Below are 110,149 nucleotides of genomic sequence, written 5' to 3'. Positions count from 1 at the left end.
AGCGCCGGAACGGATCGCGGAAGCTATCGAGCTCTTCGGTCATCCAAGGCGAGCGATAGATCATGCCGATGCTCCGGGTTTGGCGGCGCGACTCTTGGCGATGAAGCGATGCACCGCATCACGGAACGGCGCGGTTTTCATGCAGCCGATCAGCTCGGTCATCTCGGCCTCGAGCTGCTCCGCCATCGGCCTTCCGGCCGAAGCATGGACCAGCCGCTTGGTGGCGGCGACCGCTGCCGGATTGAAACCCGCCAGCCGCTCGGCCAGCGCCTTCGTCGCGGCCTCCAGCATGTCGGCCGGCACCACCTTGTTGACCAGGCCCCAGGCTTCGGCCTGGCTGGCGTCGAAGCCGTCTTCCATCAGGTAGATCTGCAGGGCCCGCCTTGCGCCAACGGCGCGGACGAGACCGACCGTGCCGCCGCCATCGGGCGAGACGCCGAGCCGGGCATAGGCCGGGGTGAAGCGGGCGGTATCGGCGGCGATGCAGAGATCGCCCATGAAGGCGAGCGACAGGCCGGCGCCGGCGGCGGCGCCATGGACGCTGGTGACGACGATCGCCGGCAAGGCCTGCAGGCGCTGCAGGAAATCGTGGTGGCTGTCGAGAATGCCCCGCACCATCGGTCCGGGATCATCGAGATGAGCGGCGAAGACGTTGATATCGCCGCCGGCGCAGAAGGCCGGCCCAGCCCCCCTGATCACCACCACGCGCAGGTCGGCGCGGGTGTCGAGCTCGCGGGCGAGGCCTGCCAACGTTGCCGCCGCCTCCGCGCCGACCGCGTTGAAGCTTTCCGGGCGATTGAGCGTCAGTGTCGCGATCGGTCCGTCATAGGTCAGATAGGCGGAAGCATCGGTCATGACACGTTCCTCACATCAAGATGCCGCCGCCACAGACCAGCACCTGGCCGCTGACATAGTTCGATTCCGGGCTGCAGAAGAGATAGACCGCGTCGGCGGCTTCCTCCGGCGTGCCGGCGCGGCCGAGCGGGATCATCCGGTCCATGGTCGCGAGCAGCGCCGGCTGGACACCGACCTTGATCGCGCGGCCCTCGACATCGATCGTCTTCTGCTCGGCTTCGATCGCCTGGGTCAGCCGGGTCTGGATCAGGCCGAAGGCGACACAGTTCACATTGACCTTGTAGCGGCCCCACTCCTTGCAGAGCGTGCGGGTGAGGCCGATCAGCGAGGCCTTGGCGGAGGAATAGCTGGCCTGGCCGGCATTGCCGTAGAGACCGGCGATCGAGGAGATATTGACCACCTTGCGGAACACCTCGCGGCCGGCCTCGGCATCCTTCTTGGAGAGGATGCGGATCGGCTCGGAAGCCGCGCGCAGGATGCGGAAGGGCGCGACCAGATGGACGTCGAGCATGGCCTGGAATTGCTCGTCGGTCATCTTCTGGATGGTCGCGTCCCAGGTATAACCGGCATTGTTGACGATGATGTCGAGGCCGCCGAAGGTCTCCATCGCTGCGCCGACGAAACGATCGGCGAAGCCCGTCTCGGTGACGCTGCCATTGACGGCGATCGCCTCGCCGCCGGCCGCCCTGATCTCGGCGGCCACCGCATTGCCGGGTTCGGCGTCGAGGTCGTTGACCACCACCTTGGCGCCTTCGGAGGCGAGCTTCAACGCGATCGAGCGGCCGATGCCGCGGCCGGAGCCGGAGACGAGCGCGACCTTCCCAGCAAGCTTGGTCATGTCAGATATCCTCAGATCAGAGAGCGGTGACGGATGTCAGAGCGCGATGACGGCTTCGCCGGCGAGCTTGGTCTCGCCGTCGGCATCCTTGGCGGTCAGCGCCAGCCTGGCGCGCCGCTCGCCGCCGGCTTCGAACAGCTCGGTGACGGTGCCTTCGCAGGTCAGCCGCGAGCCAAGCTGGGTGATAGCGGCGAAGCGCGTCGAGAACGAGCGGATGGCGACGGGGCTCACCGCATCGGTCAGCGCCTGGCCGAGATAGGCCATGACCAGCATGCCGTGGGAAAACACGTCGGGGAAACCGGCTTGTCTGGCGAAGTCGATGTCGACATGCATGGGATTGTGGTCGCCCGAGGCGCCGCAATAGAGCGCCAGGGTGTGCCGGCTGATCGGCGGGAAGGCCTTGTGAACGAGACGCTCGCCGACGGCGGGGGACAGAGTGGTCATGGACGCCTCCTCGGGCAGGATTGTTGTTGGGGCCAGGCGCTGCTATGCGCCCGATCGTCCGCGTTAATTCGGCCCGACGGCGGAAGCCGCATCCGGTAACCCTCTCCCTCCGGGAGAGGGTTGGTTTCCACCTCCAGCACCGCCGCGAGATAGACGAGGCGCTGGATCTTTCGGGCCGTCCGAACCACGGCTAGTTCCTGACCACGATGGTGCGCGTGGTGTCGGCGACATGCAGGCCGGCCTGGTTGGTCACCCGCGTCCGGACCCCGACAAAGGTCAGCGCCCCGCCCTTCTTGTCCGTGACATCGGTCACCTCGGACTGGAAGGTCAGGGTGTCGCCGACCACGACGGGTGCGTGATAGGTGAAGCCCTGCTCGCCATGCAGGACCCGGGCGAGATCGATGTTCAGCGCCTCGAGGAATTCGAAGGGGCGGTCGTTGTCCATCATCTCCAGGCAGAACAGATAGGTCGGCGGCACCGGCACCGCGGCGAAGCCCACGGCCTCGGCCGCCTTGGCGTCGCGATAGACCGGATTGCGCTCGCCGATCGTGTTAAAAAAATAGCGCAGGCGCCCCGGCTCGACCCGGGCGGTGATCGGCGTGAAGCTGCGCCCGACAGCGGATTGATCGACCATGACCGCCTCACGCCCGCTCGTAGAGGGTGACGACGCAGGCGCCGCCCAGACCGAGATTGTGCTGCAGCGCCCGCCTGGCGCCGTCGACCTGGGTCGCCTCCGCCGTGCCGCGCAACTGACGGGTCAGTTCGTAACATTGGGCAAGACCGGTGGCCCCCAGCGGATGGCCCTTGGACAAGAGCCCGCCCGACGGGTTGGTCACCACCTTGCCGCCATAGCTGTTGTCGCCGGCGTCGATGAAACGTTCCGCGCCGCCCTCCGGGCAAAGGCCCAGCGCCTCATAGGTGATCAGCTCGTTATGGGCGAAGCAGTCGTGCAGCTCGACCACGTCGAGATCTTCAGGCCCGATGCCGGCCTGCTCGTAAACCTTGGCTGCGGCGGCCTTCGACATGTCGAAACCGACCACCCGCATCATGTCCGCCGTGTCGAAGGTCGATGATGTATCGGTGGTCATCGCCTGGGCCGCGATCACCACATCGGTGCGTAGGCCGTGACGCTTGGCGAAGGCCTCGGAAACCAGGACCGCGGCGGCCGCGCCGCAGGTCGGCGGACAAGCCATCAGCCGGGTCATGACGCCGGGCCAGATGACCTGGTCGTTCATCACGTCCTCGACCGAAACCTCCTTGCGGAAGATCGCCAGCGGGTTGTTCTTGGCGTGCCGGCTCGCCTTGGCGCGGACCTTGGCGAAGCTCTCGAGCCTGGTGCCGTATTTCTTCATATGGCTGATGCCCGCGCCGCCGAAATAGCGCAGCGCCAGAGGGATCTCCGGCGAGCCGACCAGCGTATCGGTCACCTTGTCGAAGGCCTCGAACGGGCTCGGCCGGTCGGTAAACACCGCGCCGAGCGCACCCGGCTTCATCTGCTCGAAGCCCAGCGCCAGCACGCAATCGGCCGCTCCCGAGGCGATCGCCTGGCGCGCCAGGAACAGCGCGGTCGAGCCGGTGGAGCAGTTGTTGTTGACGTTGATGACCGGGATGCCGGTCAGGCCCAGCGGATAGATGGCCATCTGGCCGGCGGTCGAGTCGCCATAGACATAACCGGCATAGGCCTGCTCGATCGCCTCATATCCGATACCGGCATCGGCCAGCGCCAGGCGGCCGGCGGCCGTGCCCATCTCGTGATAGGGCGCGCTCGCACCCGGCTTTGCGAAGGGGATCATTCCCACACCTGCGACGACAACGCGGGATGTCATGTGTTTCCTCCATAAGTTACCGACTGGACATTTTATGACCCAAGGGTAATATATGAAGCGGTCGGAGGGGTCAATCCGGGCCGAAGGGATGATGGACAGAGCCATGCGCGGGCGACCGAAGAGTGTTGAAACGCCGCCAGTGATTGCGCCCCCTTGGGTGCCCTTCGAGGATCGCCGGCGGGCGCGCGACGAGAAGCGCGACGCCGTGCTGCGCATGGCGGTCAAGATGTTCCTGACCGAGGGCTATCACCGCACGACGCTGAACGAAGTGGCGGCGCGGCTGAACATCACCAAGCCGGCGCTCTACAACTACTTCCGCTCGAAGGATGAGATCCTGGTCGAGTGCTACCGGATCGGCCAGGAGACCTATGAGGCCAATATCGAGGGGATCGAGCGCCAGGGCGGCAGCGGCCTGGCCAAGGTGCGCGCGCTGATCCGCGCCTATGTGCGGGCGATCACCACCGATTTCGGCATGTGCGTGACCCGCCTCGACGACCGGGAGCTCTCCACCGAGGCCCGCGCCTCGGTGCGTCGCGCCAAGCGCAGCTACGACACCGCCTTCCGCACCCGGATCGAAGAAGGCATGGCCGATGGCTCGATCATGCCCTGCGACCCCAAGCTCGCAGCCTTCGCGATCGCCGGTTCGCTGAACTGGATCGGCCATTGGTACGAGCCGGGCGGCGAACTCTCGGCCGAGACCATCGGGGAGGAATTCGCTATCCGGCTGACCGGGGGGCTCGCGGCCAAATAGCCAATCCCAACCCGGCACCGAGGGTCCGACAGAGGCCTGTCGACATCACCTTCCAGGGAGGAAGACAATGAACATCACGCACGGCTTCAAGCGCGCGTTGCAGATCAATGCCGGCGGTCTCGCCATCGTCTATGGCGACCGGCGCCGGACCTGGCGCGAGCTCGGCGAGCGCGTGCCGCGGCTTGCCGGCGGCCTCGCCTCACTTGGCGTCGCAGCCGGCGACCGGGTCGCCATCCTGTCCTTGAACTCCGACCGCTATCTGGAGAGCTATCTCGCCACCGCCTGGGCCGGCGCCGTGGTCGTGCCGCTCAACATCCGCTGGTCGCCGCTGGAAAACGAAGATGCGCTGAAGGATTGCCGTGCCAAGGTGCTGATCGTCGACAAAATGTTCGCACCGGTCGGCGACGCCCTGGCAAAGACGATCCCGGGGCTGCGCCTGGTCTATGCCGATGACGAGGCGGCGCCGGCCGGCACCAGTCACTACGAAGAGCTGATCGCGGCGAGCTCGCCGATCGCCGATGCCATGGCCAGGCGCGAGGATCTCGCCGGCATCTTTTATACCGGCGGCACCACCGGCCGGTCCAAGGGCGTGATGCTGAGCCATGACAACCTGATGGCCAATGCGCTGAACGCGCTCGCCGAAGGACTTTTCCCCTCGTCCGCGATCTATCTGCACGCCGCCCCGATGTTCCATCTCGCCAATGGCGCGGCCATGTTCGCGCTGCTCCTCAGCGGCGGCTCCAACGTGATCATCAAGGCCTTCAGCCCCGAGGCCGTCATGGCCGCGGTCGAACGCGACAAGGTGACCGAGGTGCTGCTGGTCCCGACCATGATCCAGATGCTGGTCGACCATCCCGCCTTGAAATCCCACGACATGTCGTCGCTCGGCCGCATCGTCTACGGCGCCTCGCCGATCAGCGAGGCGGTGCTCGACCGCGCCATTGCCGCCCTGCCCCACACCCGTTTCAGCCAAGCCTATGGCATGACCGAACTGTCGCCGATCGCCACGATCCTGCATTGGAACGAGCATATCGGCGAGGGCCGCGCCAAGGGCCGGCACCGCGCCGGCGGCCGCGCCACGCTCGGCTGCGAGGTGCGCATCGTCGACGCCAACGACCAGCCGGTGCCATCAGGCACGGTCGGCGAGATCGTGGCGCGCGGCGACAATGTCATGATGGGCTATTGGGAGCGCCCGGAGGAGACCGAGCGGGCACTGATCGGCGGCTGGATGCATACCGGCGACGGCGGCTTCATGGATGCCGATGGCTTCGTCTATGTCGTCGACCGGGTCAAGGACATGATCATTTCCGGCGGCGAGAACGTCTATTCGACCGAGGTCGAGAATGCCGTGGCGCAACACCCGGCCGTGGCCCAATGCGCCGTCGTCGGCATTCCCAGCGAGGAATGGGGCGAGCAGGTCCATGCCGTGGTGGTGCGCAAGCCCGGCGCCGTGGTCAGCCCGCAGGAGGTCATCGCGTTCTGCAAGGAGCGGATCGCCGGCTACAAATGCCCGCGCTCGGTCGACATCAGCGACACCCCGCTGCCGATGTCGGGGGCCGGCAAGATCCTCAAGCGCGAGCTGCGCAAGCCGTTCTGGGAGGCCAAGGAGCGGCGGGTGAACTGAGCCGCCGGCGCCGCTTCGCCGCGGCACCAATCACATCAGACGCGACAAACCGCGCACCCAAGGGATGGAACACCGCAATGACCCGCTCACTCGGCAAGATGGTTGTCGGCAATATCCTGGCCACCGCGGCGATACGCTTCGCCAACGATCCCGCGCTCTATTGCGCCGGCACCGACCGGCGCTTCACCTTTGGCCAGATCGACGAGCGCACCAACCGGCTCGCCCAAGGGCTTTCGGGGCTCGGTTATGGCAAGGGCGATGTCGTCGCCTTCCTCTGCTCCAACCGCGCCGAAATGGTCGAGACCTATTTTGCCCTGGCGCGGACCGGCATCGTCGGCCTGCCGTTGAACTACCGGCTGGCCGAGCGGGAAATGATCGAACTGATCCGGGCCATGGGTGCGAGCGGGCTGATCTATGAGGCAAGGTTCGCCGGTGTCGCCGACGCGGCCCGCCCACTGGTCAGGCATCGGATCCGGATCGGCGGCGAAGCCTCGTCGGCGGAGCCCGACTATGAGGCGCTGCTCGCCGGCGCCTCGTCCGAGGCGCCCGACATCGAGATCGACGAGGCCGATCCGTTCTATTTCAACCTGACCTCCGGAACCACCGGCCTGCCCAAGTCTTATGTGCTGAACCAGTACAACAACAGCACCCTCGGTCCGATGTTCCAGGCCTTCGACATGACCCGCGACGATGTCGCGATGACCGTCTTCCCAGCCTTCGGGCGGGTCGGCTTCGCCTGGATCGCCGGCGCCATCCTCTATGGCATTCCTCATGTTCTGGCGAATTTCGAGCCGAACGAAACCTTAGCGCTGATCGCGGCCGAGCGGGTGACGATCGTCAACCTGGTGCCGACCATGGCCGCGATGCTGCTGCCGGCGCTCGCCGCCGCGCCGCGGGACGTGACCTCGCTGCGCGCCGTCGTCTTCGCTGGCTCGAGCCTGCCGGCCAGCATTCGCGAGGCGACGATGGCGAAGCTCTGCCCGCGCCTCTACGAATATTACGGCATGCAGGAGACCGGCGCGCTGGTGGTCAGCACGCCCGCCGATCGTGTCCGGCGCCCGGACTCGGTTGGCCGCCCGATCGCTTTCGGTGAGGTGAAGATCGCCGGCGACGACGGCCGGGCGCTTCCCGCCAACCAGCTCGGCGAGATCCTCGGCCGCTCGCCCAACGCGGTGACCGGCTATTTCGACAATCCCGAACAGTCGGCCCGCACCTTTCGCGACGGCTGGATCCATACCGGCGACCTCGGCAGCCTGGATGACGAGGGTTATCTGTTCATCCGCGGGCGCAAGAAGGACATGATCGTCACCGGTGGGCAGAACGTCCACGCCGCCGAGGTCGAGGAGATCATTCTCGGCTGCCCTGGCGTCGCCGATTGCGCGGTGTTCGGCCTGCCCGACGACATGTGGGGCGAGCGGGTGGTTAGCCTGGTCGTGCCGCAGGACCGGGCCGACCTGACGGCCGAGGCGCTCGAAGCCCACTGCCGCCAGCACCTCGCCGGGTTCAAGACGCCCAAGCAGTTCATTGTCGAAACCACACCCCTGCCACGCACGCCGACCGGCAAGGTGCAGAAATTCCTACTGGTCGAACGGTTCAGCCAAGCGAGCGTCAACTAACCGGCACGCGAGGTGCGACCGCTCGCCGCCGACGGACCGGCGTAAAGCGCCTAATGCGCTTTCGGCCCGGAGTGAGCCATTCTGTTGCGCGGCGGACGCGGCGACCCGACCGGAGGGCCGGGCGGCGTGATGCCCGTGGCGCTGGGTGGCACGAAGGCGCAATAGGTCATGAAACGGTTCTCACCGAGAAGCCGCCTGCCGCACCAGTGCCCGCCGCCGGTTTCGCCAGTATCGCCCTCGATCGTGCGCTGCTCCACCTGGGAGTCCGGGATCCTGACCCAGACCCCCTCGATCAGCATATGCACGCCCGACGGGGTCTGGCGATAACGCACCGGCCGGCAGTCGGTGCCATCGCAGCAGCTCCGCCCGGCCTTGTTCTTGAGGTGGGTGTAGATGTCATGGGCCGGCAGCGGCCCGGCCGACATCGCCAGAAGGCCCAAGGCCAGCACAAGGGGCGGGACGTAGCAGGTTGCCGCGAAGGCGACGATGACGCCGGAATGCCGGCGCCAGACATCGCGGCATTGGCGGAGTTTCGAGGTGATGGTGATCGGATAAGGGTCGACGACGTGCACGGCATCCCTCCCTGTCAGGCCTGGCCCGCCAGCTGGAAACGCCGTCCCCCCAATCGCAGCTTCCTGGCTTCGCCGGGCAGCGTACCCAGCCTACCCGCATGACGCCGGGATTCAAAGCTGGCTGGACAGCGGGCGCGGCGGCGGGCTCAACAACGGCTCGCGGCCCGGACATGCCAGACGCGCGCGACAAGGAGCGTCAGGGGTCAACCCTCGGCATCGACGACATAGCCCTCCCAGAACCCCGCCGCCGGATCGATCTGCTCGACCACGTCGACCCAGAGCCCGGAGGGATCGGTGAAACCGAAACGGCGTTGGCCGAAGGGTTCGTCGACCAGATGAAGACCGACCGGGCCGTCATCACGCTGGAACTCGTCGAAAGCCGCCGCGGCATTTTCGACCTGCAGCTCGAAACACGTGCCGAAACCCGGAAAGACCTCGGGTCCGGGCGGCGCGGAGGGATGGTCGGGGCTCATGAAGGCCAGTGTCGCGCTTGCGCCCTCGGCCTGGAGCAGGACGAACCAGGTCGCCTCGAACACCACAGTGAAGCCCAGGTGCCGGCGCCAGAAGTCACGGCATTCGCGCAGCTTCGGCGTGACGATGATCGGATAGCGGTCGACGAAGCGCATCGCGTCTCTCCCGTCAGGCTCAGACCCTGCCTCCCGGAACGACACCCCCGATCGCACCGTCCGTCATGCCGGGCAACGTCCTGACCCTAGCTGGAGCGCGCCAGTGTTCAAAGGGGGCAAGGCAGCGCGACAGGCCGGTCAGCTCAGGCCCGCGGCCTTCAGGTGCTGGCGAAGGCGGTCGGCGAAATGTTTCACCTTCGCCGCCATCAGGCGGTTCGAGGGATAAACCACGAAGATGCCGCTTTCCGGCGTCTTCCAGCCGCTCAGCACACGCACCAGCGCGCCGGACCCAAGCTCGTCGGCAACCGACCATTCCGGCAGCGCGGTGAGTCCCATGCCGGCGAGGGCCGCCGCCCGCATCGCCTCGGTGACATTGGTCAGCAGCACCGGCTTCACCGGCACGGCGAGCAGGCCGTCCACCGTCTCGAAGCGCCATTCGTGACCCCAGAAGACCGGCGAAAAGCCGATACAGCGGTGCGCTACGACATCCTCCGGCCGTTCCGGCGCGCCCTGGCGGGCGAGATAGGCCGGAGAGCCCAAGATGATGATCCGCGAGGTGCCGACCCGCCGGACGATCAGCGTGTCGGCCGGGCGGGGTGCCAGCCGCACCGCGAGATCGAACCCCGCCTCGACCAGATCGACCGGCGGCACGCCGCCGACGATCTCGACCTCCAGGTCCGGATAGTCCTGCATCAGTCCCGACAGGACCGGCACGAGCAGCTGGGTGAAGGCTTCCGGTGCGGCGATGCGCAGGCGGCCGGCCGGTTCCTCATGCAGGGCGCGGGCCTCGGCGACCGCGCCCTGCGCCTCGGCGATCGCTTTGCGGGCCCGGGCGTGGAAGGCGAGCCCTGCCTCGGTCGGCGCGACATGCCGGGTGCTGCGGTCGAGCAGGCGCACGCCGAGCCGCTGCTCGAGCCGGCGCACCGTCTCGCTCACCGACGACTTGGTGACATCAAGCTCGCGCGCCGCCGCGGTGAAGCTGCCGGCCTCGACCACGCGTGCAAAGGTTTCCATGCCGTCGAACAGGGTCATGCGGGATTGTTCGCCTCAACCGAACAGATTGTCGAGTGTCGGGCATCTGATGACAAGGGCGCGGGCGGATTAAGTCAGAGAGGCCGCACACGGCGAGCCCTGCTCCAGGCACCGCTTGCGGTTCAACCGAGGATCCCAGCCATGTTCACCGTCGCCGCCCCCGAACAGATGAACGAGACCTTCGTCCGCGCCTTCAACACACGCCGGCTCGACAATCTCCTGGCACTCTACGAGGCCGACGCCACGCTCTGCGTCGACGGCATGTCCAGCCACACCGGCACGGCCCAGATCGCCGCCGTGCTCGGTGATTTCCTTCAGATGCCCGGCACGCTCACCGGCCGGAACGCCTTCTGCCTCCGCCACGGCGATGTCGCGCTTCTGCGCGCCGACTGGACGCTCACCGGTCCCGACGGCACCACCACACTGGCCGGCAGCTCGGCCGAGATCGTGCGGCGGCAAGCCGACGGCACCTGGCTCTACATCGTCGACCACGCCGTGGGGGCGAGTTTGGAAAGGGTGGGGTGAAGGGCCGGGGATCTTCGGGACATGCCTGGACGGCCCCCCGTCGGACGGCCGGCCAGGCGAGTGGGTCAAGCGCCCAGGGGTTGCCTCGCCAGATCCTTGCCCGCGAGATAGCCAAACGTCATCGCCGGCCCCAAGGTGATCCCCGGCCCCGGATAGGTCCCGCCCATCACCGAATTCATGTCATTGCCCGAGGCATAGAGGCCGGGGATGACGCGGCCCTCGGCATCCAGCGCGCGGGCGTGACCGTCAGTGACGATGCCGCCGGCCGTGCCGATGTCGCCGGGATAGACTTTCACGGCGTAGAACGGCGCCTGATCCAGCGGCCCGAGGCAGGGATTTCCGCCCGTCGCCTCGGCATCGCCGAGATAGCGGTTATAGGCATTGCCGCCCTTGCCGAAATCCGGGTCGCGGCCTTGCTTCGCGTAGCGGTTGAAGCGCGCCACGCTGTCGGCCAGGGCATCGGCCGGCAGGCTCAGTTGGCGTGCAAGGTCGGGGATGGTCGGCGCCTCGAACAGATAACCCGCCTCGACGAGGTGGCGGAACGGCCGGCCGCCCGGCAGCGCCAGGCCGAGGCCCCAGCGTTTCAGGAAGGCCGCATCGCAGATCAGGACGGCCGGAATGGTCGGCTGGGTCTTGTCGCCCTCGACCATGGCAAGGCCGAACTCGTGATAGGAGGTCGCCTCGTTGACGAAGCGCCGGCCGGCGCCATTGACGGCCATCAGGCCGGGCTTGGCGCGGTCCCAGACGAGGTGCGGATATTTGACCACCTCGCCATCCGACCTGGTCAGGATCGAGACCGGCGTCATGAAAATGTTGCTGGAATTTTCCTGGCGGACGGCCGCGCCAACGGCTTCGCCAAGCCTCAGGCCGTCGCCGCTATTGCCCTCGGGCGCCATCGACCAGAGGCCGATGCCATCGGGCAGGAAGGCCTTGCGGCGCTCCGGGTCATGGGGAAAACCGCCGGTCGCCAGCACCACGCCGCGGCGGGTGCGAATGGCAATCTCCCTGCCCTCATGGTCGACCACGATGCCGGTCACCTGGCCACCATCGAAGACGAGGCGCCGGGCCGGCGTTTCGGTGAGCACCGGGATCTGGCGGTCGAGCACACTCTTGAACAGCCGGCCGGCGAGCGCATTGCCGAGCACCAGCCGGGTGCCACGCCGGTAGCGCAGCCGGTCGCCGGCATAACGCAGCACCATGGCCATGCCGTGCCGCCAGGAGGCGAAGGACGAGGTCACCTTCAAGAGGTGTTGCACGTCGGTCATGGTCACCATCATGCCGCCGAGCACGACGAATTCTTTCAAGGGGTCGCGCAGGCGAGCGAAATCCTTGCCCAGCGTCCGCCCGTCGAAGGGCAAGGGGTCCAAGGAGCGCCCGCCGAGCGAGGCGCCCGGCGTCGCCGGATAATAATCCGGCGAATAGGCGCGGGCCACGAGCTTCACCTGCGTGTGGCGCTCGAAATAACCGAGCATCGCCGGGCCGGCGTCGAGGAAGGCACGCTTCATGGTGTCGCTCGACCAATTGCCGACGATCTGGTCGAGATAGAGCTTGGCCTGGTCGGGCGTATCGGCATGGCCGAGGCCGGCGGCCTGGTCATTGTTGGGGATCCAGACCGCGCCGCCCGAGACCGCCGTCGAGCCACCGACAAAGGGCGTCTTCTCGATGATCAGGACGTCGAGCCCTTCAATGGCCGCGGTCAGCGCCGCGCTCATGCCGCCGGCGCCGGCGCCGACGCAGACGACATCGACCTCGCGGTCCCAATGCTGCTGGCTCACAACGCGGCGCCCCGGCGGGAATAATTGGTGACGCTCCAGCCGCCGTCGACGGCAAGCACATGGCCGCTGACATAAGAAGCTTCCTCCGAGACGAGGAAATAGACGGCGTTGGCCACATCTTCCGGCCTGCCGAGGCGCGGAAACGGAATGGGATCGATGTTGAGCGCCTGGAAACGCGGGTCGCCGACGATCCGGCCACGGGTCAGCGCGGTCTCGATGACGCCTGGCGCCACCGCATTCACCCTGATGCCCTTCGGCCCGTAATCGGCGGCCATCTGGCGGGTCAGGCCGACCACCGCCGCCTTGGTGGCGGCATAAGGCGCGACGCCTGGATGACCGAACAGGCCGAAGACCGAGGCAATGTTGACGATGGCGCCGCGGCCGGCCTGGAGATGCGGCAGGGCCTCGCGCGAGAAGCGGAACAGCTGGCGCAGGTTGACGTCGACATAGCGGTCCCATTCGGCGTCGCTGGTCAGATGTGCCGCCTTGGCCGCGCCAATGCCGGCATTGTTGACCAGCCAGTCGAGCCGGCCGAAACGCGCGACCGCGCGGCCGATGGCCGAGGCGGGCGCGTCTTCGGCGGTGACATCGGCCGTGAAGGTCTCGATGGCGCCGGGATCCTCGGCGAATGCCGCGGTCTCGGCGAGGCCATCGGGGTTGAGGTCGACCGCCAGCACGCGGGCGCCGGCGCGGACGAAACGCAAGGTGGTGGCCCGGCCGATGCCGGAACCCGCCCCGGTGACGAGCGCGATATAGGGGGAGGTCATGGCTTGCTCCGTGGTGGTAGCAGGGGTGCCGTTCGCCAAGGGCAGCGCTCAATCAACCCTCTCCCAGAGGGAGAGGGTGGCGCCGTCAGGCGCCGGGTGAGGGGGCGTCCATGTCCAGATAGGGCGCTATGCGTCGTGAGCGTTTGGAGGCAGTTCTCGACAGCCACGCTCCTCACCCGCCCGCTGACGCGGGCACCCTCTCCCTCTGGGAGAGGGTTGGTTAAGCGCGACGCCTCGCCCGCAAAGCACTGTGCTTCATGCCCCATGCGCCACTCGTTATTCGCCACTCGCCCCTCTCACACCGCCGAGCCGCCGAGCGACTTGCCGCCGTCGACGAACAGCACCTGGCCGGTGATGAAGCCGGTTGCCGGCGAGGCCAGAAACGCCACGGCATTGGCGATATCCTCGGGACGGCCGGCCTTGCCGCTCGGCTGCAGCGCCAGTTGCGCGGCCATGCGTTCCGGTGTCAGCGCCCGCAGGATCGGCGTGTCGATCAGGCCGGGCGCCACGGCGTTGACGGTTATGCCGCGCTTGACCACCTCCATGGCGAGCGCACGGGTGAAACTCACCACCGCGCCCTTGGAGGCGACATAGTCGATCTGGTTCTTCGCGCCGAGATAGGCCCGCGAGGCGATGTTGACGATCCTGCCGCCCTCGCCCATCCGCGCCACGGCGGCCTTCGCCAGGATGAAGGGGGCGATGACATTGACCTCATAGGTCCGGCGAAAATCGGCGACGCTGGCCTGTTCGAAGGGCTGGTCCTTGAAGATACCGGCATTGTTGATGAGGACGCCAAGCGGCGGCAGCTCGCCGATCAGCGTGGTCACCTTGGCCTCGTCGGTGATGTCGAGAATGCGCGCTTCGGCCGAACCGCCCCGGCCCTGCACGTCGCGCACGGCCGCGTCGGCCAGCGCCGCATTCAGATCGACCACCACGACATGAAAACCATCCGCGGCGAGCCGTTCGGTGATAGCGCGGCCGATGCCGCTGGCGCCACCGGTGACGAGGGCAAAAGGCTTGGTCATCGAGATCTCCAATCAGGCGCCGAGATAGGCCCGGCGGATGGCGTCGTCATTGGCCAGATCGGCCGACGGCCCCTCGGCGACGATCTCGCCGTTTTCCAGGATGTAGGCATATTGCGAGACGGCGAGCGCCACCGCGGCGTTCTGTTCGACGATCAGCAAGGTCAGCTTCTGCTCGCGGTGCAGGGTCACCACGATGTCGAAGATCTGCTTCACCAGCAGCGGCGCCAGGCCAAGCGAGGGCTCGTCCAACAGCAACAGGCTCGGCCGCGCCATCAAGGCGCGGGCGATCAGCAGCATCTGCTGCTCGCCGCCGGAGAGCGTGCCGGCCATCTGCTTGAAACGCGTGGCGAGGATCGGGAAATAGCCGGTCATCACCTCGATATCGGCCGAGATGCCCGCCCGGTCGTTCCTGAGCTGCGCGCCGATCGCCAGGTTCTCCTGCACGCTCATGTCGCGGAACACTTCGCGTCCCTCCGGCACTTGCGAAATGCCTGAAGCGACGATCCGGTCGGAGCGCTCTCCCGATATCGCGCGGCCCTTGAAACGAACCTCGCCCGAGGTCGCCGGCACGAGCCCCGAGATGACGTTGAGCGTGGTGCTCTTGCCGGCGCCATTGGCGCCGAGCAGCGCCACGATGCCGCCCTCCGGCACTGTCAGGCTGATGCCGGAGAGCGCTTCGATGCGGCCATAACCGGCCGAGACATGCTTGAGTTCGAGCAGATCAGCCATGGCTCGCCGCCTCCGCTCCCAAATAGGCCTCGATGACCCGCGGATGGGTCTTCACTTCGCCCGGCGTGCCCTCGGCGATCTTCTCGCCGAAATTCAGCACCGTGATGCGGTTGGAGATCGACATGACCAGTTGCATGACGTGCTCGACCAGGAGGATGGTGATGCCATGCCGCTGGTTGAGATCGGTCAGGATCTGGTCGAGCCGCTCGATCTCGCGTGAGCGCAAGCCGGCAGCCGGCTCGTCGAGCAGCATCAGCTTCGGCGAACCGGCCAAGGCGCGGGCGAGCTCCAGGAGTTTCTGCCGGCCGAAATCCAGGCTGTTCGCCTTGACGTCGCGAAAATCCTGCAGGCCGGTCTGTTCCAGGATCGCTTCGGCCTTGGCACGGGTCGCCGGCGAGCGTGGTTTCAGCCGCTGCCAGAAACCGGTCTCCTCATGGGCATAGGCGCCGAGCATGACGTTCTCGATGACCGAGAGCTCGTTGAACAATTCAAGGTTCTGGAAGGTGCGGGCGACGCCCAGGCCGGCCATGGCATGGGGCGGCAAGGCCGTGACGTCCTGGCCACGCACGACGATCTTTCCGGTCGCCGGCTGGTAGATGCGCGAGATGCAGTTGAACACGGTCGATTTGCCGGCGCCGTTCGGGCCGATCAGCGCGTGGATCGAACCGGCCTCGACCTCCATGGAGAAGTCGTTGATGGCGACGATGCCACCGAAGCGCATCAGGACGTTGGAGAGAGACAGCATGGCGGCCATGGCGCTCACCGCCTGCCGACAAAAGAGAACATGCCGCGCGGGGCATACATCATGAACAGGATGAGGATGCCGCCATAGATCATCTCCTGGTAGGACGGCACCTGGCGCAGCAGTTCCGACAAGAGCCCGAAAACCATCGCGCCGCCGACCGCGCCGATGAGCGAACCCATGCCGCCGACCACCACCGTGGTCAGGATGATGATGGTGGTCTGGAAGCCCAGGCTGTCCGGATGGATGAAGGTGGAAAAGGTGGTGTAGAGGCCGCCGGCAAGCCCGGCGACGAAAGCCGAGAGCGTGAAGGCGGTGAGCTTCATGCGCGTCACGTTGATGCCGACGGAAGCCGCCGCGATTTCGCTCTCGCGCACCGCACGCAATGAGCGGCCGAGGGTGGAGACATGCAGCACCGCGACCAGCGCCAGGATCACCAGGGTCACCGACAGCACCAGCGGAAAGGCCGCGCGATCGGTGAGGAATTGAAAGCCGAACAGCGTCGCCGGCTTGATGTTGAGGCCGTTCGGGCCGCCGGTGACCGGCGTCCAGTTGAGAAACAGCCATTGCATCGCCTCGCCGAAGGCGAAGGTGGACAGCGCCAGATAGATGTCGCGCATGCGCAGCGACAGGAAGCCGATGAAGAAACCGATCAGCCCGGCGACCAGGCCGCCGGCCAGCAGGGAGAGCCAGAACGGCGCGCCGAGCAGATTGGTGACCAGGCCGGCGGTATAGATGCCGATGCCGTAAAAGGCGGCATGCGCCAGCGAGAACTGGCCGCATTCGCCAATGACGATATGCAGGCCGAGCGCCAGCACGATGGCCACCATGACCAGGTTGACGATGTAGATGACATAACCCGTGGCGAACGAGGTGAGCCCGATCGCACCGGCGATCAGCGCGATCAGGCCGAGGGCCACAAGCATCGCGCCGCGCGGGCTGATCAGGCGTGACGCCTTGGCGGAAATTGCCTCGACCATCAGACCTTCCTCACCTTGAGCGCGCCGCCGAACAGACCCTGGGGCTTGAAGATCAGCACCAGCATGATGATGACGAAGGGCGCGACATTGATGGCGCGCGAGGAGACGAAGAGGCCAACCATGTTCTCGGTGATGCCAATGATGAAGCCGCCGATGACCGCGCCCGGCAGGCTGGTGAAGCCGCCGACAATGGCCGCGGCGAAGGCCATGGTGACGACCGAGCCCATTTCGGCGGTCATCAGCAGTTTCGGTGCGATCAGGATGGCGGCGATGCCGGAAATGGCGCTGGCGAAACACCAGACCATCATCTCGACCCGGCCGAGATTGATGCCGACGAGCTGGGCGGCGCGCCGGTTCATGCCGACCGCGCGCATGGCCCGGCCCGTCTTGGTGAAATTGAACACCCAGAAGAACAGCGCCATGACCAGGACGGCGGCCCCCAGGATGGTGACGTCGAGATAGCTCACCGAGGCGTCGCCGATGGTGAACGAGCCATCGGGCACGACGGAGGGAAAGGTGCGCGGCGTGTCGCCGAAGCCGGTGGAGCGGACAATGCCCTTGACCAGATAGGACAGGCCGAGAGTGGCGATCACCAGGTTGATCGCGACACCGCGGGCGAGCGCCACCTGGGCGAGCACGATGCGCTGGAACAGGCCGGCGCCGATGCACATGACGACGATGGTGGCGATGACCGCCAGCCAGAACGGCAAGGCCATCATGGCGATCATGAAGAAGGCGAGATAGGCCGCGGCCATGTAGAACTCGCCGCCGGCGAAATTCGCCACATCGGTGGTGCGGTAGATGATGACGATGGCGACGGCGAGGAGCGCATAGACCGAACCGGTCACGAGCCCGGACGCGACGCCTTGCTGAATGAACAGAAGAGCGACGTCGAAGGACATTTGGGTCTCTTGAAGTGGCCGGTGGCGGGAGAGGATAGGGACGCAGAAGCACGGCGCGGAACTGACCCTCTCCCGATGGGAGAGGGCCAATTCACCCCTGCCCCGCTCACTGGCCCTGATAGGTCCAGCGGCTGGCGAAAACGCCGGGCACCGGGGTCATCGCCTGGCCGTCGAAGCGGAAATAGATCGAGGCCTTCTGCCCTGCCCGGTCGGTCGGCGAGAAGCTGATGGGGCCTGCCATGACGCCGGAGTCGAAATTCAACTGCTCGATCGCCGCGATCACCTTGGCGCGCGTCGGCTGGGGGCCAGCCGCCTGAAGCGCCCGGACGATCACCATGGCGGGCGGAATGCCATAGGGCATATAGACCTGCGGATGGTCAGGCTTGGCGGCAAGCTCGGGATAGGACTGCTTGTAGAGGTCGTAGACCCAGGCGAGCTTTTCCGAGCCGGGGGCGGCCGCCAGCAGTTCCTGGATATAGACGTTCCGGAAAGCCTCGCGGCTGCCGACATTCTCGACCAGCTGGCGCAGGTTGGCGATGGCGTTGACCGCAATGACGATCGGCTTGTTGACGTTGAGCTCCTGCGCCTTCTTCAGGATCAGCTGGGCGGGCCTGGCATAGGTCGCGATGATGATGGCATCGACATTGGCGGCACGCAGCTTCAACACCGGCGCGGTAACGTCGGCGATGGCGGGATTGATCGACTCGACGATCAGCTCGGCGCCGTTCTGGGCCGCCTGAAAGCGCGCGGCCTCCAGGTTCCACGCGCCATAGGCATCGTCGTGATTGATGTAGCCGATGCGCTTGGCCGACAGCTGGCGGGTGGCGAATTCGATGGTCGAGCCGCCGACCGCGCGCTGCGAGATGGACAGCGCGCCGAAGATGTTCGGCTGGGGCGGATAAAGCGCGCCGTCGCCGGAGGCATTCAGCATCACCCACGGCACGCCCGAGCGCACGACATAGTCGCGCGCGGCGACCACCGGGGCCGAGCAGGAACCGCCGTTCAGCATGAAGACCTGGTCCTGCTCGACCAGCTTCTTCACCGCGGCGACCACGTCATTGGCAGTGCAGCGGTCGTCCTCGACCACCACCTCGATGCGGCGGCCATGGATGCCGCCCTCGCGGTTGATCTTGTCGAAATACATCCGCGCGGCGTTCACCACGTCGAAGCCATAGGCCATGGACGGACCGGAAAGCGGGCCGAACATGCCGATCTTGATGGTGGTGGCGGTGAGGCCCGGCTCGGCTGCCGGGGCCTGGGCCTTCGCTTGCGGCCCCACGATGAGCGCGCCCAGCAGGGCCGCTGAGGCCAGTTTTGGCAAAGTCCTGAAAATCTTGATCATGCGTTCCTCCCGAGAACGGTTTTTTGTCCGAGAACGGATTCTCGTCATTGCATCCGGTAGCCGCCATTCACGTCGATGGTGGTTCCCGTGATGTAGGCGGATGCGGGTGAGGCCAGGAAGGCCACCGCCGCCGCGACATCGGCCGGCTGGCCGAGCCGGCCGAGCGGCACATTGGCGGTCGTCGCGGCGGTGATACCGGCGCCGCCGGCGGCGAGCTTCATCATGTCGGTGTCGATCAGCCCGGGGGCGATGACATTGGCGGTGATGCCCAAGGGCGCCGCCTCGCGCGCCACCGCCTTGGTCAGGCCGATGACCGCGGCCTTGGCGGCGATATAGGCGGCGCTGGCATTGTAGCCACCGAGCTGTGCGGCGACCGACGAGAAGGTGATGATGCGGCCGTGCTCGACCGGGGTCTCGCTCCGCCGCCTCAGATAGGCGCGCGCGCCGAGAAACGGCCCGACCGTATTGACCGCGAAAGTGTCCTGCCAATTGTCGAGCGAGGTCTCGGTGACCAGGGGCCGGCGGCCGTCATGCAAGAGCAGACGCCCGGCATTGCTGACCAGAACCGCGACCGGGCCGATTGCCGTTTCGACCCGCTCGAACATGGCCTCGACCGAGGCTTCGTTCGCGACATCGACATGGAGGCCGAGATGGCCGTCACCCGGCAGCGAGGCCGCCGTGTTGCGGGCCGAGGCCTCGTCGATATCGGCGGATGCCACGGTCAGGCCGGCCGATGCCAGGACCCGGCAGATCTCCCGTCCGATGCCACGGCCGCCGCCGGTCACCAATGCGACCCTCATGATGCATTTCCTCGAGAGACTTGTTTTTTGGTTGGCGCCAACATGTACACATGATTGGGTCATGTCAACCAATCGCGACACTTTACATTGGTGAATTCGCGTCTATGTATCCATGATATGCGAACACGCTCTCAAGACGTCACGGAAATCCTGCGCGACTGGATCCTCACCGGGACCGTCACGGGGGGTGAGCGGCTGGAGGAAATCCCGCTCGCCGAGAAGCTCGGCGTGTCGCGCACGCCGGTGCGCGCGGCGCTGACCCTGCTCGCCAACGAGGGCTTGCTCGATTACCAGCCGAAGCGCGGTTATCTGGTCCGCACCTTTGGCGCCGACGAGGTCTTCGCGGCCTATGAGGTGCGCGCGACGCTCGAAGGCCTCGCCTGCCGGCTGGCGGCGACGTCAGGCATTCCGGACGCGGCCGCGGCGACGCTTTGGGCCTGCGTCGAGGAGGGTGACCGTTACCTCGCCAAGGGATATCTGGCGGAGGAGGATTTCCGGCCCTATCAGGCAATGAACGTCACCTTCCACGAGACCATTCTGAAGCTCTCGGGCAATGTCTGGGCCGAGCGTTTCGTCAACCAGACCCACGGCATCCCCTTCGTCTCCGACCGGATCATCCTGTGGCACGATTACGGGGTGATCCTGCGCTCGCACAACGACCACCACCGCATCACCGAGGCGCTGATCCGGCGCCAGTCCGCCCGCGCCGAAGACCTGATGCGCGAACACGTCTATTTCGCCGGGCTGTTCCTGAAGGAAAATTTCCATAGGATCGGCCGCGGCGCGGATAATGGCGCCGACAAGATCTGAAGGGAGGTCTCTCTTAGACCCCGCACACCTGTCAGTCGTCCTTCGAGGCTCGCTCCGCTCGCACCCTCAGGACGGCCCACCCGACTGCAACAATCCCCCTGAGGAAACGCATCCATGAAGATCTATTTCTCGCCCGCTTCGCCCTTCGTGCGAAAGTGCATGGTGGTGGCCCATGAGCTGGGTCTCGCCGGCCGTATCGAAAAGCTCGCCAGCGCCGCTGGGCCGGTCGTTCGCGACGCGAATATCCGCGCCGATAACCCGCTCGGCCAGGTGCCGACCTTCTTCACCGACGACGGCCAGGCGCTCTATGACAGCCGGGTGATCTGCGAGTTTCTCGACGCCGAGGGCGGCGGCACGATGTTCGGCTCAGGCAAGCAGCGCTGGACGCTTTTGACCGAGCAGGCGCTCGGCGACGGCCTGCTCGGCGCGGCCCTGCTGATTCGCTACGAGCGGGTGGCGCGACCGAAGGAGTTCTATTGGGCCGATTGGGAAAAGGGCCAGATGGGCAAGATCACCGATGCCCTCGACCGTATGGAGAAGCTGGCGCCGGAGCTCGGCGGGCGGGTCGACATCGGCACCATCACCTTCGGCTGCGGGCTCGGCTATCTCGACTTCCGCTTCCCCGACTATGACTGGCGCGCCGATCACCCGAAGACCGCCGCCTGGTACGCCGCGTTCAACGCGCGTCCCTCGATGCAGGCGACGCTACCCAGCGCGTGAGGCAAACAGAGTAGCGCCATACCGGCCCCCGTTCGGAGCAGGTGTGGCGCCCCCTACCCTTGCACGCAGAACCGCGTGATCAGATCGCCATAGATCGCGTGGGCCTCGTCGATCCGGTCGACGAAGCAGAATTCGTCGGTCTGGTGGCATTGCGCGGCCTCACCCGGTCCGATCACCACCGTCGGAACATTGGCGAAGGCAGGAACCAAAGCCGAAGCGTCGGTGAAATAAGGCGCGCCCTTCGGTTCCGGCCGCTCGCCGAAACGCTCGGTCAGGATCGCGAACAGCGGCGCCAGCGCGTCATCGGCCGGATCGGTCGAGTACCCGGCAAAATCGGTGATGACCTCGATCTCGGCCTCCGCGCCGAACAGCTCGGCGATTTCGGCCAGGAGATCGCCGTGGCGGTGGGCCGGGATCGTGCGGAAATCTACGGTGAACGAGGCGAGGTCCGGCACCGAATTGATGTTGAGCCCACCGGAGACGGTCGTCACGGAAGCGGTCGTCGGGCCGAGAAGCGGATGGGCCGGCACCGCAAAGCGGTGTGCTTTCAGGCGCTGGATCCAATCGGCGATCTTGTCGATGGCGTTGTCGCCGAGTTCCGGCATCGAGGAATGCACCGTCCGCCCCCTCGCCCGCACCGCCACGCGCACCGAGCCCTTATGGGCGATGATCGGGCGGTTCGACGTGGGTTCGGCGACAATCAGGAGCGCCGCCCGGCCGAGTGCCCCGGTCCGGCCGAGGTGGAAGGCGCCCTCGCAGCCGGTTTCCTCGCCCGCGGTGATGACCAGCGTGATGCCGCGGCGAGGTTGGGTTCCACCGGCTGCCAGGTCCAGCGTCGCGGTGACGAAGGCCGCCACGCCCGCTTTCATGTCGCTGCTGCCGCGGCCATAGAGCTTGCCGTCGACGATGTCGCCAGCGAAGGGATCCCGGCTCCAGGGTTCCATGCCGAGCGGTACGACATCGACATGACCGGTGAAACAGAGTGGCGCCTCGTGCCCGCTCCCCGCGAGCCGCGCCACCAGCGACGGCCGGCCGGGGGCAAATTCATAGGTCTCGACCGACAATCCCGCCGGCGACAGGAGCGCGCCGAGATGGGCGATACACGCGGCCTCCTCGCCCGGCGGGTTGAGCGAGCGGAACTGGATCAGGCGCTGTGCCAGCGCGACGCTTGGCGAATGCATGGCGGTCATCCCTTCGGGCAAGGCATAACCTAACCGCGTTCGGCCAGCGCCCGGAAGACCAACCAGGCACGGACAGCCCCGCATCGCGCGGCCGGCCAAGCGGTGCGGGGCCGACCTGCTAGCGGCCGCGCTCCATCCGCCTGGCCGCCGCGGCGCAGACCGAATTCGGCGCCCGGTCGAGCCGGAAGCGGCGGTCGTCGCGGCCGGCCTGGAGTTCGCGCTCGCCGCCGTCGCAGCCGTTCATGCTGATCCGTCCGTCGGGATCCTCGAGGCTGAGCAGCACGGTCTGCGGCGTGGCATTGCTGGCGATCGAGAACCCGCCACCGTCACATTCGACCGAACAGGTGATGCCGCTGCCGGCGGCGCATTCGCCGTTGGCGCTCCAGAGATTGCGGTCGCCGCGCACGGTGACGAAGATCTGGAACTCGGCCGGCGTCGCAGGTTCGCGCCCGCGTTTCAGCAAGAGGGTCATCGCGGTGACCCGCTGATGCGGATGCGCGGCGAGATGATCGGCGGCGTAGCTGCGGGCATAGCAGATTTCGCCCGATGTCCCGGCCGCCAGGAGGCCGCCGAGCAGGTCGGCGCGTTCGCCGCCGCGCCGAGCGGACTGGGCCGAAGCGCCGGTCGCGAAAAGCTCGGCCGCAACAACAAGCAGTGAGCCGAAAATGAGCGCCGGGCGCGACGCTTTGAACATCGCGCCGCGGCGCCGATCTGTCCCGTCCATGCCGAATTCCCCATCCGCCAAGCCCTTCACGGGCACTGTCACTTGGCAGATGGGTCGGCGCAAGCCTCCGGAAGGTTCAAGTCGGAGGTCGGCTGCAGCCTGAGCCAGACCGCGGCGATAAGCGCGACACTGAACAGGAGCGTCGCAAGGGCGAAGGGCCCGGACGGGCTGACGCGATAGAGCGCGGTGCCAAGCAGCGGCCCGGCCATGGTTCCAGCCCCCAGCGCCGCGTTCAAAAGTCCGGCTGCCCGCCCCTGCGAATGCGCGCCGGTCGCCAGCATGACGGCTGCGGCATTGCTCGGCAGGACGAAGCCGATGCCGATGCCGAGCATGACCAGGGCGGTGCATTGCAAGACCAGCGCGAGGTTGTCCAACGCGGCCGGCACCAGCCCGGCGAGCGCAAAACCGGCGCTGCCGATCACCGCCGCGCCGGCGCCAAGACAGAGCAGCGTCGCAGGCCTCCAGCTCTCGCCCCGCCAGATGACCAGGCTCTGGGCCGCAACAGTCGCGATCGCCAGGACGGTCAAGGCAAAGCCGGCATAGCGGGCAGCGTCCGCGGTCGTCAGATCGAACTGATCCTGCAACCGGAAGGCGGTAAGCTGCTGGATCATGATGGCGGCCATGGCAGCCGCAAGCCCGATCAGAAGATAAGGCCAGAGGCGCATGAGGGCCTGCGCGAAGCCATCGGCTGACGCCGGTGCGTCAGGCTCGGCCGCGTCGTGGCCGTGGGTTGCCGCGGCGCGCGGTTCCGGCAGACGCAGCATGACGGCGATCAGGCTGGCGAGCGACAGGCTGGCAATGCCGATGAACGGCGCGGTGGAACCGAACGGCGTCAAAGCCCAGGCCACGGACGGGCCGACGATCGAGCCGATGCCGAAGGCAGCCCCGATGAGCGCCGCGCCGGTGCTGCGCCGCTCGGCCGGGGCCGAATCCGCCATATAGGCGAAAGCGGCCGGAAACATCCCGCCCCAACTGATATTCAGCATGATCCGCGAGCCGAGCAGCAGGCCATAGACCGCCGCGGCGCTCAGCGCGCCGCCGAGCCCGGCCTGCAGGGTCAGCGCGAAAATGAGGTTGGTGACGATCGCCGCGGCGAGGCCGGTGACGATGAACGGCACACGCCCGTGGCGCTCGCTGAGGCTGCCGAGAAAGGGCGCGGAGGCGACGAAACAGAAGGCCGCGATCGACGCGACCGAACCGATCTCGATATCCGAAAGGCCAATGTCTCGCGCCAGCGGCGGCAGCACCGCGAAGATCGACGACTGACTGACGGCCGACACTGCGATGGCTGCCAGCAAGACAGCGTTGGACCGGATCATCATGCCATTTCCGCCGAAGGCGATCACTGCCCTATGAAACACTCATAGTTGCTACATGAGATAATACGCAATCACTTTTCGTAACGGAAACAGCAACAGGACGGAGGCTGGCGTGCGGCCGGTCCGACCGCGCGGCGCGGCGTCGCCGGCCTTCGCGGAGCAATTCGCCAGGGGCTCGACGAATTGCCGCTGATGCAGTTGGGCGCCGGCGCTCACGCCCCGCAGGAGGGCCCTCCTGAAACCGTTGGCCAGGCGGTGGCGGGCTGGGTGAGCGAGATCCTCGGCAAACCCTGAAAGGCTTTGCGTTCGGGTCTGGAGAGCCGCCGGCTCCGACGGGTCTCCAGCATCCGCCGGCACCTCCGACTTCGCCAAAAGTATTATAAGTTGACCGATCGGCTCAGGAATATAATGCGGCGAGCGCCTTGGTTCCCGGCGAGACGGGATGGAGGCAGCGGTCGCTCCGGGCGCCAGGAGCTTGTTGGGGCTGTCGTCGGGCATGCGCGATGTCCAGGACGGTTGGCGTTGCGGACGCCTGCAGGGCTCGCGCGCCGCGCGGCACCGACACAGGAGAGAGCAGGAGGGCACTTACGCAATAAGAGGAGGATGACATGGCAGTTCAAGTCCCACGGGATTTCCGCCGCGTGATCGTCGCCGCGTCGGTGGGCAACGTCATCGAATGGTATGACTTCTATATCTTCGGCAGCCTGGCTGCGGTTCTGTCGGTCAAGTTCTTCGAACAATCCCATCCGGTCGCAGCGCTCTTGAGCACGATTGCGCTGTTCACCGCCGGCTTCCTGATCCGCCCACTCGGCGCATTCCTCTTCGGATGGATGGGCGACCGGATCGGCCGCAAATACACGTTCCTCGTTACGTTGAGCGGAATGGGACTGGGCACGGGTGCGATCGGGCTGATCCCGACCTATGAGTCGATCGGCCTGACCGCCGCGTTCCTGCTCTTCGCCATGCGGATGATCCAGGGCCTGTGCCTCGGCGGTGAATATGGCGGCGCCATCACCTATGTCGCCGAGCATGTCCCGGATGAAAGGCGGGGCTATTACACCGGCTGGCTGCAGACCTCCCCGACACTCGGGATCGTGGTGTCGCTCGCCGTCATCATCGCGACACGCACCTATTTCGGCGAGGCCGCGTTCAACGCATGGGCCTGGCGTGTTCCGTTCCTGTTGTCCTTCCTGCTGGTCGCCGTCGCGATCTATATCCGGCTCCAACTGCGGGAGACGCCGATCTTCGAGGAGATCAAGGCCAAGGGGCAAATGACCAAAAATCCCTGGAAGGAAGCCTTTCTCAGCGCCAACATCAAATATGTCGGGATCGCCACCATCGTGCTGATCGGGCAAGGCGTGGTCTGGTACAGTGGCCAGTTCTGGGCGTTGTATTACCTGCAGCAGGTCTCCAAGGTCGACCCGCTCACCTCGGCCTATATCGTGGGCGCCGCGCTGCTCATCGCAACGCCGAGCCTGATCTTTTTTGGCTGGCTGTCCGACATCATCGGCCGCAAGCCGGTGATCCTGGGAGGCATGTTGCTCGCCGCGCTGACCTATTATCCGCTGTACCTGTGGCTGGGAGCGGTCACGCAGCCCGGCAATATCAACTATCCCGTCGCCATCTTCATCATCTTCATTCTGGTTTGCTATGTCGGGATGGTCTATGGCCCGGTCGGGGCGTTCCTGGCGGAATATTTCCCCGGCAGGATCCGCTATACCTCGGTATCGGTGCCGTATCATATCGGCAATGGCTGGGGTGGCGGGTTGGTGCCGTTCGTCACCTCGGCGGCCTTCGCGGCGACCGGCAGCATTGGCTATGCGCTGATCTACCCGATCGCGGTTCCCGCGGTGTGCTTCCTGCTCGCCCTCTACCTGATGCCGGAGACCCGCAAGATCAGCATCTGGGAGCCGATCGAGCCGAGACCCGCGCACTGAACCGCCGCCGATGGCCAGGGCCGAGACGGTCCTGGCCATCGACAGTTCAACGCGACCTCGGACGAGGGCCGGACGATCCGCGAAGACCACACCGGGCGAGGCAGACGGCGGGTGCTTGCATCCGCCCTCCCGCTCCTTAAACTGGTCTGGCGATCAGGCCCTGATCGGTTGACTGACAAGACCAATGCGAACAGCTCCGACACGCTCGAAATGGGCCGAATTTCTCGATCTCGAGATCGATCCGGCCAGCGACCGGCCGCTGTTCCAGCAGATCTACCTGATGTTGCGCACGGCGATCGTGTCGAATGCCCTGTCGCCCGGCAGCCGGCTGCCCTCGACCCGGCAACTCGCCGACCGGCTCGATGTGTCCCGCACCTCGGTGCTGACGGCCTATGAGCAATTGATCGCCGAAGGCTATATCGCCGGACAGGCCGGCTCCGGCACCTATGTATCGCATGACGTGCCGCAGGCGATGGCGGTCGCGACGCCGCCGGCGGCGACACTGCGCAAGGCCAGCCGGCGGACGCTGTCGCAGGCCGGTCAGCGCTACATGGCGGTCTCGACCGATCTCACGGTGACCGAACATCTGGCTTTCGGCACTGGCTGCTGTTCGATCGACGCGGTGACGGTGGAAGGCTGGCGCCGGATCAGCGCGCAGGAAATGCGCCGGTTCAATCCGGTCAATCTCGGTTATGCCGATCCGACCGGCGAATACGCGCTGCGCAACGAGGTCGCGCAATATTTGCGGGCGGCGCGCGCCGTGCAATGCGACCCGGAACAGATCATCATCCTGTCCGGCGCCCAGCAGGCGATCGACCTGTCGCTGCGCACCCTGATCGATCCGGGCGATCCCGTCTGGGTCGAGGATCCCGGCTATATGGCGACCCGTGCGGCGCTGATCGCGGCGGGCGCCAAGCTGGTTCCGGTGCCGATCGACAGCGACGGCCTGATGGTCCACGAGGGTATTGCCCGCGCGCCCAAGGCGCGCGCCGTCTTTGTCACCCCTCGCACCAGTTCCCGACCGGCTCGGTCATGGCCATGTCGCGCCGGCTCGACCTGATCGCCTGGGCGGCGAAGAGCGGCGCCTGGATCATCGAGGACGATTACGACAGCGAGTTCCGCTATATCGGCCGGCCGCTGGCCTCGCTCCAGGGCCTCGATCGCGACGGCTGCGTCATCTATGTCGGCACGCTCAGCAAGATCCTGTTTCCCGGCATCCGGCTCGGCTTCGCGGTTCTGCCGGAAAGCCTCATTCCGGTGTTCAAGGCCGCCCGCTATCTGGCCGACCGGCAGCCGCCGACACCGCATCAGACGATCGTCGCCGAATTCATGCGTCAGGGCCTGCTGACCAGCCATATCAGGCGGATGCGCCAGCGTTATCGCGAGGCGCGCGACGTGGTGGTGGACTCGATCAGCCGGGAACTCGGCGACCTGATCGAGATCGAGGTCCCGGAATGCGGCATCCAGCTGGTGCTGCATTTCCGTGAGGCGATCTCGGATCTCGCCGTGACGGCCGAAGCCCGGCGCGCCGGCGTGGTGGTGAAACCGGTGAGCCCGCTCTATCTGGAGGCCGAGCCGCGCAGCGGCCTGGTGCTCGGCTATTCCGGTTTCGACCCGCATCAGCTGCGCGCCGCGGCGGTGAAACTCGCCAAGGCGACGCTGGCGGTGGCGCGCCGCAAGGCGTCCTGACGGGCACCGGCGGCGCCTGATGCCCCAAGTGGCCCGCCGCCACCGCGCAAAGTGGTCGTTGCATCCACTCCCCTCCCACCCAAGACTCCGACCAGTCCGTCTCGGCCGGAGGCGCTCGATCTCGTGGGGACACTTTGATGGAAACGGTTCGCGTCGTCTGCGCTCATGATTGCCCGGACATGTGCTCGCTTCTCGCCCATGTCGAGGATGACAAGGTGATCCGCGTCCAGGGCGATCCCGATCAGCCCTATACCGCCGGTTTTGCCTGCGCCAAGGTCAATCGCGACGCCGAACTCGTGCATTCGCCGGAACGTCTCACCACGCCGCTGCGCCGCACCGGCCCGAAGGGCTCGGGCCAGTTCGAGCCGATCAGCTGGGAGGCCGCGCTCGACGAGATCGCCAGCCGCTGGACGGCGATAATAGCCGAATCCGGACCGGAGGCGCTGCTCGGTTATGCCTATAGCGCCCACCAGGGCCAGATGAACCGGCATATCGTCAACGGCCTGTTCCACGCGCTGGGCGCAAGCCGGCTGCAGGCCGGCACGGTCTGCGACACGTGCTGCGAAACCGCCTGGGATCTGACCCTTGGCCCGGTTGGCAGCGCCGATCCGGAATCGGTCGTCGATTCCGATCTGGTCATCGCCTGGGGCTGCGACCTGATGGCGGTCAACGTGCATTTCTGGGCCAAGGTCGAAGCGCTCCGCAAAAAGGGCGTCAAGGTCGTGGTGATCGACCCTCGGCGCAGCCGTACGGCCGCCAGCGCCGACTGGCACCTGCCGATCCGCATCGGCACCGATGCGGCGCTGGTGCTCGGCATCGTCCATATCCTGGTTCGCGACGGGCTCTGCGACCGCGCCTATCTCGCGGCCAACACGCTCGGCTTCGAGCCATGGGAACGCGACGTCGTGCCACGCTTCACGCCCGAGTACACCGCGGCCGTGACCGGGCTTGCCATCGCCGATATCGAAAAGCTCGCGGCCATGTATGGCGCCGCCAAACGCTCGTTCATCCGCATTGGCGAGGGCATGACACGGCTTGCCAGGGGCGGCCAGGCGCTGCGCGCCGTCGCCTCGCTGCCCGCCGTCACCGGCGCCTATGGCCGTCAGGGCGGCGGCGCGCTGCTGATGACCGCGGCCTCGATGGATTTCAAGTTCGGCTTCGTGAAGAAGCCGTCGGGCCCGGCCACCGCGCGGCAGGTCAATCACCTGAGGCTCGGCGACGATCTCCTGAACCTCAAGGACCCGCCGCTGCGCTCGATCCTGATCGCCGCCAACAATCCGGCGGTGACCTGTCCCGAGGCGAACAAGGTCCGCGCCGGCTTGTCGCGCGAGGACCTGTTCGTGGTGGTGCACGACCCGTTCATGACCGATACGGCGCGTTATGCCGATATCGTGCTGCCGGCCACCACCTATCTGGAGACGCAGGACTTCTATCGCGCCTATGGCAGCTATTACATGCAATATGCGCCGGCGGCCGTCGCCCCGCAGGGGCAGGCCTGGTCGAATTTCCGCCTCGCCCAGGCACTGGCCCGGCGCCTGGGTCTGACCGACCCGGTCTTTCGGATGAGCGAGCAGGAGATCCTGCCGGAATTCTTCCGCGGTGCGACCGGCGCCGTCGCCCATGTCGATCCGGCCAAGGTGATCGGCGGCGGGCCGATCAAGGTGGCGCCGTCGGGCGGCCAGGAATTCCGCACGCCGTCGGGCAAGCTCGAGATCTATTCGGCCGCGCTCGCCGCACAGGGCCTGTCGCCGCTGCCGGACTGGCAGCCCGATGAGGAAGAGGTCCGGGACGCGGCGCGCTGGCCGCTCCGGCTCCTGACCGCGCCGTCCTATTTCCAGCCGCACACCGCCTATTCCGGCGTCCAGTTCCTGCGCAAGCGCGAGGGCGAGCCGTTCTGCGTGCTCAATCCGAGCGATGCGGCGCGCCGCAACCTCGCCGACGGGCAGAAGGTCCGGCTCTACAACGAGCGCGCGGCGGTCGGCCTGATCCTGCGTGTCGGCGACGAGATCACCGAAGGCGTGATCCTGGTGCCCGGCCAGCGGCCGGGCGCGGAAGCGGTCGACGGCACGATCAACATGCTCTGCTCCGACCGGCTGACCGACATGGGCGAAGGTGCCTGCTACCAGAGCACCTTCCTTGATGTCGAAGCCTGGGACCGGCCGGCGGCCCGGGCCTGAACCCTTGCCGGACAGGCCTATTTGGCGTCGTGGAAGATGACGCCGACCGTGTGGCGGCGGCCGGAGCGGATCCGGCTGACGCCGTGGCGCAAATTGACCCGGTAGCTGCCGCGGCTGCCCTTGACCGGCCGGTGATGCACCGCGAAGACCACCGCGTCGCCTTGGCGCAGCGGCACGACCTCGGGCCGCGTCTGCATGCGCGGACGCTGCTCGGTCAGCACGAATTCGCCGCCGGTGAAATCCCTGCCCGGCTCCGACAGCAGGATTGCCACCTGCAGCGGAAAGGCGAGGTCGCCATAGAGATCCTGGTGCAGGCAATTGTAGTCGCCGGGGACATATTGCAGCAGCAATGGCGTCGGCCGCTGCTGACCGGCCCGGTGGCAAAGCGCCAGGAACTCCTGGTGCTCCGCCGGATAACGCGTGTCGATGCCCATGCGCTGGTTCCACTCATTGGCGATCGGCGCAAGGCGCGGATAGAGCGATGTGCGCAGGCCGCCGATCAGGTCGGGCAGCGGATAGGAGAAATATTTGTACTCGCCTTTGCCGAAACCGTGACGCGCCATGACGACATGGCTGCGGAACCGCTTGTCGTCGGGATAGAGCGCCGCGATCTCCCGGCACTCCTCAGGCGTCAGCAGGGCGGGCATGACGGCCGCGCCCTGACTGGCGAGTTCGTCGGCGACCGCGGTCCAGTCGATCATCCCTGCCCGGTCGGCCGGCGTCGCGACGGAGGCTTTGATCTTGGCGATCGCGGTCATGCCGCATTCTCCTTTGCGATCAGCGCGCGCTTGCGCTCGACGCCCCAGCGATAGCCCGACAGCGCGCCATCATTCCTGACGACCCGGTGGCAGGGGATCGCCACCGCGATGGTGTTGGCGGCGCAGGCCTGGGCCACCGCGCGCACCGCCTTCGGCGCGCCGATCCGTTTGGCAAGCTCCGAATAGCTGACGGTCTCGCCCGCCGGGATGTCGCGCAAGGCCTGCCAGACCCGCTGCTGGAACGCCGTGCCGCGCACATCCAGCGGCAGGTCGAGCCCGAGCCCCGGCGCCTCGACAAAACCGACGACCTTGGCGACCAGGCTCTCGAAGGCGACATCGCCGCCGATCAGGCTGGCCTGCGGAAAGCGGTCCTGCAGGTCGCGGGCGAGAGCATCGGGATTGTCGCCCAAAAGAATGGCGCAGACGCCACGCTCGCTCCTGGCCACCAGGATGGAACCGAGTGAACATTCGCCAATGGCGAAATGGATCTCGGTATTGGCGCCGCCGGCGCGATAGTCGGTCGGCTTCATGCCCAGCACCTCGTTGGAGGTTGCATAAAAGCGTCCGTTCGAGTTGAAGCCCGCGCCATAGATCGCCGAGGTGACCGAGGCGCCCGGCCTGACCAGTTCGGCCCGCACCCGTTCGGAGCGATGGGCGCTGGCATAGGCTTTTGGCGTCACGCCGGTGACCGATTTGAACACCCGGTGGAAATGGAACGGACTCATGCCGGCCTCGCGGGCGAGCTCTTCGAGGCGCGGCTCTTCCTCCGCCGCCTCGATGAAACGGCAGATGTCGGCAACCATCGCCGCCTGCTGCTCGGCAAGGCCCGCCTCATTGGGTTTGCAGCGCCGGCAAGGACGGAAACCCGCCCGGGCAGCGGCCTCGCAGGTCAGATGGAAGCTGACATTCTCGGGCTTGGCGTGCCGCGACGGACAGGACGGCCGGCAATAGATTCCAGTCGTCAGGACGCCATAAAAGAAGCGGCCGTCGAAGGCACTGTCGCGGGCGAGAACCGCCTGCCAGCGCGGATCCATTTCGGTCGGAAGCACTGCAGCCGTCGTGCCATCGCATTTCGGCTCGCCGGTCTTGGCGGCGTTGACTGTCGCTGCACTGAGCATGGCGCTCATCCTTGGTTCTTGATCATCCATTGCTGTCTTGCACCGATGTAGCGATCAGCCCGGCCGCCCACACTCCGGCTCTTGCTTTCAAATTCGAAATGCCGGGGCCAATTATTCGAGCGGACCGTGCGCGCGCGTTGCGACCCGTCCTGTGCCCTCAATGTCGGCATGCGGCCGGCCGTGCGCCACCCGTTTCCTGCGCGACCGCCGATCTGACGACGGTCGCCGTCCGGCTGGTCGGTCCGCCCACCGCGTCGCGATCCGGCCCGGACGCAATCAAGATGCCGTGACATGATTGCGTCGGCAGCTCTCCAGGGACAAAACTCCACGATAGTCGAAGCGACGCCGCCGGGTTCCTGGGAGCCTGCCGTGGATCATGCTGTCAAACTCGTATCGCTCGGCACGGCGGTGCCTGATCACGTGCTCACGCAGCGCGACGTCACGGCGGCGGCTCAAGAAGTGTTCGGCCCGCGTTATCCCGGCTTCGGCCCGATGGCCCGCGTCTTCGCCAGCGCCGGCATAAACAAGCGCCATGTGGTGAAGCCATTGGACTGGTTTTTCGAACCACGCGGCTGGCCGGAGCGCACCGAGGCGTTCCTGGAGGGCGCCGGGCGGCTGTTCGTCGATGCCGCCAGCCAGGCCCTCGAAGCCGCCGGCCTCGGAGCCCGCGACATCGATTGCATCGTGACAATATGCTCGACCGGCATCGCCACCCCCAGCCTCGAGGCGCGCGCTGCCAAGGCCATGGGCTTCCGCGACGACGCGCGGCGCGTACCGGTGTTTGGGCTCGGCTGCGCCGGCGGCGTGACCGGCCTGTCGCTTGCCGCCGAACTCGCCCGCGCCCGCCCGGGAACCCATGTGCTTGTCGTGGCGGTGGAGATCTGCAGCCTGGCGTTCCGGCTCGACCAGCTGACCAAGGCCAATATCGTCGCCACCGCCCTGTTCGGCGACGGGGCCGCGGCCTGCGTGCTGCGCGCCGGCCCGGACGGCATCGCCTCGGTCGAAGCCTCGGGCGAACATTGCTGGTCCGATACGCTCGACATCATGGGCTGGAAACTCGATGGCCAGGGCTTCGGCGTCGTCTTCTCCCAGGCGATACCGCCCTTCGTGGAAGCCAATATCGCCACTGCGATCTCCGGCATCCTCAGGCGCGCCGGCCTCGCCAGGCAGGACGTCGGCCGCTTCATCTGTCATCCCGGCGGCACCAAGGTTATCCAGGCGCTGGAACATGCGCTGGCGCTGGGCCAGGGAGCGCTCGACCATGAGCGCCAGGTGCTGAGCGAGTATGGCAACATGTCGGCGCCGAGCGTGCTTTTCGTGCTCGAACGCGCGCTTGAGGCAGGCCTGCCCGAGCGCTCGGTGCTGACCGCGCTCGGACCAGGCTTCACCGCGAGCTGCGCAGTCCTGAAGAGCGCAGCGTGACGCTCAACCTCGTCATCCTGGCGCTGGTCACGGCCGCGCGTGCTGCCGAGCTTCTGCTCGCCCGACGCAACACCATCAGGCTGATCAGGCGAGGCGCGGTGGAATTCGGCGCGGGGCACTACCCGCTCGTCGTCGCCCTGCACGCCGCCTGGCTTGGCGGGCTCTGGCTGCTCGCCCGCGACCAGCCGATCCAGCCGATCTGGCTCGTCCTGTTCGCGCTCCTGCAAGTTGGCCGCGTCTGGGTGCTGATGACGCTCGGGGAGCGCTGGACCACCCGCATCATCGTCGAGCCGGCACGCCCCTTGATCCGGACCGGGCCCTATCGCTTCCTGGCCCATCCCAACTATGCGGTGGTGGCCGGCGAGATCGCGGTTCTGCCGCTCGCCTTCGCGCTCGTGTGTTACGCCGCCGCGTTCTCTGTTCTCAATGCCATGATCCTCGCCATCCGCATCAGGGCCGAGAATGCAGCACTCAACCGACCGGTCGGATAGTCAGGCAGCAGACGCGCCATCCGTTCCCATGAGGACCTGGATGGGCTTCGCCATGATGTGCCTCGGCATGTTCATGGCGATCCTCGACATCCAGGTCGTCGCCACCTCGATGCCGACCATTCAGGCAGCGCTCGCCGTCGAGCCCGACCGGATCAGCTTCGTCCAGACCGCCTATCTGATCGCGGAAGTCGTCGCCATTCCGCTGACCGGCTTCCTCACCCGTGTCCTGACCATGCGCTGGCTGTTCGTCTCGGCGCTCAGCGTGTTCACGCTCGCCTCGATCGGCTGCGCGGCCAGCCAGAGCTTCGCGGCGCTGGTCGCGTGGCGGGTCCTGCAGGGCTTTTCCGGCGGCACCTTGATCCCGACGGTCTTTTCCGCCGTGTTCCTGATGTTCCCCGACCGGCAGCAGGCCCTCGCCACCACCATCGCCGGCGTGCTGGCGGTGCTGGCGCCGACCGTCGGGCCGATCGTCGGCGGCTGGATTACCGAGACCTGGTCCTGGCACTGGCTGTTCCTGATCAATGTGGCGCCGGGCGTGGTCGCGGCGCGGGCGGCAAGCCGACTGCTGCCGGTCGAAGCCCTTGAAGTCGGGGCGACCAGGAGGCTCGACCTCGTCTCGCTCGTGCTGATGGCGACGGCGCTTGCCGCCCTGATCCTCGGCCTGAAGGAAGCGCCGCAGCGCGGCTGGCTGTCCGCGCCCGTCTCAGGCCTCTTGGCGCTCTCGGCCGTGGGCCTTGCCGGCTTCCTCGCCCGCACCCTGAAAGGTCCATTTCCGATCGTGAGTCTGAGAACCTTTGGCGATCCCGGCTTTGCAGTCGGCTGCACCCTGAGTTTCGTGCTTGGCATCGGGCTGTTCGGTTCGGTCTATATGATGCCGGTCTTCCTGGCGGTGGCCCATGGCTATGGCGCCTTGGCCATCGGCACGATCATGTTGGTGACCGGCATCGCCCAGCTTGCCACCGCGCCGCTCGCCGTGGCGCTGGAACGGCGCATTGATGCGCGCCTCTTGTCTGCGTTTGGCTTCCTCACCTTCGCCATCGGCCTTGGCGCCAGCGCGGTCCAGACCCCGGAAACGGACTATGACGGGATGTTCTGGCCGCAGGTCATCCGGGGCGTGGCCATCATGTTCTGCCTCCTGCCGCCGACCCGCATGGCGCTCGGGCATCTCGCGCCGGAGGCGGTGCCGGATGCCAGCGGGCTGTTCAACCTGATGCGCAATCTCGGCGGCGCGATCGGACTGGCGCTGATCGACACGGTCATTTTCAGCCGCGCGCCTGTTCATGCCTCGGCGATCGTCGAGCGGCTCAAGGCCGGCGATCCCGCGACCGCCAAAGCGCTTGGCCTGCCGCCTGAAATCGTCGCCGCGGGCGGGCCCGGCGCTATCGGCGACGAGGTGAAGCTGATGCTGCAGCCGATGATCGAAAAGCTCGCCTTTGTCTACGCGATGAACGAGGCCTGGGGCCTGGTGGCGCTGATCACCTTCGCGGCGATAGCGAGCCTGGCTCTCGTCCGGCCCGACGCCCGCTGACGTCGCGCCACCCATCCTGGCTCAGGCAGCCACCTCGGCGCGCGCGGGGCCTTGCGCGCTCCGCCGCCGCTTCACCACGCCGACCCACCAGTCGCCGAGCGCATCGATGACCGGCATGAGCTTGCGCCCGTCGGCGGTGAGTTCGTATTCGACCCGCGGCGGCACCTCGGGATAGACGGTACGGGAGACCACGCCGATCGCTTCCAGCTCGCGCAGATCCAGCGTCAGCATGCGCTGGGAAATCTTCGGCATATCCCGGCGCAGGTCGCTGAACCGTTTCGGCCCGTCCTTCAGATAATAGACCACCAGGCTGCGCCACCGTCCGCCCAGCACACGCATGGCGTCTTCGATGGGGCATTCGGACAGGCTCTCTTTCATCGCCTCACCTCAGTATAAAAAATGTAACCGCACAACATTATTGTGCCTTCTTTACAGCGAAACCGGGCCACCGCATATCCATCGCGTCATCATTGCTTCACAGCGCAAAAGGAATTTCGCAATGGAACCGGTTCTTTTCTACGGCGTTCCGCATGGTTGCTCGTTCGGGTCGATCGTCGCACTGGAGTGGTTGAATCAGCCTTATCGTCTCTGCCGAATCGACATGCTGGACAAGCCCAAGGGTTATTCCCGCTTCAACCCGTCACAGCAAACGCCCGCTCTCCTGCTCGAGTCCGGCGAAACTTTGGGCGAAAGCCTGGCCGTTCTTCATCATATCGCGGCGCGCGACCTCGATCGGAAACTCGGTTTTGCGCAGGGCACGCCGGACTTCGACCGGCTGAACCGGGCGCTGGCCTTCCTCCATACCGAACTGCACGCTGCCTTCTCGCCCGCCTGGGCCGCTTTCAAGGTGGCCGACGGCGCACCCGAGAAAGATATGTTGCGGACCATGGGGCGCAACAATGCCGCCCATAGCTTGGCCCATCTCGACGCCGTGCTGGCCGACAGGGACTGGCTGGTCGGAAATCATCGCACCGTCGCCGACGCCTATCTGGTCGGCATCGCGCGCTGGGCCGAAGATCTCCGTCTGTTCGAGCTCGCCCGCGACTATCCGCGCCTGCATGCCCATCTGCAGAAGCTGGAAGCGGACGAGGCGGTCATCTTCGCCCATGCCATCGAAGACGAGCGGCCGGTCAAAAGCAGCGGACGGTTCCAGAGCCACGTGACGGTCGAGGAGTTGCTGCCGCGTCTTGCGGCGTAGGCGGTTCCCCTTGGTCCGAGCGGTTTGATCCATCGGCCTGCCGGGGCGCCCTCCCGGCAGGCGCGATCAGCCGCCATGGATCTTGCCGAGGGTGACACGCCCTTCACGCCGCCAGCCCGGAGACCCAGCCGGATGACACCGGCCCGGTGGAGGCGACGACACGACCGTCGCCAGGAGGAGGCTGATGCTTTTGTTCCACACACCGGCCATCATGGCCGAAACAAGGACCATCGCCTTTGAGATCGCCGCATGCAGCTCGTTTTCCTCCACGGCCCGCCCGCCTCGGGCAAATTGACCATCGCCAGGGAGCTCGCCGGCACCACTGGCTTCGCGCTCTTCCACAATCATCTGATCGTCGATGCGGTGGCTGCCGTCTTTCCCTTCGGCAGTGACGCTTTCGTCAGGCTGCGCGAAGCCTTCTGGCTCGCCACCCTCGGCGAGGCGGCCAGAGCCGGCCGGTCGACGATCTTCACCTTCCAGCCCGAACCGACAGTTGCCCCGGATTTCGCCGAACGGGTCCGCCGGGTCGTCGGCGAGGCCGGTGGCGAGGTGATCTTCGTCAGGTTGACCCTTGCGGCCGACTTGCAGGATGCCAGGATCGCCAATGCGGACCGCGCCGCCTTCGGCAAAATGCGCTCGCTCGAACTCTTGCGCGCGCTTCGCGATCAGTTCGAGGCGGCGGAGGCCGCCATGCCGCCGGCGCGGCTGACCATCGATACCGGCGCGACGCCGCCGACCGCGGTCGCACGCTTGATCGCTGGCGTGCTTGAGTCCGCAGGTCCGGCCATCTGAGTTTGCCAGAGCACGGGGCACATGACGCGGCGCGGCCCCACAAGCTCAGGCGGCACGCCCATGGTCACACTGTGGCCCGTCAGTCGCATGCTCGTCTGGCCTGGCGCCCGAGCAGACCAGTCCTGTGGTAAACTTGGTGACAACAGCCTCTCCTGACATCGAGATAGCTTCAACAGTGCCAGCGGCCCGCGCCCTCGATGGCGATCTTTCACAATATATTGCGCGCCACGCCACCGCTTACACAATACCTGGGTCAATAGAGCACATAGTATAGGTTCTACAGAATTTTCTGCTTGTATCTGTCTCGCATCAGTGGATAAGCTCCTCTTGCAACAACAGGCGAGACCAGCAACGCGGCGCAAAAACGCTGTATCGACCAGCATTGCGATGCGCACCGTCATGTAGCTATCAGGGTTATGCAACAATTGACGGTGGCTTCAGCCGTCGTATGTGGCCCCCCGACTTTGACCGCGGGAGCTGCGACTAAGCGGGTACCTGTGTCAGAATGATCACAGGTGATCTCTCTCGCCGCCAAGCAGGTCCTGATCGAGGGCGGGTACCGCTCAGCACCAGGGGAGCCGGGCGCAGCCCTCAAGGTGAAGCGCGATCCCTTGCGTAATGACCACAACGGCGTGGCTCGTGCGCTCGCGACACAAGATTGGGGCCCGTTTCTGACGCCGGCCCTCCCACCCCTCTAACCCAGCTTCCTGCCATGCCCGGCATGGCTCGGTCACTCGAACAGTGCTCCGGCGCCCGATCGTCAGGGCGCCGGCGGGAAGCATCTGCCCTAGCGAAAACCGGCCGCCGGTGGGCGGCGGCCGGACGATGGCGTGATCTTCAGTCAGGAGACAGACATGGCGCGCGAATACAGCCCCTCGCTCATCGCCAGCATGCGCCGCAATTTCATCATCGGCCGCTGCCGGGACGGCAGTTGGTTCGTCCGCGCCGTCGACGGCTTCGTCGAGGCCACATTCCACGATCGCAGCGAGGCGATCCGCTTCGCCCGGTCCGAAAGCGGCCACTGCTGGGGCGCGGCCGTGCTGACGCCCTATGCCGGAAGCGATGCCGACGGGCTCGAAGCTGCCTGTCGAAATACGATCCGTCGTGATCGAGCAAAGGCCCATTGAGAGGAGACCAGAGCATGGATGATGTGATGAAGAACCCGATGGAACTGTGGAAGGCGTCGCTGGCCGCGGCTGCCAAAACCAACAGGCTTGCGCTCGACAATCTGCAGAAAGCAAGCGCGCTGCAGATGGATGCCTTCAACGGTTACATGGAGCTGGGATTCACGCGCCTCAAAGCGGCAGCGGATATCAATGACGCGCGCGACCTCCTGGCCTTCCAGAGCGACCAGATCGGGGCGACGTTCAGCCTGTGCCAGAAACTGATCGGCGACGGCAAGGCGCTGGCCGACCTCGGCACCGGCTGCGTGGCCGAGTGCAGCAAGCTGGCGGAAGGTGTCGTCGGCCGACCAGCAAAACGCCGTGCGGACAAGGCCTCCCCGCAAGCTGCCTGAGCGCCGCCCGGCGTTTGGCCGCCGCCGCCCGGCGTCTGGCCGGCCCCTGAACCAAGCGCCGCGGAAAGGTAGCGGCGTTCCATGCGCTTGGCGAAGGGGCCGACCTGCTTCCGGGCGGCGCAGCCTGACATGCGCGGTACCTTGCGGGATTCAGCAGCAGTTCGCGCACTCGTCCGACGTCGGTGGTGCTGGCGACACCTCGCGGACGCCGGAGCCTCGGCCGCGGGAGGCGAACCGGACCTACCCAAGCCGGCCGAAGGCCGGGGCGTAGTCGACGCGCCCATTCGTTGCCGGCAGCGGCCCCCCGAGTGCCAGCGCCATCAGATGGGGGCCGGCATAAGGCGAGGCAAAACCTTGCGCAAGCGCCGGATCGAAGCCGAAGCGGCGATAATAGGCCGGGTCGCCCAGCACGAAGACGCCCTGCCAGTCGGCTGCCTTGGCCTCGGCCAGGCCCTGGCGGATCAAGCTGTCGCCGATGCCCGATCTTTGCCGGTCCGGGGCGACCGCCACCGGTCCAAGGCCGAGCGCGCGGAACGGCGCGGCCATTGGCGAAAACATGACATGGCCGACAATGTCGGCCGCATCGACCGACACCAGCGCAATGACCGCGTCGCCGTCGGCGCGAAGTTCCTCGACCAGGTTCGCCTCGTCCGGCCCCGGAAAGGCCGCTTCGAGGACCCGGCGAATGGCGGCCGCATCGGCCGGCTGCTCAGGGCGAATGATCATGGCCCACCCCTATCGCAGATACCCTAGCGCGGGGAAGTCTGTTCGAGGATCTTGCGGAGTTCGGTCTTGAGGATCTTACCGTAATTGCTCTTTGGCAGCGCGGTCATGAAGCGATAGGCCTTGGGACGCTTGAAGCGGGCAATGTTGTCGATGCAATGGGCGTCGAGCTCCTCGGCGGTGACGGCGCCTTCGGCGGTGGCCACGACGAAGGCGAAGACCTCCTCGCCCCAGTCGGCATGGGGCCGGCCGACGACACTTGCTTCGACCACGGCCGGATGCTGCAGAAGCACCTCCTCCACCTCGCGCGGGTAGATGTTCGAGCCACCGGAGATGACCACGTCCTTCGACCGGTCCTTGAGGAACAGGAGGCCGCGCTCGTCGAACTGGCCGATATCGCCGGTGTGCAGCCAGCCGTCGCGCAGCGCCTGGGCGGTGGCCTCGGGATTGTTCCAATAACCCGCCATGACCACGTCGCCGGTCACGATGACCTCGCCGTTCACACCGGACGGCACGTCCGCGCCGGCTTCGTCGACGACCCGCACGCTGACGCCGGTGCGGGCGATGCCGACCGAGGCGAGCCGCTGGTCGAGCCGTCCGTCGCCATTGTCCACATGCATGTGCGGCGGCAGATAGGTGATGGTGCATGGCGCTTCGCCCTGGCCATAGGCCTGCCAGAGGCGCGGGCCGAGCCGGGCGATCGCGGCTTTGAGATCTTCGACATACATTGGCGCGCCACCATAGAAGATATGATCGAGATGGCCGACGGTCAGCCGCGCCAGGGCCGGCGAGCCGATCAGCCGGTTGACCATGGTGGGCGCCGCGAAGAACGAGCTGCCGGGAAAAACGTTGATCAGATCGACGATCTCCTCCGGATCGAAGCCGCCGCTGACGGGCACCACATTCGCGGCGCCGCGCGCGATATGGGCGAGCGCCAGAAGACCGGCGGCATGCGACAGCGGCGCCGGGTGCAACGCCGCGTCCTTGGCGTCGACCGGGCCGATATCGGCCAGAAAGCTCAAGGTCATGTTGTAGAGGTTGCGATGGGTGAGCATCGCGCCCTTCGGCTTGCCCGTCGTGCCGCTGGTGTAGAACAGCCATGCGACGTCGTTCGGATCGACCTTGGCGGGCCTTGTCACGCCGGATACCGCGTCGTCGCTGACGATCACCGCATAATCGGGGCCGGTGATGTCGACGAGACGCGTGGCCTGGTCGAGCCCGGCCTCGACCGCCTGGGCTGCCAGGTCCGGTGTCACGAACAGGATCCCCGCGCCGCTGTTCGACAGGATATAGCCGAGCTCCTTCGGATGCAGCTTGGCGTTGATCGGCACGATAGTGCAGCCGGCGAACCAGGCGCCGAACATGACCTCGAAATAGCCGGGGCAGTTCGACATGTAGAGCCCGACGCGGGCGCCGGGCGGGCAGCCCTTGCCCTTCAGCCAAGACGCGACACGGCGCGCGCGGCCGACCAGCCCGCCGTAACTCAGCTGCACCTGCGGGCCGTGGCAGACCGCCGGACGATCGCCGAAGGCGGCGGCCGCATTGATCAGGATTTCGGCGATGTTCATGGCGGATCCCGTCCTTCAGACCGCGCGCGCCTGGCCTTTCCAGAACGATTCGCGGATGTCCTTCTTGCGCACCTTGCCCACGGGGCTGCGCGGCAGACTGTCCCAGAATTCCACGCTTTTCGGCGCCTTGACGCTGCCGACGCGGTCCTTGCACAGCTGGATGATCTCGTCGGCCTCGACCTTGGCGCCCGGCTTGAGCTCGATGACGGCTTTCACCGCCTCGCCCCATTTGGCGTCGGGCACGCCAATGACCGCGCAGTCCTGCACGGCGGGGTGGCCCCAGATCACCTGTTCGACCTCGCTCGGATAGACGTTGAAACCGCCCGAAATGATCATGTCCTTCTTGCGGTCGACGATATAGACGAAGCCGTCCTTGTCCTTGAAACCGATATCGCCGGTGTGGTGCCAGCCGTGGCTGGACACCTCGCGGGTGGCATAGGGGTTCTTGTAATAGCCGGGCATGACCAGGTTGCCGCGCACCACGATCTCGCCGCGCTCGTCGGGCCCCAGAAGCCTGCCGTCATCGTCCATGATGCCGACCGGGGTAAGCAAGGTCTGCCGACCGCAGCTCGCCAGGCGATGTTCCCGTGCGGGGTCGCCGATCACCAGGTGATCCCCAGGCGACAGATAGGTGCAGAGCATCGGCGCCTCGGCCTGGCCGAAGGTCTGGCTCATCACCGGCCCGAACACATCGAGGCATTCCTTCAGCCGCTCCACCGACATCGGCGCGGCGGCATAGATGAAATGCTCGAGCGACGAGAAGTCGTGCTCGCGCAGGCCTGGATGGGCGAGCAGCACATAGATCGCGGTCGGCGGCAGGAACAGGTGCGTGACGCGCTCGGTCTCGATGGCGGAGACCACTTTCGCCGCGTCGAAACCGGGCAGGATGATCTGCGTGGCGCCGGCCGCCATCAGCATGATGCCGATGCCGCCGGCGGCATGGGTCATCGGCGCGATGACCAGATGCACCGGCGGTTTGCGCGTCGGCATGGCCGTGTAGAAATTGGCGATCATGGTCTCCCAGACCAGGTTCGTCCAAAGCACGCCCTTTGGCCGCCCGGTCGTGCCGCCCGACGAGAAGATCGAGATCGGCGCGTCGCGGCGCTCCGCGATATCGGGATCGGTTTCGGCGGCGGTAGCGATGACGTCTTCGAGAAAGGACGCGCCGGCGCCGGCCCGGTCGATGCAGATATAATGCGATATCTTCGGACACTCGCGCCGGAACAGCGCAATATTGTCCTCAAATTCGCTGTGATAGAACAGGACCTCGACGTCGCAATTGTCGAGAATATAGGCATTCTCGGCCGGCACGTTGCGCGCGTTGATCGGCACCCAGACATTGGCGCCGCGGATGATGCCGAGCACGCATTCGAAGGCGACGGCGGCGTTGGGGCTATAGACCGCGGCCATCCGCTCGGGCCCGACGCCGAGGCCATGGATCGCATTGGCGATGCGATAGCTGCGCTTCTGCACCTCACCGAAGTTGCGGGCGACGTCGGCGTCCTTCAGGCACAGCCGATCCGGATCGAGCGCGACACCACGGTCGAAGAAATCGATAAGGCGCATGGCGTTCCTCTATCTCTGAAGAATGGTGATACAGGCGGTCGCTTCCTCGATGCCGTGGAAGCCGCCGCCGTTCTCGGCGATGGCAAGGCGGGCGCCTTCGACCTGGCGTGGGCCGGCCTCGTGGCGCAGTTGGGCGACCAGCTCGTAGATCTGCGCGAGCCCGGTCGCGCCGATCGGATGGCCACGCGATTCGAGCCCGCCGGAGACATTGACCGGAATGCGGCCGCCGAGCGTGGTCGCGCCCTCGCGGGCAAGTCGCCCGCCCTCGCCGAGAGCGCAGAACCCGAGCAATTCGACCTGCTGGAGTTCGGCAAAGGCACTGGCGTCGTGGACCTCGGCGACGTGGATATCGGAGGGTCCAACGCCGGCGATCGCATAGGCGCGGTCGGCGGCGCGCCGGCAGAGATGCCGGTCGAACTCCTCCGGCCGCCTGTCCGAGCCCGTCGCCATCACAGTGGCGGCGATCCGCACCGCGCGACCGGTGAGGCCGAGCTCCCTCGCCTTCTGCCCGGAACAGACGATGGCCGCCGCCGCCCCGTCACTGATCGGCGCGCACATGGGCAGCGTCAGCGGCCAGGAGATCTCGCGCGCCGCCAGCACCTCCTCGACGGTCATCGGCTGGCGATAATGAGCCTTTTCATTGTGCTGCGAATGCCGGTGGTTCTTCGCCGACACCGCCGCGATATCGGCTTGGGTCGTGCCGAAACGGTGCATGTGGAAACGCGCCAGCGCGGCATAGACGTCCATGAAAACGCTGCGCATGCCGCTGTTCTGGCCGGCGCCGGCAGGCAGCGGCAGATCCTTGCCGAGCGCCGTCAGCGTGGCGATGGTGCGCTCGACATCGTGGACATCCCAGGCGCCATCGAAGATCGCGAAGGAACGCTCGCGCTCGGCCGCATTCATCTTTTCCGCGCCGACGGCGAGCGCCACATCGCCCTGCCCCGACTTCACATAGGCGACGGCGGCGTTCAGCGCGGTCGAGGCGCTGGCGCAGGCATTCTCGACATTGGTGACGGGAATGCCCTGGAAGCCGAAATCGCGCAGTGCGATCTGGCCGGCGACCAGGTGCTGGCCCTCGACGACGCCCTGGGCGGTATTGGCGAAAAAGGCCGCCTCGACGGCGTCGCGCGCAAGCCCCGCATCCTCGAGGGCTTCGGTGATCGCCGCCCCCGCCAGCGCCTTCAGCGGCGTGTCGAGAAACCTGCCGAAAACGGTCATGCCGACGCCGACAATATAGACATCCGACATCAGGACCTCCCTCAGAGCCGATTGCGCGTCTCAGACGCTGATGAGACTTTCGATGCGTTCGCGATTGGCCTGCAGCTCGCCTGTCGTTCCCGACCAGACCATGCGGCCGTTGTCGATGACGAACTGGCGCTGGGCGAGCTTCAGCGGCACGCGCAGGTTCTGCTCCACCAGCAGAATGGCGACGCCTTCGGCGTTGATCATGCGGATCGCCTCGATCAGCGATTCCACGATGAGCGGCGCCAGCCCTTCCGTCGGCTCGTCAAGCAACAGCACCTTCGGATTGGTCAGCAGGCCACGGCCGATCGCCAGCATCTGCTGCTCGCCGCCCGACAGCGTGTCGCCGCCGGAAAGCCTGCGCTCCTCGAGCCTTGGGAAGAGTTGGTGGACACGTTTCAGGGTCCACGGGCCGGTGCGCCCCATGACGGTGGCGATGGTGAGGTTTTCCTCGACCGTCAGATTGGGGAAGATCCGCCGGTTTTCCGGAACGAAGGCAATGCCCAGCCGGCCGAGTTCGTAAGGCTTCATGGCGCTGGCGTCGACGCCACCGACCAGCCTTTGCCCACGGGCGAGCGGATTGAGGCCGATCGCCGCCTTCAACAGCGTGCTCTTGCCGGCACCGTTGCGGCCGATCAGCGAGACCACCTCGCCGTCGGCGACATCGATGCTGGCGCCGTGCAAGGCCTGCGCCTTGCCGTAGAACACGTCACAGTCTTTCAGGACGAGCGCGGTCATGCGTCTTCACCGAGATAGGCCGATCGGACCGCCGGGTTGGCCTTGACCTGATCGGGTGAGCCCGAGGCCAGAAGCTGGCCCTGCACCATCACGACGATCGCGTCGGAAACCTGCATCACCACGTCCATGTTGTGTTCGATCAGCAGCACCGTGCGCCCGGCGACCACCCGCCGGATCAGGCCGATCGCCTGTTCCAGCCGGTCGTGGCCGACGCCCGCCAGCGGCTCGTCGAGCAGCAGCACCCGCGGGTCGGAAAGCAAGGTCAGCCCGACCTCGAGCGCCCGCTGGTCGCCATGGGACAGGTTTTCCGCCGGCATATGGGCGAGCGATGCGAGCCCGACCTGCTCCAGCACCTTCTCGGCGTCCTCGCGCACCCTGGGAAACCGGCCGGCCGGCAACCAGAACGGCTGGACCCGGTGGCGATGGGCGAAGGCGCCGAGCTCCAGATTCTCCAGCACCGTCATGCCGGCGAAAATCTTGGTGATCTGGAAGCTGCGGCCGAGCCCGGCACGGGTACGGGCATGAATGGGCAGCCGCGTGATGTCGCGATCGTCGAGGAAAACCTTGCCGCCGCTGAGCGTCGCATGACCCGACAGCGCATTCATCAGCGTGGTCTTGCCCGCGCCGTTCGGGCCGATCAGGCCATAGAGCCGGTTCGGCTCGAAGGCGAAACTGACGCCGGCGACCGCCTTCAGGCCGCCGAAGGCCACCTGGATATCCTCGCAGCGAAGGGCGCCGCCGGTCATCGTGCGTCCCCCTTGTCGCGGCGTCCGGCGAACAGGCCGGCAATGCCGCTGGGCAGAAGGATGGTGCAGAGGATGAAGATGAGCCCGAGAATGCCGTACCAGTGCTGGGTGATCTGGCTCAGCTCCTCCTTCAAGAGCTCGAACACCGCGACCCCGAGAACCGGCCCGAGCAGGGTGCCCTTGCCGCCGAGCAGGGTCATGATCAAGACATCGCCCGATGTCGTCCAATGCAGCATTTGCGGGCTGATATAGAACATCAGGGAAGCCAGCAGCGCGCCGGCGACGCCGGCATAGGCCCCCGAGATCATGAAGGCGCATTGGCGCAGGCGCTGAACATTGAAACCGATCTGGTCGGCGCGCACGGCATTGGCCTGGATCGCGCGCAGGGCCTTGCCGAACGGCGAGGCGCGCAAGAGCGCCATGACCGCGAGGCCGACCAGGAACACCACGATCAGGAAATAGTAGAAGGTGCGGTTGTCGTAGAAATCCAGGCCGAAGAGTTCCGGCCGCGGCACGCCCGGCAGGCCGTCGAGCCCGCCGGTGAACGCGCGCAGCTTGGTGCTGGCCAGGATATAGGCGAGCTGGGCGAGCGCCAGCGTCAGCAGCGAAAAGAACAGACCGGAGACCCGCAGCGCCAGGATGCTGAGGACGAAGGCGAAGGCGGCGCCCGCCAGCCCGGCGCCGGCGAGCGCCGGCATGAAGCCGAGGCCGGCCTTGGTCATCAGCAGGGTCAAGGCATAACCGCCGGCGCCGAACAGCGCGGCATGGCCAAAGGAGAGCATGCCGGCGAGGCCGAAGATCAGGTCGAAACCAACGGCGAACAGGCCCCAGATCAGGATCAGGCTGACGAGATTGAGGCTTTCCTCGCTGCGGCTGATGAGCGGCACCAGGATCATGCCGGCGATGACGGCGGCCATGATCAGCTGGCCGAGACGAGAGGAGATGGTCATGCCGCACGTCCCTTTCGGCTGAACAGCCCGGCCGGCCGCGTCAGCAGCGTGACGATGAGCAGCGAGAAGGTGATCAGATCGACCCATTCAGCGGCGTAGGTGAAGCCGAGCGCGCGCGCCATGCCGAGCAGCAGGGCCGCGAAGATCGCGCCGCGGATGCTGCCGAGGCCACCGATGATGACCACCACGAAACAGTCGATGATGACGCTGAAACCCATGCCGAGCTCGATCGGCACCAGCGGGGCTGCGACCACGCCACCCAGCGCGGCAAGGCCAGAGCCGAGCGCGAAGACAAAGGTGCGCACCCGCGAGACATTGATGCCGAGCGTCTCGGCCATGTCGGAATCCGAACTGGTGGCCCGGATCACCATGCCGTAGCGGCTCTTGTCGATGACCAGGAACAGCAGGGCGGATACCACGGCACCGAAGACGATGATGAACAGCCGGTAGGACGGGATCTGGCTGCCGAACAGGGCCACCGGCTGCGAGAACAGATCCGGCGTCGGCACCTGCTTGTAATCGAGGCCCCAGACCAGCCGCACCGCCTCCTCGATGACAAGGATGAAGCCGAAGGTCAGCAGCAGCTGATAGACATGGTCGCGGTCATAGACCGGCTTGAGCGCCAGCCGCTCCATCGCCGCGCCGAGCCCGGCCACGACCAGGGGCGCGAGCGCCAGACCGATCCAGAACGAGCCGGTCCATTGGACGATCTGGTAACAGATATAGGCGCCCAGCATGTAGAGCGCGCCATGGGCAAAATTGATGACGCCCAGCATGCCGAAAATAAGCGTCAGTCCCGCCGCGAGCAGGAACAGGAGGAAACTCAGGCTGAGGCCGATGACGATGGTGGACAAGCGATAAGCCCTGGAAAGGCGGAGCCGAAATCAGGCAAACGCGTCGGGATTCCGGCGCGCGCTGGCAAGGGACACGAGGCGGCGGATGATCTGCCGCCCGGCCGCGGGATGGACGGAGCGGGACAGGGCCGCTCCTTTGCGCGGGATCAGGAGCAGGTGTCGAACAGGTTCGCCGGCTCGAAGACATTGGTGATCTTCATGGTCAGCGGCGGCAGCGGCGCCTGTCCCTCGGTGACGACGCCCCAGAGGCCGACCTGGGCAGCCTGGTGGTCACAGGCCCGCATGGTCTTCCTGCCTTCCAGCGAGTTCTCGCGGGTGCTGGCGGCGAAAGCATCGACCCAGCGCTCGCGGTCCCAGGACTTGGTGGCTTCCACCACGTCCAGCCACCAGCTGATGCCGTCATAGGCCTCGCCGGCAAAGCTCGACGGGAACTCGCCATATTTGGCGCGGTAGGCCGCGACGAAGGTCTTGTTGGCCGGCGAGTCGTAGCTGAAGTGGTAGCGAACGCCGGAATAGACACCGACTGCCGCGGGGCCGACGGCGGCGGCCAGCGTTTCGTCCTGCAGCACCGGGCCGAATTGCACCTTGGTCCTGCCGAGACCGACCTGGCCGGACTGCTTGAGGAAGGTCACGGCGTCATTGCCGGTGACGAAAACCGCGATGCCGTCGGCATCGGACTTGGCCATCTTGTCGACGATGACGGAAAAGTCGCGATTGCCCAGCGGGGCGAAATCGATGCCGACGATGGCGATGCCGAGCTTCTCCGCTTCGGTCTGGAACATGGTCCAGCCGTCGCGTGTCGCCTGATAGTCGGCGGCGACGCCATAGATCTTCTTGAGCCCCCTCACCTTGGCGAACTCGAGCGACATGCGGATTTCCATGCCGAGCGTGTTCGAGGTGCGGAACGTGTAGCGCGAGCCGTTGACGCGGGTGATCTTGTCATCGGCCGAGATGGTGACGAGCAAGGGCACCTTGCGCTGATCGGCGAGGCTCTGCAGGGCCAGCGTCGAGGCCGAGCCGACCGCACCGAAAATCATCTGCGCGCCGCCGGCCAGCAGCCTGGTCGCCTTCTGCACCGCCGGCTGGGGCTTGGTTTCGTCGTCTTCCCAGGAGACGCGGATCGGCTTGCCGAGCACCTTGCCGCCACGGTCGGCGATGGCCAGTTCGACGCCCTGGCGCATGTCCTTGCCGATGATCCCATAGGCACCGGAAAACGCGAGAATGCCGGCAATATGGAAGTCCGCGGGCTCCGCGGCATAAGCGGCGGTCGCCGGCAGATTGGTCGACAGAGCCGCGATAGCGGCATTCCGGATGAAGTGACGACGGTCCATTCCTGGCCTCCCGAACTGGTCCGGCCATCAAGGGCTGGACGCGACTTTTACTTGCCGGTAGGTCTAAGATTACTCGCCAGTAGGTGTCAATCGGCCGGTCGGCGGATGGAGGCCTGGTCAGATTTCGAACTGTGCGGCAGAGGGTCGCGCTGTAAGATCACGCTCAACACAACAAGGAGCCGGCGGCCCATGGGGGGACCAGACGAACAAGCGCAGAAGCGGCAGGGGACCAGGCCGTGCTTTGGCGCAGCGCCGATCTTCGCCAGGAACAGCATGACAAGAAGCGCAGGCTCATCCTGGTGACGGCGGCGCGGATCTTTACCGATCTCGGCTTTCACAAGGCGACGATCGACCATATCGCCGCGGCGCTGGAGGTCACCAAACCGACGATCTATTATTACATCGAAAGCAAGGAAGACATCCTGTACCAGATCACCAGCCAGGCACTGGCCGACCTGGACCAGGCCCTGTCCGCCGACAGCGACGCCAACCTGTCGGCGATCGAGCGCCTCGAGCGGTTCTGCCGCATCTATGGCCGGATCATCCTGACCGATTTCGGGATCTGCTTGGCTGTCGTCAGCGACCGCTCGCTCGGCCCGGCGTCGCGCAAGAAGCTGCGCCTCCTCAAAAAGGAGTTCGAGACACGGGTTCGCCGTATCGTCGAGGACGGCCGCAAGGACGGCAGCATTGTCGTCGATGACGCGCGCATGTTCACCTTCGCCCTGTTCGGAGCGATCAACTGGGCGCCGCAATGGTATTCGAGCTCGGGCGCCTTGAGCCCCGACGAGATCATTTCATCAGTCCTCGCCATCTTCCGAAAGGCGGCGGCAGGCGGGGCCGATCGTCGTCCGCGCACCTCCTCCTGACAGTCGGGCGCTGCCGACCTCAGGAACCCTGCTGCAACGCGGCGAAGGCTTCTTCTGCTGCGCGAAGACCCGAGGCCCAGGCGCCATGCGCCGTCGAGAAGGCGGTTGGGTGGGTCGCTTCGCCGGCCCAGAACAGGCGGCCGTCGATCGGTGCCGCGAGAATCGCGCGGGCGCCCGAATGCATCGGCAAGGCATGGGAATAGGCGCCGAGCGCCCAGGGGTCGCCGGCCCAGGCGGTCGCCCCGATCGAAGTCAGGCGCTTGACGAAATCGCCGCCCATCAAGCCCTTCAACTCGTCGAGTGCAAAGGCCGCTATCGCGCCCTCGCCCGCGGCTTCGAGCGCTTGAGCGTGACGGCCGCCGACAAAGGCCTCGATATAGGGACGCCCGTAAGGCCGGACATGGAAGCTCGCGGTTTCAGCCCGATCGATCCGGCCGAAGAAGTGGTTGCCGGCGGCCAGGGACTCGGGCTCGGCAAGGGCAAGAAAGGCCTTGTTGGCAAGGCCGAGTGGCAAGTGCGCGGCCGCCTCCACTTTGCCGCTGAGCGCCGGCGTGAACCGAATGCGCCCCTCGGCCAAATGCGGCGTCGGTACCGTGACGATGACGGCACGGGCGTCGATCTCGCCCTTGGTCGTGGTCAGCCGAACCGGCATGCGGCCATGGTCGATCCGCGACACCGCGCAGCCGGACCGGACCTCGACCGTCCGGCCGAGCGCGGCGATGGCCGCGCCATAACCGTCACGCACCCGGAAATTCACATCGGTGTCCTGATAGGTGGTGTAATCCAGCACCGAAACCCGATCGAATTCGGCGCCGTTATAATAGGAGCTGACCGCATCCATCAGCGGGTTCCAGCGATTACCCGGCTCGAAGAGATCGGCCGCCGGCCGATCGATACCGGTCGCCGCGGCCGCGTCGATCCGCGCCTCGAAGGCATCGAAGGCCAAGGCGAAGAGGCGCTGATCAGCCCCCGAAAAATGCTGGTCGTCCGACTGCCGCTGCCAGGCCGCGGGTGTTCGGTCGAGTTCGAAACCGGCCGCTTCGATCATCGGCACCAACGGGTTGATGTCGGCCGAGTGCAGCCAACCGCAGCCGAGATCGACCGGAAAGCCCGCATCCGGATTCGGACCAGGGGCGAGCCACGCCGTTTCGGCCCGGCCCCCCACCCGGTTGCGGGCCTCGACGACCAGCACCCGCAGCTGGCTCGCCGCAAGCCTGAGGCCAGCGGCGAGGCCTGCCGCACCGGCGCCAATGATCACCACATCGAAATCGGATCGCATGGAACTCCGTGGTCCTGCTGACGCGGGAAACTTGAAATAGCAAAAGTCGCGCGTGGTCCGCCACGGCCTGACCTGAACGAGGTCCCGATTTTACCGATGGGCGGCGAAGAAGCGCCGGAGACGGGGCCAGGCCGACCCGCCGGCGGCATCATGCCTCTCGCCTCGGCCCGGGCGGCCGGCATTCTCGCGAGCCGCGTAGATACGCCAGAATCACAACCATCTCGCAGAAATACAACTCATGCCTTGATGCATAAACCCTCATGTCAATTGTCTAATTGCAGACAATTCGTATTAATGAGTGTAAGAACAGCGACAATCTATATTTTAAAACTTATCACGAATCCGTGATTGCTTCAAAATGCGAACTAAACACGATGCATTCTTGTTGACTTCTTGGGACAGCACGATGATTTCTCCCTTGTGTCTAGAAACAGGAGGGAGCCCATGGCTCATCAGATCCACAAGTCTTCGGTCATCGTCGCGACCCTGGCCGTCGCCGCCACGTTGATGTCCATGCGCCATGTCGAGGCGCAACCGGCCACGTCGTCGCGGCGGGCCGACGCCACCGTTCAAAGGCAGTGCCACGAGGCCGTGCAACGCCGGCTGCCGGGCAGCGACACCAGCATGACGCTCGAATACAACAAGAACGCGCTCTACTTCTCCTGCATGCAGAACGGCGGGACGATTCCAGGATCCAACTGAGGATCCAGGGTTTTTGATCAGGTATTTACTGATCTGAACAGCGCCGCCGACAAATGAAAGCCGCCCAAGGGCGGCTTTCTACTTTTCGGCGCGGGCTGGGCGCGGGAGATCGCTGGTTCGGCCCGGCGGAATCGATGGTCGGATCTGCGCCGATTCGGTTCAGGATCTCACGCCGCCGATTTCGCTCAGCTTGGCCGCATCCAGTATCTCGATGCCACCATAATGCCGACGGATGACCTCCTGCTTCTCGAGCTTGCCGAGATGCTGGTTCACGGTCTGGCGCGACATGCCGAGCATCAGCGCCAATTGTTCCTGGGAAGCCGTCAGCAAGGTCTTCTGTCCGTCCGAGTGCAGGCCGTAGCCGTCGAAGATCGCCAAGATGCGGCGAGCCACACGCGTGAGGCTCGAGCCCGATGCCGAATCCTCGAGCGCCTTGAAGGCCAGACGGGTCTTCGAGGCGGCCAACAGGCCCAGTTCGCGCCAGTAGCGCGGCTCCCGCTCCAACACGGCCTTGAGGGCCGCCTGCGGGATATTCAGGACGGTGACCGCCCCCTCCGCCCGCGCGTCATGGCCACGCGGCCCCTCGTCGAACAACTCGAGTTCGCCGAACCAATAGGGTGGCTCGATGATCGCAAGAATGGCTTCCTTGTGGCCGTCATCGGCGCTGCCGCCGATGCGCAATCGGCCCTCGATCAGGCAGAACAGCCCCGTCGCCGGATCACCGCGGCGGCACAGATAGTCGCCGTCGGCAATTTCGACGACTTGCGAATGTTCGATCAGGCCGTCCTGCAATCCCGGCGGACAAGCCCTAAACCACGCATTTTGCTCAAGAATTTGGCGTATATTGACGAAATTGACGCGCATCGCATGGCCCCCGATATCCTGCCAGCAATCACTGGATATCCAGAGCTCGGCCATCGCCTGAACGATGACCTGATCAAACCGGATGCCCCAACGACCGCAACCAGACCCGCCAGACCCGTCTGGCAGGCTGCCTTCGAACGATGGGACCACGCCTATCCGGTCGTTCGCGGCCTCTCACTTAGGCAGTGCCGATCACCTGCGCCAGCCCTCCGATCGCTTGCGCATGGCAGGCAAGAGATGATGCCGATCACATGATCGGCATCGCGGCGGCGGAGCCTCTGTTTCGTCCAGGGCCGCGCGCCGGGATCAAGCGGAAACATCAGCCCAATAGGACGCTGAACCGGGTCGCAGCACCCTCATCCAAGGCGGATTGGCTGTGAACGCGCCTGAGGTCGTCCGCTAAAAAAAGCGGACGACCTTTGCATTCCGCGCATGCTTGTCGGCTCGCCCGAAAGGGCTGGATTCAGGCGCCGACGAACTTGATGCTGGTGTCGAGGAACTCGTTGGTCGCGGCCTTGGCCGGATCGAGCGGGCGGACATCCTCGAAATAGGTGCGCACCAGTTCGTAGTCCTCTTTCAGCCGGTCCTGATTGAAGGCGCCGAGCGCCACCTGCATGGTGGTCGGGTCGCGCATCAGTTCCAGGATGCGCTTCCACTGGTCGCGCTGGTTGGCCTCATCGAGGCCGGAGACCGAGGCGAGCAGCGCCTTCAGACCCGGTCCGATATCGGCGACGCAAGCGGCGAAGGCACGCTGCGAGACGCGCACGAAATTGCGCACCACATCCTTCTTGGCGGCCAGGAAATCGTCATTGGCGATGACCGAGTTGCCATAGGGGTTCAGCCCGATCTCGCGCCAGGGCAGGAAGCCGAGATCGGCGCCGAACTCGCGCATCTTCAGGTCGTGCTCGTTGTAGAAATCGCTTGTGATGTCGATGGTCTTGCTGCGCAGCGCCTGGATCTTGGCCTGCGGGCTGACATTGACGAAGCGCACCGAGGCCGGATCGATGCCGACCTTCTTGGCGAAGGCCGGCCACATCAGCCGCGAGGCGTCGCCCGGCGGATTGCCGATCGAACGGCCCGGGAAATCCTTCGCGCCGGAAATGCCGCTCGACTTCAGCCAGTAAAAGCCCTGGGGCGAATTGGCGTAGACCACCATGACGGCGGTGAGCTTGCTGCCGCGGCTCTTGGCGAGCAGGGCTGTCGCCATGTCGGCAATGCCAAGCTGGGCGCCACCGGCGGCAACCCGCTGGGCCGCGGCGCCCGAGCCGCGGCCGGTCTCGATGACCAGATCGATACCGGCTTGCTCGTACCAGCCTTGCGCCTTGGCGTAATAATAGGGCGCGTGATCGGCGGTCGGCGTCCAGTTCAGCACCAGATTGACCGTTTCGGCCGCGCCAGCGCGGCGCGGCAGCATCAGCCCGGCGCCGGCAAGGCCACCGAGAAAGGTTCGGCGGGTCGCGCCATGAAACATTCTTGTCATCAAATTCCCCTCCGTCATCGATCTTCGGCCGACTGAGCCCCTCTTTTCCGCTCGGCAGGGCGGCGAGGCTGAAGCCGGCGGTTCAGGACCGGTGGCGACTGTACACAACCAGTTGGTTGATTGGTAGAGTGGGACCGAGGACCGATTCATCATGAGCCGAACCATTCCGCCGACCCATCAGCGCATCGCCACGGTACCGATCCGGCAGAAGGGCCAGCGCGACCCGGAAGCGACACAGCGCGCGCTGCTGGCCGCAGCGGTCGCCGAATTTGCCGAAAAGGGGCTTGCCGGCGCCCGGATCGACGAGATCGCGCGGCGCTCGGGCGTCAACAAGCAGCTCGTCTATCATCACTTCGGCAACAAGGACGATCTCTATCAGGCGGCCCTCGAGCAGGTCTATGCCGAGATCCGGGCGCGCGAGCGCGAGCTGAAGCTCGGCGACCTGCCGCCGCTCGCGGCGCTGGAAAAGCTCGTCGGCTTTTCTTTCGACTACCTCACCGAACACCCCGAATTCGTCGCCCTGCTGAATGACGAAAACCGCCAGGCGGCGCGCCATGTCGGGCGCTCGAAGCGACTGCAGGACATGCATTCGCCGCTGATCACCCTGCTCCAGGAGACCCTCGACCGCGGCGCGCGGGATGGCGTTTTCCGCACCGATCTCGACCCTTTGAACATCTATATCTCGATCGCCGCCCTCTCCTATTTCTACTTTTCCAACGGCCGGACGCTGTCGGCGATCTTCGGCAGCGACCTCGGCACGGCCAAGGCGGTCGCGGCCAGGCGCCGGCATGTCGTCGCCTTCGCGCTCGGCGCCATGCGGCCGGTCGAATGACACCATCCAACCAGTTGGTTGACAACGACGCCAAGCATTCCTAACCTCGGGACAAATCCGGCGTTCGCGCCGGATATCAGGGGTTGGGGGATCGATGGCGCGAGGGGAAGACTTGCTGGCCGGCCCGGATCAGAACGCCTTGGCCGAGGCTGACGCGGCCGCGGCGCGCCGAGCTGACCGGCGTGCGCTCATCCAGCGCTGGGCAGCCGTGGTTGGCGTCCACCTGGCACTGGTTCTCATCTGGCAGTTCGGCGTGCGCGCGACCTCGCTGCCGGCCTTCGTGCTGCCGGCCCCGACCGATATCCTGGCAACGCTCGCCAAGACAAATTACGCATGGCGCGACAATACGCTGGTCACCGCGGCCGAGATCCTCGGCGGCTTCGCGCTGGCCACCGTCGCAGGCGTCGCGCTCGCCTTGATGTTCTCCTGGTCGCGGCTCCTGACGCTTGCCGTGTTCCCACTGCTGGTCACCCTCAACATGATCCCGAAAGTGGCCCTCGGACCGCTGGTGATCGTCTGGTTCAGCTACGGCATCCGCACCAATATCCTGATCACCTTCAGCCTGTGCTTCTTCCCGATCCTTTTGACCACGCTGCGTGGCCTGCAGGAGGTCGAGCCCGACCTGCTCGACCTCGTCCGCTCGCTCAAAGGCTCGCGCTGGAAGGTGTTCCGCTACATCCAGCTGCCGGGATCGCTGCCCTATATCTTCTCCGGCATGAAGGTCGCGGCCATCCTGGCGGTCGCCGGCGCGGTGGTCGGCGAATTCATCGCGTCCGATCGCGGTCTCGCCTATCTGATGATCCAGGTGCAGGCTTCGCTCGACACGCCCGCCATGTTCATGGCCGTGCTGCTGCTGACCCTGATCGGCATCGCGCTCTATCTGGTCGTGCTGGCGGCCGAGCGCATCTTCGTTCCCCGCGATGCAAGGAAGTAGATCCATGAACGACATCGCAACAGGCCGTGCCGAATGGCTTGATCCGGCGAACCTGCCCGACCGTTTCGAGACGAGCGACGAGCTCGAGGCCTTCATGGCGCGGCCGAGCCGCGTGCTGGCCGACGATCTCGCAGCCCTCGACGGCGACATCATGATCCTCGGTGTCGGCGGCAAGATGGGCCCGACCCTGGCGCGGCTTGCCCGCAACGCCGCCCCCGACAAGCGGATCATCGGCGTCGCCCGGTTCAGCGAAATGGGGCTGCGCGAAAGCCTCGAGCAGCATGGCGTCGACACCATCGCCTGCGACCTGCTCGACCGCGATGCGGTGGAGGCGCTGCCCAAGGCCCGGAACGTCATCCTGATGGCTGGCCGAAAATTCGGCGCCGAGGGCGACCAGCCACTGACCTGGGCGATGAATGTGCATGCGCCGACCCTGGTGGCGGAAGCCTTCAAGCGGTCGCGCATCGTCACCTTCTCGACCGGCTGCGTCTATCCCTTCGTCGCCATCTCGAGCCAGGGCTCGACCGAAGACAGCCCCCTGACCCCGCCCGGCGAATATGCCAATTCGTGCATCGGCCGCGAGCGGCTGATCAGCTATTTCTCAGGTGTCCACCAGACGCCCGGCCGGCTGTTCCGGCTCAATTACGCGATCGACCTGCGCTATGGCGTGCTGTTCGACGTGGCGAGCGCGGTGCGCGACGGTCAGCCGATCGACGTCACCATGGGCCATGTCAACGTCATCTGGCAGGGCGACGCCAATGCCCAGGCGCTGCGCGCGCTCAGGCAGGCGACCGTGCCCGCCTCGCCGCTCAACGTCACCGGGCCGGAGACCATCTCGGTGCGCTGGCTCGCCCGCATCTTCGGCGAAAGGCTCGGCAAGACCCCGATCGTCACCGGCGAAGAAGCGCCGACCGCCTGGCTCAACAATGCGGCCGAAGCGGCGCGCCTGTTCGGCTACCCGCAAGTACCGCTCGCCCGGATGATCGACTGGGTCGCCGACTGGGTCGCCCGCGACAAGCCGAGCCTTGGCAAACCGACCCATTTCGAGGTGCGGGATGGCGCCTACTGAACCGATCACCGTCGAACGCCTCGATGCTGCGGCGCTCGCCGCCGCCTGCAGCCTGTCGCAACAGGCCGGCTGGAACCAGACAGCCGAGGACTGGCGGATCTTCTTCGATCAAGGCGCGGTGTTCGGCGCTCCGGCAGGCGCGGCACCGGTCGCGACCGGCGCGGTGTTGCCCTTCGGCAGCTTCGGCTGGATCAGCATGGTGCTGGTCTCCAGCGCCGAGCGCGGCAAGGGCCTCGGCACCGCCGTTCTCCGGCGCTGCATGGCCGAACTCGCAGCGCTCGATTGCCTGCCGGTTCTCGACGCGACACCGCAGGGCGAGCGCATCTATGCGCCGCTCGGCTTCCTGCCGCAGTTGCCGCTCTGGCGCTGGCGCGGCGAAGGCCTGGGGCCCGACGCGGATGATGGCGGCCAGGTCGACCAAGCCGACCCGGAGGCGCTCGGCGCCATTGTCGCGATCGACGCGAAGGCCTTCGGCGCGCCGCGCCGGCAACTGCTCGCCGGCCTGATGCAGCGTGCGCCGGCCCAGGCGCTGGTGCTGAAGAACGGCAAGGGTTTCGTGCTGGCGCGGCCCGGCCGTCAGGCCCTGCAGATCGGCCCGCTGGTCGCGCCCGACGAAGCCAGCGCGTTGGCGCTGCTGAAGGCGGCACTCGGCCGTGCCGAGGGTCCGGTCATTCTCGACGTGCCGGCGGCCTGGCAAGCCATCGCGGCGCATCTGACGGCATCGGGCTTCCGGCAGGAGCGGCCCTATCTGCGCATGGCGCTCGGGCGGAGCGCACCTTTCGGCGATCCGATGTCGATGTTCGTCATCGCCGGACCGGAACTTGGCTGACACCGGCCGCGGGCGCTTGCCCGGGCCTTGGCATGACTTCGAGGCGCCGGGCGCCGGACAAGCAAGACGAGGGGTTCATGGGTCTTCATCACCAAGCCGTTCCTGAAGCCGTCAGGGCCGTCCTATCAGGCGGCGCTGCCATTCCCGCCCACCCGCTGGCGCTCGATGCCGCCAGGCGCTTCGACCGCCGCCGCCAGCGGGCGCTGACCCGCTATTATCTCGACGCCGGCGCCGGCGGGCTCGCCGTGGGTGTCCACACCACCCAGTTCGAGATCCGCGATGTCGGCCTCTACGAACCGGTGTTGTCGGCCGCCATGGAAGACGCCAAGGCCTGGACCGACCGGCCGCTGGCCATGATCGCAGGGGTTTGCGGCCGCACCGAACAGGCGGTGAGCGAAGCCAGGCTCGCCGTCTCGCTCGGCTATTCCGCCGGCCTGATCAGTCTGGCCGCCCTGAAGGGCGCCGACAATGCCGGCCTCATCGCCCATTGCCGCCGCGTCGCCGAGGAAATCCCGCTGGTCGGTTTCTATCTGCAGCCCGCCGTCGGCGGCATGGATCTCGACGCCGAGTTCTGGCGCGCGTTCTGCTCGATCGACAATGTGGTGGCGGTCAAGGCGGCCCCCTTCAACCGCTACCGGACCATGGATATCGTGCGCGGCCTGGTGGCGGCGCGCGCCGAGGAGCGCATCACGCTCTACACCGGCAATGACGACCATATCGTGCTCGACCTCGTGACCCCCTTCGTCGCCATGCGCGACGGCGAGCCGGTCACCGTCCGCTTCCGCGGCGGTCTGCTCGGCCATTGGTCGGTCTGGACCAAGGGTGCGGTCGACCTGCTGGACCGGCTGAAACGCGCCGCGGCCGGGCCGGCGGTGAACGCCGAACTGCTGGCGCTCGATGCCCGGGTGACCGATTGCAATGCGGCCTTCTTCGATGTCGCCAACAATTTTCACGGCTGCATCGCCGGCTGTCACGAAGTGCTGCGCCGCCAGGGCCTGCTCGAAGGCATCTGGTGCCTCAACCCTGAGGAAGGCCTCAGCCCCGGTCAGTCCGAGCTGATCGACCGGGTCGCACGAGACCATGCCGATCTCGCCGACGACGCCTTCGTCGCCGCCAATCTGGAGCGCTGGCTGTCATGACATCAGCGACACTCGCGGCCGAACCGCTGATCCGGCTCAGCAATGTCAGCAAATCCTATTCGACCGGCGGCCGCCGTTTCGTCGCCGTGTCCAATGTCACCATGGACGTGCGCGAGGGCGACATGGTCGCTCTCGTCGGCCCATCCGGCTGCGGCAAGACCACGGTGCTGAAAATCCTCGCCGGCTTGCACGACGCCGACGAAGGCGAGGTCAGGATCGGCAGCGGCACCACCACCTTCACGCCCGGCCGCGACGTCGGCATGGTGTTCCAGCAGGCCCTGCTGCTGAAATGGCGGACGGTTCTGGAAAACGTCATGTTGCCGGCCGAGATCCTCGACCTGCCCTATCGCGTGAGCCAGGCCCGCGCCCGCGAGCTGATCAAGATGGTCGGGCTTTCGGGTTTCGAGGACAAATACCCCTACGAGCTGTCCGGCGGCATGCAACAGCGCGCCGCGATCGCCCGCGCGCTCATCCATGACCCGAAGCTGATCCTGATGGACGAGCCGTTCGGCGCGCTCGATGCGCTGACGCGGGAAAAGATGAATCTCGAAATGTTGCGGATCTGGCGCGAGAGCGGCAAGACCATCCTGTTCGTCACCCATTCGATCCAGGAAGCGGTGTTCCTCGGCGCACGCTGCGCGGTGCTGACCGCCGGCCCTGCCCGCATGGCCGATTATTTCGACATCGACCTGCCGGCCGACCGTGGTCTCGACATCAAGACCACCGACGCCTTCGGCCACTATGTGAAGCGGATCTACGGGCTCCTCGGTTTCGACTAGGGAAGTGCCGGCGCCCGGACCGGCTCCCGCAAACGCTCGAGCAAGGCCGCGACGTCGAGGATGCGTCGCTCGGCGAACCCGGGCGCCACCAGTTGCCGGCCGACCGGCAGTCCGTCGGCGGTCAAGCCGGCCGGCACCGATGCGGCGCCGGATCCACTCCGGTTGCGGCGCGCGGACGAACCCGCCTCCACGCCGACCGGCCGGCTTGCGTGCCGTTCAATTTTGTATACAAATACAAAAATGATCCTCGAAATCCCGCCGCGCCCCTATCTCCGGGAAGACGTCTACGACACGCTGCGCAGCCATCTGATCACACTTGCCGCCGATATCGACGCTCCCGTGCGCTTGCGGGAGGAGGAACTGGCGCGCGCGCTCGGCGTCAGCCGGACGCCGGTGCGCGAAGCGTTGCGGCGTCTCGAGCAGGACGGCTTCGTGACCTTCGAGCCGCGCCGCGGCGCCAGGCTGACGCCGACGACACTCAAAGAATTTCTCGACTGGCTCGACATCCGCGAGATGCTCGAGGGGCTCGCCGCCCGCCAGGCGGCGGTCAAGGCAAGCGACGCCGACCATCGTGACCTCGCGGCGATCTTCGCCGGTTTCGACACTGAAACCGTGGTCACCCGTGCCGATGACTACGCGCAGGCCAATGCGGCGTTCCACGCCCGGATCATCGCACTCGCCGACAATGAGCTGCTGGCCCGGACGTGGAATTCGTTCGGCCATATGAAGATGGCCGGCCTGCGCTTCATCGAGCGGTTGCAGCGCGGACCGCATTCGCTCAGCGAACATCACCAGATCATCGCCGCCATTGCCCGCCGCGACCCGGATCAGGCCGAGGCGGTCTCGCGCGCCCATGTCCGATCGCTCAGCGCCGACGCGCGATCGCAACTCACCTCGTTCCTGCCGGAGCCCTCATGAAATTCGCGACATTCTCGATGACGGACGGACCGCATCTCGGTCTCTTCGTCGATGACCATCAGCTGGTCGACCTGACCGCCGGATGGCCGGCGTCATCCCAAGCCACGACGCCCCGCGATGTCGCCGACATGGCCGCGCTCGGCGCCGACGGCCTGGCGGTCGCCAACGACATCGCCAAGGCTGCCACCACGCCACGCCTCGATTTCAAGGGGCTCGCCCTGCTGGCCCCGATCCCGCGCCCGCGGCGGAACGTCTTCTGCGTCGGCCGCAACTACAAGGACCATATCGACGAGGGATTGCGGGCCCAGGGGCTGGCGCCGAAACCTTTGCCGGAAGCGCCGGAGTTTTTCACCAAGAGCCCGGCCGCAGTGGTCGCGCACGGCGACACCGTGCCGGTTCACGCCAATGCCACCCAGCGCCTCGACTATGAGGTGGAGCTTGCGGTGATCATCGGCCGGCGCGGCGTCAACATCCAGCGCAGCCAGGCGATGGACCACGTGTTCGGCTACACCATTGCCAATGACGTGACCGGGCGCGACCTGCAGCGCCGGCACGGACAATGGTTCAAGGGCAAGAGCCTGGACCGGTCCTGCCCGCTCGGGCCGATCGTGGTGCACCACTCGGTCGTCGGCGACAGCCCGGATCTTGCGATCCGCATGCGCATCAATGGCGAGCTGCGCCAGGACAGCCGCACCAGCCGGATGATCTTCGACATCCCCGCGATCATCGAACAATTGTCGCTGGGCATGGCGCTGGAGCCCGGCGACATCATCGCCACCGGTACGCCGTCCGGCGTCGGCTACGCCATGGAGCCGCCGCGCGCGCTTGCCGTCGGCGACCGCATGGAAGCCGAGATCGACGGCTTGGGCACGCTGGCCAATGTGATCGCGGCCGACTGAACAGCCGCCCGCTCCCGGACTCGCCCAATCTCGACCGGCTAGCCCAGCCGGTCGATCAGCGCCATGGCGGCTGCCGGCGCCTTGGGCTTGAAGCCGTTGATCATATAGACGAAGACCTCGCGCGCGGCCGGCGGCTTGGCCTCCGGCTTGGCCACCACCTTCAGGTCGTCGGGCGCGCCGCCCGACGCCCAGGCGCCGGCGCGTTTCGCCCAGCTATCCAGCGCGGCCTTGCTGTAGCCGACCTCCTCCGCCTCGGAGGCGCATTGCAGGCGGGCATAAACGAAGGGCGCCGTGACATCGGCAATGCTCGGATAATCCGGGCTGTCGGCGTGGATGACACAGACGCCATAACCGCGTGCCAGGTCGATGAAGTCAGGCGCCTTGAACGAGTCGTGCCGCACCTCGACGGCGTGGCGGATGGCATGGCCGTCGACCGTCTTCGGCAGCAGTTTCAGGAAGGCTTCGAAATCCGCCGGGTCGAATTTTTTGGTCGCCATGAACTGCCAGTTGATCGGGCCGAGCTTTTCCTTGAGCTCGGTGACACCGCTGGTCAGGAAGCGCTCGATCGAAGGGCCGGCTTCGGCCAGCACCTTGCGGTTGGTGGTGAAGCGCGAACCTTTCAGCGCGAAAACGAAACCATCGGGAGTTTCCTCGCGCCAGCGGGCGAAGCTCTCCGGCTTCTGCGAACCGTAATAGGTGCCGTTGACCTCGATCGAGGTCACCTTGCTGCTGGCATATTCCAGCTCGCGCTTCTGGGCGAGGCCGGATGGATAGAAGGTTTCGCGCCAGGGCTCGAAGGTCCAGCCGCCGATGCCGACACGGACCTTGGTTTCTGTCTTGGCTGGCATGCTGCCTCCCGCTCGAATGGCTCTGACCGGATCATCCGGCAGGAAACACCAAGCCGGCAAGGGCTGCATTCCGTTTTCTGCGGGTGAGCCCCGCCATGTTATGATGGCTGGTCATCGCCGGTAAGCCGCTTTCGAAACGAGGACGGTCTCCGCTTCCAGCCGCTCACCGGTTCTCCGGAGGAGGCTCACATGACCACCTACATCATGCTGGCCAATTGGACCCAACAGGGCGTCAGCAAGGCGCGGGATTCGGCTACCCGGCTCGACGCGGCCAAAAAGGCGCTCGGCGACATGGGCGGCGAGTTCAAGGCCTTCTTCATGACCATGGGCCGCTTCGACCTCGTCGCCGTCTATGAGGCCCCCGACGACGCGGTGGCGGCGCGCTTCACGCTGCAGCTCGGCATGCTCGGCAATATCCGCACCGAGACGCTGAAGGCTTTCCCCGAGGCTGCCTATCGCGAGATCATCCGCTCGCTCGGCTAGGATCCGGGCTCGATCGGCCCCGGCGCGGATGTCACCTCAATTCCGAAGGGGCCAGGATCTTCTCGAGCCTCCTGGGCGACAGTCTGCGCGCGACGCGATCAGCACGAGGGTCGTGATCACCGGTGCGCCAACGAAAGAAAGGCGCCGCGCATCCCGAAGGACACGCGGCGCCAGGTCAGGGGAGGAAACGCATGCACTGCACCGATGCTGTCATGGCGGCCGGGGCCGGCTGCCCTCCAGGATCTGCCTGATCACCCGGATGTCGCCCTGGATGGTGGCGATGGTGTCGCGGTCGCGCTCGGTTCGGTCCTCGATGCGTTTGACCCGCTCGATGATCCTGGCGTCCTCGGCCTTCAGGTCGCGGACGTCGGCCTGCAGCCACAACCCGGCGGCGCCGACCATGCAGAGCGTCGCCAGGATCGACCAGATGTTGATCTCCGGGTTGATCCGCACCGGCCTCATCGGGCCTTGCCGAATTTCAGTGCCGGCAGGACCTCCTTCACCGTATGGCCGCCGTGGAAGACGATCAGCCAGACCGTGGTGACGGTGCCCCAGGCGCCGATCAGTTCGGTCAACGGCACCAGCGGCCTGACGCCCCAATTGCCGCCGAAGATGCCGGTCAGCCCGATCACCGACCAGCCGCCCCAGACGATCACCTGGATGGCGATGCGCATGGCCTGCCAGGCGGTGAAGCCCCGGGCGATCTCGGCGGCCTGAGCATCACTCGCCCGCTGCGCCTCGGCCTGCCAGAGCTTCACGATCTCGCCGGCGCGGGCTTCCGTCGCGGCGAGCTTGGCCGCAGCGCCCGGATCCCTGTCGATGGCCATGCCGACGGCTTCCGGCGTGGCATCCGTGCCGAGGCTTTCGGCCACCGCCTCGAGCGCCTTGCCGGCCAGCGACCCGGCGATGGCGCCGGCCGGGCCGCCAATGGCGGTGCCGATGAAGCCGCCAATGACCGGTGCGCCGGCGGCGGCGATCTTTCGCGCGATGTCGTCGAAAGCGCTCATGCCCCCGCCCCCTGTGCTGCATTGGCCCTGAAGGCCCGGGCCTGCCGGCCTTTCGACCAGGCGCGTCCGGCGAGGACAACGAAGGCCGCGCCGAAGACCAGGGCGAGGACGATGCCGGCCGCGATGGGCGAGCCATCGGCCGATGTCTCGGCTTTCGGCGCGACGGTCGTGGCCGTGCCGGCCGTGCCGGCGGTTGCCGCGCCCCCTGCCCCGGCGGCCGCCCGGGTGGCCGCGCGCTTCGCCTGCGTCGCGCGGGTGGTGATCTCGTTGACCGCCGCGCTCGCCGGCTGGCCTGATAGCGCCGCCTTGGCGCGGATCAGCCTGGCCTCACGATCGGCCAGGCCGTTGAAACCGCCATTGATCCGCCGGGTGATGCAGCGCAGGTCGTCGCGGTCGGCATGGGCGCTCAAAGCCCGGTCGTTCCAATAGGCCAGCGCGGTCGCCGTCGAATTGGCCGGCAGCGCCGCCGCCTCCGGCAAGCCCTCCAGGTTGACGCCGATCCTGGCGCCGAAGCTGCGGTAATTCGCCCGGCCGGTGAGCTGGAAGATGCCGCGGCCACGATAGCGCGCGCCGTCGCCGGCCTGGACATTGCCGAGGTCGCGCCGGCCGTCATAACGCCGGAAATAGGCCGCGTCGCCATATTCGACCAGGGTGCGGAAACCGTCGGTCTCATGGGCCGCCTGAGCCAGGAAATGGGCGGCGCGCGCCGGCGACGTGATGCCGCCGGCGGGAAAGCCGGCGGTCAAAGCCGGCGCCAGGTTGAGGATGATCTCGGAGCGCGCACCGGGCGCGATCCGGCGCAACGTCGCGGCGGTCACCGTGATCGTCATGTGTCATTCTCGCGATTGTCGATTTGTCGGGACGTGTCGACCGTGAAGACCAGCAGCGCGACCAACACGAAAAGCCCCGCCGCGGTCACGGCAAGGTCAGGAATGTCAGGCATGGGAGGAGTGGGTCAGGTCAGGGGTTGGAGGCGCGTCGATCGGGCCCCGCCCATGAGCCGGACGGCGGAATCGCCGACGGACATCGCCGCCTGTTTGCTCCGAAGCACCGGCACCTGCAAACACAGGCGTCGATGCCCAGACGAACGTGGCCGAGGCAAGATCCGAATTTTCAGGGCGCTAGATCATCAAGTCCACCTTGCGCCGCTCGACGCAAGAACTCCGACGATCCATTTCTTGCATTAAGCGCGACTCGTGCCGCCCTGTCAAGAAAAATAGGACTATTTTCTCGAACCGCGAAAGCCAGAAGTCACGCCGGCAGGCCCCGCCCTCCCACGCGGGCCAGACATGCGGCGCGCGCGGCACCGCAAGCAAACATCCGCAGAAGCGTGGCGATCACCGCAATGCTCGCGATGACGCCCCGGGCCAGCTCGGCAAGCTGGAACCAGACCTCACGGCTTGTCCGACCAGACCGCCAGTTCGTAACCGTCCGGGTCCTGGAAGTGGAAGCGCCGGCCACCGGGAAAGCTGAAAACCGGCTTGACGATCGGCGCATCGAGCGCTTCCAGGCGGGCTTGTGTTTCGGCGAGGTCGTCGGCGTAGAGGATGACCAGCGGACCACCGGGCCGGACCGGCCCGCCCGTCGTCAGCCCACCGGTCAGCCTGCCATCGGTGAATTCGCAATAGGTCGGGCCGTAATCGGTAAAGCTCCAGCCGAAGGCCGCGCCGTAGAAGGCACGCGAGCGGGCAATGTCGCTGACGTTGAATTCGATATTGTCGATGCGTCGGTCGTGGCCTGACTGCGCCATGGTCTTGTCTTCCTCGTGATTGATCAAGCGGCCGTTTCCATGAGCGCCTTGAGGCTGTTCAGGTCGCGCGTCACGGCCTCGGCGTCGCGGGCGAGATCAGCCGGGCTCATGCCGGGTTGGCGGAACAGGGTGAAGATGACCTCCGCGCCGCCGCCGTTTTGAACGACCCGCAGCGGCACGGCCACGTCGACGCCAGACCTCAAGGTGACGACATGGTCGAGCACGCCAAAATGGTTGCGCGGGGCAAAGCGGATGGTCACCGGGCCCCCTGGCCCGTCGGCGGTCCAGACCTCGCCGGCCCGCGCGAAATTGCGCCCGAGGCCGGCGGCCCAGCGCGGCATGTTGGCGGGCTCGGCGGCGAAGTCATAGACGGCGCGCCAGTCGCGCGCGATCGACACATGGATGATCCGGGTCTCGAGGGTCTGGATCGCTTGGGTTGCAGCTTGCTGGTTCGGCATCGTCAGCCTCCATCGGTTGCCGCGCTCTTGCCACGGCCCAGCCTCCCTCGTCTTGAACGAAACGGCCAGTCAGCCCTCCAGTTGTTTCAGCACCGCCACCGGCGTGAGGCCCGACAGGCTCCTCACCTCGCGGCCGAGATGGGCCTGATCGGAATAACCCGCCGCGGCGCCCAGCGTCGCGAGACCGGTCTCCGGCATTTGCCGCGCAAGCCTCAGGAAACGCTGGAACCTGAGGATGCGCTCGAGCGTTTTCGGGCCGTAACCAAAGGCCTCCCGGCTGCGCCGGCGCAGCGTCCGCTCGCTGATGTCGAGCCGATCGCGCAGAGCCTCGAGCGAGGCTGGCCCCCGGCTGAGCCGGTCGAAGACAAAAGCCATGTCGCGGGCGGGCGCTTCGATCGCCGGCGCAAGCGTCGCAAGGCCCGATTGCAGGGCGGTCAGCCGCCGTTCGACCGTCTCGGCGTCGCCGACCCGATTGGTCAGATCGCGCGCCCGGCCGCCCCAGAGATCGGTGAGAGCGACCTGGCGACCGACCAGTTCGGACATCGGCAGCCCGAGCCAACGGGCCGCCGCGCCGGGCGCGAAGCGCATGCCCACGATGCCGGCGCCCGGCGGTGGTTCCGGCAGCGCCACCTCGATGTCGGGGCCGGCGACATGCAGGCGGCCGGCGAGCCAGACGATATCGACACAACCGTCCGGCACGATCGCCATCGGACCGCAATGATCGGGCGCGACCTGATGGCTCCAGGCGCAGAGGAAATGGTCCTTGAGCGGCAAGGCGGGCAGCGCCTCGCGATAAGCGCCGGCCGCGCCGGCCAGGACAGCCTCGTCCTTGTCTCGCATCGCTCGCGCCTCTCGCCTCTCGGGCAGCGGGATCGGAGCGCCACGGTTATGCCTTTGCAGGCAGCCTGTCTGCGTCGACGTTACCTTGCCATGGGCCGGCGCGCGTGCTGGCAGCAATTCCCGGACATGAGTGCCAAACATCTGAAATCTTTCGTGAAAACCGTATTTTTGCCTTGCACGAAGCGTAATGTTGCGCTGCGATCAACTGGTCATCCGGCAAAGGAGATTCCAGCATGGCATCGCATGAATTTGCCAGGCAGATCGAAGGCTATGGCTTGACCACGGCGGACATCCTCTATCGCCTGCCGGATCATCCCTCGATCCTGCAGGAATATGTCTGGCAGGACTATGATCTGGCGCCGCGCTTTCCCGAGCTGAAGAAGTTCCTGGCCTTCTGGGAAGCCAAGCTGGAGGGGCGGCTCTACCGGGTGACGGTGGCGCACAAGGCGCTGATCGGCCCCGCCGAGATCAAGACGGTCGACGCCGAATTCCGCCTGCATTGAGGTTCGCAGGCGCAGCACCTCGACGACCGCGCCGCGCGCCGACGCGGCTCCCCCGCCACGCCCGATAGAGATCGGTTTGCCGGGCCGCCTTGCCCGGCCTTGACAGCTGCCCAGACTCGTAACTATCTAAGTTACATGAAACGCGACAAACCACCATCGACCGCCCTGCCCGCCGAAAGGCGCGGCCGCCCGATCGAGCAGGCGGTCGACCGCATGATCGGCGACGCCTTGCGCGAAACCGCCGCCCTGATTGCCGCGCGATTCGGGCGCATCACGCTCGCCGGCCTCGCCACCGATTTCCGTCGGCGTTTCGCCGCGCACCACCCAGGACAACACAGATGAACCATGCCTTGCCCTATGATGCGGTCATCGTCGGCGGCAGCTTTGCCGGCCTGTCGGCCGCCATGCAGCTCGCCCGGGCGCGCCGCCCGGTGCTGGTGATCGACGCGGGCCAGCCGCGCAACCGCTTCGCCAGCCACTCCCACGGCGTGCTGGCGCTCGACGGACGCGCCGGCGGCGACATCCTCGATGAAACCCGCACCCAGCTCGCGCGCTATCCGACCGTCAGCCTGCTGACCGGCGAGGTCGCGCAAATCGAGGCGTGGGACGGCGGCTTCCGGGTGGAGACGTCGGACGGTCAACGGGCCGAAGGCCGGCGCCTCGTACTCGCCACCGGCATCACCGATATTCTGCCGGATGTTCCAGGCCTCACGCCGCGCTGGGGCAAGACCGTGCTGCATTGCCCCTATTGCCATGGCTATGAGGTCGGCGGCGGCCCGATCGGCGTGCTTGCCGCCGCCGGCCCGCTGTCGGTCCATCAGGCCTCGCTGATCGCCGACTGGGGCGAGGTCACGCTGTTTGCCAACGGCGTCGATTTCGACCAAGCGGCCCGCACCGTGCTGGCAAGACGCTCCGTCGCGATCGAACCGGTGCCGGTCGTGGCCATCGAAGGGGCTGCCCCCGTCATCGACGGCATCCGCCTCGGCGATGGCCGGCTCGTCGCGGTGAAGGCCCTGTTCGTCGCGGCGCCCAACCGGATGGCGAGCGGGCTTGCGGCGGCGCTCGGCTGCGCCTTCGACCAGACACCGCTCGGCGCGATCATCCGCACCGACAGCAGCAAGCTCACCACCGTTCCCGGCGTCTATGCCGCCGGCGACGCGGCGCGGGCCATGGCCAATATCACATTCGCCGCGGCCGACGGGGTCCAGGCCGGTCTCGGCCTGCACCACCAGCTGATCGCGGAAGAGGTGGCGGCCTGAGACCGCCGACCGCCGTCAATAGAGATTGGTCGTATAGGCGACCGCCAGGCTCTGGTTGGTCTTGTCCGCGTCGATGCCCTTCACCTGGTCGGCAATGATGGTGCCGAGCAGCGGGAAGTCGTCGCGGCCGATCTTCTTGGCCGGGTTCCACAGGTCGGCGCGCAGCAGCGACCGGCCACAGTGGAAATAGACCTGGTCGATGGTCACTTCCATCGCCGAGCTCGGCACGATCGTGCCCTTGATCGCCATCGGCTCGAGCCGCGCCGGATCGGTGACGATGCGTGCCCGGCCATTGACGCGCAGCGTCTCGTTGAGGCCCGGCACGAAGAACAGCAGGCCGACCTCGGGCTTGGCCAGCACGTTCTGCAGCGTGTCGAGCAGATTGTTGCCGCGCCGGTCGGGCACCAGCAAAGTGGTGTCATCGACGACATGGACGAAGCCCGGCGCGTCGCCGCGCGGCGAACAGTCGGTGCCCTTGTCGCTGCTCGAGGCGACGGTCAAAAACGGCGACAGCGCGATGAAGCGGCGAGCGTGATTGTCCAGCCTGGGCATCACCTTCTTCAGCACGAGCTCGCCCGGCTCGGCATAAGATTGCCTGAGCTCCGTGGTGTCCTTGATCTCGGTCATGATCGTCCGTTCCGGCTACAATTCCTGGCTGCGAGGCCGCCTGCACGACGGCCGCTGCGCCGGCCGATAGCACGGCCAGTCTAGGATGACCGCCGCTTCAGGGCCAAGAACTGTCGCGCAACGGCCATACCAGGCCTCCGACCTCGCGCTCAGGCCGTAGCGCCGGCAAGATCCCGCAGCACCTCGCCGAAACCGGTGCGACAGACGAAGCCGAGCCGGCGGGCAGCGCGCGAGGCATCATAGACACGGTCGACGGACTGGAACATGGTCCAGCCGCGGCGGGCGTAAAGCCTTGGATAGTCCGGAAAATAGTGCGCCACGACCGCCGGCGCATCTGACATCAATGCGGCGCAGTCGGCCGGCCGGAACGGCGTTGGTGCGGAAATGATGAACAGGTCGAAGCCAAGCTCGGGCGCGCGCTCCAGCGCCTTCACATGGGCCTCCGCGGCATCGGCGACGGTCAGCCGGCGGAACAACAATTCGTTCGCCTTGGTGTTCTCGTCCGACTGGCTGATGGCATGCGCCATGTCGTCGGCCTCGGGAAAGAACCGCGCGGTGCGCAGCACCACCACGGCGAGGCCGAAGGCGTCATGGTAGAAGCGGCACAGTTTTTCCGCGGCGAACTTGGTCGCGCCGTAGATGTTGCGCGGTTCGGGCGCCACCTCTTCGGTGAGCCAGGCAGCCCGGCTGGCGCCGCCTGCCCGGCCGGCGCGGATCGCCGACGAGATCATCAGCGAGGTGGTCGAGGTGAAGACGAAACGCTGGATGCCTTGCTCAACCGCCTCGTCCAGCAGGTTGAAAGTGCCCTGGACGTTGACGGCCATGAAATCGGCCCGCGAATGGCTGGCGATGTCGGGCTTGTGCAGGCCGCCGGCATGGATGATCGCTTCGAACCGGCCGTCCCGCAGGACCGAGCGGACCGTCTCCCGGTCGGCGACCGAGCCGGGGATCGTGGTGTGCTCGGAGGCGACCGGATCGAGCCCGGTCACCTGATGGCCGAGAGCCTTCAGCCGCGGCGCCAAGGACTGGCCGAGCCAGCCGGACGACCCGGTCAAGAGAATGCGCATGCCCGCCTCAATCCAAATCCAATGCCGGCATTGTGGCCATGGCGGATGGCCAGGGCGACGTATAAATGATGCGTGCGGGCGACGCGGCCCGCTGCCGGAGCCTTGACCATGATGGATCGAGTGACATCCGCCGATGCGCCGGAGCCACGGCCGGCAGCGCGCCTCGGACCCGCCTTGAAAACCTGGCGGCTGCTGCTGCGCATCAAGCAGAGCCATGCGGCCGAACTGATCGGCGTGTCGCAGGCGACCGTCTCACGCTGGGAAAGCGCCGGCCAGGAGCCCACCGGCGCCCAGGCCGAGCGGCTGGGCGCCTTGATGGCAGCCCGGCTCGACAGCGCCTCGGACCGGGCGCTCGCCGCGCTGGTCAGGCATTCGGAGAGCGAGGTCCATCTGATCTGCGACGCCAGCCACCGGCTACTGGCCGCCTCGCCCGCACGCACGCAGGGCTGGCGGATCACGGCGGCCGAGCTCACCGGCACATCGCTCTGGCGCTATGCCAGCGCCGAGATCGTCCAAGCGGAGGCGCGGCTCGGCGAAGCCGGCTGGTTCGAACCGCTGGCGCCGGCTATCGAACTGGCCACCGGGCCGAATGCCTCGGATGCCGTGCCGATCCGGCCGGGGCGGGTACGTTGGACCCGCATGCGCCTGTCGGACGGCTCCTTCGCCAGGCTCGTCCAGGCGGTCGCCGCCTGAGGACGCACCCTGGCGGATCACCCTGGCGGACCTTGGCCCGCAGGTGCGACAATGATTGTCCGGGCCAAGCCCGGATCTCGAGGGGAGATCGTTCCATGGCCCACGTGCATGCCCATATCGGCAAGGAACAATATGCCGTCGCGATCGAGGCGCGCGGCCACCGCCTCGTCTCCGACGAGCCGGAAGCGTTGTGCGGCGGCGATAAGGGGCCGGCCCCTTTCGACCTGCTGCTGTCGTCGCTCGGCGCCTGCACCGCCATCACGTTGAAAATGTATGCCGAGCGCAAGCAATGGCCGCTCGACGGCCTTGGCGTCGAGCTGCGTTACATCAAGACGGTCGAGGCGGTTCATATCGAGCGGGTGCTGACGCCGGAAGGCGATCTCGACGCCGAGCAGCGCTCGCGCCTGGCCGAGATCGCCGAGAAGACGCCGGTGACGCTCGCCCTGAAGCCCGGCATCGAGATCAGAACCGAGATGCGCTGACAGCCTGGGGAGACCCCACCCGGCGACCGGCGCTCAGGCCAATGACAGGCCCTTGGGGATCAGGCCATGGTCGCGTGCCTGGCGCTCCAGCCCTTCGCGGAAATCCGGATGGGCAATGGAAATCAGCGCCTTGGCGCGTTCGGCGACCGATTTGCCCTTCAGATTGACCATGCCGTATTCGGTGACGACATACATGGTGTCGGTGCGCGGCGTGGTCACCACATTGCCGGATGTCAGGTTGAGCACGATGCGGCTGCGGCGGTCGCCGCGCTTGTCATAGGTCGAGGACAGGCAAAGGAACGACTTGCCACCATGCGAAGCATAGGCGCCGCGGACGAATTGCAACTGGCCGCCGGTGCCGCTGAGATGGCGGTGTCCATCGGACTCGGACGCCGCCTGGCCCTGCAGGTCGATCTGCGTGGTGTTGTTGATCGAGACGGTACGCTCGTTCTGCATGATGTTGTGCGGCAGGTTGGTGTAGTCGACCGGATAGCACAGGGCGTCAGGATTGCGGTTGATCGCCTCATATTGCCGGCGGGATCCGGCGGCGAAGGTGAACACCATCCGGCCACGGTCGAGGCTCTTGTGCGCCCCGGTGACGAGGCCGGCGTCATAGAGCTCGATGATCCCGTCGGTCATCATTTCGGTATGGATGCCGAGGTCGCGCACGCCGCTGTCCTTCAGCGTCGTGCAAACCGCGTTGGGCATGCCGCCAATGCCGATCTGCAGGCAGGAGCCGTCGGCGATCTCTGCGACGATGCGGGCCGCGACCATCCGGTCGACCTCGGTCGGCGCGGGATTGCCGATCTCCGGGATGGCTTCGCCGTCGCCATCGATGATGTGGTCGACCTCGCTGACATGCACGCCGTTGTCCGGCCCGAAGCAATAAGGCATGGCCTCGCAGACTTCGACGATCACCCGTTTCGCCCGCTCGACCACCGCGCGCTGATAGGTCGCCGCGCCGCCGAAATTGAACATGCCGTCGGCGTCCATCGGGCAGGTCTTCAAGACCACGATATCGACCGGATCGATGAAGCGGCGGTAATAGTCCGGCGCCTCGCCGAAATTCATCGGAATGTAATTGCACCGCCCGGCATCGTGGCGGCGGCGGTCATAGGCCGAGAAGTGCCAGCTGAACCAGTGGAAATGCCCGCCATCCGGGTCGCAATCATGGGTTGGACGCGGCTTCATGGTCAGGCTCGAGCGGATCTTGACGTCGCTGAGCTCGTCACGACGCTCGGCCAGCGCCCGGTCGAACATATCGGGCTGGCCCATGCCGAAGCCGTAGTCGAGCCACATGCCCGATCTGACCAGGGCAGCTGCCTCGGCTGCCGAGATCCTGGTCGCCTGCTTCGCCAAAACCGTCGTCGTCATGCCGTCTCGTCTCCTGTGGAGCCAGGCGACGTCTTCCGCCCGGTCTCGCCTTGCCATGACGCCGGATCTTTCGTCCGGCTTGCTGTTGCTGCCCGCAATTGCCACCGCCAAGCCGCGGTGCCATCACACCCGGGGTTTTTGGGGCGGCTATCGGTAACGCAAGAGCAGCGCTGCGTCTTCAGCAAAAATGTCGCGACGCAGGCATGGCGGTCCAGACGACAAGAACCGGCTTCAGTCGAACAGATGGGCCACGACATTGCGGGCCGACGTCACCGACTGGACAACCTTGTCCTCGAACGGCAGTTGCGGCAGCGGCAGGCCGAAGAGCTGACGGCGCGGCGCCTCGACCGCGGCTGCCGGCAGCGGCGTCATCATCGAGGCGAGTTCGAGCGGCGCGGCGGGCCGTGACGGTGGCAGCGACGTCGGGACAGTGGCTGCCACGGGCGCGGAGGCCGGTGCCGCCTGGGCGGTGGTGCGGCGGACCTCGCAGCGCTGGCCACAGGCCCGTGCCGCAGGCACGGGCGCGGCTGCCATCGCTGCCGGCGCGTCGGCGACGGCATTCACCGGGCGGACCGAAGCCTGCGGAGGCTCGAGCGGTATCTTGCCCTCATTCGCCAAGGACGGCGCAATCGGTTGGACAAAGGCCGCGTCGAGGTCGGTGGCGGATGGCGCCAGCGGCGCCAGCGCGATCCGCACCGGCGTCATCGTCAGGCCGAAACGCGGCAGCAGTTGCGGCACGACGACCGCGGCGCAGACGGTCGCCGCGACCGAAATGGCCAGCTGGGCGGCGAACTTGCCGCCGCTCGCCATGACGGCGGCCAGCGCGCGGTGAAGAAGGTTTGCCATGACGGCTCCATGAAGGTCTGTCGTGCTCCTAACAAACAAGGGTTTGGGGCGGCATTGCGGTGCCTTTGGCACCGGGAACGGCCCGTTTTTTGTCCGATTGTTTCGCACAAGCGCCGGTCGAGTTCCGACGTTCCGGCGTCGCGGGCGCCGGCCGTCAGCCGAGGTCCGGCTTGATGCTCGGATAATTTGCCGCCGACCCGGTAATGTGACGACGCACCGCTTCGACCAGCGCTTCGACGTCGCCCGCCTCGAGCGCCGCGACAATGGCCCGGTGGTCGGCGGCGCTCTTCTCCAGCGCCGCATGGGATGGCCAGAGCGCAATTGGCCAGCGGATCGACCGGTTGCGCATTTCAGTGGTCAATTCGGCCAGCGAACGGTTCGGCGCATGGCCATAGATGGCATCGTGGAAAGCGGCATTGGTATGGGCCTGATCGACCCGGCTGCCATGGGCGATGGCGGTCTCGAAGGCCTGCTGCAGCGTCCTGATGCGCGCCAGCTCGGCCGGGCCGATATGGGGCAGCGCCTGGCGCGCCGCCTCGACCTCGACCAGGATGCGGATCGCCAGCACCTCGCGAATGGCGACCATGTCGGGCACGGCGATCCTGTAGCCACGATTGACGACATGCTCGACCGTGCCGCGCACGGCCAGCTCGCTCAAGGCGCTGCGGACGTCGAAACGTTTGGCGCCGAAGCGCTCCTCCAGGTCGATCTGACGCAGCCATTCGCCCGGACGATAGGCACCGTCACGGATCGCTGCCGCCATCTCCGCCGCCAGGTGGCGCTTCTGCTCCGGCCTGCCCGCCGTCATGGATCCCCTCGCAATCGTCAGCGGCCCTGCGCCCATCTGCCAGCGATTCTTGGCGCTTGACACTCCAAAATGCGGCGCCCAAATTGGCGCCAATATAAGCGCAAAAGATCAAGAGCGCGAGTCTCGGAGGAAATGCAGACATGTCGACGATCGATCGCAGAGAGGTTCTGGCGCTGTCCCTGGTCGGCGCGCTCGGCATTCCCGCCGCGCGTGCTCAAGGCTTGCCGGCCGGCTATCCCGACAGCTACCGCGACACCATCGCCCAGGCCGAACGCGAAGGCAGCCTGCTGATCTATTCGATCATGTCGCCGGAGAACTGGCGGCCGGTGATCGAGAGCTTCAACAGGCTCTATCCGAAGATCAAGGTCGAGACCCTCGACCTGCCGGCCTCGCGCGAGAGCTTCGAGCGTTATCTGGCCGAACGCAGCACCAACAGCCGCAGCGCCGACCTGATCGCAACCGCCGATCCGGGCGGCTGGATCGACTTCCAGGCCCGCGGCGAGATTCTCGACTATGTCTCGCCGGAGGCCAAGGCCTGGCCGGACTGGTCGAAACCCTTCCCCGGCCTCTACACGGTGTCATCGGACCCGATGGCCTTCATCTGGAACAACACGCTGGTGCCGGAGGGCAAACGCCCGAAGAGCTTCGCCGAACTCGTCGCGCTCACCACTGCCAACGAGCGGGCCTGGCGCAACAAGATCACCAGCTATGGCGCGCATCAGGTGACCTTCGGCTACGGCATCAACTATGCCTTCGTGAAGAAGCACGGCGAGAAGGCCTGGGCCTGGTTCGCCGAACTCGCCAAGCTGCAGCCGCGGTTCGAGCGCTCGGGCGGGCCGATGACCGAAAAGGTCACCGCCGGCGAATATGCCACCGGCTGGTTCGTCTCGGCGATCACCTTCTGGCCGCGCCTCGCCGACCCGGCGCGCGCCCGCATTCTCGGCTGGAGCTTCATCGCCGACGGCCAGCCCATGGTGCTGCGTGGGGTGGCGATCCCCAAGGGCTCGAAGAACCTCAATGCCGCCAAGCTGATGCTCGACTTCATCATCTCGGAAGAGGGCCAGCGCGCCTTCGGCCGCGGCGGCCTGACCCCGGCACGCCCAGGCGTCAAGCCCGGCGACGGCATCCGCCACACCTATTCCTCGATCGCCGAGATCGTCGGCGAACAGAACATGATCTATGTCGGCTACGACGCCGATGCCCTGAAGGACTACGACGCGTTCCTGGCGCGTTGGAAACAAACCTTCAACATCCGGTGACGGCGTGACCCTTGCGCCTCACGCCTCGCCGGCGGCCCTGCCGGACGGACGGACCGACGCCCTGCCGCGGCCGCGGGCCGGCCGCGACACGGCGATCCAGTACGGCCTGGCCCTGCTGACCGTCGTCCTGGTGGCGGCACCGCTGGTGCCGGTGCTCTACCAGTCGGTGCTCGACCGCGCGCTCTATGACACCGGCCAGTCGTTCACGCTGGCCAATTTCGGCCGGTTGTTTCGCGCCGAGGGTTTCGGCCTGGTGATCTGGAACACCTTCGTCTTCGCCGGTCTCACCACGCTGATCTCGCAGACATTGGGCACGCTGGCGGCCGTGCTGTTCGGCCGGACCGACATGCCCGGCGCCCGGGTGTTCGGCGAATTGTTCCTCTGGCCGATCTATCTCTCGGCACTGGTCCTGTCATTCGGCTGGTACACGGTCTACGGGCCGGCCGGCTATCTGACGCTCATTGCCCAGGACTGGCTCGGCGGCGCGCCCTGGGATCTCTATTCCCTGCCCGGCATGGCCATGATCGCAGGCGTCTCCCAGGCCCCGGTCGCCTATATCTATTGCATGTCGTCGGCGACCATCACCGACCCCTCGCTCGAAGAGGCAGCGCGGGTGGCCGGCGCCGGCACGTTCCGCACCCTGCGGCGGATCACCCTGCCGCTCCTGATGCCGGCGATCGCCTATAGCGCGGTGCTGAACTTCACCGTCGGGCTCGAGCTCCTGGCCATTCCGCTGGTCTTCGGCGATCCCGCCGGCATCACCGTGCTGACCACCTTCCTCTACAACAATGGCGTCGCCTCGGCGCGGCCCGACCATGGCCTGGTGGCGACCGCCGCCGTGCTGATGCTCGCGGTCGTCTGCGTCCTGGTCTGGCTGCAGGGCCGGCTGCTCGGCAATACCCGCCGTTTCGTCACGCTCGGCGGCAAGGCGACGCGGCCGCGGCCGTTCCGGCTCGACCGGCTGCGCTGGCCGCTGTTCGCGGTGTCCGCGCTCTATATCGCGGCAACCGTGGTGGCGCCGATCGGCGCGCTGCTGTTGCGCGCCTTCACCAGCCTGCTGTCGCCGATGGTGCCGCTCGCCGAGGTGCTGACGACGGCCAATTTCACCAACATGGCCGAATACCCGGTCTACCCGCGTTCGATCTGGAACTCGTTCCTGATCAGCGCGCTCGGCGGCGTCATCGCCACCGCGCTGATCGCGCTGATCGCGGTCATCGTGCTGCGCTCGGAGTTCCGCTGGCGCGGCGCGCTGCATTATGTCGCGCTGTTTCCGCGCGCCGTGCCGGGCGTCGTCGCCGGCATCGGCTTCTTCTACGCCTTCGCGCTGGTGCCGGGGCTCGGCGGCCTGCGCAATACCATCTGGATCCTGATCATCGCCTTCACCATGCATTACATTCCGGTGGGGCTTGGCGCGGTCGCGCCCATGCTGATGCAAATGAGCCCGGATCTCGACCGTGCCGCCCGCGTCCAGGGCGCCGATTGGTGGACCGCCAGCCGGCGCATCGTGCTGCCCTTGATGCGGCCGGCGCTGGTCGCCTGTTTCACCATCCTCTTCATCACCTTCTTCAAGGAATACACCACGGCGATCTTCCTGTTCGCGCCGGGCAGCGAGGTGATCGGCACCACGCTGTTGCAGGCCTGGACGCAAGGCGAGGTTGGTCTGGTGTCGGCGCTGGCGACCATCCAGGTCCTGGTCATCGGCACCTGCGTCACCCTGGCGCGCGCGGTGTTCGGAGTGAGGCTCCATGGCTGAACTGACGATCGAAAACCTCGACAAGCATTTCGGCGCGATCCGGGCCGTCGACGACATCAACCTGACCGTCGCGGACGGCGAGTTCGTCACCCTGCTCGGGCCCTCGGGCTGCGGAAAATCGACAACGCTCGGCGCCATCGCCGGTCTGGAACAGCCGACCGGCGGCCGCATCACGGTGGGCAAGACGGTCTATTTCGACGGCGCCCGCGGCATTTTCCTGGCGCCCGAGGCGCGCAATTGCGGCCTTGTGTTCCAGAGCTACGCGCTCTGGCCGCACATGACCGTCCACGACAATGTCGTGTTCCCGCTGACCCTGCGCCAAGTCTCGCGTTCCGAACGCAAACGGCGGGTCGAAGAGGCACTCGCGCTCGTCGAGATGGAGCGGTTTCAGGCCCGCTATCCGCACGAGCTGTCGGGCGGCCAGCAGCAACGCGTGGCGCTTGCCCGCACGCTGGTCTATCGGCCGGAAATCCTGCTGCTCGACGAACCCTTGTCCAATCTCGACGCCAAGCTGCGCGACCGGGCCCGCACCTGGCTGGCCGAACTGCGTACCCGGCTCGGGCTGACCACCATCTATGTCACCCATGACCAGGTCGAGGCGCTGGCGCTGTCCGACCGCATCGTGGTGATGAATGGTGGCCGCATCGCCCAGATCGGCACGCCGCAGGAGATCTATCAAAAGCCGGCCGACGGCTTCGTCGCCGACTTCATCGGCACCACCAATTTCCTCGCCGGCGAAGTGGCTGAAGCCCCCGGGGCCGGCGGCGAAACCACGGTGACGCTGCCCGGCGGCCAGCGCATCGCCATTGCGACCGAGCGGCGGCCGGTCAAGGGCGACAAGGTCACCCTCGCTTTCCGGCCGGAACAGATGCGCGTCGTGCCCGAAGGTCCGGCCGAGCCCGGCGGCTCGGTGATCCGGGCCCGCGTCACCAGCCATGCCTATGTCGGCGGGCGCTGGCAGATCGGCCTCGATCTCGGCGGCAGCCCGCTGCGCATCGAAACATCGGAGGCGACCTCGGCCGCCGAACTGAGCCTCTGGCTGCCGGTCGCCGGCGGCATTCTTTTTCCAGGACAAACGCATGCCAAATCCCTCTGAAAGGGCCGCGTCAGGCCTGCCGCAAGCCGATTACACGCCCGGTGCGCGCGGCCCGCTGACCGGCCTGCGTGTCGTCGACCTGTCGCGGCTGGTCGCAGGCAATCTCCTGACCCAGCACCTCGCCGATTTCGGCGCCGACGTGGTCAAGGTCGAACCGCGCGAGGGCGACACCTTGCGCGGCTGGCGCATCAACGATGTCGAGACCACCTGGAAGATCCATTCGCGCAACAAGCGCAGCCTCTGTGTCGAGTTTCGTCACGACGAGGCGGTGCCGCTGATCCGCCGGCTGGTGCCGGGCGCGGCCATGCTGATCGAAAGCTTCCGACCGGGCACGCTCGAACAGATGGGCCTGGCGCCGGAGGAGCTTCTGAAGCTCGAACCGAAACTGGTGATCGTGCGCATTTCCGGCTGGGGCCAGACCGGGCCCTATCACCGCCGGCCGGGCTTCGGCACCCTGGTCGAGGGGTTTTCCGGCTTTGCCGAAATGAACGGTTTTGCCGATCGCGAGCCGGTGCTGCCGCCGATGTATCTCGCCGATGCGCTATCCGGCCTCACCGGCGCCTTCGCCGCCATGGCGGCGCTGCGCGAGGTCGAGGTCAATGGCGGGCGCGGCCAGGTGATCGACCTGCCGCTGCTCGACCCGATCTTCAATTCGCTCGGGCCGCAGGCCGCCAATTACCGGCTCACCGGCAAGATCAAGCCGCGCAGCGGCAGCCGCTCCAGCGGGTCCGTGCCGCGCAATGTCTATCGCGCCGGCGACGGCGGCTGGGTCTGTCTCTCCGCCTCGACCCAGGGCATGGCCATGCGCGTGCTGCGCTCGATCGGCAGACCGGAGCTCTGCGAGGATCCGCGCTTCAAGACCAACGAGCAGCGGCTGGTCCATGTCGAGGAGCTCGACCGGATCATTGGCGAATTCGTCGGCGCCCGCACGGTCGACGAGAACGTCGCCTTCTTCGAGGCCGAGGAGGTGACCATAGGCCCGGTCAACGACATCGCCCGCTTCATGCAGGATCGTCACGTCCAGGCGCGCGCGCTGCTCGCCGACTATCCGGACGAAGACATGGGCAGCTTCCCGATGCATGCGGTGCCGGCACGGCTCTCGGCGACACCCGGCAGCATCCGCACGGCGGCGCCGAGGCTCGGCCAGCACACCCGCGACATCCTGAAAGAGGCCGGGCTCAGCCCGGCCGAGATCGAGGCGGCGCTCACCTCAGGGCTCGCCAGGGAGAAGAAAGCATGATCACGACAGGCAAGTTCCCGGTCTGGCGCTCGGCGCTGTTCGTACCGGCCAATGTCGAACGTTTCGTCGCCAAGGCGACCGAACGCGGCGCCGACGCGCTGATCATCGACCTCGAAGACAGCATTCCACTGGCGCAGAAGGAGGCCGCGCGGGGGCTGGTGCCGGGCATTGTCCAGCGCTTCCGGGCCCAGGGCCGTTCGGACGTCATGGTGCGCATCAACCAACCGCTCGAGCTCGCGGTGCGCGACCTCGAGGCCGCCGTCATCGCCGGTGTCGACGCCATCAAGATCACCAAGGTCGAGGGCCCGGAGCACCTCAGACTGCTCGACGAGATGGTCACCCGGCTCGAACAGGCCCGTGGTCTCCCCGTCGGCAAGATCTGGTTCATCGGCCTGATCGAGGCGCCAGGCCCCCTGGCCCGGGCCCATGAGATCGCCCGCTCGACACCACGGCTCGCCGGCATCTCGCTCGGTGCCGAGGACTATGCCACCGCCATCGGCGCCAAGCCGTCAGAGGAGACCATGCTGATGCCCAAACAGCAGATCGTGCAGGCCGCAACCGCCGCCGGCATCCTGCCGCTCGGGACCATCGGTTCGGTCGCCGATTTCGCCGACATCGAAGGCTATGCGCGGATCGTCCGCCGCTCCGCCGATTTCGGCTTTGTCGGCTCGGCCTGCATCCACCCGTCCCTGGTGCCGATCCTCAATGCCGGCTTCAGCCCGTCGGCCAGGGAGATCGCCGAGGCCGAGCGCATCGTGACACTCGACCGGCAAGCGGCGGCGGAAGGCCGCGGCTCCTTTGCCATCGACGGCAAGATGATCGACATCCCGATCGTGCAACGGGCGGAGGCCCTGCTCACGCGCGCCAGGGCGGTCGCCGCAAGAGCCGCGTGAAACGGGAGACATCGCGCGCCCGATCACGCCGGTGTGACGCCGAGGCGGCCCGCGCACGGGAATAAATCGACCCGCCCCCCGGTCTTCACCTCGTGCGCCACCCAATGGCGCCGGGGGAGAGCCAGATGACCGAGCCTGATGACGGCGACGGCGCGACGCGCCGCCACGCACTGGAATGCATGATCTGGGCGGGGACCGGCATTGTCTGGACGGTGGCGGGCGGGGTGCCGACATCGCTCGGCCTGCTCGACCGCGCCGAAGCGGCGGAGGCGGTCAAGACCGGCTTCACCTTCCTGCAGATCTCCGACAGCCATATCGGCTTCGACAAGACGGCCAATCCGCATACCAGCGACACGTTGCAGGAGGCCATCGACAAGATCCGTGGCCTGCCGACCAGGCCGGCCTTCATGATCCATACCGGCGACATCACCCATTTGTCGAAACCTGGGGAGTTCGACGATGCCGCCAGGATCATCGGCGGCGCCCGGCTCGACGTGCACTATGTGCCGGGCGAGCACGATGTCATCGATGAGACCAATGGCAAGGCCTATCTCGACCGCTACGGCAAGGACACACGCGGCGCCGGCTGGTATTCTTTCGACCAGAACGGCGTGCATTTCGTCGGCCTGGTCAATGTCGTCAACCTGCGGGCCGGCGGCCTCGGCATTCTCGGACCCGAGCAGCTCGCCTGGCTCGCCGACGACCTGAGGGGGTTGAGCGCATCCACTCCGGTTGTCGTGTTCGCCCATATCCCGCTCTGGACGGTGCATGCTGCCTGGGGCTGGGGCACCGACGACGCGGCCCAGGCCCTGGCGCTGCTCAGACGGTTCGGCTCGGTCACCGTGCTCAACGGCCACATCCACCAGCTCATGCAGAAGGTGGAAGGCAATGTGACCTTTCACGCCGCGCGCTCGACCGCCTTCCCGCAACCCGCTCCGGGCACCGCATCGTCGCCAGGGCCGCTGACCGTGCCGCCGGGTCAATTGCGCAACCTGCTCGGCATCACCCAGGTCGCGGTCGTCAGTGGCCAGGAGCGGCTGGCCATTGTCGATGCGCCGCTTGCCGGCGGTTGAGCGGTCGAGGAGCCCCAACCATGACCCGTGCCGCCTTGCATGCCGCCATGGCCGTCATTGGCCTTGGCCTGACCATGACCGCCGGCCGGCTTCCGGCCGGCGCGGCGGAGGCCCGCGTGGCGATTGACGGCTTCGTCTTCGCGCCCAGCCGGCTCACCATCAAGGCGGGCACCATCGTCATCTTCGACAATGCCGACGACAGCCCCCACACGGTGGTCGCCGAGGGCGGGACCTTCCAGTCACCTGCGCTCGATACCGGCGATAAATTCAGCTTCACATTCACGACCGCGGGACGTTTCGCCTATTATTGCGGCCTCCATCCGCATATGCAGGGCGTGATCGTTGTTGAGCCGTGAATTGCCGCCGCGAACCAGGATGGCGGCAAGCCAATGGTGACGGGAGCGTGATGAGGGAGCCGTCGCGCGCGCGATTTCGCGAAGTGGTCATGCCCCACCTCGGCGACGCACTGGCGCTTGCCCGCTGGCTGACCGGCAACCGCCATGACGCCGAAGACGTGGTGCAGGAGGCCTGCCTCAAGGCGCTTGCCGGCATCGAGAGCTATGCCGGCGGCAATCCCAAGGCCTGGCTGCTCGCCATCGTGCGCAATTCAGCCTTCACTTGGCTTGCCAGAAACCGGCCGAAGAGCCTGGTCCTTGTCGGTGAGGCCGAAATGCTCGAACAGACCACGTTTCAGGCGGACGCCACGCGCGACGCCCTGGCCGAAGGCCCGGAAGCGAGCCTGATCGCCAAAGCCGAAGCTGCGACGGTCGAGGCCGCGATCGCCGGCCTGCCGCAGCCGTTTCGCGAAGTGCTGGTGCTGCGCGACATCAACGACCTGAGCTACCGGGAGATCGCCGCCATGCTGTCCATTCCCATCGGCACCGTCATGTCGCGCCTGTCGCGGGCGCGCGGCCTGGTGCTTGCCGAACTCGAGCGGTCGCGATGACCGAACCCGACCCCATGCTGCCCGACCCGGCCGACGACCGCCTGATGCTCCAGGCGCTCGCCGACGGCGAGCTCGATGCCGCCGCCGCGCTGGCGCTGGAACGGCGGCTCGCGGCCGCGCCGGCGCTGAAGGCCGAATATGAGCGGATCATCGCCCTGAAGCGGCGGGTCGGCGGCCTGCCGCGCCCGGCCGTGACGGAGGGCTTTGCGACCCGTATGGAAACGCTCGCCGGGGCCGGCGCAGCGCCTTCGACCCGGCCGTCGAGGTCGTTCGACTGGCGCGCGCTTGCCGCCTCGATCATCGTCACGGCGGCGATCGCCAGCGGCGCGACCTATCTGGCGCTCAAGCCCGAGGCCCGGCCCGGCGTGGCCGAGGCTGTCGCCATGAGCCACCGGCGCGCCCTGCTGGCGGCAAGCCCGGTGGATATTGCCTCCGCCGATCGTCACCGGGTGAAGCCCTGGCTCGATGCCAAGCTCGGCATTTCGCCGCCGACCGCCGATCTTGCCGGCGACGGCTTCCCCCTGGTCGGCGGCCGCGTCGACGTCATCGCCGATCAGCCGGTTCCCTCGCTGGTCTATCGCCGCGGCGAACACCTGATCTCGCTGGTGGCCATGCCGCGCGCGCCCGGCGAGACGGCGACCGCTGCAGCCCAGCCGCTGGCCGCCGGCGGCCTGATCATGGCCCGCTGGACCGAGGGCGCCTATGCCTATTGGGCCGTGTCGGACCTGCAACGGCCCGAGCTCGACCGTTTCGTCCAGCGCTTCCGCGCCGGTGCCGCGAATTGACCTGTGCGACGACCGTGGCGCGTCTGAAAGAGCCCAATTCCCCCTTGACCTTCACCTTGCGTGAGGGCCCACAAGACCCGCCGGACAAGGGGTCGCGTCATGAAACTTTATACGGTCAAACAACTCGGCAGGCTCTCCGGCGTGACGGTGCGAACCCTGCATCATTACGACGCCATCGGCCTGTTGAAGCCGGCGAGCGTGGGCCCCAATGGCTATCGTTATTACGGTCGCGACGAGCTTCTGCGGCTGCAGGACATTCTGCTGATGCGCGACATGCGCCTGCCGCTCGACCGGATCGCGGCGGCGCTCGCCGCCGGCAGCGCCGACCGGCGGCAGGCGCTACGCCGCCATCGCGAGCGCCTCATTGCCGACATCGAGCGCTATCACGCGCTGATCGCAACGCTCGATCGCACCATTGCCGATCTCGAGGGCGGCGAAGCCATGCCCGACCAGGATCTCTACCAGGGCTTCGCGCCACCCCGGCAGGCCGAATACGAGACTTATCTGACGGAGCGCTATGGCGCCACGGCGCTCGACGAAAGCAAGCAGCGTCTGAAAGGTGGGTCCAAGCAGGCTTTCGAGCGTCATCTGGCCGAACTGGCGGACTTGGAAGCCGAGATCGTCACCGCCATGAAAGCCAAGCTCGATGCCGAAGCCGCCGCGGTGCAGGACATCATCGGCCGGCACCACGCCTGGGTCGACCGGCACTGGACAGCCGACCGGGCATCCTATGCCGGGCTCGGACGCCTCTACCTCGATCACCCGGATTTCCGCGCCCGTTACGAGGCGCAACATCCCGCCATGGCTCAGTTCCTGGCAAAAGCCATGGCGCATTTTGCTGAAAGATCACTTCCAGCATCGGCCTGACGCATCCGGCCGCTCATGGCCATGACACCGACCCGGCGCCGCTCCACCCATCTGCCGGCCATCGTGATTTGCCCGACCTCACGCCCCCTTCCGACCGATGCGTGCACGCTCTAGCATGAGCATCACACGTGGGACGCCGCGGCCCGCCCCGATTGGTCCGTGGCGCCCCTCGCCGACACGAAGTCTTCATGCCCCATGGACCATGGATCATCGATCATGCCTTGGAGCGGAGGCCTTGGCGTCGGCCGTGCCGGGTGAGTTCGGAGGAGATGGCGATGAAGCGTGTGGCGTCAGGCAGACTTGCCGTCGTTCTCGGCCTCGCCTCGGTCGTGGCGGCCTGCCAGGATCGGGCGGCGGAGCCGGCAAGGCCGGCCGCTCAGGTCAAGGTCGAAACCGTCGCGCTCACCGACTATGCGCCCGTGGTCAGCCTGACCGGCGAGATCAAGGCGCGCTTCCAGGCCGACCTGTCGTTCCGGGTCTCCGGCCGCATCACCGAACGCAGCGTCGATGTCGGTGCCCATGTCACCGCCGACCAGGTGCTGGCGCGGCTCGATCCGCAGGAGCAGCAGGCCGATGTCGATGCGGCGCAGGCGAGCGTCCGCGCGGCGGAAGCCCAGGTCCGCCAGGCGTCCTCCGCCTTCGACCGGCAAAAGACCCTGCTCGGCCAGGGTTTCACCACGCGACGGGAGCACGATCAGGCTGAAGCCGCGCTCAGGACCGCGCAGGGCTCGCTGGATGCGGCGCGCGCCCAGCTCGCCACGGCGCAGGAGGCCCTGTCCTACACGGCCCTGAAGGCGGGCGCTGCCGGGATCATCACCGCCCGCAATGCCGAGGTCGGTCAGGTGGCGCAGGCCGCCCAGGCCATGTTCACGCTCGCCCATGACGGCCCGCGCGACGCGGTGTTCCAGGTCCATGAATCGGCCTTCTTCCAGCAGCCGGAGGACGCCCCGGTCAGCCTTGCCCTGGTCAGCGATCCCACGGTCAGGACCACCGGCACGGTGCGTGAGATTTCGCCGACGGTCGATGCCCGCACCGGCACGGTCAGGGTGACCATCACCGTCGACCGCACGCCGGACGCCATGGCGCTCGGCGCCGCCGTCTCGGGTACCGCCCGGCTCAGGCCCCGACGCGTGGTGATCCTGCCCTGGAGCGCGCTGGCCTCCGACAGCGGGCGTACCGCAGTCTTTGTCGTCGACCCGGCTTCGAAGGTCGCCGCGCTGCGGCCGGTCACGGTGCTCGCTTACGAAACCGGCAAGGTGATCATTTCGGCCGGGCTGACCGCCGGTGAACTGGCGGTGACGGATGGCACCAAGCTGCTCCGTCCCGACGAAGTGGTCGCCATGGTCCCGAGCAATACAAGCGGAGCCACCCGATGACACCGCGTTCCCCCCTGACCTTCGCCCGGGCGGCCCTGCCAGCCCTCGCCCTTGTCCTTGCTGCCTGCAACAGCCAGGAGGCGGCCGCGCCGGCGCCGGTCCGTCCGGTGCTTTCCGTCATCGCCGAAGCCCGCTCGGAGCAGAGCCTGAGCGTCGCCGGCACGGTCCAGCCGCAGGTCCGCACCGACCTCAGCTTCCGGGTGCTCGGCCGGATCATCGCCAGGGACGTCCGGGTCGGCGACCTGGTCGCCAAGGATCAATTGATGGCCGCCCTCGATCCGACCCAGCTCGAACTGGCGGTGCGCGCGGCAAGAGCCAATCTCGCCAGCGCCCAGGCGCAGTTCGCCAATGCCCTGTCGACCGAGGCGAGGCAGCGCAGCCTGCTGGAATCGCGCACGGCGAGCGAAGCGACGTTTGAAAGCGCCGAGCAGGCGCGCGAGGCGGCCCAGGCCTCGGTGACGCGCGCCGAGGCAAGCCTGGCCAAGGCGCAGGAGCAGCTCGGTTATGCGCAGATCAAGGCCGAATATGACGGCGTGGTCACGGCGACCGGCGCCGAGGTCGGCCAGGTGGTGTCACCTGGCGTCCCGGTGGTGACGGTGGCGCGGCCGGACCTGCGCGATGCAGTCGTCGATATCCCTGAATGGGTCGGCGACCAGTTGAGGATCGGCACGCCCTTCGATGTGACATTGCAGGTCAATCCCGACCTCAAAGTAAAGGGCGCGATCCGCGAGATCGCGCCGCAAGCCGACCAGGCGACACGAACGCTGCGGGTCCGCATTGCGCTGCAGGATCCGCCGGTGCCGTTCCGGCTCGGCACCACGGTCACCGCCACGGTGACGGCCAAGGCCCAGGCCCGCATCGAACTGCCCCGCTCGGCGCTGCTCGAGCGGGACGGCAAGACCATGGTCTGGATCATCGATCCCGCGACCAGCACCGTGGCGCTGCGTGAGGTGACGATCGGCCCGCGGAGCGAGCAGACGATCGCGGTGCTGAGCGGGCTGGAGGCTGGCGCCCGGGTGGTCACGGCCGGCGTCAACAGTCTGTCGGCCGGCCAGAAGGTGCGAATCGAAGAAGGGCCGCGCGCGTGAAAAAGTTCAACCTCTCCGACTGGGCGCTGAACCATTCCTCGCTGGTCTGGTATTTCATGGCGGTCTTCATGATCGCCGGCCTGTTCTCCTATCTGAGCCTCGGCCGCGAGGAGGACCCGTCCTTCACCATCAAGACCATGACGATTTCGGCGCAATGGCCCGGTGCTTCGGTGGAAGAAACCACCCGCCAGGTCACCGAGCGGATCGAGAAGAAGCTCGAGGAGCTGGATTCGCTCGATTATACCCGCTCGGTCACCACGCCCGGCCAGACGCTGATCTTCGTCAACCTGAAAGCGACCACCAAGGGGCGCGACGTCGCGGGCATCTGGCTGCAGGTGCGCAACATGATCGGCGACATCCGCGGCCAGTTCCCGCAGGGCGTCGTTGGTCCCGCGTTCAACGACCGGTTCGGTGACGTCTATGGCAATATCTACGCCTTCACCTCCGACGGGCTGACCCAGCGCCAGTTGCGCGACTATGTCGAGAATGCCCGCACCGCCGTGTTGACCGTGCCCAATGTCGGCCGGGTCGACATTGTCGGCGCCCAGAACGAGGTGATCTATCTCGAATTCTCGACCCGCCAGATCGCGGCGCTCGGCCTCGACCAGCAGGCGATCCTGGCGACGCTACGGGCCCAGAACGCCATCACGCCGTCGGGCGTGATCCAGGCAGGCCCCGAGCGCGTCAGCATCCGGGTCGGCGGCCAGTTCTCCTCGGAAGAGAGCCTGCGCGCCATCAACCTGCAGGTGAACGGCAAGTTCTTTCGCCTGAGCGACGTCGCCACCATCACCCGTGGCTATCAGGATCCACCAACCTCGCTGTTCCGCTTCGACGGCAAACCGGCCATTGCCCTCGCCATCGGCATGAAACCCGGTTCGAACCTGCTCGAATTCGGCAAGGCGCTGGAGGTCGAGATGCACCGGGTGCTGGCCGACCTGCCGATCGGCGTCGGCGTCCACCTGGTCTCCGACCAGCCCAAGGTGGTCGACGAGGCGGTGTCCGGCTTCACCCGCGCGCTGTTCGAGGCGGTCGCCATCGTGCTGGCGGTGAGCTTCATCAGCCTGGGCTTTCGTGCCGGCTTCGTGGTGGCGCTGTCGATCCCGCTGGTGCTGGCCATCACCTTCCTGGTCATGGCCTATCTCGGCATCTCGCTGCAGCGCATCTCGCTCGGCGCGCTGATCATCGCGCTTGGCCTCCTTGTCGATGACGCCATGATCGCGGTGGAGATGATGGTCGCCCGGCTGGAGGCCGGCGACACGCTCCGAAAAGCCGCGACCTTCGTCTATACCTCGACCGCCTTCCCCATGCTCACCGGCACGCTGGTGACCGTCGCCGGCTTCATCCCGATCGGGCTCAACAATTCCAATGCCGGCGAATTCACCTTCACCCTGTTCGTGGTGATCGCGGTCTCGCTGGTCGTCTCCTGGGTCGTCGCGGTCTTGTTCGCGCCGCTGCTCGGCGTCGCCATCCTGCCGGCCACCATGAAGCAGCATCATGAGCAGAAGAGCCGGTTCGCCACCGTCTTCGCCAGCGTGCTTTTGGCCTGCATGCGGTTCCGCTGGGCCACCATCGCCATCACCGTGCTGGTCTTCGCGCTGTCGGTCTTCGGCATGCGCTTCGTCCAGCAGCAGTTCTTCCCGGCCTCCGACCGGCTCGAACTGATCGTCGACTGGAACCTGCCGCAGAACGCCTCGATCGCCGAGACCGATGCCCAGATGGCCAGGTTCGAACAGGATATGCTGGTCGGCAATGCCGATATCGAGCGCTGGTCGACCTATGTCGGCCAGGGCGCATTGCGCTTCGTGCTGTCCTTCGACGTGCAGCCGGCCGATCCGTCCTTCGGCCAGACCATCATCGTGACCAAGAGTCTGGCGGCACGCGACCGGCTGCGCGGCAAGCTGCAGGACTACCTGAAGAAGACCTTCGTCGGCACCGACGCCTTCGTGAAACTGCTCGATATCGGCCCGCCGGTCGGCCGTCCCGTGCAATATCGGCTCAGCGGCCCGGACATCCAGACGGTCCGCACGCTCGCCACCAGCCTGGCCAGCGCCATGAGCGCCAACCGGCATCTCGGCGATATCACCTTCGACTGGAACGAGCCGTCGCGCGTGGTCAAGGTCGAGGTGCTGCAGGACAAGGCGCGCCAGCTCGGCGTGACCTCGCAGGACATCGCGGGCGCACTGTCCGGCATTGTCGGCGGCACGTCGGTGACCCAGGTTCGTGACGACGTCTACCTGATCGACGTGGTGGCGCGTGCCCGGGCCGACGAGCGCGGCTCGATCGACACGCTGCAGAACCTGCAATTGCCCGGCGCCAACGGCCAGTCGGTGCCGCTCGCGGCGGTCGCTTCGTTCCGCTACACCCTGGAGCAACCCGTGGTCTGGCGCCGCGCCCGCCAACCGACCATCACCATCAAGGCCGGCATCGTCGGCGATGCTCAGCCGGACACGGTGGTCAAGGAGCTCGACCGCACCATCGAGACGTTCCGGGCGAAGCTGCCGGCCGGCTACAAGGTGGTGGTCGGCGGCAGTGTGGAAGCAAGCGCCGAGAGCCAGGCTCCGATCGCCGCGGTCGTGCCGATGATGCTGTTCATCATGCTGACCATTCTGATGATCCAGTTGCAGAGCTTCCACCGGCTGTTCCTGGTCGTCGCGGTGGCGCCGCTCGCCCTCATCGGCGTGGTCGGCGCCTTGTTGCCGAGCGGGGCGCCGCTCGGCTTCGTCGCCATCCTCGGCGTGCTCGCGCTGATCGGCATCCTGATCCGCAATTCGGTGATCCTGATCGTCCAGATCGAGGAATTGCGGACGGAGGGCCGGCCGCCCTGGGAGGCGGTGATGGAGGCGACCGAACATCGCATGCGGCCGATCCTGCTGACGGCGGCGGCGGCGAGCCTGGCGCTGATCCCGATCGCGCGGGAAGTGTTCTGGGGACCGATGGCCTATGCGATGATGGGTGGCATCATCGTCGGCACCGTGCTGACGCTGTTGTTCCTGCCGGCGCTTTATGTCGCCTGGTTCCGTATCAAGGAGCCGGAGACCGCGCCGCGGCCGGTGGAGGTCGTCGCACGAGAGACGGTGTAGGACCGAATGCCGGCCTTCGATCGAGCCTGGCCTGATGGCCGCGCCCGTGTGACCGCATGGGCAACGCAAGCGTCAGGCGGGCGTTTCAGCCAAACGGTCCGATGTTGAAGATCATGCTGGTGATCGCCAGGAGGCCGATCATGAAGAGCAGGACGGCGACGATCAGTGTGAGCGAAACCGGATACCGGCTCGTCCCGTGAATGAGCCCGTCGGCCGCCAGCGCGCTGCGCTCGGCGCGCAGTTCGCGCATGAAATTCAAGTGATAGATGATGCCGATCGCCTGCATCCCGACCCCGAGCAAGACCAACGCCAGGCCGAAATTGCGCGGTGCGGCACTGCCGGCCGCCAGCACATGGGAATCGCGAAGCCGGTCGAAGAACTGGAAGATGGTGAAGCCGAAACCGATCAGCGACAGCGATGTCCGGATCACCGACATCAGCGTGCGATCGGCGCCCATGCGCGTACGCTGGAACGCCATGCCCGTGCGGCGCGCCGCCAATTCGGTCGAGATTGAATCCGACGACGGCCGGCCGGCGACGTGGTCATCTGCCATGGGCCACCTGGAATCGTTCAGGCCCGGTTGGAAGTGACGACGCCTGCGTGGCGTCGATCGTCCGCGCCAAACGCCGATATCAACTCATCGCTTGGCAGAGTGCGACCGACGGCGAACCATTGCCATCAGGCCTTTCACCCGGAAAGGCCGGAGAAGTGCTGATCCCCGCGCGGGCGTTCGGCAGGCTGATCTCTGGGAGGTTCCAGGCATGCCTAGCCGTGGATGCCGCGGCCGGTCAGGGCGTGGTCGATCGCCGCGCGTACCTTGGGCGACAGCTGCCGCGAGGCCGGGTAGACCGCGAAGAATTCGCGCGTGGTCGGCCGCCAGTCGCCAATCTCGATCTCGACCAGCGCATGGCCGAGATCGCCGGCAACCAGCGCCTCCGGCAGGAACCCCAGCCCAAGGCCGCGCCGGACCGCCGCCGTGGCGATTACCAGATCGTCGACGGTTGCGCCTGAGATCTTCGGCGTCAGCGCGAATTCGCGGCCGTCGCCATGGTCGAAGCTCCAGGCCAGCATCGGCGGCGTCAGCACCGCCGGATGGCCGGCGAGCTCGCGCGGATGCTTGAGGCCGGCAAGGTCCGGCCGGCCGGCGATAAAATCGTGGCTCGCGCACAGCCGGTAAGGCACCGGCCAGAGCTTGCGCGCGACGTGCCGGCCGTCGCGCAGCGGCCCGAGCTGGAAGGCCAGATCAATGCCCTCCTCGACCAGATCGGGCTCCGCATTGGTAAAGCGCAGGTCCATGACGAGATCGGGATGGCCGGCGGCAAATTCCAGCAGCGACGGCCCGAAAGTGTCGGGGCAAACGAAAAACGGTGCGGTCACCCGCAATGTGCCGCGCAGGCTCTCGGCCGTTGCCGCCAGCGCCTCGGCGGCCGACGCGATCTCATCGAAAGCGGTCCCGCAACGGCTGGCGAAGGCGCGGCCGTCCTCGGTCAGGTTCACCGCCCGCGTGGTCCGCCTGAGGAGTTGCACCTTAAGGCGCGCCTCGAGAGCGGCGACGCGGCGGCTGACGGTGCTGACCGGCATGCCGAGCACCCGCGCGGCGCCGACAAAACTGCCCTCGCGGGCAACGCCGACGAAGACCGCGACATCATCATAACTCAGCGGCATTGTCCCACCTGTGCAAATGACCGTCTCATTTTGCCAGGATTGTTCCACAAAGCAATTCCTCACACTGTTTTCCGCATCGATGCCGCGGCACCCGATGCCGCCGGACCGATTGACGCCCCGCCCGGGCCGCCTCCCGGAGCGGGGCCCAATTCTTGATGAGGACGACATGATGAAAGCCATTGTCTTCGACCGGATCGGGTCGCCGCTGGATGATTTCGCGGTCCTGCACCTGCGCGAGCAACCCCTGCCTTTCGCCGGCGCCGGCGAAGCGTTGATCCGGATGCGATCGGCCTCGATCAACCCCGGCGACTTCCTGTTCATCCAGGAGCTCTATCCGGCCCCCAAGAGGCCGCAATATCCGCAGATCGGCGGCAACCACGGCACCGGCATCATCGCCGAGGCCAGCCCCGAGGTTTCATTGCCGCCAGGAACCCTGGTCGCCTTCAGCTACTACAATTCCTGGGCCGAATATGCCGCGGTGCCGGCGGAGTGGTTGATCCCCCTGCCGGCCGATTATCCGATCGAAAAGGCCGCCCAGTTCATGAACCTGATCACCGCCTGGGACCTCCTGGAACAGTCCGGGGTCGAGCCTGGGCAATGGCTGGCGCTGACCGCCGGCAATTCCGCCGTCGCGACCATGGTGGCGCAAATGGCCAGGCGTCGCGGCGTCCGGGTCGCCGCCATCGTCAGGCGCATCTCGGCACAGCGCGATCTGACCGGTCTCGGCGCCGAGCTGGTCATCGAGCTGTCGCAGCCGTCCAAGCCGATCAGCGAACAGATCGACGCGATGACCGGTGGCAAGGGGGTGAACGCCGTCATCGACAGCGTCGGCGGACCACTGTTGGCCGATCTGGCACGATCGCTCAGTCCCGGCGGCAAGGCGATCATCTATGGCGGGTTCGGCGCCGATCCTTTCGCGTTGCATAATTTCGACCTGCTGATGAAAGGCTCGGCGATATCAAGCTACGTCTATCGCTACTTCTTCGAGCCACCCAAGCCGCAAGACAGGGAAACGCTTCAGGCCATCATCGCTCTGACGGCCCCGGCCGATTTCAAGGTCCTGTCGGCCGGCGCGCACGACCTGGACGATTTCAGAACCGCGATCGATGAAACCCTGCACCGGCCGGAGCGCGGCAAGCGTTTCCTGCGAATGTGAGAACTGGCGTGCCGAGGGCTGCGCCAGGACATATGACGCAAGAGACCCACACCCGGACCGGTGCAAGGACAAGGCGGGGAAAATGCCTCGGCAGGCCAGGTGATCACCCGATGGTTCAAGACCCCTGCGCGTGTTCGGCTCGGCGCCTGAACGCTGCAGCGTCGCGACAGCCGACAGCCGGAACCTCATCGGCCGGCGTCGCGGCGTGAACCCGTGGAAACCGAGGCCCGACATGATCGCGAAGAGCTCAATCCTGGCCCTTGTGCTGCTGATATCGACGGCCGCACCTGGGCTTGCCCAGAGCGCGCCCGTCGCAACGCCGGCGCCGCAGCACGTGCCCCTGCAGAAGACCATCGGCCAATCCAGGCCGCATGTCGTGCCGTCGCTGATCGTGATGAACGCCCGCGGCGCCACCCTTCAGTCCGGCAAGCTGATCCTGGTCGGGCTGTCGTCCAATTCAATCGTCTTTGCCGACCGGCCGGTTCGGGCAGCCGGCCACGACCTGACGTCGCGCCTCATGGAGCAATGGGCACCGGCCAACACCAGTCCGGGCAGTTTCACCAGGACCCCGCCCAACGCGACCGTCTCGGTGTTCAGCCGCGACGGCTCCGCCGTGCGCGATGCCGTCGTCGTGCTGAAGACCCCAAAAATCGAAGGCGATCGGGTGACCTTCGACGTCGACGTCCTGGAAGGGGATCTTTCCGGTGGTGATGGACCCGCTTCGATCTTCATCGACACTGTCGGCTTGCAGATGCCGCCTGAACCCTATCCGGGCGCCAATACCCGCAGCGCCTATCGCGGCAGCGCCTGGTATGCCGGCGCCGCCGTCGATGGCGGCGTCGCCGCGGCGGCGGCGGCCTCGCCCGCCTACCCCTTCGCGCCGACAGGCTGCGGCCGCTACGGTCAGCCGATGTGCTACTGAGCCGAAGATTCCTAAAAGCCGGAAGGCCGTCGCGTGGCTCGGCGCGCCGGAACTCGCCGTTCCCGGGTCGCAGATGCCTGTCGGGCGGCGGCGTGCGAGCGGCACGGCGGCAGAACCAAGGGAGATGCCTTCGGCGACGCTTGGTCGCGCATCGCGCTCGGTTGACGCGCCGCGTCCGGAATGCGACTTTCGCCGCCTCTGCAACAACCAAGGATAGGTCCGGTCGCCGTTCGCGAACGGGTCCTCTGGATCAGTGATCGAACTTCTTGTCGCGATTGGACTTATCGCCCTCAACGGCGTGTTTTCGCTGTCTGAACTGGCCATTGTCTCGGCCCGTAAATCCCGCCTGAAGAGCCTGGCCGAATCCGGTCGCCGCGGTGCCGCGACGGCGCTGGCGCTGGCCGAAGACCCGGGGCGCTTCCTCTCCACCGTACAGATCGGCATCACCCTGATCGGCATCCTGGCTGGCGCCTTTTCAGGCGCCGCGCTCGGCCGGCGGCTGACCGATATCCTCGGCGGCTACGGCGTGCCGCAGACGGTCGCCGAGCCGCTGGGCTACGGCCTGGTCATCGCCGTCATCACCTATCTCTCTGTGGTCATTGGCGAATTGGTGCCGAAGAACCTGGCGCTGCGCAATTCGGAGCGGCTCGCCTGCCTGGTGGCGCCGTTGATGTCGCTCGTCTCGCGCGTCGGCGCACCGGTGGTCTGGCTGCTCGACGCCTCGACCAAGCTGATCTTCCGCGCCCTCGGCAGTTCCGGCGATTCGGCCCATACGGTGACGCACGAGGAAATCCGCATGATCGTCGCCGAGGCGGAAACCGCCGGCGTGATCGAGACCGACGAGCGCACGATGATTTCCGGCGTGCTCAGGCTTGGCGACCGCGCCGTGCGCGCCATCATGACACCCAGGACCGATGTCGACTGGATCAACCTCGCCGACACCGATGGCGCGATCAAAGCCGCGCTGATGAACACACGGCGGTCCCGGTTGCCGGTCGCCGACGGCGATCCCGACAACATGATCGGCGTGATCCAGGCGCGCGACCTGCTCGCCAGCGCGCTGGCGGACCAGCCGCTGAACATTCGCGCGCATGTGCGGGTGGCGCCGGTCATTCCAGATACGATCGACGCGCTCGACGTGCTGAACGTCTTGCGCGAGGCCCCCGTGCCAATGGCTCTCGTCCATGACGAATATGGCCATTTCGAAGGCATCGTGACGCCGGCCGATATCCTGGATGCCATTGCCGGCGCCTTCCAGTCCGACACCCATTCGCACGACCCGGAGGCCGTCGAACGCGCCGATGGTTCCTGGCTGATCGCCGGCTCGATGCCGGCGGATGAAATGGCCGACCGCCTCGGCATCGTGCTGCCGCGAAAGCGCAGCTACGAGACGGCGGCGGGGCTGGTGATCGCCGAACTGCACCACCTGCCGGAAACCGGCGAGGCGGTGGAGACGCTGGGGTTCCGCTTTGAAGTGGTCGACCTCGACGGCCGCCGGATCGACAAGATCCTGGCCGCCCGGCTGCCCAACGAAGGTTTCTCGTCCTAGGAGCCGGAAGCCTTGCCGGCTCGCGGCAAAGCCCCTAACTCTTTGAGCCATGGCAAAGTCCGGGATCATTGCTCTCGCCGCCGCGGCACTCCTTGGAAGCAACACGATTGGCGCGGCGCAGGACGAGACCCGCGCGGCGCTCGGCCGTTGCGCCGCCATCGCCGCGGATGCGGATCGGCTCAAATGTTTCGACCAGCTCGCGCGGCCGGTGCCGCCGGCATCCGGCAGCGCTCCGATCTGGGAGGTTCAGACCGAGATATCGCCGGTCGACGACAGCCGCATCGTCAATGTCACACAGAAGCCGGTCGAGCCCTGGGGCGAGCAGCGCGTCGCCCTGACTATCCGCTGTTTCGAGGGCCAGACGAGCCTGTCGGTGTCGCGCGACTCGCTGCTGGCGGTCGGACGTACCGCCAAGGTGATCGTCCGGATCGACCGCCAACCGGCCACCGAAGGCCAGTGGACCATCGCGACCACGTCGCAGGAGGCCATCCTGCCCGAAAACGCCATCGGCTTTCTCCGGGCGCTGCCAAGCACCGGGCGGCTGTTCATCCGGGTCGAGGGCGTGCGCAACCTGCGCTTCGAAGGCACCTTCCGGTTGGAGGGCGTGAACGAGATCCGCCGTACTGTCGGCGAAGCCTGCCGGTGGCCGCCACCGAGCGCCAGCCGGCCGCCCGCCGGACGATAGATCGCACCCGGCTGGAATAGCCGGGCTGCCCCCTACCAGGTGATGCGCAGGCCGAGGCGCCCCTTGACCGCCTGGCGGCGTGAGCCGAGGCCAGTGGTGTAGTCCGCCGAGGCATAGAGGCTGGTCATCGTATTGACCCGGGCGACAAGGCCGCCGCCGAGTTCCAGCGAAGTGCCGCCGAGCGTCGTCGAGATCAGATCGGCGTCGAAGGCGACGTTCTGGTTGCGACTGAAGTCGTGCCAGAGATTGGCCCTCAGATAGGGCATCCATTGGATGCCGTTCATCTGGAACTGGCTGGTCAGCCGCCCGCCGATCCGGCCGGTGAACGACGAGCCCTCGCCGAAATTGATCGTCGAGAAGGCATCGCGCGTGCGGTCGAACGACAGGTGCTGCCAGATCAGCTGGGCTTGCGGTTCGAGCGTGATCCCGGCGCCGAGCGGGATGGGGTAGCCGGCCTCGACCGACGCGGTGAACAGCCGGCCCGAGACATCGGCCCCGATGCCCCGGTCGGACGCCGGCCGGCCATTGAGCAGCGTCGCCATCAGCACGCTGTCGATATACCAGTTGGTCGGCCCGAGATGGGTCCAATAGGCGCCGAGGCTGTAACCGTCGAGGCCCAGCCGTCCGACCGACGCATCGGCAAAACCGATGGCATAACCGCGGATACGGCCTTCGGCGCGGGTGTAGCCCGCGAACACGCCGAAGCGATCGCGATGGCCGTTGTCACGCTCGATGGCATAGAGGTCGAAGCCAGCCTGGATGCCGGTAATGCTGCCGCTGAACGAGGGCGAAACCGTACCTTGCCAGCTCTGGCTCTGCTGCTGGCCATAGACCCGGCCCCACATGGCGGTGGCCTGGCCATTGCCGGTCAGGATGGCCTGTTCGCCCTGGCGCTCGTGGAAGGTGCCGAGGGCGGCGAGGCCCATATGCAGCGCCATGGGCGGCACCGCCGACTGAAGCGCCACCTCCGGCCGGTACAGCACGATCGGCGCGGCGCCGGGCGGCGGCGCGGGCGGCAATGGCGGGGTGCCGGGCGCCGGTTCCGGCGGCGGAGGGACCGGGTCGCCCGGCGGCACCGGCGGCGGCGCGACCAGGGTCGAGCGCAGGTACCAGTTCTCCGTCGTGCCTGCCGTGACGCCGCTCTTGAACAGGAAATATTCGAAGGCGCCGGCCGCCACCGGGCCGGCCAGCCCGAAGGCGCCGCTCGCCGTGCTGCCGCCGTTGACCGCCTGGACGACCATGATGCCGTCGACCAGCGTCAGCGCGCCCGAGCCGCCGAGATTGGTGATACCGATGCCGGTATTGCCGGTCGCCGCGCCGCCGGAAATGACCAGCTTGTCGGACGCCGATCCGTCGGCGCCAAGCACGGTCCTGAGGTTCAGCCGGCCGCCATTGCCGACATAATTGCCAACGACCGTCAGGCTGTTGGCGGCACCGGCTCCGCCATTGGTGAGATCGATGGTGCCGGCATTGGTGACGGTTACCAATTGGCCGGGGCTGAACGACTGGATCTGCGGGTTGACCCCATTGCCCGCGAACAGGGTGCTCGTCGCGTCGATCGCGGCCGTGCCGGTGAGCGTGCCAGCGTCGCCGAGGCGCAGATTGGTGTCGAGGGTCACGCGCGACCCGTTGGTGAGGTTCACCGCTTCCCAGTTCTGGAAGCGGCCGACGCCGGTCGCCTCGGTCCTGTCGAAGGTCAGGGTGTCCGTGCCGGCGCCGCCGTCGAAAAGTGTGGTCGGGGCCAGCAGCGCGGGCGTCAGGTTGCGCAGCGTCGCGGTATCGTTGCCCAGGCCGAGCGCGATCGCTCCGGTCACCGTGCCGCCGCCGTCCCAGGTCAGCGTGTCCGCGCCGAACGTCGTCAGGATGCCGTTGCCGATTGATCCGCCGGTGATCTCGAAGACATTGTTGCCACTGCCGAACCGGACCTGACCGCCGATCGCGCCGCCGGATAGCCGGAGCGTGTCGTTGCCCGATGTCGCCGTGACATCGCCGTCGACCGTGCCGCCGGACATGGTCATGACGTTGTTCGCCTGGTTGAGCTCGACGAAGCCGATGCGGCCGCCGGTCATGGTGACGAAGTCGCCATTGTAAAAACCGCCGATGATACGTCCGCCCGACATGGTGAAGGTGTCGAGCTCACCGCTCTGGTCGAGCGAGCGCACGGTGCCGCCGCTCATGGTGAAATCGTCGATGCCATCGCCCTGGTCGACATGGCCATTGATGTCGCCGGACAACATGGTGACGCGGTCCCTGCCGGCCCCGAACTGCACGGCGGTCGGCACGCCGGCGAACAGCACGCCATTGCCGTTGATCGTGCCCGAATTGGTCAGGCTGTTGCCGTTGAGATTATTGTTGAAAGTGATGCCCGGGCCGCCGCTGCCGGTGATGGTGCCGTTGTTGACGACAGTGCCGATGCCATTGATCACCACGCCCGTGGCCAACTGGCTCGAGATGGTCGCCCCGGCATTGTTGGTCAGCGTGCCCGAACCGCCCATCAGAACGCCGAAGCCACCGGCACCGCTGGCCGTGACGGTTCCGTTGTTGGTCAGGGTATTGGCGTTGCCGGTGGTCACGATGCCATGAAAGCCGACGCCGCTCACCGTGATCGCACCGGAATTGATCACCTGGCTCTGGCCGCGGATCTGCACGCCGTGATTGCCCGGCACGGTCAGGCCGCCGGTTGGCGTTATGGTGACCGTCACATTGGTGCTGCCCGGCTGGGCAACAACCGGATCTGCGCCGGGCGAGGCGCAGGTCGCGGTCTGGTTGGAGCCGGGTGTAAGGTTGTCACAGGCGGCGAGTGCCGTCCGGACGAATGGAAAGGGGCTGCCGCCAGACAGCAAGACCGTTCCCGACAACACCGAAACGGCCAGTGAAACCTTAGCCTGCGATCGCCCCATGCACTGTTCTCCCGATGCCGCCGGTCGGTCGTTTTCGAATGCGCTCCGCCGTTTATTCCGTTACGGAAAGCAAATCGGTCGTCATGCGCCGAATTGACCCATACAGCTCTCATGACAGCATTGCCGCGACAAGACCGGCCGTCAACAGGCCTCCGGCGATAATCTTCGAATGCTGTGGCTACCTCGGTTTGATCTGATCATAAATCACTATGATACCGCCAATACACTTGGACCCATCTTCAGACCATCACCACTTTGTTGGCGAATCACCTAAAAATGGAGTGATGTCGGCGGCGAGCCGGCGCTGGTGCCGGCGTGATCAGCGCACCCAGACCAGCTTGTAGATCAGGCCGGCGAAATCGATGTGCAGTTCGATGAGTTCGGACCGGCTGTTCAGCACCAGGATCTCGAAATGGTGAGACCGCCGCTCGGCCGATGCCCGCGGCCGGAAGCCCTCACGCTCGACCATCCTGCCGACGTCGGCGACCGTGAAGCTCGGCCGGTCCGGCGCATTGTCGTCATCGTAATCGGCGATCTCGATCTCCTCCAGCCGGCCGAACCGGTCGAGCGAGGCGACCCAGGCCCGCCCGCGTGCGTCGCGCACGGGAATCTCGGTCGACTTCTCGTGGCGGACGGGGCTGCCGGCCGTCCGAAAGCCGATCGCCTCCAGCGCGGCACGCATGGTCGCGATATCGGCCGGCCGGGTCAGCGCTTCCGTCAGGGCGTCGGTGCCGGGCTGGATTGCCGGGACCGCGGCTGCGGCCGGGGCGTCGCGGCCCGGCGCTTCGCTGCCGGCCAAGGTTACGCGCCGCGCTTCGAGCACGCGGCCACGCAGCCGGCCTTCGATCACCAATATCTGACCGGCCTCGACGGCGGCCGGCCTGTCCGCGGCGGCGGCCAGCTCCACCAGGATGCGGCCGGTGCCGTCCTCGACCAGGATGCGGTCGCCGAAAACGTCAGCCACCCGCGCGCGCACCATGACGCTGCCGGCGAGCGCCTCCTCGATGGTCACCTGGCCGAACGCCGGACGCGCCTGGATCATCGGCACACCGGCCAGCAGCAGGGCGCCGAGCCAGGCCGCCGAGCGCCAGGGGTTGACGCCCGGATCTGTGTTGTCCGTCCGGTTTCGAAACATGACGATCTCCTCATCGATCCGGGGCAGGAACAGGGCGCGACAGGATCTCAACCGATCGGGCCCTTGAAGATGAAGAAGGCTCCGAGGCAGATCAGTGCGAAGCCGACAAGATGGTTGGCGGTGATGCTTTCGCCGAGATAAAAAACCGAGAATATGGAGAAGACGACCAGCGTGATCACCTCCTGCATGGTCTTCAGTTCGGCCGCGCTATAGACGGAATGGCCGAAGCGGTTGGCTGGCACCGCGAAGCAATATTCGACAAAGGCGATGGCCCAGCTCGCCACGATGACGATGGTCAACGGCTGGTTCTGGAATTTCAGATGCCCGTACCAGGCAAAAGTCATGAAGACATTGGAAATGATCAGAAATCCGATCGGCATGAGCTGCTGGACGGACATGCGATCCTCGTGTCGGGGGGCGGCGCGAGCCTGATGGCCCGTGCCGGGGCGGCGCACCGGCGCAGCCCCGGCAAAGCATAAAGCAGGTCGGCTCAGCGAACCCAGACCTGCTTGTAGATCTGGCCGGCGAAATCGACATGCAGTTCGATCAGTTCCGACCGGCCGTTCAGCACCAGGATCTCGAAATGATCGTCGTGAGGCTCGGCGGGGCCGCGCGCCTGGAAGCCTAGCCGGGCGACCATCTGCACCAGCTCCGGCCCGGCGAAACCAGGCCGCCGAGGCACACGATCGTCGTCATAGTCTTCGAGTTCAACCTCGTCGAGCCGGCCGAAACGGTCGAGCGAGGCGATCCAGCGCCGGCCCTGGCCGTCGCGAACCGCGACTTCCGTATCCTTGCCGTCACGGATCGGCGCGCCGACGATGGCAAAGCCGGCGGCCTCCAGGGTCTGGCCGATCGCACCGGCGTCGAGCGGCATGCCCGCGGCGAGGCGCATTTCGGTCTCGGATAGCGGCAGCACCGGTGCCATCGCCACGGGCGGGGCGAGCGACGCCGCGTTCGGCGGACCCGATATCGCCGGCCCCGCCTCGGCGGCGGCAATGCGGCGCGCCTGCAATACCTTGCCGCTCAGCACGCCCTCGGCACGGACGGCCTGGCCGGTTGCGAGGGCACCGGCCTGTGCCGGCACGGCCTGCAGATCGACCAGGATCCGTCCGGCCGGGCCATCGACCAGCAGGCGATCGCCGAACCGGTCCAGGATGCGGCCCTGGATGACGGTCTCGCTCGCCGTTTCGATCGAGGCCGGCTGAGCGACGGCCGGCGTGGAGCCGGCCAGCGCGCCGCCGGCAATGACCGCCGAAACGACAGCGGCCAACGGCGCTGACAGGGCGATGTTGCGGCGTGGTCGGGGAAACAGGTTTCGAGCCATGGGATCCTCCTCGTCATGGGTTGAGGAGGGTGTTGCTAGCGCCCGCCGCCCCAACCCAGCTTGTCGCCGGCGGTTCAACCAGGGTTAAGGTTGCAGGACCTACCCCGGGGCCGCGTCGGCCGCGCGCCGATGGTCCTGTCACTCTGGTTCGGATGTCCGTGCCGATGCGCCTGCTGCTGGTCGAAGACGATGTGCCTCTCGCAACCGAGATCGTCGCCCGGCTGTGTGCCGAGCGTTATGTCGTCGACGTCAGCCGCGACGGCGAGGACGCGCTGCATCAGGCGACGACCGGCTCCTATGGCGCGGTCATCCTGGATCTCGGCCTGCCGAAACTCGACGGTGTCAGCGTGCTGTCGCGCATGCGTTCGGGCGGCATCGCAACCCCGGTGCTGGTGCTGACCGCGCGCGACCGGCTGGCCGACAAGGCCGCAGCCTTCCGAGCCGGCGCCGACGACTATGTCACCAAGCCGTTCCGCATCGAGGAGTTGCTGCTGCGCCTCGACGCGCTGATCAGACGCACCGCGGGACATGCCTCGCCGCGGGTCAGCCTCGGCGCTGTCACGGTCGATACGGTGACCGGCACGGTGGAGCTGGAAGGCGTGCCGGTCCGGCTCACCGCGCTCGAAACACGCGTGCTGAGCTTCCTGGTCCATCGGCCCGGCCAGGTCGTCTCCCGGTCGGAACTGACCGATCACGTCTATGACCATGACAGTGATCGCGACTTCAACTCGCTCGAGGTCATCGTCAGCCGCTTGCGCCGCAAGCTCGGCGCCGAGCTGATCGAAACCGTCAGGGGTGCGGGCTATCGGCTGAGGCGTGGGGGAGCCGGGAATGCGCTCGCTTGAAGGCCGGTTGATCCTGATCACAGCGGTCTGGACCGTCGCGGCGATCGCGCTCGTCACCGCCCTGCTCGGCGGTTTCGCCGAGCGCTCCGCCCGCCGCGCACTGGAGCTCCGGCTCGCCACGGCAGCCGATCAACTGGCCAGCAATATGGATATCGGCAGCGACGGCACGGTGACGCTCGGCCGCCTGCCCGACGAGGCCGGTTTCACCCGGTCGCGGTCGGGCTGGTATTGGCTGGTGGTCGCCGACGGCAAGGCGATCGCCCAGTCGCGCTCGTTCGCCGGCCGCGAGCCCGCAGCGTTCCTGGCAAGCGCCAGAGGCGAGACCGGCGCCGGCACGCTCGGCGAGCATGTCGCCTTCATCGAAAGGCGCATTCCCGACGAGACGATCCCGGCGCGGCTGATGGTGACCGCACCGCTTGCCGAAATCGAGGCCGAGGTTGCCGGCATCAGGGCCACCATCCTCTGGGTCATGCTGGGTCTGGCACTGGCGCTGATCGCCGGCATCACGGCGCAGATCCGCTGGGGTCTTCGGCCGGTCCGTCAGTTGGCGAGCGACATCGAACTGGTCCGCGCCGGCGAAAAAGAGACCGTCGCGCGGCCCGATATCGCCAATCTCCGGGAGGTCGCGGAAGCAGTAAACCGGCTGATCACACAACTCGCCGCGACTGCCGAACGGTCGCGCCAGGACGCCGCCAATCTCGCCCATGCGATCAAGACGCCGCTCAGTGTCATCATCCTGCGCGCCGGCCAAGGCGGAGCCGCAGCCGACCCCGGTGTGCTCGGCAGCGCCGAGCAGATCCAGCGCCAGGTCGACCGCCGGCTGAAGCGCGGACGCGGCATCAAAGCCGGCCTGGCACCGACGAATACTCCGATCGCGCCGGTGGTCGACGACGCGACCTTTGCCGCCGGCCGCGTGCATGGCGCGCGTGGCATCAGGGCCGAGGCGGTCATCGACCTGTCGCTCACCGTCGAGGCAAGCCGCGAGGACCTGGAGGAGATCGTCGGCAATCTCGTCGACAATGCCTTCAAATGGGCGGCGAGCAAGGTGACCGTCGAGGCCATCCGCCGGGATCGCCTGGTGACCATCACGATCGAGGATGACGGGCCCGGCATTGCCGAAGACGCCCTCGCCGCGGCCGGCGAACGCGGCACGCAGCTGGACGAGACCGTGCCGGGCGCAGGCCTCGGGCTTGCCATCGTGCACGACCTCGTCGCCGATCTCGGCGGCACGCTTGTCCTGAGCCGTGGCCGGCTCGGTGGCCTCGAGGTTGCGATCACGCTTGCAGCGGGGCGCGAAACGCCGGTCGGCGGATCCGGCCACCAGGGCTGAGCGACGCGTCAGCCGACAGGCTTTTTCGGCACCACCAGCTTCATGGTGATGATCTGCACGGGCTCGCCCCGCTGATTGCGGGTCTCGCTGCGCAGCGTCACCATGCCGCGATCGGGTTTCGACCTGGACGGCGTCACCTCCAGCACCTCGCTGACCACGGTCAGGACATCACCCGGCCGGGTTGGCCGCGGCCAGGCGATTTCGCCGCCGCCACCGATGACCCCGCCGGCGATCGGCGCGCCGCCGCCAACCAGGAGCCGCATGGTGAGCGCCGCCGTGTGCCAGCCGCTCGCCGCAAGCCCGCCGAAGAGCGTGGCCTTGGCAGCGTCGTCATCGAGATGGAAGGGCTGCGGGTCGAATTGGCCGGCAAAGGCCTTGATGGCGGCTTCGTCGACAGCGAGCGAACCGCTGGTGAAGGTCTGGCCGACATGCAGGTCGTCGAGATAGAGCGCCGTCATGGAACACCTCGAAGCTGGTCCGCCCAGTTACTTGCATGATGATAGTAACTTGTCTAGACTCTCGCCATGCAACGCAAGTCGTTCGAAGGATCGCTCTGCCCGATCGCCCGCAGCCTGGAACGGGTCGGCGAGTGGTGGAGCATGATGATCCTGCGCGACGCCTTCCACGGGCTGACCCGCTTCGACCAGTTCCAGCGCAGCCTGGACATCGCTCCCAACATGTTGACCCGCAGGCTCAACGCCCTGGTCGAGGCTGGCCTTCTGAAACGGCGGCGCTACAACGACCATCCGCCGCGCGACGATTATGTCCTGACCGCGCGTGGCCGCGACTTCCGGCCGGTGCTGATCGCGCTGACCGCCTGGGGCAATCGTCATTTTGCCGATGAGGGCATTGCGAGCCAGGTTGTCGACGCGACCACCGGCGCGGTGGCCGATCCCGTCATGGTCGACGGCCTGAGCGGCCGCCGGCTGGACGAACCGGATTTCGTCTTCGCGGCAGGTCCTGCCGCCGATGACACCGTACGCAGGCGCATGGCCTTTGCCAGGCGCCGGCGCGAACCAACCGAGCCGGAGGCGAGCCGTGGATAAACCAACAGCAGTGGTGATCGGCGTCGGCGCCGAACGGGGTGTCGGGGCAGCCGTCTGCCGGCGCTTTGCACGCGAGGGCTGTCACCTTCTGGTCGCCGGCCGGACGCAGGCGAAAATCGACCAGGTCGCAGGCACCATCGAAACATCCGGCGGCAGCGCCGAGGCGGTCCTCACCGACGCCTCCCAGGAAGACCAGGTCATCCGCCTGTTCGACCGCGCCATGCAGCCCGGCGCCGGCCGGGCGCCGGCCGACGTCGTGGTGTTCAATGCGGCCAACAACAAGCGCATCGATTTCCGCGAGCTCGAGGCGCAGCTGTTCGAGGATTTCTGGCGCGTCGCCTGTTTCGCCGGCTTCCTCGCCGGCCGCGAGGCAGCGCGCCGGCTGGTGCCGCTCGGCCGCGGCACGGTGATCTTCACCGGCGCCTCGGCCAGCCTGCGCGGCAAGCCCGGCTATGCCCAGTTCGCCGCGGCCAAGGCGGGCTTGCGCATGGTGGCGCAGAGCATGGCCCGTGACTATGGCCCGCTCGGCATCCATGTCGCCCATGTCATCATCGATGGCGGCATTGACGGCGACCGGTTGCGCAGATCCGCCCCCGATGCGGTCGCCGCGCGCGGCGAAGACGGCTTGCTCGGTGTCGAGCCGATCGCCGAGGCCTATTGGCAGATCCATCGCCAGCACCGCTCGGCCTGGACCCAGGAGATCGACCTGAGGCCGTTCAAGGAGCCATTCTGAGCCCTCTCAGGCCGGCTCCACCTCGATGGTGACGTGCGAGAGCTCGGTCAGATGGGCGAGCCTCGCCCGATAGGTCGAGGGCGGCTCGGGCTTCGGCGCGACCAGGGCGACGATGGCGGCGTGATGCCCCGGCCCGACCTGCCAGACATGCAGGTCGGAGATCCGCTCGCCGTCCCGTTCGATCGCCCGGCGGATTTCGTCGGGAAGATCCTCATCCTCCGGGATCAGATCGACCAGGACGCCGCCTGAATCGCGGATCAGGCCGAAAGACCAGCGCGCGATGACCAAAGCCCCGACAAGACCGGTCAGCGGATCGAGCCAGAGCCAGCCATAGAGGCTGCCGGCGATGAGCGCCGCAATCGCCAGCACCGAGGTCAGCGCATCGGCCAGCACATGCAGATAGGCCGCGCGCAGATTGGTGTCGTCATGGTGATGACCGCGGTCATGGTGATGATCGCCGCGCAGCAGCCAGGCGCTGGCGAGATTGACCGCCAGGCCGATCGCGGCCACGCCAATCGCCTGGCCGAAGCTGATCGGCACCGGGTTGGCCAGGCGGACGAGGCTTTCCCAACCGACCAGCAGCGCGACCAGGGCCAGCACGATGGCGCTGGCAAAGGCCGCGAGATCGCCGAGCTTGCCGGTGCCGAAAGTGAACCGCGGATTGCGGGCGTGCCGGCGCGCATAGACATAGGCCGAGACGCTGATCAGCATGGCCGCGGCATGGGTCGACATGTGCCAGCCGTCGGCAACCAGGGCCATGGAGCCGAAGATCGTGCCGGCGACGATCTCCACCACCATCATCGTCATGGTCAGGACAATGACTGCCCAGGTGCGCCGCTCGTTGCGCGCGTGGTCGCGGCCGAGGAAGACATGGTCGTGGCCGGCTGGCGGGAGTTCCGTGTTGCTCATGGCATCTGGCTCTCGGCTGGTCGTCTTGGCGGGCGGCCCGGCGGGTCAGTGACGAAAATAGGTGCGCACCACGCCGATCAGTTCCTCGGCGCCCTGCGCCTTGCCCGCATCCGGCTCGCGCGCGGGATCGACCACGTGGAAGCGAATGTGGTCCTCGATCAGTTCGGCGGTCAGGCCGTTCACCGCGCCGCGGATCGAGGCGACCAGTTGCAGCACCTCGGCACAGCCGGTTTCCGCTTCAAGCGCCCGCTCGACCGCTTCGACCTGGCCGCGAATGCGCCTGACGCGGGCGAGCAGCTTGTCCTTGTCCTTGGTCGTGTGGCCCATGGTCGACAACCTCAGATAATATAGGAGGGTACCCTATATTATCCATCTCGCGGACCACGTCGACTGGCAAAGGTCTGTTGCCGCAGCCGCATCGCCGGCGCCTGCAGGCATGCGCAAGGGCATCGGCCCGATCGTTCGCCGCCACGCCGGCCGAACCCCAAGGGATCGAACACGGTGATGGCAATACCGCCATGCCCGGTCGCGCTTGTCCGGCTGGTGCCGCCTGCTGCCGCGCCGGCAGCGGCGTCTACCGTTTGCCTTCGTCGAGGGCCACGCCGTGGCGGCGCGCCAGCGTGCCGAACAGGAGATTGATCCGGCCGGTCGCCTTGTCGATCAAGGCCCTTTGGGAATTGCTGTCGCGGCCATCCTCGACCTTGGTGGCGGCGATGGCCGTGACGCAGGTCGCGCGCAGGTCGTTGATCAGATGGGCCCGTTGCGGCGAGGCCTTGATCAGATGATCGGCAAGGACGCCCGAGACCACCCGGGCTGCCAGGACGTCGGCACGGAACTCCAGCAATTGCGCCGCCATGTCGTCGAGCGCATCGGCAATGGCATCCTGACCTTTCATATGCGTCTCCCTCGGGCCGCGGATGATTGTCGAAGCGTGTTTGGCCCGCGCCCGGTCGCTTATGGCGGCGCCGAGAATGACCGGTTCGGCGCGCCGGTCAAATCATCATTGGCCGGCAGCGATGGGACATGGCCCGATTGGCTGAACCAGCCCGGACGCAGGTCGCCCCCCGCCGACCACCCCTCTCAACGGCCCTCAAGACAAGACGGCACCGACCTTTGCGGCGTCATGGCGCCGTCTCGACGCGCTTGACCGCCGGTCGCCGGTCGCCGGTCGCCGCGGTTACTGCAAACGCCGGCGCCGGTCGCTGCGCAAGGCGCCGAGCAAAACGCGCCCCGACAGGCCTTGGCTATCGGTCTCCCTGGACAGAGCCGCGAGATAGCGCAGAAGCGCCAGGATCGCGGCGCGGGCGTCGCCGCCGAACTCGTCCAGCACGGCTGCCACTTCCGCCTTGATCCGGTCTTCGCCGTCGACCTGATCACCCTGCCCACGCAGCTTCGCCATGGTCTTTCCGCGCTCATCCGATGAATAAGTTCTCTTTATGTTCTAGTTTGCCGACCGCCGCAAGAGCCGGCCGGGCGCTCGCCCACAAGCCTGTGTCTTGGCCGCGAGCGCGGGCAGATCGACCAACCGGCGGCGATGTTCACCCGGGACCTTGACGTTCCACATCAGCGACGGCGAGCATTCCCCGCCGCTTCTGATGTTTCGATTCAGATTCCGCGTCGGCGCAAAATCGTTGCTCGATCAATGACTTGCCGCAGACTGTGGATCGCCGGCGTCTGCGGCCCCACGCTCACAGGCCGTTGCGCGCCTCGATGTTGATCCAGAATACGCAGCGTCGCTCCAGCCATTTCAACGAGCCGTGCAGCGCCACCCCCATAACCGAAAGCACGACAAAGAGCGAGAAAGCGCCGGCGATGTCGAGTTGATAGTTGGCCTGCAGGATCAGGAAGCCGAGGCCATAATTGGAGCCGACGAATTCGGCGACGATAGCGCCGATCACCGCCAGCACGATCGCGGTGTTGAGACCGGCGAAAATGAACGGCAGGGCATTGGGAAAGCGGACATAGCGAAAGATCTGCCACCGGGACGCGGCGAGCGCGCCGAGCAGGTCCAGCCGGTCCTGGTCGATCGAGCGAAGGCCCGCCATGACATTGACCAGCACCGGGAACAGCGAGACCAGGGCAACCACCAGGATCTTCGAGGTTATGCCAAAGCCGAACCAGACCACCATGAGCGGCGCGATGGCGACCTTCGGCACGGTCTGCAACGCCACCACATAGGGATAGACGATGCGCTCCATGGTCGGGAACACCACGATGACGGTGCCGAGCGCCAGGCCGAGCAGGCTGCCAATGGCAAAGCCGACGACAGCCTCGAACATGGTGACCGCGGCGTGGGAGAAATACAGGCCCGTCACGAGCCCGGACCAAAGCGCCTGGACAATGGCCGATGGCGCCGGCACGAGAAAGCCCGGGACGTCGAGCAGCCAGATCAGGGCCTCCCAGGAGCCCATGAGGCACACGAAGACCGTCAACGGCATGCCGAAACGCGCCCACAGGCGCCGATTGGGCTGCTCGGCCGTGACCAGGGCGCCGGCTTCGGCGGCTTTGTCACCAGTCAGAACTTGATCCATTGCTCTCCCCGGCAACATAGCTTCCCAAGAGCCCGCGAATTTCGCGCACCAGCGTGCCGAACTCCGGCCGCAGCATGTCGTCCAACGTGCGCATGCGTGGGATGGGATTGTCGATGACCTTGAGGACCCGGCCGGGCCGCGGCGACATGACGACGATCCGGTCGGCCAGGAACACGGCCTCGGGGATCGAATGGGTGATGAAGATCACCGTCTTGCCGCTGGCGCTCCAGATCCGCTGCAGCTCGGAATTCATCTGTTCGCGGGTGAGCGCGTCGAGCGCCCCGAAAGGCTCGTCCATCAACAGCAGCGGCGCATCGTAGACGAGCGCCCGCGCGATCGCCGCGCGCTGCTGCATGCCGCCCGACAACTCGTTCGGATAGGCCTTCTCGAAGCCGCCGAGGCCGACGAGCTTGAGCAGGTCGAGCGCCCGCTCGCGACCGGCGGCCTGATCCTGTTTCAACACGTCGATCGGCAGCATGACATTGTCGAGAATGGTCCGCCACGGCAGCAGGACCGGGCTCTGGAACACGATGCCGACGTCGCCGCGCGGCTTCATCACCTGCCGGCCATGGACGGCGAGCCGCCCGGCGGTCGGCGGACGCAGGCCCGAGACGAGCTTGATGAGGGTCGACTTGCCGCAGCCGGAGGGACCGACAATGGCGATGAATTCGCCGTCGCGCACCTCCATCGACACCTGATCGAGGGCATGGACGGCGGCCGCGCCGCGGTTGAACACCATGCTGACGTTCTGCACCGAGAGCGCGCTGACCGGCGGCCCGGCCGCCTGGGCCGCCGTCGCCCGCGTCACCAGCTCACTTGCGATCACGCTTGCCATTCACGCCCTCTCCTTCACGTCCGGCCGGGAACCGTTTCGCGCCGGCCCCGCCGACAATCCCTGGGGTTCAGCGCGCGGCCCTGGCCACGGCGACCACCGCATCCTGGTCGAACCTGTTGACCTCGGCGGTGAGCTCGTTGGTGAACAGCGCCTCGATCGCGACAGGCCTGTCCTGCAGCTTCTGGTCGATCAGGAATTTCTGCATCTCCTCCCACTGCCGGGCGGTCATGTCGCCCCAAGGCACGGACTTGTCCTTGTAGTCCTTCCACAGTTCGGCGGTGGAGCTCAGGATATAGGCCGAGCGCTTCATCGCCTCGTCCTCGGTCAACCCCTGCGGCTTGCCGAACATGGCCCAGAACTGGCGCACGGTCGCGGCCGGATTGACCTCGGCGAAGATCGAGGATTTGGCGATGCCGCGCAGGGTCTTGATGACCGCCTCGCGGTGGTCCTTCAGAAAGGCGGTATTGACCGCGATGACGGCGCTGGGCGCGTTGCGGGTGAAGCGACGAAACTTGAAGCCGAGCGTCTCGATCAGGGCGTGCTGGGCGCGGAACAACGAGAGCGCCTGGATGCGCCCGGCCCGCAGCGCAGCGGCGGCCTGGGCGCCGTTACCGACCGGGATCA

The 110,149-nt window shown here is 66.7% G+C and carries 117 protein-coding genes (2 of these 117 running past the window's edge); 53 read left to right on the top strand and 64 right to left on the bottom strand.

Annotated elements, in window-relative coordinates; all coding sequences use genetic code 11:
- The 6 genes from E8M01_RS23690 to E8M01_RS23665 all read right to left on the bottom strand — a co-directional run.
- Positions 1-64, bottom strand: the 5' end (the start) of a protein-coding gene (locus tag E8M01_RS23690; protein ID WP_136962418.1) for an acyl-CoA dehydrogenase family protein. The gene continues 1,085 nt to the left of window position 1, outside the view; only the first 64 of its 1,149 coding nucleotides appear in the window; the start codon lies at positions 62-64; the stop codon falls past the left edge of the window.
- Positions 61-855 carry an enoyl-CoA hydratase/isomerase family protein gene (locus E8M01_RS23685; RefSeq protein WP_136962417.1) on the bottom strand — a complete coding sequence of 265 codons (795 nt, stop codon included), beginning with the start codon at positions 853-855 and terminating at the stop codon, positions 61-63. The genes E8M01_RS23690 and E8M01_RS23685 overlap by 4 nt, the downstream gene beginning before the upstream one ends.
- 10 nt (positions 856-865) lie before the next feature.
- The gene (locus E8M01_RS23680; RefSeq protein ID WP_136962416.1) at positions 866-1,693 is read right to left on the bottom strand and encodes an SDR family NAD(P)-dependent oxidoreductase; all 828 of its coding nucleotides are present in this window, start codon (positions 1,691-1,693) and stop codon (positions 866-868) included.
- A gap of 36 nt (positions 1,694-1,729) precedes the next feature.
- Positions 1,730-2,137: a MaoC family dehydratase gene (locus tag E8M01_RS23675; RefSeq protein ID WP_136962415.1), complete on the bottom strand. Its 408-nt coding sequence runs from the start codon at positions 2,135-2,137 to the stop codon at positions 1,730-1,732.
- Positions 2,138-2,327: 190 nt separating this feature from the next.
- Positions 2,328-2,771, bottom strand: a complete 444-nt coding sequence (locus E8M01_RS23670) for a MaoC family dehydratase N-terminal domain-containing protein (RefSeq protein ID WP_136962414.1) — start codon at positions 2,769-2,771, stop codon at positions 2,328-2,330.
- Positions 2,772-2,778: 7 nt separating this feature from the next.
- A complete protein-coding gene (locus E8M01_RS23665) occupies positions 2,779-3,963 on the bottom strand; it encodes a lipid-transfer protein (RefSeq protein ID WP_136962413.1) in 1,185 nt (394 codons plus the stop codon).
- A 139-nt stretch (positions 3,964-4,102) separates the two neighbouring features.
- Between E8M01_RS23665 and E8M01_RS23660 the strand changes: the two genes are divergently transcribed.
- The 3 genes from E8M01_RS23660 to E8M01_RS23650 all read left to right on the top strand — a co-directional run bounded on the left by E8M01_RS23660 (position 4,103) and on the right by E8M01_RS23650 (position 7,954).
- A complete protein-coding gene (locus E8M01_RS23660; RefSeq protein ID WP_342778624.1) occupies positions 4,103-4,714 on the top strand; it encodes a TetR/AcrR family transcriptional regulator in 612 nt (203 codons plus the stop codon).
- Between the two features lie 67 nt (positions 4,715-4,781).
- Complete coding sequence (locus tag E8M01_RS23655; protein ID WP_136962411.1) at positions 4,782-6,338, top strand: acyl-CoA synthetase; 1,557 nt, start codon at positions 4,782-4,784, stop codon at positions 6,336-6,338.
- A gap of 77 nt (positions 6,339-6,415) precedes the next feature.
- Positions 6,416-7,954 (top strand): AMP-binding protein, encoded by a 1,539-nt coding sequence (locus tag E8M01_RS23650; protein ID WP_170182042.1) that lies wholly within the window; start codon positions 6,416-6,418, stop codon positions 7,952-7,954.
- A 50-nt stretch (positions 7,955-8,004) separates the two neighbouring features.
- Here the strand turns inward: E8M01_RS23650 and E8M01_RS23645 are convergent, their stop codons facing one another.
- The 3 genes from E8M01_RS23645 to E8M01_RS23635 all read right to left on the bottom strand — a co-directional run bounded on the left by E8M01_RS23645 (position 8,005) and on the right by E8M01_RS23635 (position 10,184).
- A complete protein-coding gene (locus E8M01_RS23645; RefSeq protein ID WP_136962409.1) occupies positions 8,005-8,526 on the bottom strand; it encodes a hypothetical protein in 522 nt (173 codons plus the stop codon).
- A gap of 203 nt (positions 8,527-8,729) precedes the next feature.
- Positions 8,730-9,152 carry a VOC family protein gene (locus E8M01_RS23640; protein WP_136962408.1) on the bottom strand — a complete coding sequence of 141 codons (423 nt, stop codon included), beginning with the start codon at positions 9,150-9,152 and terminating at the stop codon, positions 8,730-8,732.
- A gap of 138 nt (positions 9,153-9,290) precedes the next feature.
- Positions 9,291-10,184: a LysR family transcriptional regulator gene (locus tag E8M01_RS23635; RefSeq protein ID WP_136962407.1), complete on the bottom strand. Its 894-nt coding sequence runs from the start codon at positions 10,182-10,184 to the stop codon at positions 9,291-9,293.
- A gap of 141 nt (positions 10,185-10,325) precedes the next feature.
- Here E8M01_RS23635 and E8M01_RS23630 point away from each other — a divergent pair, with 141 nt between their 5' ends.
- Positions 10,326-10,709: a YybH family protein gene (locus E8M01_RS23630; RefSeq protein ID WP_246088407.1), complete on the top strand. Its 384-nt coding sequence runs from the start codon at positions 10,326-10,328 to the stop codon at positions 10,707-10,709.
- Between the two features lie 65 nt (positions 10,710-10,774).
- Here E8M01_RS23630 and E8M01_RS23625 read toward each other — a convergent pair whose 3' ends face one another.
- From E8M01_RS23625 to E8M01_RS23585, 9 genes are all read right to left on the bottom strand, one after another.
- Complete coding sequence (locus E8M01_RS23625; protein WP_215908787.1) at positions 10,775-12,484, bottom strand: FAD-dependent oxidoreductase; 1,710 nt, start codon at positions 12,482-12,484, stop codon at positions 10,775-10,777.
- Positions 12,481-13,251, bottom strand: a complete 771-nt coding sequence (locus E8M01_RS23620) for an SDR family NAD(P)-dependent oxidoreductase (RefSeq protein WP_136962406.1) — start codon at positions 13,249-13,251, stop codon at positions 12,481-12,483. Before E8M01_RS23620 ends, E8M01_RS23625 begins: the two co-directional genes overlap by 4 nt.
- Before the next feature lie 296 nt (positions 13,252-13,547).
- Positions 13,548-14,276: an SDR family NAD(P)-dependent oxidoreductase gene (locus E8M01_RS23615; RefSeq protein ID WP_136962405.1), complete on the bottom strand. Its 729-nt coding sequence runs from the start codon at positions 14,274-14,276 to the stop codon at positions 13,548-13,550.
- A gap of 12 nt (positions 14,277-14,288) precedes the next feature.
- Entirely contained in the window at positions 14,289-15,005 is a 717-nt protein-coding gene (locus tag E8M01_RS23610) for an ABC transporter ATP-binding protein (protein ID WP_136962404.1), read from the bottom strand.
- On the bottom strand, positions 14,998-15,759 hold the full coding sequence (locus E8M01_RS23605) for an ABC transporter ATP-binding protein (protein WP_136962403.1): 762 nt from the start codon (positions 15,757-15,759) through the stop codon (positions 14,998-15,000). The genes E8M01_RS23610 and E8M01_RS23605 overlap by 8 nt, the downstream gene beginning before the upstream one ends.
- A 5-nt stretch (positions 15,760-15,764) precedes the next feature.
- Positions 15,765-16,727, bottom strand: coding sequence for a branched-chain amino acid ABC transporter permease (locus tag E8M01_RS23600; RefSeq protein ID WP_215908786.1), 963 nt, complete (start codon positions 16,725-16,727; stop codon positions 15,765-15,767).
- On the bottom strand, positions 16,727-17,629 hold the full coding sequence (locus E8M01_RS23595; RefSeq protein WP_136962402.1) for a branched-chain amino acid ABC transporter permease: 903 nt from the start codon (positions 17,627-17,629) through the stop codon (positions 16,727-16,729). Before E8M01_RS23595 ends, E8M01_RS23600 begins: the two co-directional genes overlap by 1 nt.
- A gap of 106 nt (positions 17,630-17,735) precedes the next feature.
- Positions 17,736-18,971 (bottom strand): ABC transporter substrate-binding protein, encoded by a 1,236-nt coding sequence (locus E8M01_RS23590; protein WP_136962401.1) that lies wholly within the window; start codon positions 18,969-18,971, stop codon positions 17,736-17,738.
- A 44-nt stretch (positions 18,972-19,015) separates the two neighbouring features.
- The gene (locus E8M01_RS23585) at positions 19,016-19,771 is read right to left on the bottom strand and encodes an SDR family NAD(P)-dependent oxidoreductase (protein WP_136962400.1); all 756 of its coding nucleotides are present in this window, start codon (positions 19,769-19,771) and stop codon (positions 19,016-19,018) included.
- A gap of 117 nt (positions 19,772-19,888) precedes the next feature.
- Between E8M01_RS23585 and E8M01_RS23580 the strand changes: the two genes are divergently transcribed.
- Positions 19,889-20,581, top strand: coding sequence for a GntR family transcriptional regulator (locus tag E8M01_RS23580; RefSeq protein WP_136962399.1), 693 nt, complete (start codon positions 19,889-19,891; stop codon positions 20,579-20,581).
- A gap of 114 nt (positions 20,582-20,695) precedes the next feature.
- A complete protein-coding gene (locus E8M01_RS23575) occupies positions 20,696-21,301 on the top strand; it encodes a glutathione S-transferase (protein ID WP_136962398.1) in 606 nt (201 codons plus the stop codon).
- Between the two features lie 53 nt (positions 21,302-21,354).
- Here E8M01_RS23575 and E8M01_RS23570 read toward each other — a convergent pair whose 3' ends face one another.
- The 4 genes from E8M01_RS23570 to E8M01_RS23555 all read right to left on the bottom strand — a co-directional run bounded on the left by E8M01_RS23570 (position 21,355) and on the right by E8M01_RS23555 (position 25,023).
- On the bottom strand, positions 21,355-22,482 hold the full coding sequence (locus E8M01_RS23570) for a M20 family metallopeptidase (RefSeq protein ID WP_136962397.1): 1,128 nt from the start codon (positions 22,480-22,482) through the stop codon (positions 21,355-21,357).
- Positions 22,483-22,600: 118 nt separating this feature from the next.
- Positions 22,601-23,206, bottom strand: a complete 606-nt coding sequence (locus tag E8M01_RS23565) for a hypothetical protein (protein ID WP_136962396.1) — start codon at positions 23,204-23,206, stop codon at positions 22,601-22,603.
- 38 nt (positions 23,207-23,244) lie between these two features.
- Positions 23,245-24,528, bottom strand: a complete 1,284-nt coding sequence (locus E8M01_RS23560; protein ID WP_136962395.1) for an MFS transporter — start codon at positions 24,526-24,528, stop codon at positions 23,245-23,247.
- A 48-nt stretch (positions 24,529-24,576) separates the two neighbouring features.
- Positions 24,577-25,023 carry a hypothetical protein gene (locus E8M01_RS23555; protein ID WP_136962394.1) on the bottom strand — a complete coding sequence of 149 codons (447 nt, stop codon included), beginning with the start codon at positions 25,021-25,023 and terminating at the stop codon, positions 24,577-24,579.
- A gap of 110 nt (positions 25,024-25,133) precedes the next feature.
- Here E8M01_RS23555 and E8M01_RS23550 point away from each other — a divergent pair, with 110 nt between their 5' ends.
- The 4 genes from E8M01_RS23550 to E8M01_RS23535 all read left to right on the top strand — a co-directional run bounded on the left by E8M01_RS23550 (position 25,134) and on the right by E8M01_RS23535 (position 30,328).
- A complete protein-coding gene (locus E8M01_RS23550; RefSeq protein ID WP_136962393.1) occupies positions 25,134-26,462 on the top strand; it encodes an MFS transporter in 1,329 nt (442 codons plus the stop codon).
- A 184-nt stretch (positions 26,463-26,646) separates the two neighbouring features.
- On the top strand, positions 26,647-27,522 hold the full coding sequence (locus E8M01_RS23545) for an aminotransferase-like domain-containing protein (RefSeq protein WP_136962392.1): 876 nt from the start codon (positions 26,647-26,649) through the stop codon (positions 27,520-27,522).
- Positions 27,495-28,151 carry an aminotransferase-like domain-containing protein gene (locus E8M01_RS23540; RefSeq protein WP_136962391.1) on the top strand — a complete coding sequence of 219 codons (657 nt, stop codon included), beginning with the start codon at positions 27,495-27,497 and terminating at the stop codon, positions 28,149-28,151. The genes E8M01_RS23545 and E8M01_RS23540 overlap by 28 nt, the downstream gene beginning before the upstream one ends.
- 137 nt (positions 28,152-28,288) lie before the next feature.
- The gene (locus E8M01_RS23535; RefSeq protein WP_136962390.1) at positions 28,289-30,328 is read left to right on the top strand and encodes a molybdopterin-containing oxidoreductase family protein; all 2,040 of its coding nucleotides are present in this window, start codon (positions 28,289-28,291) and stop codon (positions 30,326-30,328) included.
- A 17-nt stretch (positions 30,329-30,345) separates the two neighbouring features.
- Here E8M01_RS23535 and E8M01_RS23530 read toward each other — a convergent pair whose 3' ends face one another.
- Together E8M01_RS23530 and ada are read right to left on the bottom strand one after the other, a co-directional pair.
- Positions 30,346-31,029 (bottom strand): 2OG-Fe(II) oxygenase, encoded by a 684-nt coding sequence (locus E8M01_RS23530; RefSeq protein ID WP_425467749.1) that lies wholly within the window; start codon positions 31,027-31,029, stop codon positions 30,346-30,348.
- A 53-nt stretch (positions 31,030-31,082) separates the two neighbouring features.
- Positions 31,083-32,120 carry a bifunctional DNA-binding transcriptional regulator/O6-methylguanine-DNA methyltransferase Ada gene (gene ada / locus E8M01_RS23525; protein WP_136964778.1) on the bottom strand — a complete coding sequence of 346 codons (1,038 nt, stop codon included), beginning with the start codon at positions 32,118-32,120 and terminating at the stop codon, positions 31,083-31,085.
- Between the two features lie 453 nt (positions 32,121-32,573).
- Between ada and E8M01_RS23520 the strand changes: the two genes are divergently transcribed.
- From E8M01_RS23520 to E8M01_RS23510, 3 genes are read left to right on the top strand one after another with little or no spacing between them, the layout of a single operon-like run.
- Entirely contained in the window at positions 32,574-33,626 is a 1,053-nt protein-coding gene (locus E8M01_RS23520) for a type III polyketide synthase (RefSeq protein WP_136962388.1), read from the top strand.
- Complete coding sequence (locus E8M01_RS23515) at positions 33,623-34,117, top strand: isoprenylcysteine carboxyl methyltransferase family protein (protein WP_136962387.1); 495 nt, start codon at positions 33,623-33,625, stop codon at positions 34,115-34,117. Before E8M01_RS23520 ends, E8M01_RS23515 begins: the two co-directional genes overlap by 4 nt.
- A gap of 40 nt (positions 34,118-34,157) precedes the next feature.
- On the top strand, positions 34,158-35,645 hold the full coding sequence (locus E8M01_RS23510; protein ID WP_425467680.1) for a DHA2 family efflux MFS transporter permease subunit: 1,488 nt from the start codon (positions 34,158-34,160) through the stop codon (positions 35,643-35,645).
- A 21-nt stretch (positions 35,646-35,666) separates the two neighbouring features.
- On the opposite strand, the gene E8M01_RS23505 is transcribed toward E8M01_RS23510, so the two are convergent.
- Entirely contained in the window at positions 35,667-36,023 is a 357-nt protein-coding gene (locus E8M01_RS23505; RefSeq protein ID WP_136962385.1) for a winged helix-turn-helix transcriptional regulator, read from the bottom strand.
- Between E8M01_RS23505 and E8M01_RS23500 the strand changes: the two genes are divergently transcribed.
- The 4 genes from E8M01_RS23500 (at position 35,983) to E8M01_RS23485 (ending at position 39,151) form a co-directional block, all read left to right on the top strand.
- Positions 35,983-36,843: a glutathione S-transferase family protein gene (locus E8M01_RS23500; protein WP_246088405.1), complete on the top strand. Its 861-nt coding sequence runs from the start codon at positions 35,983-35,985 to the stop codon at positions 36,841-36,843. The two genes, E8M01_RS23505 and E8M01_RS23500, sit on opposite strands and share 41 nt — an antisense overlap.
- A 249-nt stretch (positions 36,844-37,092) precedes the next feature.
- Entirely contained in the window at positions 37,093-37,635 is a 543-nt protein-coding gene (locus E8M01_RS23495) for a P-loop nucleotide/nucleoside kinase family protein (RefSeq protein ID WP_136962384.1), read from the top strand.
- 854 nt (positions 37,636-38,489) lie between these two features.
- Positions 38,490-38,762, top strand: coding sequence for a hypothetical protein (locus E8M01_RS23490; RefSeq protein ID WP_136962383.1), 273 nt, complete (start codon positions 38,490-38,492; stop codon positions 38,760-38,762).
- 14 nt (positions 38,763-38,776) lie between these two features.
- Positions 38,777-39,151, top strand: coding sequence for a phasin family protein (locus E8M01_RS23485; RefSeq protein WP_136962382.1), 375 nt, complete (start codon positions 38,777-38,779; stop codon positions 39,149-39,151).
- A 240-nt stretch (positions 39,152-39,391) separates the two neighbouring features.
- Here E8M01_RS23485 and E8M01_RS23480 read toward each other — a convergent pair whose 3' ends face one another.
- The 9 genes from E8M01_RS23480 to E8M01_RS23440 form a co-directional block, all read right to left on the bottom strand.
- Complete coding sequence (locus tag E8M01_RS23480) at positions 39,392-39,877, bottom strand: GNAT family N-acetyltransferase (protein WP_136962381.1); 486 nt, start codon at positions 39,875-39,877, stop codon at positions 39,392-39,394.
- Between the two features lie 23 nt (positions 39,878-39,900).
- Entirely contained in the window at positions 39,901-41,442 is a 1,542-nt protein-coding gene (locus E8M01_RS23475) for an AMP-binding protein (protein ID WP_136962380.1), read from the bottom strand.
- Positions 41,443-41,457: 15 nt separating this feature from the next.
- Complete coding sequence (locus E8M01_RS23470) at positions 41,458-43,008, bottom strand: AMP-binding protein (RefSeq protein ID WP_136962379.1); 1,551 nt, start codon at positions 43,006-43,008, stop codon at positions 41,458-41,460.
- Positions 43,009-43,017: 9 nt separating this feature from the next.
- A complete protein-coding gene (locus E8M01_RS23465) occupies positions 43,018-44,256 on the bottom strand; it encodes a thiolase family protein (protein WP_136962378.1) in 1,239 nt (412 codons plus the stop codon).
- A 30-nt stretch (positions 44,257-44,286) separates the two neighbouring features.
- A complete protein-coding gene (locus tag E8M01_RS23460) occupies positions 44,287-44,988 on the bottom strand; it encodes an ABC transporter ATP-binding protein (RefSeq protein ID WP_136962377.1) in 702 nt (233 codons plus the stop codon).
- The gene (locus tag E8M01_RS23455; protein WP_136962376.1) at positions 44,985-45,734 is read right to left on the bottom strand and encodes an ABC transporter ATP-binding protein; all 750 of its coding nucleotides are present in this window, start codon (positions 45,732-45,734) and stop codon (positions 44,985-44,987) included. Before E8M01_RS23455 ends, E8M01_RS23460 begins: the two co-directional genes overlap by 4 nt.
- Positions 45,731-46,684: a branched-chain amino acid ABC transporter permease gene (locus E8M01_RS23450; protein WP_136962375.1), complete on the bottom strand. Its 954-nt coding sequence runs from the start codon at positions 46,682-46,684 to the stop codon at positions 45,731-45,733. Before E8M01_RS23450 ends, E8M01_RS23455 begins: the two co-directional genes overlap by 4 nt.
- Positions 46,681-47,538: a branched-chain amino acid ABC transporter permease gene (locus tag E8M01_RS23445; RefSeq protein WP_136962374.1), complete on the bottom strand. Its 858-nt coding sequence runs from the start codon at positions 47,536-47,538 to the stop codon at positions 46,681-46,683. The genes E8M01_RS23450 and E8M01_RS23445 overlap by 4 nt, the downstream gene beginning before the upstream one ends.
- Before the next feature lie 146 nt (positions 47,539-47,684).
- Positions 47,685-48,869: an ABC transporter substrate-binding protein gene (locus tag E8M01_RS23440; RefSeq protein WP_136962373.1), complete on the bottom strand. Its 1,185-nt coding sequence runs from the start codon at positions 48,867-48,869 to the stop codon at positions 47,685-47,687.
- Between the two features lie 236 nt (positions 48,870-49,105).
- Between E8M01_RS23440 and E8M01_RS23435 the strand changes: the two genes are divergently transcribed.
- A complete protein-coding gene (locus E8M01_RS23435; protein ID WP_136962372.1) occupies positions 49,106-49,735 on the top strand; it encodes a TetR/AcrR family transcriptional regulator in 630 nt (209 codons plus the stop codon).
- 19 nt (positions 49,736-49,754) lie between these two features.
- On the opposite strand, the gene E8M01_RS23430 is transcribed toward E8M01_RS23435, so the two are convergent.
- Complete coding sequence (locus E8M01_RS23430) at positions 49,755-51,014, bottom strand: flavin monoamine oxidase family protein (protein ID WP_136962371.1); 1,260 nt, start codon at positions 51,012-51,014, stop codon at positions 49,755-49,757.
- Between the two features lie 444 nt (positions 51,015-51,458).
- Here E8M01_RS23430 and E8M01_RS23425 point away from each other — a divergent pair, with 444 nt between their 5' ends.
- On the top strand, positions 51,459-51,716 hold the full coding sequence (locus E8M01_RS23425; RefSeq protein WP_136962370.1) for a hypothetical protein: 258 nt from the start codon (positions 51,459-51,461) through the stop codon (positions 51,714-51,716).
- A 159-nt stretch (positions 51,717-51,875) separates the two neighbouring features.
- On the opposite strand, the gene E8M01_RS23420 is transcribed toward E8M01_RS23425, so the two are convergent.
- Together E8M01_RS23420 and E8M01_RS23415 are read right to left on the bottom strand one after the other, a co-directional pair.
- Positions 51,876-52,730 carry a Crp/Fnr family transcriptional regulator gene (locus tag E8M01_RS23420; protein ID WP_215908785.1) on the bottom strand — a complete coding sequence of 285 codons (855 nt, stop codon included), beginning with the start codon at positions 52,728-52,730 and terminating at the stop codon, positions 51,876-51,878.
- 313 nt (positions 52,731-53,043) lie between these two features.
- Positions 53,044-53,994: an ABC transporter substrate-binding protein gene (locus E8M01_RS23415; protein ID WP_170182236.1), complete on the bottom strand. Its 951-nt coding sequence runs from the start codon at positions 53,992-53,994 to the stop codon at positions 53,044-53,046.
- 217 nt (positions 53,995-54,211) lie between these two features.
- Between E8M01_RS23415 and E8M01_RS23410 the strand changes: the two genes are divergently transcribed.
- The 8 genes from E8M01_RS23410 to E8M01_RS23375 all read left to right on the top strand — a co-directional run bounded on the left by E8M01_RS23410 (position 54,212) and on the right by E8M01_RS23375 (position 61,459).
- On the top strand, positions 54,212-54,892 hold the full coding sequence (locus E8M01_RS23410) for a TetR/AcrR family transcriptional regulator (protein ID WP_136962369.1): 681 nt from the start codon (positions 54,212-54,214) through the stop codon (positions 54,890-54,892).
- A 139-nt stretch (positions 54,893-55,031) separates the two neighbouring features.
- Positions 55,032-55,826 (top strand): ABC transporter permease, encoded by a 795-nt coding sequence (locus tag E8M01_RS23405; protein ID WP_246088404.1) that lies wholly within the window; start codon positions 55,032-55,034, stop codon positions 55,824-55,826.
- A gap of 4 nt (positions 55,827-55,830) precedes the next feature.
- Positions 55,831-56,895 carry an NAD-dependent epimerase/dehydratase family protein gene (locus tag E8M01_RS23400; protein ID WP_136962367.1) on the top strand — a complete coding sequence of 355 codons (1,065 nt, stop codon included), beginning with the start codon at positions 55,831-55,833 and terminating at the stop codon, positions 56,893-56,895.
- Positions 56,882-57,724, top strand: a complete 843-nt coding sequence (locus tag E8M01_RS23395; protein WP_136962366.1) for a GNAT family N-acetyltransferase — start codon at positions 56,882-56,884, stop codon at positions 57,722-57,724. The genes E8M01_RS23400 and E8M01_RS23395 overlap by 14 nt, the downstream gene beginning before the upstream one ends.
- A gap of 77 nt (positions 57,725-57,801) precedes the next feature.
- Positions 57,802-58,863: a dihydrodipicolinate synthase family protein gene (locus E8M01_RS23390; protein WP_136962365.1), complete on the top strand. Its 1,062-nt coding sequence runs from the start codon at positions 57,802-57,804 to the stop codon at positions 58,861-58,863.
- On the top strand, positions 58,860-59,642 hold the full coding sequence (locus tag E8M01_RS23385) for an ABC transporter ATP-binding protein (protein ID WP_136962364.1): 783 nt from the start codon (positions 58,860-58,862) through the stop codon (positions 59,640-59,642). Before E8M01_RS23390 ends, E8M01_RS23385 begins: the two co-directional genes overlap by 4 nt.
- Positions 59,643-59,882: 240 nt before the next feature.
- Positions 59,883-60,560 (top strand): GntR family transcriptional regulator, encoded by a 678-nt coding sequence (locus E8M01_RS23380; RefSeq protein WP_136962363.1) that lies wholly within the window; start codon positions 59,883-59,885, stop codon positions 60,558-60,560.
- Positions 60,557-61,459, top strand: coding sequence for a fumarylacetoacetate hydrolase family protein (locus E8M01_RS23375; protein ID WP_136962362.1), 903 nt, complete (start codon positions 60,557-60,559; stop codon positions 61,457-61,459). The genes E8M01_RS23380 and E8M01_RS23375 overlap by 4 nt, the downstream gene beginning before the upstream one ends.
- A 38-nt stretch (positions 61,460-61,497) precedes the next feature.
- Here E8M01_RS23375 and E8M01_RS23370 read toward each other — a convergent pair whose 3' ends face one another.
- Positions 61,498-62,307 carry a DUF72 domain-containing protein gene (locus tag E8M01_RS23370; RefSeq protein WP_136962361.1) on the bottom strand — a complete coding sequence of 270 codons (810 nt, stop codon included), beginning with the start codon at positions 62,305-62,307 and terminating at the stop codon, positions 61,498-61,500.
- Between the two features lie 189 nt (positions 62,308-62,496).
- On the opposite strand from E8M01_RS23370, the gene E8M01_RS23365 reads away from it, so the two are divergent.
- A complete protein-coding gene (locus E8M01_RS23365) occupies positions 62,497-62,790 on the top strand; it encodes a GYD domain-containing protein (RefSeq protein WP_136962360.1) in 294 nt (97 codons plus the stop codon).
- Between the two features lie 210 nt (positions 62,791-63,000).
- On the opposite strand, the gene E8M01_RS23360 is transcribed toward E8M01_RS23365, so the two are convergent.
- The 6 genes from E8M01_RS23360 to E8M01_RS23335 all read right to left on the bottom strand — a co-directional run bounded on the left by E8M01_RS23360 (position 63,001) and on the right by E8M01_RS23335 (position 66,845).
- Complete coding sequence (locus E8M01_RS23360; RefSeq protein ID WP_136962359.1) at positions 63,001-63,243, bottom strand: hypothetical protein; 243 nt, start codon at positions 63,241-63,243, stop codon at positions 63,001-63,003.
- Positions 63,244-63,248: 5 nt separating this feature from the next.
- Positions 63,249-63,797, bottom strand: a complete 549-nt coding sequence (locus tag E8M01_RS23355) for a hypothetical protein (protein ID WP_136962358.1) — start codon at positions 63,795-63,797, stop codon at positions 63,249-63,251.
- Positions 63,794-64,627: a glycoside hydrolase family 19 protein gene (locus E8M01_RS35340; RefSeq protein ID WP_215908784.1), complete on the bottom strand. Its 834-nt coding sequence runs from the start codon at positions 64,625-64,627 to the stop codon at positions 63,794-63,796. The genes E8M01_RS23355 and E8M01_RS35340 overlap by 4 nt, the downstream gene beginning before the upstream one ends.
- Positions 64,628-65,190: 563 nt before the next feature.
- A complete protein-coding gene (locus E8M01_RS23345) occupies positions 65,191-65,547 on the bottom strand; it encodes a VOC family protein (protein WP_136964773.1) in 357 nt (118 codons plus the stop codon).
- Between the two features lie 23 nt (positions 65,548-65,570).
- Positions 65,571-66,005 (bottom strand): SRPBCC family protein, encoded by a 435-nt coding sequence (locus tag E8M01_RS23340; RefSeq protein ID WP_425467679.1) that lies wholly within the window; start codon positions 66,003-66,005, stop codon positions 65,571-65,573.
- Positions 66,006-66,074: 69 nt separating this feature from the next.
- Positions 66,075-66,845: a helix-turn-helix domain-containing protein gene (locus tag E8M01_RS23335; protein WP_136962357.1), complete on the bottom strand. Its 771-nt coding sequence runs from the start codon at positions 66,843-66,845 to the stop codon at positions 66,075-66,077.
- A 233-nt stretch (positions 66,846-67,078) separates the two neighbouring features.
- On the opposite strand from E8M01_RS23335, the gene E8M01_RS23330 reads away from it, so the two are divergent.
- Complete coding sequence (locus E8M01_RS23330) at positions 67,079-67,348, top strand: usg protein (RefSeq protein ID WP_136962356.1); 270 nt, start codon at positions 67,079-67,081, stop codon at positions 67,346-67,348.
- A gap of 126 nt (positions 67,349-67,474) precedes the next feature.
- Here the strand turns inward: E8M01_RS23330 and E8M01_RS23325 are convergent, their stop codons facing one another.
- Complete coding sequence (locus tag E8M01_RS23325; RefSeq protein ID WP_136962355.1) at positions 67,475-67,681, bottom strand: hypothetical protein; 207 nt, start codon at positions 67,679-67,681, stop codon at positions 67,475-67,477.
- A gap of 17 nt (positions 67,682-67,698) precedes the next feature.
- On the opposite strand from E8M01_RS23325, the gene E8M01_RS23320 reads away from it, so the two are divergent.
- Positions 67,699-68,607, top strand: a complete 909-nt coding sequence (locus tag E8M01_RS23320) for an NAD(P)/FAD-dependent oxidoreductase (protein ID WP_215908945.1) — start codon at positions 67,699-67,701, stop codon at positions 68,605-68,607.
- 15 nt (positions 68,608-68,622) lie between these two features.
- Here E8M01_RS23320 and E8M01_RS23315 read toward each other — a convergent pair whose 3' ends face one another.
- Both E8M01_RS23315 and E8M01_RS23310 read right to left on the bottom strand, forming a co-directional pair.
- Positions 68,623-69,234: a pyridoxamine 5'-phosphate oxidase family protein gene (locus E8M01_RS23315; RefSeq protein ID WP_136962353.1), complete on the bottom strand. Its 612-nt coding sequence runs from the start codon at positions 69,232-69,234 to the stop codon at positions 68,623-68,625.
- 149 nt (positions 69,235-69,383) lie between these two features.
- A complete protein-coding gene (locus tag E8M01_RS23310; protein WP_136962352.1) occupies positions 69,384-70,301 on the bottom strand; it encodes an NAD-dependent epimerase/dehydratase family protein in 918 nt (305 codons plus the stop codon).
- Positions 70,302-70,409: 108 nt separating this feature from the next.
- Here E8M01_RS23310 and E8M01_RS23305 point away from each other — a divergent pair, with 108 nt between their 5' ends.
- Both E8M01_RS23305 and E8M01_RS23300 read left to right on the top strand, forming a co-directional pair.
- Entirely contained in the window at positions 70,410-70,994 is a 585-nt protein-coding gene (locus tag E8M01_RS23305) for a helix-turn-helix domain-containing protein (protein WP_246088403.1), read from the top strand.
- A 95-nt stretch (positions 70,995-71,089) separates the two neighbouring features.
- Complete coding sequence (locus tag E8M01_RS23300) at positions 71,090-71,476, top strand: OsmC family protein (protein ID WP_136962351.1); 387 nt, start codon at positions 71,090-71,092, stop codon at positions 71,474-71,476.
- Between the two features lie 33 nt (positions 71,477-71,509).
- Here E8M01_RS23300 and E8M01_RS23295 read toward each other — a convergent pair whose 3' ends face one another.
- The 3 genes from E8M01_RS23295 to E8M01_RS23285 all read right to left on the bottom strand — a co-directional run bounded on the left by E8M01_RS23295 (position 71,510) and on the right by E8M01_RS23285 (position 74,504).
- On the bottom strand, positions 71,510-72,850 hold the full coding sequence (locus E8M01_RS23295) for an acetyl-CoA hydrolase/transferase family protein (RefSeq protein WP_136962350.1): 1,341 nt from the start codon (positions 72,848-72,850) through the stop codon (positions 71,510-71,512).
- Between the two features lie 231 nt (positions 72,851-73,081).
- Positions 73,082-73,696 (bottom strand): hypothetical protein, encoded by a 615-nt coding sequence (locus E8M01_RS23290; protein WP_136962349.1) that lies wholly within the window; start codon positions 73,694-73,696, stop codon positions 73,082-73,084.
- A gap of 154 nt (positions 73,697-73,850) precedes the next feature.
- Positions 73,851-74,504, bottom strand: a complete 654-nt coding sequence (locus E8M01_RS23285; RefSeq protein ID WP_170182040.1) for a GntR family transcriptional regulator — start codon at positions 74,502-74,504, stop codon at positions 73,851-73,853.
- Between the two features lie 140 nt (positions 74,505-74,644).
- On the opposite strand from E8M01_RS23285, the gene E8M01_RS23280 reads away from it, so the two are divergent.
- The 13 genes from E8M01_RS23280 to E8M01_RS23220 all read left to right on the top strand — a co-directional run bounded on the left by E8M01_RS23280 (position 74,645) and on the right by E8M01_RS23220 (position 89,960).
- Positions 74,645-75,763, top strand: a complete 1,119-nt coding sequence (locus E8M01_RS23280) for an ABC transporter substrate-binding protein (protein ID WP_136962347.1) — start codon at positions 74,645-74,647, stop codon at positions 75,761-75,763.
- A gap of 4 nt (positions 75,764-75,767) precedes the next feature.
- Positions 75,768-77,516, top strand: a complete 1,749-nt coding sequence (locus E8M01_RS23275; RefSeq protein ID WP_246088402.1) for an ABC transporter permease — start codon at positions 75,768-75,770, stop codon at positions 77,514-77,516.
- The gene (locus tag E8M01_RS23270) at positions 77,509-78,612 is read left to right on the top strand and encodes an ABC transporter ATP-binding protein (protein WP_136962346.1); all 1,104 of its coding nucleotides are present in this window, start codon (positions 77,509-77,511) and stop codon (positions 78,610-78,612) included. The genes E8M01_RS23275 and E8M01_RS23270 overlap by 8 nt, the downstream gene beginning before the upstream one ends.
- A complete protein-coding gene (locus tag E8M01_RS23265; protein ID WP_136962345.1) occupies positions 78,596-79,852 on the top strand; it encodes a CaiB/BaiF CoA transferase family protein in 1,257 nt (418 codons plus the stop codon). Before E8M01_RS23270 ends, E8M01_RS23265 begins: the two co-directional genes overlap by 17 nt.
- Positions 79,849-80,745, top strand: coding sequence for an HpcH/HpaI aldolase/citrate lyase family protein (locus E8M01_RS23260; protein ID WP_136962344.1), 897 nt, complete (start codon positions 79,849-79,851; stop codon positions 80,743-80,745). Before E8M01_RS23265 ends, E8M01_RS23260 begins: the two co-directional genes overlap by 4 nt.
- 125 nt (positions 80,746-80,870) lie before the next feature.
- Positions 80,871-81,818 (top strand): metallophosphoesterase family protein, encoded by a 948-nt coding sequence (locus E8M01_RS23255; RefSeq protein WP_136962343.1) that lies wholly within the window; start codon positions 80,871-80,873, stop codon positions 81,816-81,818.
- Positions 81,819-81,838: 20 nt separating this feature from the next.
- A complete protein-coding gene (locus tag E8M01_RS23250; protein WP_246088401.1) occupies positions 81,839-82,174 on the top strand; it encodes a cupredoxin domain-containing protein in 336 nt (111 codons plus the stop codon).
- Between the two features lie 89 nt (positions 82,175-82,263).
- The gene (locus E8M01_RS23245; protein WP_246088400.1) at positions 82,264-82,764 is read left to right on the top strand and encodes a sigma-70 family RNA polymerase sigma factor; all 501 of its coding nucleotides are present in this window, start codon (positions 82,264-82,266) and stop codon (positions 82,762-82,764) included.
- On the top strand, positions 82,761-83,549 hold the full coding sequence (locus E8M01_RS23240; protein WP_136962341.1) for an anti-sigma factor family protein: 789 nt from the start codon (positions 82,761-82,763) through the stop codon (positions 83,547-83,549). Before E8M01_RS23245 ends, E8M01_RS23240 begins: the two co-directional genes overlap by 4 nt.
- A 99-nt stretch (positions 83,550-83,648) precedes the next feature.
- Positions 83,649-84,416 carry a MerR family transcriptional regulator gene (locus E8M01_RS23235; protein WP_136962340.1) on the top strand — a complete coding sequence of 256 codons (768 nt, stop codon included), beginning with the start codon at positions 83,649-83,651 and terminating at the stop codon, positions 84,414-84,416.
- Between the two features lie 275 nt (positions 84,417-84,691).
- Positions 84,692-85,792, top strand: a complete 1,101-nt coding sequence (locus E8M01_RS23230) for an efflux RND transporter periplasmic adaptor subunit (RefSeq protein WP_246088399.1) — start codon at positions 84,692-84,694, stop codon at positions 85,790-85,792.
- Entirely contained in the window at positions 85,789-86,880 is a 1,092-nt protein-coding gene (locus tag E8M01_RS23225) for an efflux RND transporter periplasmic adaptor subunit (RefSeq protein WP_136962338.1), read from the top strand. The genes E8M01_RS23230 and E8M01_RS23225 overlap by 4 nt, the downstream gene beginning before the upstream one ends.
- Positions 86,877-89,960 carry an efflux RND transporter permease subunit gene (locus E8M01_RS23220; RefSeq protein ID WP_136962337.1) on the top strand — a complete coding sequence of 1,028 codons (3,084 nt, stop codon included), beginning with the start codon at positions 86,877-86,879 and terminating at the stop codon, positions 89,958-89,960. Before E8M01_RS23225 ends, E8M01_RS23220 begins: the two co-directional genes overlap by 4 nt.
- Positions 89,961-90,045: 85 nt before the next feature.
- Here the strand turns inward: E8M01_RS23220 and E8M01_RS23215 are convergent, their stop codons facing one another.
- Positions 90,046-90,513, bottom strand: a complete 468-nt coding sequence (locus E8M01_RS23215; RefSeq protein WP_246088398.1) for a YidH family protein — start codon at positions 90,511-90,513, stop codon at positions 90,046-90,048.
- Between the two features lie 212 nt (positions 90,514-90,725).
- Complete coding sequence (locus tag E8M01_RS23210) at positions 90,726-91,625, bottom strand: LysR family transcriptional regulator (protein ID WP_170182039.1); 900 nt, start codon at positions 91,623-91,625, stop codon at positions 90,726-90,728.
- A gap of 166 nt (positions 91,626-91,791) precedes the next feature.
- On the opposite strand from E8M01_RS23210, the gene E8M01_RS23205 reads away from it, so the two are divergent.
- From E8M01_RS23205 to E8M01_RS23190, 4 genes are all read left to right on the top strand, one after another.
- Positions 91,792-92,781, top strand: coding sequence for a quinone oxidoreductase family protein (locus tag E8M01_RS23205; RefSeq protein WP_170182038.1), 990 nt, complete (start codon positions 91,792-91,794; stop codon positions 92,779-92,781).
- 232 nt (positions 92,782-93,013) lie between these two features.
- A complete protein-coding gene (locus tag E8M01_RS23200) occupies positions 93,014-93,703 on the top strand; it encodes a hypothetical protein (RefSeq protein WP_246088397.1) in 690 nt (229 codons plus the stop codon).
- A 253-nt stretch (positions 93,704-93,956) separates the two neighbouring features.
- Positions 93,957-95,252, top strand: coding sequence for a hemolysin family protein (locus tag E8M01_RS23195; protein ID WP_136962334.1), 1,296 nt, complete (start codon positions 93,957-93,959; stop codon positions 95,250-95,252).
- A 49-nt stretch (positions 95,253-95,301) separates the two neighbouring features.
- The gene (locus E8M01_RS23190) at positions 95,302-95,937 is read left to right on the top strand and encodes a type VI secretion system-associated protein TagO (RefSeq protein WP_136962333.1); all 636 of its coding nucleotides are present in this window, start codon (positions 95,302-95,304) and stop codon (positions 95,935-95,937) included.
- Positions 95,938-95,969: 32 nt separating this feature from the next.
- Here E8M01_RS23190 and E8M01_RS23185 read toward each other — a convergent pair whose 3' ends face one another.
- From E8M01_RS23185 to E8M01_RS23170, 4 genes are all read right to left on the bottom strand, one after another.
- Positions 95,970-98,837: an autotransporter family protein gene (locus E8M01_RS23185; RefSeq protein WP_136962332.1), complete on the bottom strand. Its 2,868-nt coding sequence runs from the start codon at positions 98,835-98,837 to the stop codon at positions 95,970-95,972.
- A 319-nt stretch (positions 98,838-99,156) separates the two neighbouring features.
- Positions 99,157-99,972, bottom strand: a complete 816-nt coding sequence (locus tag E8M01_RS23180) for a hypothetical protein (RefSeq protein ID WP_136962331.1) — start codon at positions 99,970-99,972, stop codon at positions 99,157-99,159.
- Between the two features lie 47 nt (positions 99,973-100,019).
- Positions 100,020-100,370, bottom strand: coding sequence for a DMT family protein (locus E8M01_RS23175; RefSeq protein ID WP_136962330.1), 351 nt, complete (start codon positions 100,368-100,370; stop codon positions 100,020-100,022).
- 92 nt (positions 100,371-100,462) lie between these two features.
- Positions 100,463-101,296: a hypothetical protein gene (locus tag E8M01_RS23170; protein ID WP_136962329.1), complete on the bottom strand. Its 834-nt coding sequence runs from the start codon at positions 101,294-101,296 to the stop codon at positions 100,463-100,465.
- A 164-nt stretch (positions 101,297-101,460) separates the two neighbouring features.
- Between E8M01_RS23170 and E8M01_RS23165 the strand changes: the two genes are divergently transcribed.
- Together E8M01_RS23165 and E8M01_RS23160 are read left to right on the top strand one after the other, a co-directional pair.
- Positions 101,461-102,141, top strand: coding sequence for a response regulator transcription factor (locus E8M01_RS23165; protein WP_136962328.1), 681 nt, complete (start codon positions 101,461-101,463; stop codon positions 102,139-102,141).
- A complete protein-coding gene (locus E8M01_RS23160; RefSeq protein WP_136962327.1) occupies positions 102,128-103,471 on the top strand; it encodes a sensor histidine kinase in 1,344 nt (447 codons plus the stop codon). The genes E8M01_RS23165 and E8M01_RS23160 overlap by 14 nt, the downstream gene beginning before the upstream one ends.
- A gap of 8 nt (positions 103,472-103,479) precedes the next feature.
- Here E8M01_RS23160 and E8M01_RS23155 read toward each other — a convergent pair whose 3' ends face one another.
- Positions 103,480-103,929, bottom strand: a complete 450-nt coding sequence (locus E8M01_RS23155) for a MaoC family dehydratase (RefSeq protein ID WP_136962326.1) — start codon at positions 103,927-103,929, stop codon at positions 103,480-103,482.
- 66 nt (positions 103,930-103,995) lie between these two features.
- On the opposite strand from E8M01_RS23155, the gene E8M01_RS23150 reads away from it, so the two are divergent.
- Both E8M01_RS23150 and E8M01_RS23145 read left to right on the top strand, forming a co-directional pair.
- Positions 103,996-104,517 carry a winged helix-turn-helix transcriptional regulator gene (locus tag E8M01_RS23150; RefSeq protein ID WP_136962325.1) on the top strand — a complete coding sequence of 174 codons (522 nt, stop codon included), beginning with the start codon at positions 103,996-103,998 and terminating at the stop codon, positions 104,515-104,517.
- Positions 104,510-105,250, top strand: coding sequence for an SDR family NAD(P)-dependent oxidoreductase (locus E8M01_RS23145; protein ID WP_136962324.1), 741 nt, complete (start codon positions 104,510-104,512; stop codon positions 105,248-105,250). Before E8M01_RS23150 ends, E8M01_RS23145 begins: the two co-directional genes overlap by 8 nt.
- A gap of 6 nt (positions 105,251-105,256) precedes the next feature.
- Here E8M01_RS23145 and dmeF read toward each other — a convergent pair whose 3' ends face one another.
- From dmeF to E8M01_RS23105, 7 genes are all read right to left on the bottom strand, one after another.
- Positions 105,257-106,159: a CDF family Co(II)/Ni(II) efflux transporter DmeF gene (gene dmeF / locus E8M01_RS23140; protein ID WP_136962323.1), complete on the bottom strand. Its 903-nt coding sequence runs from the start codon at positions 106,157-106,159 to the stop codon at positions 105,257-105,259.
- 45 nt (positions 106,160-106,204) lie between these two features.
- Positions 106,205-106,486 (bottom strand): metal/formaldehyde-sensitive transcriptional repressor, encoded by a 282-nt coding sequence (locus E8M01_RS23135; RefSeq protein ID WP_136962322.1) that lies wholly within the window; start codon positions 106,484-106,486, stop codon positions 106,205-106,207.
- A 247-nt stretch (positions 106,487-106,733) separates the two neighbouring features.
- Positions 106,734-107,054 (bottom strand): hypothetical protein, encoded by a 321-nt coding sequence (locus E8M01_RS23130; RefSeq protein WP_136962321.1) that lies wholly within the window; start codon positions 107,052-107,054, stop codon positions 106,734-106,736.
- A gap of 282 nt (positions 107,055-107,336) precedes the next feature.
- Positions 107,337-107,558: a hypothetical protein gene (locus E8M01_RS23125; protein WP_136962320.1), complete on the bottom strand. Its 222-nt coding sequence runs from the start codon at positions 107,556-107,558 to the stop codon at positions 107,337-107,339.
- A gap of 289 nt (positions 107,559-107,847) precedes the next feature.
- The gene (locus E8M01_RS23120) at positions 107,848-108,690 is read right to left on the bottom strand and encodes an ABC transporter permease (protein ID WP_170182037.1); all 843 of its coding nucleotides are present in this window, start codon (positions 108,688-108,690) and stop codon (positions 107,848-107,850) included.
- On the bottom strand, positions 108,668-109,525 hold the full coding sequence (locus tag E8M01_RS23115) for an ABC transporter ATP-binding protein (RefSeq protein WP_136962318.1): 858 nt from the start codon (positions 109,523-109,525) through the stop codon (positions 108,668-108,670). The genes E8M01_RS23120 and E8M01_RS23115 overlap by 23 nt, the downstream gene beginning before the upstream one ends.
- A gap of 67 nt (positions 109,526-109,592) precedes the next feature.
- Positions 109,593-110,149 carry the 3' portion of an ABC transporter substrate-binding protein gene (locus E8M01_RS23105; RefSeq protein WP_170182036.1) on the bottom strand. 562 nt of this gene lie beyond the right edge of the window, so 557 of the gene's 1,119 nt are visible here — the last part of the coding sequence; its start codon lies off the right edge, out of view; its stop codon occupies positions 109,593-109,595.

The organism is Phreatobacter stygius (genome assembly GCF_005144885.1).
In the GTDB taxonomy this organism is placed as follows: Bacteria; Pseudomonadota; Alphaproteobacteria; order Rhizobiales; family Phreatobacteraceae; genus Phreatobacter; species Phreatobacter stygius.
The sequence above is the reverse complement of the archived record's forward strand: the minus strand, read 5'-3'. Positions and strand labels throughout refer to the sequence as shown.

Coding starts and splice junctions, on each gene's coding strand:
- E8M01_RS23685 (WP_136962417.1), bottom strand. CDS start 855: ATGACCGATGCTTCCGCCTATCTGACCTATGACGGACCGATCGCGACA.
- E8M01_RS23680 (WP_136962416.1), bottom strand. CDS start 1,693: ATGACCAAGCTTGCTGGGAAGGTCGCGCTCGTCTCCGGCTCCGGCCGC.
- E8M01_RS23675 (WP_136962415.1), bottom strand. CDS start 2,137: ATGACCACTCTGTCCCCCGCCGTCGGCGAGCGTCTCGTTCACAAGGCC.
- E8M01_RS23670 (WP_136962414.1), bottom strand. CDS start 2,771: ATGGTCGATCAATCCGCTGTCGGGCGCAGCTTCACGCCGATCACCGCC.
- E8M01_RS23665 (WP_136962413.1), bottom strand. CDS start 3,963: ATGACATCCCGCGTTGTCGTCGCAGGTGTGGGAATGATCCCCTTCGCA.
- E8M01_RS23655 (WP_136962411.1), top strand. CDS start 4,782: ATGAACATCACGCACGGCTTCAAGCGCGCGTTGCAGATCAATGCCGGC.
- E8M01_RS23650 (WP_170182042.1), top strand. CDS start 6,416: ATGACCCGCTCACTCGGCAAGATGGTTGTCGGCAATATCCTGGCCACC.
- E8M01_RS23640 (WP_136962408.1), bottom strand. CDS start 9,152: ATGCGCTTCGTCGACCGCTATCCGATCATCGTCACGCCGAAGCTGCGC.
- E8M01_RS23635 (WP_136962407.1), bottom strand. CDS start 10,184: ATGACCCTGTTCGACGGCATGGAAACCTTTGCACGCGTGGTCGAGGCC.
- E8M01_RS23630 (WP_246088407.1), top strand. CDS start 10,326: ATGTTCACCGTCGCCGCCCCCGAACAGATGAACGAGACCTTCGTCCGC.
- E8M01_RS23620 (WP_136962406.1), bottom strand. CDS start 13,251: ATGACCTCCCCCTATATCGCGCTCGTCACCGGGGCGGGTTCCGGCATC.
- E8M01_RS23615 (WP_136962405.1), bottom strand. CDS start 14,276: ATGACCAAGCCTTTTGCCCTCGTCACCGGTGGCGCCAGCGGCATCGGC.
- E8M01_RS23610 (WP_136962404.1), bottom strand. CDS start 15,005: ATGGCTGATCTGCTCGAACTCAAGCATGTCTCGGCCGGTTATGGCCGC.
- E8M01_RS23605 (WP_136962403.1), bottom strand. CDS start 15,759: ATGGCCGCCATGCTGTCTCTCTCCAACGTCCTGATGCGCTTCGGTGGC.
- E8M01_RS23600 (WP_215908786.1), bottom strand. CDS start 16,727: ATGGTCGAGGCAATTTCCGCCAAGGCGTCACGCCTGATCAGCCCGCGC.
- E8M01_RS23595 (WP_136962402.1), bottom strand. CDS start 17,629: ATGTCCTTCGACGTCGCTCTTCTGTTCATTCAGCAAGGCGTCGCGTCC.
- E8M01_RS23590 (WP_136962401.1), bottom strand. CDS start 18,971: ATGATCAAGATTTTCAGGACTTTGCCAAAACTGGCCTCAGCGGCCCTG.
- E8M01_RS23585 (WP_136962400.1), bottom strand. CDS start 19,771: ATGAGGGTCGCATTGGTGACCGGCGGCGGCCGTGGCATCGGACGGGAG.
- E8M01_RS23580 (WP_136962399.1), top strand. CDS start 19,889: ATGCGAACACGCTCTCAAGACGTCACGGAAATCCTGCGCGACTGGATC.
- E8M01_RS23575 (WP_136962398.1), top strand. CDS start 20,696: ATGAAGATCTATTTCTCGCCCGCTTCGCCCTTCGTGCGAAAGTGCATG.
- E8M01_RS23570 (WP_136962397.1), bottom strand. CDS start 22,482: ATGCATTCGCCAAGCGTCGCGCTGGCACAGCGCCTGATCCAGTTCCGC.
- E8M01_RS23565 (WP_136962396.1), bottom strand. CDS start 23,206: ATGGACGGGACAGATCGGCGCCGCGGCGCGATGTTCAAAGCGTCGCGC.
- E8M01_RS23560 (WP_136962395.1), bottom strand. CDS start 24,528: ATGATGATCCGGTCCAACGCTGTCTTGCTGGCAGCCATCGCAGTGTCG.
- E8M01_RS23555 (WP_136962394.1), bottom strand. CDS start 25,023: ATGCCCGACGACAGCCCCAACAAGCTCCTGGCGCCCGGAGCGACCGCT.
- E8M01_RS23550 (WP_136962393.1), top strand. CDS start 25,134: ATGGCAGTTCAAGTCCCACGGGATTTCCGCCGCGTGATCGTCGCCGCG.
- E8M01_RS23545 (WP_136962392.1), top strand. CDS start 26,647: ATGCGAACAGCTCCGACACGCTCGAAATGGGCCGAATTTCTCGATCTC.
- E8M01_RS23540 (WP_136962391.1), top strand. CDS start 27,495: ATGGCCATGTCGCGCCGGCTCGACCTGATCGCCTGGGCGGCGAAGAGC.
- E8M01_RS23535 (WP_136962390.1), top strand. CDS start 28,289: ATGGAAACGGTTCGCGTCGTCTGCGCTCATGATTGCCCGGACATGTGC.
- E8M01_RS23530 (WP_425467749.1), bottom strand. CDS start 31,029: ATGATCGACTGGACCGCGGTCGCCGACGAACTCGCCAGTCAGGGCGCG.
- ada (WP_136964778.1), bottom strand. CDS start 32,120: ATGGATCCGCGCTGGCAGGCGGTTCTCGCCCGCGACAGTGCCTTCGAC.
- E8M01_RS23510 (WP_425467680.1), top strand. CDS start 34,158: ATGGGCTTCGCCATGATGTGCCTCGGCATGTTCATGGCGATCCTCGAC.
- E8M01_RS23500 (WP_246088405.1), top strand. CDS start 35,983: ATGGCGTCTTCGATGGGGCATTCGGACAGGCTCTCTTTCATCGCCTCA.
- E8M01_RS23505 (WP_136962385.1), bottom strand. CDS start 36,023: ATGAAAGAGAGCCTGTCCGAATGCCCCATCGAAGACGCCATGCGTGTG.
- E8M01_RS23495 (WP_136962384.1), top strand. CDS start 37,093: ATGCAGCTCGTTTTCCTCCACGGCCCGCCCGCCTCGGGCAAATTGACC.
- E8M01_RS23490 (WP_136962383.1), top strand. CDS start 38,490: ATGGCGCGCGAATACAGCCCCTCGCTCATCGCCAGCATGCGCCGCAAT.
- E8M01_RS23485 (WP_136962382.1), top strand. CDS start 38,777: ATGGATGATGTGATGAAGAACCCGATGGAACTGTGGAAGGCGTCGCTG.
- E8M01_RS23480 (WP_136962381.1), bottom strand. CDS start 39,877: ATGATCATTCGCCCTGAGCAGCCGGCCGATGCGGCCGCCATTCGCCGG.
- E8M01_RS23475 (WP_136962380.1), bottom strand. CDS start 41,442: ATGAACATCGCCGAAATCCTGATCAATGCGGCCGCCGCCTTCGGCGAT.
- E8M01_RS23470 (WP_136962379.1), bottom strand. CDS start 43,008: ATGCGCCTTATCGATTTCTTCGACCGTGGTGTCGCGCTCGATCCGGAT.
- E8M01_RS23465 (WP_136962378.1), bottom strand. CDS start 44,256: ATGTCGGATGTCTATATTGTCGGCGTCGGCATGACCGTTTTCGGCAGG.
- E8M01_RS23460 (WP_136962377.1), bottom strand. CDS start 44,988: ATGACCGCGCTCGTCCTGAAAGACTGTGACGTGTTCTACGGCAAGGCG.
- E8M01_RS23455 (WP_136962376.1), bottom strand. CDS start 45,734: ATGACCGGCGGCGCCCTTCGCTGCGAGGATATCCAGGTGGCCTTCGGC.
- E8M01_RS23450 (WP_136962375.1), bottom strand. CDS start 46,684: ATGACCATCTCCTCTCGTCTCGGCCAGCTGATCATGGCCGCCGTCATC.
- E8M01_RS23440 (WP_136962373.1), bottom strand. CDS start 48,869: ATGGACCGTCGTCACTTCATCCGGAATGCCGCTATCGCGGCTCTGTCG.
- E8M01_RS23430 (WP_136962371.1), bottom strand. CDS start 51,014: ATGCGATCCGATTTCGATGTGGTGATCATTGGCGCCGGTGCGGCAGGC.
- E8M01_RS23425 (WP_136962370.1), top strand. CDS start 51,459: ATGGCTCATCAGATCCACAAGTCTTCGGTCATCGTCGCGACCCTGGCC.
- E8M01_RS23415 (WP_170182236.1), bottom strand. CDS start 53,994: ATGCTGCCGCGCCGCGCTGGCGCGGCCGAAACGGTCAATCTGGTGCTG.
- E8M01_RS23410 (WP_136962369.1), top strand. CDS start 54,212: ATGAGCCGAACCATTCCGCCGACCCATCAGCGCATCGCCACGGTACCG.
- E8M01_RS23400 (WP_136962367.1), top strand. CDS start 55,831: ATGAACGACATCGCAACAGGCCGTGCCGAATGGCTTGATCCGGCGAAC.
- E8M01_RS23395 (WP_136962366.1), top strand. CDS start 56,882: ATGGCGCCTACTGAACCGATCACCGTCGAACGCCTCGATGCTGCGGCG.
- E8M01_RS23390 (WP_136962365.1), top strand. CDS start 57,802: ATGGGTCTTCATCACCAAGCCGTTCCTGAAGCCGTCAGGGCCGTCCTA.
- E8M01_RS23385 (WP_136962364.1), top strand. CDS start 58,860: ATGACATCAGCGACACTCGCGGCCGAACCGCTGATCCGGCTCAGCAAT.
- E8M01_RS23380 (WP_136962363.1), top strand. CDS start 59,883: ATGATCCTCGAAATCCCGCCGCGCCCCTATCTCCGGGAAGACGTCTAC.
- E8M01_RS23375 (WP_136962362.1), top strand. CDS start 60,557: ATGAAATTCGCGACATTCTCGATGACGGACGGACCGCATCTCGGTCTC.
- E8M01_RS23370 (WP_136962361.1), bottom strand. CDS start 62,307: ATGCCAGCCAAGACAGAAACCAAGGTCCGTGTCGGCATCGGCGGCTGG.
- E8M01_RS23365 (WP_136962360.1), top strand. CDS start 62,497: ATGACCACCTACATCATGCTGGCCAATTGGACCCAACAGGGCGTCAGC.
- E8M01_RS23355 (WP_136962358.1), bottom strand. CDS start 63,797: ATGAGCGCTTTCGACGACATCGCGCGAAAGATCGCCGCCGCCGGCGCA.
- E8M01_RS35340 (WP_215908784.1), bottom strand. CDS start 64,627: ATGACGATCACGGTGACCGCCGCGACGTTGCGCCGGATCGCGCCCGGT.
- E8M01_RS23345 (WP_136964773.1), bottom strand. CDS start 65,547: ATGGCGCAGTCAGGCCACGACCGACGCATCGACAATATCGAATTCAAC.
- E8M01_RS23340 (WP_425467679.1), bottom strand. CDS start 66,005: ATGCCGAACCAGCAAGCTGCAACCCAAGCGATCCAGACCCTCGAGACC.
- E8M01_RS23335 (WP_136962357.1), bottom strand. CDS start 66,845: ATGCGAGACAAGGACGAGGCTGTCCTGGCCGGCGCGGCCGGCGCTTAT.
- E8M01_RS23330 (WP_136962356.1), top strand. CDS start 67,079: ATGGCATCGCATGAATTTGCCAGGCAGATCGAAGGCTATGGCTTGACC.
- E8M01_RS23315 (WP_136962353.1), bottom strand. CDS start 69,234: ATGACCGAGATCAAGGACACCACGGAGCTCAGGCAATCTTATGCCGAG.
- E8M01_RS23310 (WP_136962352.1), bottom strand. CDS start 70,301: ATGCGCATTCTCTTGACCGGGTCGTCCGGCTGGCTCGGCCAGTCCTTG.
- E8M01_RS23305 (WP_246088403.1), top strand. CDS start 70,410: ATGATGGATCGAGTGACATCCGCCGATGCGCCGGAGCCACGGCCGGCA.
- E8M01_RS23300 (WP_136962351.1), top strand. CDS start 71,090: ATGGCCCACGTGCATGCCCATATCGGCAAGGAACAATATGCCGTCGCG.
- E8M01_RS23295 (WP_136962350.1), bottom strand. CDS start 72,850: ATGACGACGACGGTTTTGGCGAAGCAGGCGACCAGGATCTCGGCAGCC.
- E8M01_RS23290 (WP_136962349.1), bottom strand. CDS start 73,696: ATGGCAAACCTTCTTCACCGCGCGCTGGCCGCCGTCATGGCGAGCGGC.
- E8M01_RS23285 (WP_170182040.1), bottom strand. CDS start 74,504: ATGACGGCGGGCAGGCCGGAGCAGAAGCGCCACCTGGCGGCGGAGATG.
- E8M01_RS23280 (WP_136962347.1), top strand. CDS start 74,645: ATGTCGACGATCGATCGCAGAGAGGTTCTGGCGCTGTCCCTGGTCGGC.
- E8M01_RS23270 (WP_136962346.1), top strand. CDS start 77,509: ATGGCTGAACTGACGATCGAAAACCTCGACAAGCATTTCGGCGCGATC.
- E8M01_RS23265 (WP_136962345.1), top strand. CDS start 78,596: ATGCCAAATCCCTCTGAAAGGGCCGCGTCAGGCCTGCCGCAAGCCGAT.
- E8M01_RS23260 (WP_136962344.1), top strand. CDS start 79,849: ATGATCACGACAGGCAAGTTCCCGGTCTGGCGCTCGGCGCTGTTCGTA.
- E8M01_RS23255 (WP_136962343.1), top strand. CDS start 80,871: ATGACCGAGCCTGATGACGGCGACGGCGCGACGCGCCGCCACGCACTG.
- E8M01_RS23250 (WP_246088401.1), top strand. CDS start 81,839: ATGACCCGTGCCGCCTTGCATGCCGCCATGGCCGTCATTGGCCTTGGC.
- E8M01_RS23245 (WP_246088400.1), top strand. CDS start 82,264: ATGCCCCACCTCGGCGACGCACTGGCGCTTGCCCGCTGGCTGACCGGC.
- E8M01_RS23240 (WP_136962341.1), top strand. CDS start 82,761: ATGACCGAACCCGACCCCATGCTGCCCGACCCGGCCGACGACCGCCTG.
- E8M01_RS23235 (WP_136962340.1), top strand. CDS start 83,649: ATGAAACTTTATACGGTCAAACAACTCGGCAGGCTCTCCGGCGTGACG.
- E8M01_RS23230 (WP_246088399.1), top strand. CDS start 84,692: ATGAAGCGTGTGGCGTCAGGCAGACTTGCCGTCGTTCTCGGCCTCGCC.
- E8M01_RS23225 (WP_136962338.1), top strand. CDS start 85,789: ATGACACCGCGTTCCCCCCTGACCTTCGCCCGGGCGGCCCTGCCAGCC.
- E8M01_RS23215 (WP_246088398.1), bottom strand. CDS start 90,513: ATGGCAGATGACCACGTCGCCGGCCGGCCGTCGTCGGATTCAATCTCG.
- E8M01_RS23210 (WP_170182039.1), bottom strand. CDS start 91,625: ATGCCGCTGAGTTATGATGATGTCGCGGTCTTCGTCGGCGTTGCCCGC.
- E8M01_RS23205 (WP_170182038.1), top strand. CDS start 91,792: ATGATGAAAGCCATTGTCTTCGACCGGATCGGGTCGCCGCTGGATGAT.
- E8M01_RS23200 (WP_246088397.1), top strand. CDS start 93,014: ATGATCGCGAAGAGCTCAATCCTGGCCCTTGTGCTGCTGATATCGACG.
- E8M01_RS23190 (WP_136962333.1), top strand. CDS start 95,302: ATGGCAAAGTCCGGGATCATTGCTCTCGCCGCCGCGGCACTCCTTGGA.
- E8M01_RS23185 (WP_136962332.1), bottom strand. CDS start 98,837: ATGGGGCGATCGCAGGCTAAGGTTTCACTGGCCGTTTCGGTGTTGTCG.
- E8M01_RS23180 (WP_136962331.1), bottom strand. CDS start 99,972: ATGTTTCGAAACCGGACGGACAACACAGATCCGGGCGTCAACCCCTGG.
- E8M01_RS23175 (WP_136962330.1), bottom strand. CDS start 100,370: ATGTCCGTCCAGCAGCTCATGCCGATCGGATTTCTGATCATTTCCAAT.
- E8M01_RS23170 (WP_136962329.1), bottom strand. CDS start 101,296: ATGGCTCGAAACCTGTTTCCCCGACCACGCCGCAACATCGCCCTGTCA.
- E8M01_RS23165 (WP_136962328.1), top strand. CDS start 101,461: ATGCGCCTGCTGCTGGTCGAAGACGATGTGCCTCTCGCAACCGAGATC.
- E8M01_RS23160 (WP_136962327.1), top strand. CDS start 102,128: ATGCGCTCGCTTGAAGGCCGGTTGATCCTGATCACAGCGGTCTGGACC.
- E8M01_RS23155 (WP_136962326.1), bottom strand. CDS start 103,929: ATGACGGCGCTCTATCTCGACGACCTGCATGTCGGCCAGACCTTCACC.
- E8M01_RS23150 (WP_136962325.1), top strand. CDS start 103,996: ATGCAACGCAAGTCGTTCGAAGGATCGCTCTGCCCGATCGCCCGCAGC.
- dmeF (WP_136962323.1), bottom strand. CDS start 106,159: ATGAGCAACACGGAACTCCCGCCAGCCGGCCACGACCATGTCTTCCTC.
- E8M01_RS23135 (WP_136962322.1), bottom strand. CDS start 106,486: ATGGGCCACACGACCAAGGACAAGGACAAGCTGCTCGCCCGCGTCAGG.
- E8M01_RS23130 (WP_136962321.1), bottom strand. CDS start 107,054: ATGAAAGGTCAGGATGCCATTGCCGATGCGCTCGACGACATGGCGGCG.
- E8M01_RS23125 (WP_136962320.1), bottom strand. CDS start 107,558: ATGGCGAAGCTGCGTGGGCAGGGTGATCAGGTCGACGGCGAAGACCGG.
- E8M01_RS23120 (WP_170182037.1), bottom strand. CDS start 108,690: ATGGATCAAGTTCTGACTGGTGACAAAGCCGCCGAAGCCGGCGCCCTG.
- E8M01_RS23115 (WP_136962318.1), bottom strand. CDS start 109,525: ATGGCAAGCGTGATCGCAAGTGAGCTGGTGACGCGGGCGACGGCGGCC.